The organism is Pseudomonas piscis (assembly GCF_009380155.1).
GTDB classification, from domain to species: Bacteria; Pseudomonadota; Gammaproteobacteria; order Pseudomonadales; family Pseudomonadaceae; genus Aquipseudomonas; species Aquipseudomonas piscis.
The window spans coordinates 789,373-902,996 of record NZ_WHUV01000001.1; the positions used below are offsets into that span (position 1 = coordinate 789,373).

Here is a 113,624-nt window from a genome sequence, read left to right on the forward strand (position 1 = left end):
ACATGCTCGGGATCAAGACCGAAGGCGACGTGCAGGCGATCTACGTCGACACCCCCGGCATGCACAAGAGCAACGAGAAGGCGCTGAACCGCTACATGAACAAGACTGCCTCGGCAGCCTTGAAAGACGTGGACGTGGTGATCTTCGTGGTCGACCGCACCAAGTGGACCGACGAGGACCAACTGGTCCTGGAGCGCGTCCAGTTCGTGCAGGGCCCGGTGATCCTGGCGATCAACAAGACCGATCGCATCGAGGACAAGGCCGAGCTGATGCCGCACCTGACCTGGTTGCAGGAGCAGTTGCCCAATGCCGAGATCGTCCCGGTATCGGCCCAGCAAGGGCATAACCTGGATGCCCTGGAAGGCTTGATCGCCAAGCACTTGCCGGAGAACGAGCACTTCTTCCCGGAAGACCAGATCACCGATCGCAGCAGCCGTTTCCTTGCCGCCGAACTGGTACGCGAGAAAATCATGCGCCAGTTGGGCGCCGAGCTGCCGTACCAGATCACCGTGGAAATCGAAGAGTTCAAGCAACAGGGCAAGACCCTGCACATCCATGCCCTGATCCTCGTCGAGCGTGACGGCCAGAAGAAAATCATCATTGGCGACAAGGGTGAGCGGATCAAGCGCATCGGCATGGAAGCGCGCAAGGACATGGAGCTGCTGTTCGACTCCAAGGTCATGCTCAACCTCTGGGTCAAGGTCAAGGGCGGCTGGTCCGACGACGAGCGCGCCCTGCGCTCGCTGGGCTACGGCGACCTTTAAAGCCTCGTGCCGGCGAGTCGGCTCCGGGCAGGAGTCGACTCGCCAACGAACAGTTTCGATACTCCTTTCGGACCCGGTTCCCTCTCTATTTCCTGAGACTCCTCGCAACCATGTCCAGCAACGCCCCTGTCGGCCAACTCGCCTATGTCCTGCATAGCCGTGCCTATCGCGAGAGCAGCGCCCTGGTGGACTTCCTCACGCCCCAGGGGCGCCTGCGGGCGGTGTTGCGCAATGCTCGGGGCAAGGCCGGTACGCTCGCGCGCCCCTTCGTGCCCCTGGAAGTGGAGTTTCGTGGTCGGGGCGAACTGAAGAATGTCGGGCGCATGGAAAGTGCCGGCGTCGCTGCCTGGCTCAATGGCGAGGCGCTGTTCAGCGGGCTTTACCTGAACGAGCTGCTGATCCGCCTGTTGCCGGCGGAAGATCCCCATCCGGCGGTGTTCGATCACTACGCCGCGACCTTGCTGGCCCTGGCCGCCGGCCGTCCCCTGGAGCCTTTGCTGCGAGCCTTCGAATGGCGCTTGCTGGACGATCTGGGTTACGGCTTCGCCCTTGACCAGGATATCCATGGCGCTCCCATCGCCGCCGATGGCCTGTATCGCCTGCAAGTGGATGCCGGCCTGGAGCAGGTGTTCCTGCTGCAGCCGGGCTTGTTCAATGGCGCCGAGCTCCTGGCCATGGCCGAAGCCGACTGGAGCGCGCCAGGCGCCTTGTCGGCGGCCAAGCGCCTGATGCGCCAGGCCCTGGCTGTTCACCTGGGTGGCCGGCCACTGGTCAGTCGCGAGCTGTTTCGCAAGCCTTGAGCCCGCCGCGCTTGCCGGGTCGATGCCAAGGTGCATCGGTAAATGGCAACCAACCCCGTTCTGCCCGTATGCTGTGCGCCGAATCTTCATTTATTCAGGAGCGCTTTCGTGACCACCAGCAATCGCATTCTTCTTGGCGTGAACATCGACCACGTTGCCACCCTGCGCCAGGCCCGGGGCACGCGTTATCCCGACCCGGTCAAGGCTGCGCTGGATGCGGAAGAGGCGGGCGCCGACGGCATTACCGTGCACCTGCGTGAAGATCGCCGGCATATCCAGGAGCGCGATGTGCTGCTGCTCAAGGACGTGCTGCAGACCCGCATGAACTTCGAAATGGGCGTCACCGAGGAAATGATGGCCTTCGCCGAGCGCATCCGTCCGGCGCATATCTGCCTGGTCCCGGAAACCCGCCAGGAGCTGACCACCGAGGGTGGCCTGGATGTCGCGGGGCAAGAGGAGCGGATCAAGGCTGCAGTGCAGCGCCTGTCGAAAATCGGCTCCGAGGTCTCGCTGTTCATCGACGCCGACGAGCGCCAGATCGAGGCCGCCAAGCGGGTCGGTGCGCCGGCCATCGAACTGCACACCGGGCGCTACGCCGATGCCCAGACCCCGGTCGAAGTGGCGCAAGAGCTGCAACGCATCGTCGACGGTGTGGCGGTGGGCCTGGCCCAGGGCCTGATCGTCAATGCCGGCCATGGCCTGCATTACCACAACGTCGAGGCCGTGGCGGCGATCAAGGGGATCAACGAGCTGAACATCGGCCATGCCCTGGTGGCCCATGCGCTGTTCGTCGGTTTCAAGGGCGCGGTCGCGGAAATGAAGGCGCTGATCCTGGCGGCGGCCAAGGGCTGACCAGGCACTGCGGTAGGCTGCGGCAAGGTCTCAAGACCTGGCGCGATCAAGCGATCGCCGCAGCCTGGCTTCTCCGCTCCGAGGCTGGCGGCTTCAGAGCGGCGGGTTTTCCTCGGCCGGCTTGGCCTTGTTGACGCCCGGGACGTGCAGGTTGCCTTCGGCGACCTGGTCGCCCTCCAGCTGCGGCTGGGTCACCCAGGTGAGGATGTCGTAGTAGCGACGGATGTTGGCCACAAAATGCACCGGCTCGCCGCCCCGGGCATAACCATAGCGGGTCTTGCTGTACCACTGCTTCTGCGACAGGCGCGGCAGCATCTTCTTCACGTCCAGCCACTTGTTCGGATTCAGGCCTTCGCGCTTGGCCAGGGTGCGCGCGTCATCCAGGTGGCCGGTGCCGACGTTGTAGGCGGCAAGGGCGAACCAGGTGCGGTCCGGCTCCTCGATCTTGTCATCCAGCTGATCCCTGATGTAGGCCAGGTACTTGGCCCCGCCGCTGATGCTTTGCTTGGGGTCCAGGCGGTTGGAGACGCCCATGGCCTGGGCGGTGTTCTGGGTCAGCATCATCAGGCCGCGCACGCCGGTCTTGGAGGTCACCTCGGCCTGCCACATGGATTCCTGGTAGCCGACGGCGGCCAGCAGGCGCCAGTCGAGCTTTTGCTGCTTGGCCGAGGCCTTGAAGTGCTTCTCGTACTTGGGCAGGCGTTGCTGCAGGTGCTGGGCGAAGGTGTAGGCGCCCACATAACCGAGCACGTCCACATGGCCGTAGTAGCGGTCCTTGAGGCGTTGCAGGGTGCCGTTCTTCTCCACCTTGTCGAGGAAGGCGTTGATCTCGTTGAGCAGGCTGTTGTCGTCGCCGGCGGCCACTGCCCAGCTCTGGCTGCGGGCGTCGCCGAGGTCGAAGGCTACTCGCACATTGGGGAAATACACCTGGTTCATCGCCAGTTCGTTGGAATCCACCAGGGTCAGGTCGATCTGACCTTCGTCGACCATGCGCAGCAGGTCCACCACTTCCACGGCGTCCGATTCTTCGTAGGCGATAGCGGGATACTTGAGCTTGAGTTCGGCCAGTTGTTCGGCATGGCTGCTGCCCTTGAGCACCATGATGTGCTTGCCCGCCAGGTCCTGGGCGGTGGTGGGGCGGGACTGGCCGTTGCGATAGATGATCTGCGGGGTGACTTCCAGGTACGGGTGGGAGAAGCGCACCTGTTGCTTGCGCTGCTCGCTGCCCACCAGGCCGGCGGCGGCCAGGACCGGGCCCTTGGGTTGGCCCAGCTGGCCGAACAGGTCGTCGAGGTTGTCGGCGGTCTCGATCTTCAGCTCGACCCCCAGATCGTCGGCGAAGCGTTTCACCAGCTCGTATTCGAAGCCGGTTTCACCATTGCGATCCTGGAAGTAGGTGGCGGGACTGTTCCGGGTGATCACCCGCAGCACGCCATCCTCCTTTACACGCTCCAGGGTGCTGGGTTTTTCAACGCAGGCACCGAGCATCAGGAAGAGTCCGGTAACGATGAGCCACTTGGCGCAGCGCGGACGTAAAGCCATAGGGGAAAACATTGGCGCAGTATACGCAAAGCACAACGGCCGCCATATCTCGACAGCGAAGGGCTTGTCTGCTAGCGATTGGCGGCCTGGGCTGGAGGCCACGGGATTGGGCCTTCGGCGGCCAATGTGACGATTCAAATAACCCTTGGCGATAACCTAGATAAGCCTTTGTTATAGGGCGCCATGCCCGGGCCGACGCCCGGAGGCGTGGGTGGATAGCGTTTCGAGTGCCGATGCTGGCGGTTTACGTTAGAATGCACGGCCTCAAAGCACACCCCTTCCCGAGGCTGTCCCGAAGATGTTGATCCTGCGCGGCGCTCCTGCCCTTTCTGCCTTTCGCCACAGCAAACTCCTTGAGCAACTGAGCCAGAAAGTACCGGCTGTCAGTGGCCTGTATGCTGAATTCGCTCACTTCGCCGAAGTCACCGGCGTCCTGACCGGCGACGAACAGCAGGTGCTTGCGCGCCTTCTGAAGTACGGCCCAAGCGTTCCGGTACAAGAGCCGAGCGGCCGACTGTTCCTGGTCCTGCCGCGGTTCGGCACCATCTCGCCCTGGTCGAGCAAGGCCAGCGACATCGCCCGCAACTGCGGCCTGGCGAAAGTCCAGCGCCTGGAACGGGGTATTGCCTTCTATGTGGCCGGCGAGTTCAGCGAGGCCGATGCCCAGCTGATCGGCGATGCGTTGCACGACCGCATGACCCAGGTGGTGATGGCCAACCTGGAGCAGGCCGGCGGCCTGTTCAGCCACGCCGAACCCAAGCCGTTGACCGCAGTGGACATCCTCGGCGGCGGTCGCGCCGCCCTGGAAAAGGCCAACAGCGAGCTGGGCCTGGCCCTGGCCGAAGATGAAATCGACTACCTGATGACGGCCTTCCAGGGGCTGGCACGCAACCCCCACGACATCGAACTGATGATGTTCGCCCAGGCCAACTCCGAGCACTGCCGCCACAAGATCTTCAACGCCAGTTGGGACATCGACGGCCAGGCCCAGGAAAAAAGCCTGTTCGGCATGATCAAGAACACCTACCAGATGCACAACGAAGGTGTGCTCTCGGCCTACAAGGACAACGCCGCGGTAATCGTCGGTTCCGTCGCCGGGCGTTTCTTCCCGAATCCCGAGACCCGCCAGTACGGCGCGGTGCAGGAGCCGGTGCATATCCTGATGAAGGTCGAGACCCACAACCACCCGACCGCCATCGCCCCGTTCCCTGGCGCTTCCACCGGTTCGGGCGGCGAGATCCGCGACGAGGGTGCCACCGGTCGTGGCGCCAAGCCCAAGGCCGGTCTCACCGGTTTCACCGTTTCCAACCTGCAGATCCCCGGCTTCGAACAGCCTTGGGAAGTGCCGTACGGCAAGCCCGAGCGCATCGTCGACGCCCTGGACATCATGATCGAAGGTCCGCTGGGTGGCGCAGCGTTCAACAACGAATTCGGCCGTCCGGCCCTGACCGGCTACTTCCGGACCTTCGAACAGTCCATCACCACCCCCCGTGGTGAAGAAGTGCGTGGCTACCACAAGCCGATCATGCTGGCTGGCGGCATGGGCAACATCCGCGACGAACACGTGCAGAAGGGCGAGATCACCGTCGGCTCCAAGCTGATCGTCCTCGGCGGCCCGGCGATGCTCATCGGCCTGGGCGGCGGCGCCGCTTCCTCCATGGCTACCGGCACCAGCTCGGCGGACCTGGATTTTGCCTCGGTACAGCGCGAGAACCCGGAAATGGAGCGCCGTTGCCAGGAGGTCATCGACCGTTGCTGGCAGCTGGGGGACAAGAACCCCATCAGCTTCATCCACGACGTCGGCGCGGGCGGCCTGTCCAACGCCTTCCCCGAGCTGGTCAACGACGGCGGCCGCGGCGGTCGCTTCGAGCTGCGCAACATTCCCAACGACGAGCCGGGCATGGCCCCGCACGAGATCTGGTCCAACGAATCCCAGGAACGTTATGTCCTGGCGGTGGGCGCCGAGGACTTCGAGCGCTTCAAGGCCATCTGCGAGCGCGAGCGCTGCCCGTTCGCGGTGGTCGGCGAAGCCACCGCCGAGCCGCAGCTTACGGTCACGGATAGCCACTTCGGCAACAGCCCGGTGGACATGCCCCTGGAAGTGCTGCTGGGCAAGGCCCCGCGCATGCATCGTTCGGCCGTTCGCGAAGCCGAGCTGGGCGACGATTTCGATCCGAGCACCCTGGACGTCGCCGAGAGCATCGAGCGTGTCCTGCACCACCCGGCCGTGGCCAGCAAGAGCTTCCTGATCACCATCGGCGACCGCACCATCACCGGCCTTGTGGCCCGCGACCAGATGGTCGGCCCGTGGCAGGTGCCGGTAGCCGACGTGGCGGTCACCGCCACCAGCTTCGATGTCTACACCGGCGAAGCCATGGCCATGGGCGAGCGTACTCCGCTGGCCCTGCTGGATGCCCCGGCGTCCGGGCGCATGGCCATCGGCGAGACCCTGACCAACCTCGCGGCCTCGCGCATCGGCAAGATCAGCGACATCAAGCTCTCCGCCAACTGGATGTCCGCTGCCGGCCACCCGGGCGAAGACGCGCGTCTGTACGACACCGTCAAGGCTGTCGGCATGGAGCTGTGCCCGGAGCTGGGCATCACCATCCCGGTGGGCAAGGACTCCATGTCCATGGCCACCCGCTGGAGCGAAGAGGGCGTGGACAAGAGCGTCACCGCGCCGCTGTCGCTGATCGTCACCGGCTTCGCCCCGGTCACTGACATCCGCCAGACCCTGACCCCGCAACTGCGCATGGACAAGGGCACCACCGACCTGGTCCTGATCGACCTGGGCCGTGGCCAGAACCGCATGGGCGCCTCGATCCTCGCCCAGACCCACGGCAAGATCGGCAAGCAGGCTCCGGACGTCGATGACGCCGAAGACCTGAAGGCCTTCTTCGCGGTGATCCAGGGCCTCAATGCCGACGGCCACCTGCTGGCCTACCACGACCGTTCCGACGGCGGTCTGCTGACCAGCGCAGTGGAAATGGCCTTCGCCGGCCACTGCGGCCTGAACCTGAACCTGGATGCCCTGGCTGCCAGCGCGGCCGATATCCCGGCCATCCTGTTCAACGAGGAACTGGGTGCGTTGATCCAGGTTCGCCAGGACGCCACTCCGAGCGTGCTCGCACAGTTCAGCGCCGCGGGCCTGGGCGACTGCGTGGCGGTGATCGGCCAGCCGGTCAACAACGGCCACATCAACATCACCTTCAATGGCGAGAACGTGTTCGCCGGCGAGCGTCGCCTGCTGCAGCGCCAGTGGGCCGAGACCAGCTACCAGATCCAGCGCCTGCGCGACAACGCCGACTGCGCCGAGCAGGAGTTCGACGTGGTCCTGGAGGAAGACAACCCGGGCCTGAGCGTCAAGCTGAGCTTCGACGTCAACCAGGACATCGCCGCGCCTTACATCAAGAAGGGCGTACGGCCCCAGGTGGCAGTGCTGCGCGAGCAGGGCGTCAATGGCCAGGTGGAAATGGCCGCGGCGTTCGACCGTGCCGGCTTCAACGCCATCGACGTGCACATGAGCGATATCCTCGCCGGTCGCGTCGACCTCAACGAGTTCAAGGGCATGGTCGCCTGCGGCGGCTTCTCCTACGGTGACGTACTGGGCGCCGGCGAAGGCTGGGCCAAGTCGGCGCTGTTCAACAGCCGCGCCCGCGATGCGTTCCAGGGCTTCTTCGAGCGCAACGACACCTTCACCCTTGGTGTGTGCAACGGGTGCCAGATGATGTCCAACCTGCACGAGCTGGTCCCGGGCAGTGAGTTCTGGCCGCACTTCGTGCGCAACCGTTCCGAGCAATTCGAAGGCCGCGTGGCCATGGTCCAGGTGCAGGAGTCGAACTCGATCTTCCTGCAGGGCATGGCTGGTTCGCGGATGCCGATCGCCATCGCCCACGGCGAAGGCCATGCCGAGTTCGAAAGCGAAGAAGCGCTGCTGGAAGCCGACCTGTCCGGTTGCGTGGCCCTGCGCTTCGTCGACAACCACGGCAAGGTCACCGAGCGCTACCCGGCCAACCCCAACGGTTCGCCACGCGGGATCACCGGCCTCACCAGCCGCGACGGTCGCGTCACCATCATGATGCCGCACCCTGAGCGGGTGTTCCGTGCCGTGCAGAACTCCTGGCGTCCTGATGACTGGAACGAAGATGCGGGCTGGATGCGCATGTTCCGCAACGCTCGCGTCTGGGTGAACTGAGGCGATGTACAAGCTCAGCTTCTTCGTGCCTCCCAGCCATGTGGAGCAGGTCAAGAGCGCCGTGTTCGCCGCAGGTGGCGGCCGCATCGGCACCTACGACCAGTGCGCCTGGCAGGTGCTCGGCCAGGGCCAGTTCCGCCCCTTGGACGGCAGCCAGCCGTTCCTCGGGCAGACCGGCCTGGTGGAGCGGGTGGAGGAGTGGAAGGTCGAGCTGGTGGTGGCCGATGAACTGATCCGCGACGTGGTGATGGCCCTCAAACAGAGCCATCCCTACGAGACTCCGGCCTACGAGGTGTGGCGTCTGGAGCAGTTCTGAGGTTATCCACAGACAAAAAGCCCGCTGGACCGGAAACGGCCAGCGGGCTTTTTTATTGGCGCGCGGTTTCGCTCCTCAGGCGCTGGCACTGACCTCGCGCTGCATCAGCACCTGGAGGGCGGCTTGCAGGCCGGCGGCCCTCTCGCCGATCAGCACATGCCAGACGTCGCCTTCCAGGCGCCTTGTGCCCTGGCAGCCCAGGTTGCGTAGCGCCGCTTCCGACAAGCCACGGCTGTCGCCCAGTTGCACCCGCAGCCGGGTCAGGGCTACGCAGTCCAGTTGCAGCAGGTTGTCGCGACCGCCCAGGGCGGTGAGCCATTGCTGGGCTTCCTGGGTGGGAACCGCGATCGATACCGGGGCCGGCGTCTGCGGCAGCGGTTCGGGAGTGCTGCGCGAGGCCGGCAGGGCCTGGCGGATTTCATCGGCGATGCTATCGGCGGTCGGGCCGACCACCACTTGCAGGCTGCAGCCCTTGCCGGGGCGTACCACGGCCATGGCACCCAGGGCCTTGAGGTCGGCGTCGCGGGCCAGGTCGCGGTCGGCCAGTTCCAGGCGCAGGCGGGTGGTGCAGGCGCCCACGGTGATCAGGTTCGCGGCGCCGCCCAGGGCCTTGATGTAGGCCGTGGCGCGCTGGTCGCTGGCCAGCTCGCTCTTGTTGGCGGTGGGGATGTCCTCGCGACCCGGGGTCTTGAGGTTGAAGCGGCGAATGCAGAAATCGAACACCAGGTAGTAGATCACCGCATACAGCAAGCCCACCGGCAACACCTTCCAGCCATTGGTGGAGCGACCCCAGCCCAGGGCCATGTCGATGGCGCCGCCGGAGAAGGTGAAGCCCAAGTGGATATCCAGCAGGTTGGTCAGGGCCATGGACATCCCGGTGAGCAGCGCATGCACCAGGTACAGCAGCGGCGCCAGGAACATGAAGGCGAACTCGATGGGTTCGGTGACCCCGGTGAGGAACGAGGTCAGGGCCATGGACAGGAAGATCCCGCCCATCACCTTGCGCCGCTCCGGCAGGGCATTGCGGTACATGGCCAGGCAGGCGGCGGGCAGGCCGAACAGCATCATCGGGAACATCCCGGTCATGAACTGGCCGCCGTTGGGGTCGCCGGCAAAATAGCGGGTCAGGTCGCCGGTGACCACGGCGCCGGTGTTCGGGTCGGTAAAGCTGCCGAAGATGAACCAGGCCATGTTGTTGAGGATGTGGTGCAGGCCAGTGACGATCAGCAGGCGGTTGAACACGCCGAAGACGAAGGCGCCGAAGCTGCCGCTTTCCAGCAGCAGTTGGCCGAAGCTGTTGATGCCATGCTGGATCGGCGGCCAGATCAGGCCGAACACCACGCCCAGGCCCACGGCGGTGAAGCCGGTGACGATGGGCACGAAGCGCCGGCCACCGAAGAACGCCAGGTATTCCGGCAGCTTGATGTCCTTGAAGCGGTTGTACAGCGCACCGGCCGTCAGCCCGCTGATGATCCCGGCGAGCATGCCCATGTTGATGCTGGCGTCCAGCACCTTGAGGGTCGAGATCATCACCAGGTAACCGATCGCTCCGGCCAGGCCGGCGGTACCGTTGTTGTCCTTGGCGAAACCCACGGCGATACCGATGGCGAAGATCAGCGCCAGGTTGCCGAAGATCGACTGCCCGGCATCGTGGATGATGGCGATGTCCAGCAGGTCGGTGTCGCCCAGGCGCAGCAGCAGGCCGGCGATGGGCAGGATGGCGATGGGCAGCATCAGCGCCCGGCCGAGGCGCTGCAGGCCCTCGATGAAATACTGGTACATGGCGTCTCTCCTGGATTCTTGTGCTTATAGAGGCCAATGCTCGGCGCAGGCCTGGCGGACAGCGGCGGCGCCGGGCAGGTCGAGCAGGGTCTGGCTCAGATGACGGCATTGGCCGGCATCGAGCTGGCGGACCCGGTCCTTGAGTTCCCCGACCTGGGGCGGGCTGACCGACAGTTCGCTGACGCCCAGGCCGATCAGCACCGGGGTGGCCAGCGGATCGGAGGCCAGGGCGCCGCATACCCCGACCCAGCGTCCATGGCGCCTGGCGCCAGCGCAGGTCTGGGCGATCAGCCGCAGCAGCGCCGGGTGCAAGGCGTCGACCCGGGCGGCCAGCCCGGCATGGTCGCGGTCCATGGCCAGGGTGTACTGGGACAGGTCATTGGTGCCGATGGACAGGAAGTCGGCATGCTCGGCCAGTTGCTCGGCCATCAAGGCCGCCGCCGGGACTTCGATCATCACCCCCAGTTCAGGACGCTGGGCGATCCCCAGTTCGCTGGCCAGGGCATCCAGGCGCTGGCGGATATGCAGCAACTCGGCCACCTCGGTGACCATCGGCAGCATGATCCGGCAACGCTCCAGCGGCGCCACCTGGAGCAGGGCGCGCAGTTGCTGGTCCAGCAGTTCGGGGCGGGCCTGGGCCAGGCGGATGCCGCGCAGGCCCAGCACCGGGTTGGCCTCGGCCGGCAGTGGCAGGTAGTCCAGTTGCTTGTCGCCGCCGACATCGATAGTGCGGATGATCACCGGTTTGTCGCCCATGGCATCCAGCACGTCCTGATAGGCCTGGCGCTGTTCCGCCTGGTCCGGTGCGTGCTGGCGGTCGACGAACAGGAACTCGGTGCGCAGCAGGCCGATGCCGTCGGCACCACCCAGGTGGGCGTCCCGGGCCTCGTCGCTGGAGGCGACGTTGGCCGCCACTTCGATCACCAGACCGTCACGGGTCAGGGCCGGCTCCGTGGCCTGTTGTTGCTGCAAGGCGCGGCGCTGCAAGCGAGCCCGATGGGCCTCTTGTACCTGCTGCAGGCGTTGTGGGTCGGGTGCCAGTTCCAGGCGTCCGCCGTCGGCATCCAGCACCACCTGGCGACCACTATCCAGGTGCAGGACTTCCTGGCCCAGGGCCACCAGACACGGCAAGCCCTTGCCCCGGGCCAGGATCGCCACGTGGGAAGTCGCGCCGCCGGCGGCCATGCACAGGCCGGCCACGCCCTGGGCGCTCAGTTGCAGCAGGTCCGAGGGGGTCAGCTCATCGGCGGCGACCAGCGCCCCGGGCGGCAGGTCGTATTGCCAGGTTGTACCCAGCAAGGCCCGCAGCACCCGTTGTTGCAGGTCGCGCAGGTCGTTGGCGCGCTCAGCCAGCAAGGAGTTGTCCAGGCCTTGCAGCACCTGGCACTGCTCGGCGATCGCCGCGCTCCAGGCGTGGGTGGCGGCCCGGCCCTGGGCGATGGCGGCGTGCGCGGCGTCCAGCAGGGTCGGGTCTTCCAGCAGGGCCAGGTGGGCGTTGAAAATATCCTGTTCTTCCTGGTTGTGGCGCCGGCGGGCCTGGTCCAGGGTCTGGTGGATGTCGGCGCGGACCTGCTCCAGGGCTTTCTCCAAGGCTTGGCGCTGTTCATCGGGCTGGTGCTGGCCAAGGTCCTCCGGCAATTGCATGGCCTCAAGTCGCAGCAGTGGGCCGGCGATCAGCCCTGGTGCGGCACAGACCCCATGCAATACGCCGTCTTCGGCGGGGCGCCGGATGCTGGGCGCGACCACGGCGGGCGCCGGGTGGGCGTCGCTCTCCAGCGCCGTGCCCAGGGTCTTGAGCAGTGCTTGCAAGGCGGCGTGGCAATCGGCGCCCTGGCAACTGACCAGCACTTCATCCTGTTCGCCGATACCCAGGCCCATCAGGGCCACCAGACTGGTGCAGGGGGCGCTCTTGTCCTTGAAACTCAGCTGCGATTGGCTGGCGAAGCCGGCGGCGCATTGGCGGACGAGGGCCGCGGGGCGCGCATGCAGGCCGCCGCGATGGGCAACCCGGACCCGGGCGCTGGCCTGTTCCGCCGAGCCCGGGGCGCTAGATGAGGATGCCGGAGCCTGGCTGCGTCGAGTGATATGCAACAGTGGTTCGCCGATCTTCACGGCGCCCAGGCTCAGCGGACGCTGCTCGAAGCCCTCGCTGTTGGTCAGGATCAGCAGGCTGATCAGGCTCCGGCAATGCTGAGCGACATAGTCCAGGTCGAAGCGCAGCAGAGGCTGGCCGGCGCTGACGCGCTGGCCTTCCTGGACCAGCAGCTCGAAGCCTTTACCCTTCAGCTCGACGGTATCCAGGCCCAGGTGCAGCAGTACTTCGGCGCCGTTGTCGGCGCGCAGGGTCACGGCGTGGCCGGTGCGTGCGACCTGGATCACCTGGCCGGCGCAGGGGGCGTGCAGGGTGTCGTTGAGCGGATCGATGGCGATCCCGTCGCCCATGGCGCCGGTGGCGAACACCGGATCGGGAACGTTGCGTAGCGGCAAGACGGGCCCGCTTAGCGGGGCACCGAGCGTCAGGTCGTTATTGTTGTTGTGCATGGCGCAGTACTCATCGATCAAGGGGGGCTTAGTGAGTGCGGGTCACTTTGCTCAGGTGCCGTGGCTGGTCGGGGTCCATGCGGCGGGCCTCGGCCAGGCCGGCGGCCATGACGTAGAAGCTCTGGATCGCCAGGACCGGGTCCAGTGCCGGGTGTTCGGCCAGGCACAGGGGCAGGTCCCGTTCCTGGATATCGTCCGGGGCGGCCAGCAGTACCTTGGCGCCACGCTGGCGCATGTCGGCGGCGAGGCTCAGCAGACCGCCCTGTTCCGCGCCCCGTGGAGCGAATACCAGCAGGGGGTAGTCGTGCTCGATCAGGGCCATCGGGCCATGGCGCACCTCGGCGCTGCTGAAGGCTTCGGCCTGGATCGCCGAGGTTTCCTTGAGCTTGAGCGCCGCTTCCTGGGCGATGGCGAAGCCCGCGCCACGGCCGATCACCATCAAGCGCTGGCAATTGCGCAGGGCTTCGATGGCCGGGCTCCAATCCTCGGTGGCGGCTTGCTCGAGCCCCTCGGAAAGGGCCTGTCCGGCTTCGAGCAGGTGCGCGTCCTCGTTCCAGTGGCCGATCAGCCGCGCGCTGGCGCTGAGGGTAGCGATGAAGCTCTTGGTGGCGGCCACGCTCTGTTCGGGCCCGGCGTACAGCGGCAGGGAAAACTCGCTGGCCGCTTCCAGCGGGCTGTTCGGGGCGTTGACCAGGCCGACAGTGAGGGCGCCGCGCTTGCGCAGCAGGCGCACGCTGTTCACCAGGTCCGGGCTCTGGCCCGACTGCGAGAAGGCGAAGACCGCCTGGCCGCTGACCCTTAGTGGCGCTTGCTGCATGGTGACCACCGACATCGGCAGGGAGGCCACTGGAATGCCTACATGCTGCATGGTCAGGTAGGCGAAGTAGCTGGCGGCATGGTCGGAACTGCCCCGGGCCACGGTCATCGCCACTTGCGGCGGTTGGCGTCGCAGGCGACCGGCCACCTCCACCAGCGACGGCTCCAGGTGCTGCAGCTGGTTGCTCACGGCGGTGTGCGAGGACAGCGCCTCTTCAAGCATCTTGGAAGTCAAGCTCTTCTCCTTCGACCATGACGGCGGTCAGTTTGAGTGCGCGGTCCAGGCGCACGCTGTCGGCCCAGCTGCCAGGTTGCAGGCGGCCGCGCTCGGGTAGGCCGAGGTAGTCGGCGGGAAACTGCGACAGGCGCTGCGAGGCTTCGGCCAGGGGCAGGCCGATCTTCACCAGGTTGCGCAGGGCCTGGTCCATGGTCAGGGTGCTGCCGGCCAGGGTGCCGTCCGGCAGGCGCACGCCGCCCAGGCACTTGGTCACCGTGTGGCTGCCCAGCTTGTACTCGCCGTCGGGCATGCCAGCGGCGGCGGTGGAGTCGGTGACGCAGTACAGGCACGGGATCGAGCGCAGGGCCACGCGCATCGCCCCGGGGTGCACATGTAGGAGGTCGGGAATCAGCTCGGCGTACTGGGCATGGGCCAGGGCCGCGCCGACGATGCCCGGTTCACGGTGATGCAGCGGGCTCATGGCGTTGTACAGGTGGGTGAAGCTGGTGGCGCCGGCAGCCATGGCGGCCACGCCTTCTTCATAGCTGCCCAGGGTGTGGCCGATCTGCATGCGGATCCCGCGCTCGCTCAAGGCCCGGATCAGTTCGTTGTGGCCGGCGATCTCCGGGGCGATGGTGATCACCCGGATCGGCGCCAGCTCCAGGTACTGCTCGATTTCCGCCAGCAGCGCGGTATGGGCGAAGTTGGGCTGGGCGCCGAGCTTGCCGGGGTTGATGTAGGGGCCTTCCAGGTGCACGCCCAGGACCCGGGCGGAGCCGGCGGGGCGCTGCCGGGCGTAATGGCCCAGTTGCCCCAGTACCTGGCGGATTTCCGTGCTGGGCGCGGTCATGGTGGTGGCCAGCAGCGAGGTGGTGCCGAAGCGCAGGTGGGTGCGGGCGATGGTCTCGAAGGCCTCGCTGCCCTGCATGATGTCCTTGCCGCCGCCACCGTGTACATGCAGGTCGATGAAGCCGGGCAGCAGGTAGGGCAGGTCGTTGTCGGCCGGGTCGCAGGGGCTGCCATCGATGGCGGTCACCTTGCCTTGGTCATGGACCAGGTGGCCGCGGATCCAGCCCTGGGGCGTGAGTATGTTGGCTTCGGACATGGGCGTTTCTTGGCCTCCTGAAATCGGGCTCAGCGTCGCAATTCAGCGACGAAGTCGTAGTAGTCGTTGCGGCAGTAGGTGTCGGTGACTTCGATCGGCGTGTTGTCTTCCAGATAGCCGACCCGGGTCATCAGCAGCATGGCGGTGCCGGGGGCGATGCCCACCAGGGCGGCGAACTCGTCCGAGGCGTTGATCGCCTGGATGTGTTGCAGCGCCCGCACCACGGGTCGGCCGATACCGTCGAGGTACTCGTACAGCGAGTCGCCCACCGCTTCGGGGCGGGCGATGATGCGTGCCGGCAGGGTGCTCATCTCGATCGCCATCACCACATCGTCGGCTTTGCGCAGGCGCTTGAGGCGCGCCACCTTGTCGTTGGGCGACAGGCCGAGGCGGATCAGTTCTTCGTGGGTCGGCGGGGTGAGGGTACGTTCCAGCCATTGGGAACCAGGCACGAAGCCCTTGAGGCGCAGCATCTCGCTGAAGCCGGAGAGCCGCGACAGCGGTTGTTCCAGGCGCGGCGTGATGAAGGTCCCGGAGCCTTGGTTGCGGCGGATCAGGCCCTGCTCGAAAAGCACTTCCAGGGCCTTGCGCGCGGTCACCCGGGAAATGCCCAGCAGCTCGCTGAGGTTGCGCTCCGAGGGCAGGGCCTGCTCAGCTTTCCACTGGCCGGCATGGATCGCCGCTTCCAGGTTGCGGGCGAGTTGCAGGTATAGCGGGGTGGGCTGGGTGTCGTCCGGGCGCAGGTTCAAGAGGTGGTTCATGGTCGGTTTCCGATGCGGTTATAGGTTGTTGTCGCCCGGTAGTGCCGAAAAACTAATACCACTTAAATACCATGTCAACGCCACTGGTCCGCAGTAGGCGCGCCAGCATGGGCACTATCGGGGTGCTGGCGAGGATAAAGGATTGAAGTGGTATTAGGCAGGTCTGGCAGCGAGGGCCAGAAGCCAGGCCGCGACCCGCTGCGGGTCGCGAAGTGGTATGGGCAGGCGGGTTTTGCGGGGCGGAGAAAATATTTTTTGCAGGAGGGGGGGTTAAGGGCGGATCTCGATCATGGTGCCGTCCTTGACCAGGCCCCAGACCTCACGCATGTCGACGTTGCGCATGGCGATGCAGCCGTCGGTCCAGTCCAGGGTATGGAAGTACTGCTCGGGGAATTCCTCGGTGTCCGGGGTGCCGTGGATCATGATCATGCCGCCGGGAGGCACGCCCTCGCGCCGGGAGCGGGCCGAGTCGCTGATATTCGGATAGGAGATGTGCATGGCCAGGTAGTAGCGGTCGCTGGTCTTGCGCCAGTCTAGCCAGTACAGGCCCTCGGGCGTGCGCTTGTCGCCTTCCATGAGCTTGGGCCCCTTGGGTTTCTTGCCCAGGGAAATGCGGTAGGTCTTGAGGGGCTTGCCGTCGTTGATCAACTGCAGTTGATGGGCGGACTTGAGCACCAGGACCTTTTCCACGACCTTGCCGCCCAGGGTTTCTACCGTGGAGGCATGGGATGCGGCGACGAACGAACAGCACAAGAGGGCAAGCAACCAGCGCATTGACACGATATCCCCAGTCGCGCACGGGGTCCCGTGCACGATCATTGTTTAACTGATGGCAGGCTGAGCGAGTGGCGGTATGGACTCGGTGCGTACTTGGAAAGCACCTGCCCGCCGGTCAGCGAAGAAGCATTCTAAGGTACGGCCGACGGTGCGGAAAGCCAGCTCGGACCAAGGGATATCGGCTTCGCTGAACAACCGCACTTCCAGGCTCTCGGGGCCGGGGCCGAAATCCGGGTCGGCCAGCTCTGCGCGAAAGAACACATGCACCTGGCTGATGTGCGGGACGTCGATCAGGGTATAGAAGCTGAGGTCGCGCACCCGGGCGCAGGCTTCCTCGAAGGTTTCGCGGATCGCCCCCTGTTCCACTGTCTCGCCGTTCTCCATGAAGCCCGCCGGCAGGGTCCAGTAGCCCAGGCGTGGCTCGATGGCCCGGCGGCATAACAGGACCTTGCCTTCCCAGGTGGCCAGGCAACCGGCGACGATGTTCGGATTCTGGTAGTGGATGGTCTGGCAGTGATCGCAGACAAAGCGCAGGCGCGAGTCGCCTTCGGGAATGCGCTGGGTCACCGGGTTGCCGCACTGGCTGCAAAATTTCATGGGGGCTGTCCGGAAAAGGCTGCGGCTATCTTGGCGCGGGCGGCCCGTTGTCGGCAAGTTATCCTTGAGCGACATGCCCGGGGAACGGGGGTTGGGCGGCTGCCGGGATTGGTGCATGATGCACGGTAGCCAACAGATCGAGATACCCCATGCTGGACGAGCTACTTCATCGGGTAAGCCACTACACCCCGCGTACATTGGAGGCCGACCGACGTTTTCCCGAGGCCGCGGTGCTGGTGCCCATCACCCGCAGCGACGAGCCGGAACTGGTGCTGACCCTGCGCGCCAGCGGGCTTTCCACCCATGGCGGCGAGGTGGCTTTTCCTGGCGGCCGGCGTGACCCGGAGGACCCGGACCTGGTGTTCACCGCCCTGCGCGAAGCAGAGGAAGAGATCGGCCTGCCGCCTGGGCTGGTGGAAGTCATTGGTCCCCTGAGCCCGTTGATCTCCAAGCATGGACTGAAGGTCACGCCCTACGTCGGGGTGATTCCCGACTTCGTCGAGTATCGCGCCAACGACGCCGAGATCGCCGCGGTGTTCAACGTCCCCCTGGAGTTCTTTCGCCAGGACCCCAGGGAGCATACCCACCGCATCGATTACCAGGGGCGCAGCTGGTACGTTCCGAGCTATCGTTTCGGCGAGTTCAAGATCTGGGGCCTGACCGCGATCATGATCGTCGAACTGGTCAACCTGCTGTATGACGCCGGGATCAGCCTGCGCCACCCACCGAAGAATTCCGTCACCCTCTGAAGCCATCGCACGTATGGCACTCACCCGCGGCTGCCTGAGCCATGAGGACAACAAGATGAAATACCGCCTGGGCGATGCCCGAGTCGAAACCCATCCACAGAGCTGGGTAGCCCCGAACGCCACGCTGGTGGGCAAGGTCAAGCTGGAGGAGGGCGCCAGCGTGTGGTTCAACGCCGTGCTGCGCGGCGACAACGAACTGATCCTGATCGGCAGGCACAGTAACGTCCAGGACGGCACCGTGATGCATACCGACATGGGGTATCCACTGACCATCGGCACCGGGGTGACCATTGGCCACAACGCCATGCTGCATGGCTGCACCGTGGGCGACTACAGCCTGATCGGCATCAACGCGGTGATCCTCAACGGCGCGAAGATCGGCAAGAACTGCATCATCGGCGCCAACTCGCTGATCGGCGAAGGCAAGGAGATTCCCGATGGTTCGCTGGTCATGGGCTCGCCGGGCAAGGTGGTGCGTGAACTCACCGAGCCGCAGAAAAAGATGCTCGAGGCCAGTGCCGCTCACTATGTGCACAACGCCCAGCGCTATGCCCGGGACCTGGCCGAGCAGGAGCCATGAGCCTTCCGGAGAAACCCGTGGCCTCGCCTTGCGTGAGCATCTGCGCCCTGGACGAACGGGATATCTGCACCGGTTGCCAGCGTACGGTGGACGAGATCACCCGTTGGGGACGCATGGACAATGCCGAGCGCCGTGCGGTATTGACCCTGTGCCATGAGCGCGCCAGGGACAGTGGGCTGCTGTGGCTGACGGGCTCGGGGAGCGGCAGCTGATTCGTTTCTGCTGTCTTGTCGGGGAATCGAGGACTTTCCTGGCCCGATTCCCACGGCGCAAGTAATCTGTACGTCTTCCCGACAGGTACTCTTCGCCTCCATGTTCTTCCTGATCGCCTATATCAGCAGTGTCGTGCTGACCAACTACGCCTTCTCCGTCGCTCCGCACCTGGACATCATCTGGTCGGCCTGGGGCGGGTTGCTGTTCGTCCTGCGCGACATGGTGCAGACCCGCTTCGGCCATGGCGCCATCGTCGCCATGCTGGCGGCCCTGGCGTTGTCCTACCTGACCTCCGACCCGGCTATCGCCCTGGCCAGTGCCACTGCCTTCGCGGTCTCGGAGAGCATCGATTGGCTGGTGTTCAGCATCACCAAGCGCCCGCTGCACGATCGGCTGTGGATCAGCTCGGCGCTGAGCATCCCCCTGGATACCTTCATTTTCTTCGGCATGATCGACGCGCTGACTCCAGGGGTGATACTCACTGCCCTGGGTTCGAAGTTCGCCGGGGTCACGGTGGTGTGGCTGGCCATGGCCTGGCGTTTGCGCAAAGCGGCGTGCGCCGGCTGAGCCAAAGGCCACGGTTCATGTAAAATGCCGCGCTTTCCCGGGTCGCCAGCCTGGCGCTCGGCCTTCGATGATCCGCTTCCTTGAGGACCTTCAGATGACTCGTATCGGAACTCCACTGTCGCCAACCGCGACCCGCGTCTTGCTTTGTGGCTGTGGTGAGTTGGGCAAGGAGGTGGTGATCGAGCTGCAACGCCTGGGCGTCGAAGTGATCGCCGTGGACCGCTATGCCAACGCCCCGGCGATGCAGGTGGCCCATCGCAGCCACGTGATCAACATGCTCGACGGCGCAGCGCTGCGCGCGGTGATCGAGGCGGAAAAACCGCACTTCATCGTGCCGGAAATCGAGGCCATCGCCACCGCGACCCTGGTGGAGCTGGAAGCCGAAGGCTTCACCGTGATCCCGACCGCCCGGGCCACCCAGCTGACCATGAACCGCGAAGGTATCCGGCGCCTGGCCGCCGAAGAGCTGGACCTGCCGACCTCGCCATACCACTTCGCCGATACCTTCGAGGACTACAGCAAGGCCGTGCAAGACCTGGGTTTCCCTTGCGTGGTCAAGCCGGTGATGAGCTCCTCGGGCAAGGGCCAGAGCCTGCTGCGCAGCGCCGACGACGTGCAGAAGGCCTGGGACTATGCCCAGGAAGGCGGCCGGGCAGGCAAGGGCCGGGTGATCATCGAGGGTTTCATCGACTTCGACTACGAAATCACCCTGCTGACCGTGCGCCATGCCGGTGGTACCACCTTCTGCGCACCCGTGGGCCATCGCCAGGAGAAGGGCGATTACCAGGAGTCCTGGCAGCCCCAGGCCATGAGCCCGAAGGCCCTGGCCGAGTCCGAGCGGGTCGCCAAGGCGGTGACCGAGGCCCTGGGCGGGCGTGGCTTGTTCGGTGTGGAGCTGTTCATCAAGGGCGACCAGGTGTGGTTCAGCGAAGTCTCGCCACGGCCCCATGACACTGGCCTGGTGACCCTGATCTCCCAGGACCTGTCGCAGTTCGCCCTGCATGCGCGGGCGATCCTCGGCCTGCCGATCCCGCTGGTTCGCCAGTTCGGCCCTTCGGCCTCGGCGGTGATCCTGGTGGAGGGCAAGTCCACCCAGACGGCCTTCGCCAACCTGGGAGCGGCCTTGAGCGAGCCGGATACCGCGCTGCGCCTGTTCGGCAAGCCGGAAGTCAACGGCCAGCGGCGCATGGGCGTGGCCCTGGCCCGTGATGAATCCATCGAAGCCGCCCGCGCCAAGGCGACCCGCGCCTCCCAGGCAGTCGTTGTAGAACTGTAAAAGAACATCGCGGGCAAGCCTCGCTCCTACCAGGTTGCGCCAACCTGCAGGAGCGGGCGGACGGCGATCCGACTTGCCCGCGATGACGCCCCGTCAGCCGACCTGGTTCAGGTCGCTGCTGAGGGTTTCCTTCAGGCACAACACCGCGATCAGGCTCAGGATCGCCGCTCCTGAGACATATCCCCCGACCCAGCTCAAGCCGCCCATCGCCACCAGTTTCTGGGCGAAGAACGGGGCTGCCGAGGCGCCGACGATTCCTCCCAGGTTATAAGCCGCCGAAGCGCCGGTGTAGCGCACATGGGTGGGAAACAGCTCCGGCAATAGGGCGCCCATCGGAGCGAAGGTCACTCCCATCAAGAACAGCTCGATGCACAGGAACAGCGCCACCCCGGCGGTGGAGCCCTGGGTCAGCAACGGTTCCATGGTGAAGCCCGAGAGGATTGCCAGGACGCCGCCGACGATCAGCACCGGCTTGCGTCCGAAGCGGTCGCTGGCCCAGGCCGCCAGGGGCGTGGCGGCAGCCATGAACAGCACGGCGAAGCACAGCAGGCCAAGGAAGGTTTCCCGGCTGTAACCCAGGGTCGAGACGCCGTAGCTCAGGGAAAATACCGTGGAGATGTAGAACAACGCGTAGCACACCACCATGGCGGCGGCGCCCAACAGCACCGGCAGCCAGTATTGGCTGAAGAGCTCGATCAGCGGCAGCTTCACCCGTTCGTGGCGGGCCACGGCGTTGGCGAAGATCGGGGTTTCATGCAGCTTGAGGCGCACATACAGCCCGACCATGACCAGCGCCGCGCTGAGCAGGAACGGAATGCGCCAGCCCCAGGCCCGGAACTGCTGGTCGTCCAGGCCCATGGCCAGGCCGAGGAACAGGCCGTTGGCGGCGAGAAAGCCGATGGACGGCCCCAGTTGCGGGAACATGCCGAACCAGGCGCGCTTGCCTGGTGGGGCGTTCTCGGTGGCCAGCAGGGCCGCGCCGCCCCATTCGCCTCCCAGGCCCAGGCCCTGGCCGAAGCGCAGCAGGCACAGCAGGATCGGGGCCCAGGCGCCGATGCTGTCGTAGCCCGGCAACACGCCGATCAGGGTGGTGCAGATGCCCATCAGCAGCAGCGAGGCCACCAGGGTCGACTTGCGCCCGATCCGGTCGCCGAAGTGGCCGAACAGCGCCGAGCCCAGGGGGCGGGCGAGGAACGCGATGCCGAAGGTCAGGAATGCCGAGAGCATCTGGGCGGTGCCGGAGCTCTGGGGGAAGAACACCGGGCCGATCACCAGCGCGGCGGCGGTGGCGTAGACATAGAAATCGTAGAACTCGATGGCGGTGCCGATGAAGCTGGCCGTGGCCACCCGGCTGGCGGAATTGCCGGGGTGGTCGGTGGCGCCGGTGCTGTAGGTCGTGCTGGTCGTCATGCGGTTATCCCTGACAGTCATTGCTCCAGTGGAGCGAATTGTTATGGTCGAGCACCCAGGGATGTGGGTTTGATGCGGGCGTGGCTCGGGATGGGAGCGACGTCGAACGGACACGGTGGTTGCGTGCAGGATCTCGCAGGGTGCGGGTAGCACGCGAGGCTGCGGGGGCTTGGGTAAGCCAGGGGATTATAGAAAGGCTGCTAACGATCCAACAAGGAGTTGTCGCAGTGGTTTGCAGCTTGCCTGCCGGGCCGTGAACGACGGCTTGCGGGCTTGTGGCCGGCGGGTCTCAGCGAGTGGTGCTGGTGTGCCAGATGAGCACTCGGCTGACGCGGTTCTCCTCGGTTTCGAGGATTTCCAGGCGGTAGCGGCCGATCTTCAAACACACGGCGCTGTCGGGGATGGTTTCCAGGGCTTCGGTGACCAGGCCGTTGAGGGTCTTGGGGCCGTCGCTGGGCAGGTGCCAGCCCAGGCTCTTGTTCAGCTCGCGGATCGAGGCCGCGCCTTCCACCACGTAGCGACCGTCGGCCTGGGGGTGGATGTGCGGGTTGTCGAGGCTGTGTTCGCTTTCGAATTCGCCGACGATTTCTTCCAGGATGTCTTCCAGGGTGACGATGCCCTGCACCTCGCCGTACTCGTCCACCACCATGCCCAGGCGTCGTTGCTGCTTGTGGAAATTGAGCAACTGCAATTGCAGTGGGGTGCTTTCCGGGACGAAGTAGGGTTCGTGGCAGGCTGCCAGCAGGGCTTCCTTGGTCAGGCTGGCGTCGGGCAGCAAGTGACGGATCTGGCGGGTATTGAGCACCGCCTCGACCTGGTTGATATCGCTGTGGAACACCGGCAGGCGGGTACGCCGGTTCAGCCGTAGCTGGGCGATGATCTGCTCGATCGGCTCGTCCAGGTTGATGCCGTCGACTTCGCTGCGCGGAACCAGGATGTCGTTGACGGTGATGTTGTCCAGGGCGTGGATGCCAGGCAGCGCATGCTGCTCCTGGGGAGCTGGCTCGTCGTCCAGCAGGGCGGGATCGTCATCGCTGTGCTTGACCGCACTGGCCTTGCTGGCGAAGGGGCGCAGCAGCAGTTGGCCGATGGCGTCGAGCAGCCAGGCCAGGGGGTAGACGAGCTTCATGGGGATGGCCAGCAGGCCGTTGCCGAAGCTCAAGGTGCCCTCCGGGTAGCGCGCGGCCACGGCTCGCGGCAGGTACTCGGCCAACACCAGCAGGCCGCAGGTGCTGGCCAGGCAGGCCAGCCACGGACCGTTCTCTGCCCAGTAAAACAGGGCCAGCACGGTGCTGATGATGACTGCCAGCACCCGGCACAGGGTGTTGCAGAGGATCAGGCTTTCCTTGGGAAAGGCCAGTCGGGCTGCAGCTTTGTCACCTGAGCGCGAGCTGCTGCGCAGGGCCAGCAGGTGCAATTGGGCGGTATCGATGGCCGTGAACAGTGCCGACCAGACGATCAGCAGGGCGATTACCGCGAGCATCGGGCCGGTGGGCAGGGAGTCGGTCATGGCCGGTGGTCAGATGTGCAGGATGTATTCACGGACCAGCTTGCTGCCGAAATACGCCAGCATCAGCAGGCAGAACCCTGCCAGGGTCCAGCGGATCGCCTTGTGCCCACGCCAGCCCAGGCGATTGCGGCCCCACAGCAGCACGCTGAACACCACCCAGGCCAGGCAGGCCAGCAGGGTCTTGTGCACCAGGTGCTGGGCGAACAGGTTCTCGACGAACAGCCAGCCGGAGATCAGCGACAGCGAAAGCAGGGTCCAGCCGGCCCAGAGAAAGCCGAACAGCAGGCTTTCCATGGTCTGCAGGGGTGGGAAGTTCCTGATCAGGCCGGAAGGGTGCTTGTTCTTCAGTTGATGGTCCTGGACCAGCAGTAGCAGGGCCTGGAACACCGCGATGGTGAACATGCCGTAGGCCAGGATCGACAGCAGGATGTGCGCCAGGATCCCCGGTGCTTCGTCGATGACCGGTACAGTGCCGGTCGGGGCGAACTGGGCCAGTAGCGTGGTCAGGGCGCCCATGGGAAACAACAGGACCAGCAGGTTTTCCACAGGGATGCGCCAGCAGGCCAGCAGAGTCAGGCCGATCACCGCCGCGGCGATCAGGCTGGCGGCACTGAAAAAGTCCAGGCCCAGGCCGACCGGAGTCAGCAGGTGGGTCATCAGGCTGGCGCCATGGGCCAGCAGCGCCAGGATGCCGAGCATGACCAGCAGGCGCTTGTTCGCCTTGGCGCCTTTGGCCAGGCTGGAACCTTGATAGAGGGTCGCAGCGGCATAAAGAACGGCGGCGGCGAGGGTGGGTAGCAAGCTGGGTGACAAGGGGAGCATAAATCCTGTTAGGCAAGCCCGAAAGCAGCTGAGTTTGGCATAGAACCCACAGCCCTGAAAGACCAGGCAAGCAGACGGCGAGGTGTGCGCCACGCACAGTCTTCGCTATAATCCGCCGCCTGCCCACGCCGCGGGCTCATCGAGCACTTGTTTGTCATGCTCTGGGCCGCCATTACCCCGGTCTACCCTGGGCCTGAAAGGATCGAGCATGTTTGAAAACCTAACCGAACGTCTCTCGCAGACGCTGCGCCATGTCACCGGCAAGGCCAAGCTGACCGAGGACAACATCAAAGACACCCTGCGCGAAGTGCGCATGGCGTTGCTCGAGGCCGACGTCGCCCTGCCGGTGGTCAAGGATTTCGTCAACTCGGTGAAGGAGCGTGCGGTCGGCACCGAAGTGTCGCGCAGCCTGACTCCGGGCCAGGCCTTCGTGAAGATCGTCCAGGCCGAGTTGGAAAGCCTGATGGGCGCGGCCAACGAAGACCTGAACCTCAGCGCGGTGCCACCGGCGGTGGTGCTGATGGCCGGCCTGCAGGGCGCGGGCAAGACCACCACTGCCGGCAAGCTGGCGCGCTTCCTTAAAGAGCGCAAGAAAAAGAGCGTGATGGTGGTGTCGGCGGACGTCTACCGTCCTGCGGCGATCAAGCAGCTGGAAACCCTGGCCAACGATATCGGCGTGACCTTCTTCCCATCGGACCTGAGCCAGAAGCCGGTGGCCATCGCCGAAGCGGCTATAAAGGAAGCCAAACTCAAGTTCATCGACGTGGTGATCGTCGATACCGCCGGTCGCCTGCACGTCGACAGCGAGATGATGGACGAGATCCAGGCGCTGCACGCGGCGATCAAGCCGGTGGAGACCCTGTTCGTGGTCGACGCCATGACCGGCCAGGACGCGGCCAATACCGCCAAGGCCTTCGGCGATGCGCTGCCGCTGACCGGCGTGGTTCTGACCAAGGTCGACGGTGATGCCCGTGGCGGTGCCGCGCTGTCGGTGCGGGCCATTACCGGCAAGCCGATCAAGTTCATCGGCATGGGCGAGAAGACCGAGGCTCTGGACCCTTTCCATCCCGAGCGTATCGCTTCGCGGATCCTGGGCATGGGCGACGTGCTCAGCCTGATCGAGCAGGCCGAGCAGACCCTCGACAAGGAAAAGGCCGACAAGCTGGCCAAGAAGCTGAAGAAGGGCAAGGGCTTCGACCTCGAAGACTTCCGCGACCAGCTGCAACAGATGAAGAACATGGGCGGCCTGGGCGGCCTGATGGACAAGCTGCCGAACATCGGTGGGGTCAACCTGTCCCAGATGGGCAACGCCCAGAACGCTGCGGAAAAGCAGTTCAAGCAGATGGAAGCCATCATCAACTCCATGACCCCGGCCGAGCGTCGCGATCCCGAGATGATCAGCGGCTCGCGCAAGCGTCGGATCGCCATGGGTTCCGGTACCCAGGTGCAGGACATCGGTCGCTTGATCAAGCAGCACAAGCAGATGCAGAAGATGATGAAGAAGTTCTCCGCCAAGGGCGGGATGGCCAAGATGATGCGCGGCATGGGCGGCATGCTGCCCGGCGGCGGCATGCCGAAGATCTGAGAATCCGCGCCGGTAACCATGCCGGCGCTTTTTCCACGGGGACGTGGAAGTCGGGACGGGTCTCCGATCGGGGCCTGTCCTCCCTGCTGCCGCACAAGGCAGCTCCATGGTGAATCTGGATGACAGCCGACGGGCGTCGGAAAAAGGCATTTGCAAAAGTCCGGATATTCCTTAGAATATGCGGCCTTTCGGGCACCCATGCCCGCTGTGCATTTAGATTTGCAGCACCGACTACAGGAACGATGTTCACATGCTAACAATCCGTCTTGCCCTTGGCGGCTCCAAAAAGCGCCCGTTTTACCACCTGACCGTAACCGACAGCCGTAACCCACGTGACGGTTCGCACAAAGAACAAGTTGGCTTCTTCAACCCGGTTGCCCGTGGTCAAGAAGTTCGCCTGTCCGTGAACCAAGAGCGCGTAGCCTACTGGCTGAGCGTGGGTGCACAGCCATCTGAGCGCGTTGCTCAGCTGCTGAAGGAATCGGCCAAGGCCGCAGCCTGAACCCTATGAACGCGACGCCAGCCCCTGCTGATGATTTGATCGTCGTCGGCAAAATTTATTCTGTTCATGGCGTTCGCGGCGAAGTGAAGGTCTATTCCTTTACTGATCCGATTAAAAACCTGTTGCAGTACAAAGCCTGGACGCTCAAGCGCGAAGGCAGCGTGAAACAGGTAGAGCTGGTCAGTGGACGCGGGAACGACAAGTTCCTGGTCGCCAAGCTCAAGGGTCTTGATGATCGTGAAGAAGCTCGTCTTCTGGCCGGTTACGAGATCTGCGTGCAGCGCAACCTGTTCCCTGAACTGACCGACGGCGAGTACTACTGGTACCAGCTGCAAGGTCTCAAGGTCATCGACACCCTCGGGCAATTGCTCGGGCAGATCGATCACCTGCTCGAGACTGGCTCGAACGATGTAATGGTGGTCAAGCCTTGCGCTGGCAGCCTGGATGATCGCGAACGCTTGTTGCCCTATACCGAGCAATGTGTGTTGGCCATCGACCTGGTCGCGGGCGAGATGAAGGTGGATTGGGACGCGGATTTCTAAGCGTGGCTAACTTGCGCGTAGAAGTGATCAGTCTGTTTCCCGAGATGTTTTCCGCCATCAGCGAATACGGCATAACCAGCCGCGCGGTGAAACAAGGGCTGTTGCAGCTCACTTGTTGGAATCCGCGAGACTACACCACGGATCGACATCACACTGTGGACGATCGCCCGTTTGGCGGTGGTCCGGGCATGGTGATGAAGATCAAGCCCCTGGAAGATGCGCTGGTTCAGGCCAGGAATGCAGCCGGGGAGGGTGCGAAGGTGATCTACCTGTCGCCCCAGGGCCGTCAACTGAAACAGTCGGCGGTACGCGAGTTGGCCAATGAGGATGCATTGATCCTGATTGCTGGTCGTTATGAAGGCATCGACGAGCGTTTCATCGACGCTCATGTAGATGAAGAGTGGTCGGTTGGCGACTATGTACTGTCCGGTGGCGAGCTGCCGGCGATGGTCCTGATCGATGCGGTTACACGGCTGCTGCCCGGAGCTTTGGGGCATGTGGACTCCGCGGAGGAAGACTCCTTCACGGATGGTCTGCTGGATTGCCCGCACTACACCCGACCTGAGGTGTATGCGGATCAGCGTGTTCCCGACGTGTTGCTAAGTGGCAATCACGCACATATCCGGCGTTGGCGTTTGCAGCAGTCCCTTGGTAGGACCTACGAACGACGCGTCGATCTTCTGGAAAGTCGCTCACTTTCTGGAGAAGAGAAGAAGCTGCTCGAGGAATATCTCCGCGAGCGGGACGATAGTTAACAACGTATCGATGGTAGATCCGACGATTTACCTTAGGAGCACAGCATGACCAACAAAATCATCCTTGCACTCGAAGCAGAGCAGATGAGCAAAGAGATCCCTGCCTTTGCCCCGGGCGACACCGTAGTCGTTCAGGTGAAAGTGAAGGAAGGCGATCGTTCCCGTCTGCAGGCGTTCGAAGGCGTAGTTATCGCCAAGCGCAACCGCGGTGTGAACAGCGCGTTCACCGTACGTAAAATCTCCAACGGCGTTGGCGTAGAGCGTACTTTCCAGACCTACAGCCCGCAGATCGACAGCATGGCTGTCAAGCGTCGCGGTGACGTGCGTAAAGCCAAGCTGTACTACCTGCGCGACCTGTCGGGTAAAGCAGCTCGCATCAAGGAAAAACTGGCCTGAGTCCAGCTTCCGATGCAGAAAAAAGCAGCCTACGGGCTGCTTTTTTGTTGCCCGTCATTTATTCCTCATCAGTGTTTCAGGCAGTAGATCCATGTCCCCTCGCGAGCAAGAAATCCAGCGCCGTACCGAGCTTTCGGTAACCCGCGTGACCAAGGCTGTATTCCCTTCCACCACCAACCATCACAACACCCTGTTCGGCGGCACCGCCCTGGCCTGGATGGATGAAGTCTCGTTCATCGCGGCCACTCGTTTTTGCCGGTTGCCGCTGGTGACGGTGTCCACCGACCGTATCGACTTCAATCATCCGATCGCCGCCGGGTCGATCGTCGAACTGGTCGGACGGGTGGTGAAGGTGGGCAATACCAGCCTCAAGGTCGAAGTGGAGGTATTCGTCGAGAGCATGAGTTGCGACGGTCGCGAAAAGGCCATCCATGGCCTGTTCAGCTTCGTCGCCATCGATGACGACAAGCGCCCGGTTCCGGTATTGCCCGGGTTCGCGGCCTGAGGCTCAGGGCGTCTGTGGCTGGACCAGCGCCAGCAAGGTCCAGCCTGGCGCTGGCTTGAGGCTGCTGTCCGGGGTCAGTACATGGACCCAGCCGCCGGTATCGCGGGCGAACAGCAAGGTCGCACGCTCGCCATGCAGCGCCTGGTAGTCCTCCCAGCCGAACGCCTCGGTCAGGTTGGTGCTGTAGAGTTCCGCGCCCTGGCCCAGCAGGCTGGCGAGCTTGGTATAGGTCAGGGCCTCGCTGCCCAGCAACTGCCCGCGGTGCTCATGGCTGGCGCGATGCTTGTCGGTGCGCCGGCTTTCCTGGCTGTTGGCCAGGGCGTACAGGCGCTGGTGGCCGAAGTCATGGCGAAAACGCATGGCCGCCAGGGTGTTCAGCTCGCCTGAGGGCGACAGCGCCAGCAGGTGCCCCAGGCCCACCAGGTCCAGGTGCGCGTCGGCGTGCTGCGAGGCCGGGTTGCCGAAATAGGTGGGCAGGCCTTCCATGCGTGCCGCGCGGATGTTCTCCCAGCTGGAATCGGTCAGCAGCACGCGGCTGCCAAGCTGCTGCAAGGCTTTGCCAATGATCCGTGCCGGGCTGTTGGCGCCGACGATCAGGAAGCCGCTGGGTGCCGGTTCGGCCACTTTCAGCAGGCGGGCCAAGGGCCGTGCGGTGGCACTTTGCAGGACCACGGTGCCGATGATCACGGCAAAGGTCAGGGGCACCAGCAGCAGGGCGCCTTCATGGCCAGCCTGGTCCAGGCGGATGGCGAAGATCGCCGAGACCGCCGCCGCGACAATCCCCCGCGGAGCGATCCAGGCCAGCAGGGCGCGTTCGCGCCAGTTCAGGCTCGAGCCGGCGGTGGACAGCAGCACGTTCAGCGGTCGGGCCACCAACTGGATCACCAGCAGCAGGATCAGCACCAGCGGGCCCAGGGCGATCAATGCCTTGAGGTCCAGGCGCGCGGCGAGCAGGATGAACAGCCCGGAAATCAGCAGCACGCTGAGGTTTTCCTTGAAGTGCAGGATATGGCGCACATCCACGCCCTTCATGTTGGCCAGCCACATGCCCATCAAGGTCACCGCCAGCAGCCCGGACTCGTGCATCACCTGGTTGGAGGCGATGAAGATACCCAGCACTCCGGCCAGGGTCGCCAGGTTATGCAGGTACTCCGGCAGCCATTGGCGGCGCATGATGCTGCCCAGGACCCAGCCGCCGGCGATACCGAACAGGCTGCCGCACAGGATCACGCCGCCGAAGGTCATCAAGCTGTGGCTCAGGCCTGCGCCCTCGGCACTGGCGATGATGAAGCTATAGACCACCACCGCCAGAAGGGCGCCGATGGGGTCGATGACGATGCCTTCCCAGCGCAGGATGTTGGCGATCGAAGCCTTGGGGCGCACGACCCGCAGCATCGGCACGATCACCGTCGGGCCGGTGACCAGGGTCAGGGTGCCGAACAGCAACGCCAGCATCCAGTCGAAGCCCAGCAGCCAGTGGGTGGCCAGGGTGATCACCGCCCAGGTGGACAGGGCGCCGAGGGTTACCAGGCGATGCACCACGCTGCCGATTTCGCGCCACTCCGAAAGATGCAGGGTCAGGCTGCCTTCGAACAGGATCAGCGCCACCGCCAGGGACACCAGAGGCATCAGCAGCGGGCCGAACAGCTCCTGGGGGTCGAGCCAGCCCAGCACCGGTCCGGCGAGAATGCCGCTGAGCAGCAAGAACAGGATGGCCGGCAGCTTCAGGCGCCAGGCCAGCCACTGGCAGCCCAGGGCTGCCGCGCCGATGCCACCGAAGGCCAGCAGGATCTGTTGTTCACTCATGGGATTACCCTGTTCCTTGAAATGGCTGGCTATGAAAGACTAGCGACCCTGCGCGCAGTTCACTATTTTTTTCCGCCGCCTCGCCAGCCGCGCCGTTTGAGTCTTTATGCCTGCCATCGACCACCCCCTCATCGACCGTTTCCTCGACGCCTTGTGGCTGGAAAAAGGCCTTTCCGACAACACCCGGGGCGCTTATCGCAGCGACCTGGCGCTGTTCAACGGCTGGTTGCAGGAGCAAGGGGTGGAGCTGTCGAGGGCCGGGCGCGAGTCGATCCTCGATCACTTGGCCTGGCGTGTGGAGCAGGCCTACAAGCCGCGCTCCACTGCGCGTTTTCTTTCCGGGCTGCGGGGGTTCTATCGCTACTTGCTGCGCGAGAAGCTGATCGAGGTGGACCCGACCCTGCAAGTCGACATGCCGCAACTGGGCCGCCCGCTGCCCAAGTCGCTGTCGGAAGCGGATGTCGAGGCGCTGTTGGCAGCGCCGGACCTGGGCGAAGCTATCGGCCAGCGCGACCGCGCCATGCTGGAGGTCCTCTACGCCTGCGGCTTGCGGGTCACCGAGCTGGTGAGCCTGACCCTGGAACAGGTCAACCTGCGCCAGGGCGTGCTGCGGGTGATGGGCAAGGGCAGCAAGGAACGCCTGGTACCCATGGGCGAGGAGGCCATCGCCTGGGTCGAGCGCTACCTGCGCGATGCCCGGGCCGAGCTGCTTGGCGGGCGCCCCAGCGATGTGCTGTTTCCCAGTCTGCGGGGCGAACAGATGACCCGGCAGACCTTCTGGCACCGGATCAAGCATCAGGCCAAGGTTGCCGGGATCGGCAAGGCCTTGTCGCCGCACACCCTGCGCCACGCCTTCGCCACCCACCTGCTCAACCATGGTGCCGACCTGCGGGTGGTGCAGATGCTGCTGGGCCACAGCGACCTTTCTACGACCCAGATCTATACCCATGTGGCCCGCGCGCGCCTGCAGGATCTGCACGCCAAGCATCACCCGCGAGGCTGAGCGACCTGCCGGTGGCGCTTTGCGTCGCCCGTAGTCGGTGCAGACAAACAGATGTGTTAGGCTTTGCCGGTTCGCAAAACGGCTGTTGCGAGCCGTCGCCACCGCGACCGCTCCCATTTGCCTATTTGCCCGCCTTCAGGAGTTCCCATGCGCTTGACCCAGATTATTGCCGCCGCTTCCCTGGCGTTGCTCAGCACTTTCGTCATGGCCGATGACAGTGCCGAGAAAGCTATTCGCAAAAGCCTCGAGACCTTGCAGCTCGAGGTTCCGGTAGAGAGCATCAGCGCCAGTCCGCTGGCCGGCCTTTACGAAGTCAAGCTCAAGGGCAGCCGCGTGCTTTACGCCAGCGCCGACGGCCAGTTCGTGGTCCAGGGCTACCTGTTCCAGCTCAAGGACGGCAAGCCGGTCAACCTCACGGAAAAAACCGAGCGCCTGGGGATTTCCAAGTTGATCAACGGTATTCCAGTCGCGGAAACTGTGGTCTACCCGGCGATCGGCGAGACCAAGACCCACATCACCGTGTTCACCGACACCACCTGCCCGTACTGCCACAAGCTGCACGCCGAGATCCCGGCGCTGAACAAGGCTGGTGTCGAAGTGCGCTACGTGGCCTTCCCACGCCAGGGCCTGGGCTCGCCAGGCGATGAACAGCTGCAGGCGGTCTGGTGCTCGGCGGACAAGAAGGCGGCCATGGACCAGATGGTCAACGGCAAGGAAATCAAGGCGGCCAAGTGCGCCAACCCGGTTTCCAAGCAGTTCGCCCTGGGCCAGTCGATCGGCGTCAACGGCACTCCAGCCATCGTCCTGGCCGACGGCCAAGTAATTCCGGGCTATCAGCCTGCACCACAGATCGCCAAACTGGCGCTGGGTGCGAAATAATCCTGCATCGTCACGCTAGCCTTTGACGATCATGACCCGGCGGTTGCAGTCACCGGGTCATCTAATAGAGAGCCGCGCTGTTTGCGGCTGATTTCCACGGCCGGCCTTCGAGTCGGCCGTTTTATGGGGAGTTCAGAGTGAATCCGGTCAAAGTAGGCATCTGTGGGCTGGGTACCGTCGGTGGCGGTACCTTCAACGTACTTCAGCGCAACGCCGAGGAGATTGCCCGTCGTGCCGGGCGTGGAATCGAAGTAGCGCAGATTGCTACCCGTACGCCAAAGCCTCAGTTCCAAACGACCGGTATTGCGATTACCAACGATGTGTTCGCCGTGGCCACCAACCCCGAGATCGATATCGTCATCGAGCTGGTGGGCGGCTACACCGTGGCCCGCGAGCTGGTGCTCAAGGCCATCGAGAATGGCAAGCATGTGGTCACCGCCAACAAGGCGCTGATCGCCGTACACGGCAATGAGATCTTCGCCAAGGCCCAGGAGAAGGGCGTGATCGTCGCCTTCGAAGCGGCGGTGGCTGGCGGCATCCCGGTGATCAAGGCGATCCGCGAAGGCCTGTCGGCCAACCGTATCAACTGGCTGGCCGGGATCATCAACGGCACTGGCAACTTCATCCTTTCGGAGATGCGCGAGAAGGGTCGTACCTTCGAAGACGTGCTGGCCGAGGCCCAGGCCCTGGGTTACGCCGAGGCCGACCCGACCTTCGACGTGGAAGGCATCGACGCCGCGCACAAGCTGACCATCCTGGCGTCCATCGCCTTCGGCATTCCGCTGCAGTTCGACAAGGCCTACACCGAGGGCATCACCAAGCTGACCACCGCCGACGTGAACTACGCCGAGGCCCTGGGCTATCGCATCAAGCACCTGGGCGTGGCCCGGCGCACCGAGGCCGGCATCGAGCTGCGGGTGCATCCGACGCTGATCCCGGCCGATCGTCTGATCGCCAACGTCAACGGCGTGATGAACGCAGTCATGGTCAACGGCGATGCCGCCGGCTCGACCCTGTTCTATGGCGCCGGCGCCGGCATGGAACCTACCGCTTCCTCGGTGGTGGCCGACCTGGTGGACGTGGTCCGCGCCATGACCAGCGATTCGGAGAACCGCGTGCCGCACCTGGCCTTCCAGCCGGATTCGCTGTCCGACCATCCGATCCTGCCGATCGAAGCCTGCGAGAGCGCCTATTACCTGCGCATCCAGGCCAAGGACCATCCGGGCGTACTGGCCCAGGTGGCGAGCATCCTTTCCGAGCGTGGGATCAACATCGAGTCGATCATGCAGAAGGAAGTCGAGGAACAGGACGGCCTGGTGCCGATGATCCTGCTGACCCACCGGGTCCTGGAGCAGCACATCAACGATGCGATCACCGCGCTGGAAGCCCTGCAGGGCGTCGTCGGCCCTGTGGTGCGTGTCCGCGTCGAACATCTCAATTAATGCAGCGGCAAGCTGCAAGTAGCCAGCGGCAAGTCAGAAGCGGATCTGCTTTGACTTGTCGCTTGTAGCTTGCAGCTTGCCGCTCAAACCGAAGGTTTGCTCTTATGCGCTACATCAGCACCCGCGGCCAGGCACCGGCCCTGAATTTCGAAGATGTACTGCTGGCCGGTCTGGCCAGCGACGGCGGTCTCTACGTGCCGGAGAACCTGCCGCGTTTCACCCAGGAAGAAATCGCCTCCTGGGCTGGCTTGCCGTATCACGAGCTGGCGTTCCGGGTCATGCGCCCATTCGTCAGTGGCAGCATCTCCGATGCGGACTTCAAGAAGATCCTCGAGGAAACCTACGGCGTCTTCGCCCATGGCGCCGTGGCGCCGCTGCGCCAGCTCAATGGCAACGAATGGGTGATGGAGCTGTTCCATGGCCCGACCCTGGCGTTCAAGGACTTCGCCCTGCAACTGCTGGGTCGCCTGCTGGATCACGTCCTGGAGAAGCGCGGCGAGCGCGTGGTGATCATCGGCGCCACTTCCGGCGATACCGGTTCGGCGGCCATCGAAGGTTGCAAGCGTTGCGACAACGTCGACATCTTCATCCTGCACCCGCATAACCGCGTCTCGGAAGTGCAGCGCCGGCAGATGACCACCATCCTGGGCGAGAACATCCACAACATCGCCATCGAAGGCAACTTCGACGACTGCCAGGAAATGGTCAAGGCCAGCTTCGCCGACCAGGGCTTCCTCAAGGGCACGCGCCTGGTAGCGGTCAACTCCATCAACTGGGCGCGGATCATGGCCCAGATCGTCTACTACTTCCATGCGGCCCTGCAGCTGGGCGGCCCGGCGCGCTCCGTGGCGTTCTCGGTGCCTACCGGCAACTTCGGCGACATCTTCGCCGGCTACCTGGCGCGCAACATGGGCCTGCCGATCAGCCAGCTGATCGTCGCCACCAACCGCAACGACATCCTGCACCGCTTCATGAGCGGCAACCAGTACGTCAAGGAAACCCTGCACGCGACCCTGTCGCCGTCGATGGACATCATGGTCTCGTCGAACTTCGAGCGCCTGCTGTTCGACTTGCACGGTCGCAACGGTGCAGCCCTGGCTGGCCTGATGGACAGCTTCAAGCAGGGCGGCGGCTTCAGCGTCGAGCAGGATCGCTGGACCGAAGCGCGCAAGCTGTTCGACTCCCTGGCGGTCACTGACGAGCAGACTTGCCAGACCATCGCCGAAGTCTTCGCCCAGACCGGCGAGGTGCTGGATCCGCACACAGCGATCGGCGTGCGCGCTGCCCGCGAATGCCGGCGCAGCCTCGATACGCCGATGGTCACCCTCGGCACCGCGCACCCGGTCAAGTTCCCCGATGCGGTACAGAGGGCTGGCGTTGGCAAGGCCCTGGAGCTGCCGGCGCACCTGACCGACCTGTTCCAGCGCGAAGAGCGCTGCACGGTGCTGGCCAACGACCTCAAGGCAGTGCAGGCTTTTGTCAGCCAGCACGGCAATCGTGGCAAGCCGCTCTAAGTATCCTGGCCTTGCCGATCACGAAGCCCGTCTCCTGACGGGCTTTGTTTTTTCGCGAACCTGTAGCCCGCCAGAGGCAGGGAGGCCCGGTTGATGTCCCTTCGAACTTCTCGCACTTGCCCTGCGCTGTCCTGGCTGCTCGCCGGCCTGCTGGCCTGGGGCATGTTCCATGCCTTGCCGGCCAGTGCCGCGAAGAGCCTGCCGTTCAAGCTGGTGCCGGCCTTCATCGACCTCGAGCCGCTGGAGCTGAAGCCGGCCGAACGCCAATGGCTGGTGGCGCACCCGACCCTGCGGGTAGGCATCGCCATCGACGACTATCAACCCATCGACATCACCCGCGACCGCAACCGCTACCAGGGCATCAGCGCCGATTACCTGGGGCTGGTGGGCGAGCGACTGGGGGTGAGCATGGAGGTGCTGGGGTTTTCCGAGCGTGAACAGGCGGTCGAGGCCCTGCGCAACGGCACCATCGATATCCTCACCAGCGCCAACGGTTATGAGCGTGGCGTACCGGGGCTGCGCTTCACCAGCGACTACATGCCGGACAAGGCCGTGGTGGTCGTGCGCCGCGACGAGCAGGAACCCGGTGACGACCTGGCCGGCAAGCGCCTGGTGCTGCTCGATGGCTATGCCAATGCCGCGCAGGTCCATGCGGCCTACCCGGACAGCCAGATCATGCTTTCGCCCAACCTCTACAGCGGCCTGGAAGCCCTGAACCAGGGCGATACCGATGCCTTTATCGGCAACGAGATCATCGTTCGCGCCTACAAGGCCCTGCGGCCCTACCTGGCGGTGCAGATCCATGAGCAAAGCCGCTTGCCGCCCACTGGCTTCGCTTTCGCCACCCGTGACGACAACCCGCGCCTGGCGCAGTTGCTGGAGCAGGCGCTGCAGAGCATCGACGAATCGCTGCGCCGGGAAATCCAGGCGCGCTGGACCACGGGCCTGGGAACCAACTCCGGCGAGCGCATCGAGCTGAGCGCCGAGGAGCAAGCCTGGATTCTCCAGCATCCCCATGTCCTGGTGGCGTCCCAGTCCTATCCGCCCCATGTGTTCAAGGACAAGGAAGGACGCTGGGTCGGCCTGAACATCGACCTGCTCAACCGGATTGCACGCATGACCGGGCTGCATTTCGTCCACAAGCAGAGCGCATCCACCGCCCAGACCCTGGAGTTGCTGGAAAGCGGGCAGGCGCAGATGAACACCACCCTGACCGACAGCGAGGACCGGCGGCTGTTCCTGAATTTCTCCCATGCCTTCGGTGGCGCCGCCTGGGTGTTCGTCGTCCGTCCCGAGGATCGTCGCCTGGGCAGCCTCAAGCAGATGGCGGGGGAGGTGCTGGCCCTGCCGGCCCGGCATACCCTGGAAAGCTATATCCGGCGCAACTATCCGGATATCCGCCTGCGCAGCGTGGCCAACTACGAGGAGGCCCGGGCCCTGGTCAAGAACGGCGAAGCCCTGGCCACTATCCAGAACGAGATCCAGGTGCAAGCGCTGGACCTGGCCTATGAAGGCTTGCGGGCAGGGCGCAGCGTCGAGGGGACCTGGTCCGCCGACGAATTCGCCGTGCGCAAGGACCAGCCGGAATTGCTGAGCATCCTGAACAAGGCCCTGGAAGCCCTGCCAGTGGCCGAGCTCAGTGCTACGCGCCTGAAGTGGCTGGGCTCGACCCCGGTGCCGATGCCCGTCTGGCAGCGGGTGCCGGATTGGGTCTACTGGGCCATCTGCACGGCGTTGCTGTTCGGCCTGCTGTCACTGGCCTGGAGCAGCCGGCTCAAGCGCCAGATCCAGCAGCGGCTGGAGGCCGAGCAGCGTTTGAACGACCAGCTGGCCTTCAAGCGCGCGTTGCTCGATGGCATGCCCAACCCGGTTTTCGTCCGCGACCTGCAAGGGCGCCTGATCACTTGCAACAAGAGCTACGAACAGCAACTGGGCACTCGTCTGGAGCGGATCCAGGGGCGCCGGTTGATCGACCTGGACCTGCTGCCGGCGGACACCGCCCGCCAGCTGCATGACGAACTCATGCAACTGCTGGCGTCCGAGCAGTCGGTGTTCGCCGACCGGCAAGTGGAAACCCGCCACGGGCCGATCCACGCCTACCAGTGGACGGTGCCGTTCTACAGCGCCGAAGGGCAGTTGCAGGGGCTTTTGGGCGGCTGGATCGACATCACCGAGCGCAAGCGCCTGGAGAACCAGCTGGTCCAGGCGCGTCACGCCGCCGACGAGGCCAACGCGGCCAAGAGTGCCTTCCTTTCCACCATGAGCCATGAAATCCGCACGCCGATGACCGCGATCATCGGTCTGCTGGAGTTGGAGAAGGAACAGGCCAGGGTGCGCGGCGCGCCGTTTTCCGAAGCCCTGCGAGTGGCGTACCAGTCCGCCCAGGAGCTGATCAGCCTGATGGGCGACAGTCTCGACCTGGCCAAGATCGAGGCCGGCTACATGCAGCTGGCGCCAGAGGCCACGGCCCTCAAGCCGTTCTTCGAGAGCATTCGCCAGCTGTTCGACGCCACTGCGCGCAGCCGCGGTGTGCAGCTGCATCTGGTGTTCGACGAACAGGCCGGGGGCCGTTACCTGTTCGACCCATTGCGCCTGCGCCAGGTCATGCACAACCTGTTGAGCAATGCCCTGAAGTTCACCAGCGAAGGCCAGGTGCGCATCCAGGTCGAGCGCCAGGAGCTGGACTGCGCTCTGGCCAACCTGCGTATCAGCGTTGCGGATACCGGGCCGGGGATCAGTCCCGAGCAGCAGCAGAAGCTGTTCACGCCCTTCGTCCAGGCCACCGCCGCGACTTCCCAGGCCCATGGCGGCACGGGCCTGGGGTTGAGTATCTGCCGCCAGTTGGTCGAGCTGATGGGGGGGCGCATCGAGCTGCACAGCGCCCCGGGTGCTGGGACGCTGGTGACCATCGAGCTGGCGCTGGAGCGGCTGGACGAGGACTGGGCAGCCTCGCCCACGGCGGCCGAGCGTCCGCCCAGTCGCAGCATCGAAGTGCTGGTGGTGGATGACTTGAGCGCCAACCGCATGGTCCTCAGCCAGCAGTTGATGTTCCTCGGGCACCGGGTGGTGGCCTGCGACAACGCCCAGGAAGCGCTGGAGCTCTGGCAGGGCGGCGGGTTCGACCTGGTGATGACCGACTGCCAGATGCCGGGCATGAGCGGTTATGCCCTGGCCGAGGCGATCCGCAGGTTCGAGGTGCAGCAGGGGCGCGATGCTTGTCCGGTCATCGGCTGCACGGCCAATGCCTTCGAGGATGAGCATGAACGTTGCGAGCGGGCGGGCATGGACCTGCTGCTGGTCAAGCCGGTGACCCTGGATCAGCTGGCGCAGACGCTGGCGCGGTTCCTGCCGCCGCCGTCCTTCGATATCCAGACCCTGCGGACGATGACCCAGGCCGACGAACAGGTACTGCAACGCATGCTGCAGGAGTTGCAGCGCAACCTGGCCCAGGAGCGCCAGGCCCTGGAGGCGGCCATGCAAGACCAGCATCCTGGGCGCCTGGGCGCCACCTTGCACCGGCTCAAGGGCGTCTGTTGCCTGATCGATGCCTTGCCACTGGCCAAGGCCTGCATCGAGGCGGAGGCGCGGATCAAGGCCGGGGAAGGGATCGAGGACCGATGGCCGGCGTTGCTGGAGGCTATCGACAACTTGCGTGGCGATATCGAGGCGGGCCTGGACGTTTAGGACTTGTCCTATGTGTGATTAAGGTTTGCCTGGTTACCGTGTCGACCCCTTAGTGGACTGTTCCCGCTTGTGTCGTACCGGAGGTTGCCCCATGCATTCGCTTAAAGTGCTGATTCTCGAAGACAACTCGTTCCAGCTGATGGCCCTGCACCAGATGCTCAACGCCAATGGCGTGTACAACGTGCTGGCCGCCGAGAACCTTGAGTCCGCACGGCGTTCGCTGGCCAGCAAGGGTCCGGTGGATATCGCTATCTGCGACCTCTACCTGGAACAGGCCGATGGCCTGGAGTTGATCCGCGAACTGGCCCGGGAGCGGCAGGCCGAGGCCCTGATCATCCTCAGCGACGCCGAACCGGATGTGCTCGAAGGCGCCGCGGGCATGGCCCGGGAACTGGGGCTGAAAATCCTCGCCTGCCTGCCAAAGCCGGCGTCGGTGGCGGTGATCGGCGAGCTGCTCACTACCTACCAGCAGCTGTTCCGGCAGACGCCAGCGGTCAACCAGGCATTGCTCCGGGATTTGCTGGCCCTGGACCTGTTCGCCCCCGAGGATGTCTCCCCAGAGGAAGGCGTGGCGGCGATCCTGGGGCACGGGGTGGCGCACTTCCAGCCGGTCATCCAGCGGTGTGGCGGGTTGCACGGCGTCGAGGCGCTGGCGCGCTGGGAGCATCCGGAACGAGGGCTGTTGATGCCGGCCGAGTTCTTGCCGTTGATCGAGTTCGCCGGCCTGCAGGAGGTGTTCACCTGGCACATGCTGGAGCAGGCGCTGGAGCTGGCGGCGGGGGTGCGGCTGGTGATGGGCCATGCTCTGCCGGTGGCGGTGAACGTGCCGGTGGGCATCCTCGAACGGCCGTTGTTCCCGCGCCAATTGGAGGCCCTGCTGCGGCGCTTCGAGATCCCCGCGCGGCTGTTGACCCTGGAGATCGTCGATACCACGTGCTTGCAAACCGACACCGCCCATGTGGAAGCCTTGCTGCGCCTGCGGATGATCGGCTGCAAGTTGTCCATCGGTGATTTCGGCGTTGGCGGCACTAGCCTGCAACGCCTGCTGGAGTTGCCATTCACCGAGCTGAAGATCCCTCCGGCATTCGTTGCCGGCATGGCCATGGACGAGCGCAAGCAGGCGCTGGTCGGTGGTGCCGTGGGCATGGCCCGGCGCATCGCCCTGGGCGTGGTGGTGGCGGGGATCGAGACCGAAGCCGAGTACCAGGTGGCCAAGACCATGGGCGCCGCCCATCTGCAAGGGCGCTTCATGGCGCCGCCGATGAGCGCCGCCGACATGCGCCAATGGCTGGCGCAATCCCTGGGGCGCGAGTCCGCGGAGTCGGCGGTACGGGCTGCCGGGATGTGTGCCTAGGCCAGGCCGTGTTCCTGGACGTAGATATACAGCGCCGCCTCGCTGGCCAGGCCCAGCTTGCGCATGGCGCTGACCTTCTGTGCGCTGACGGTCTGTTTGCTGCGGTTGAGCTGGGCGGCGATCTCGCCCACCGCATGGCCGGCGGCGAGCAGGCGGATCACCTCCAGCTCCCGGGGCGAGAGCTGGTCCTTGGACGCCAGGCGATCGGGCCCCACCTCGCCGGCCAGGCTCAATGCCCGCTGGATCGCCTGGGCCACGTAGGGCCTGTTCTGGCGAGCGTGCTCGATGGCACTGGGCAGCTCCTGGGCCAGGCTGGCCTTGCTCAGCAGGCCCATGACTCCAAGGTCGAGGATCGAGCGGAACAGCCCGGCGTGATTGAGCATGGTCACCACCACGATGGGCAGCCCGGGATGATGCCGGCGCAGTTGCTCGAGCAGGCGCAGGCCATCGTTCTGCTGCTCCTCGGGCATCATGAAATCGGTCACCAGCACGTCGCAGGGGGTGTCTTGTACCAGCTGGAACAGCGCTGAGGGCGAGCTGGCTTCGCCGACCACCTCCAGGCTGTGGTCCTGCTCCAGCACTGCCCGCAGGCCGATCAGGAAGATCGGATGATCGTCGGCGAGGATGATGCGCAATCTGTTGTTCGGCGTAGCTATCAAGGCGGGACTCCATTGCAGGGACGGTATGGCGGGCGCCTGGTTGGCCGTTTTTTGCTTGTCATATTACCCGTGCATGCTCGATTGACTCAGATCGGTAGCTGTAGGTTTGGCGAACTTTCCTCTCTGAGCAACGGTCACTTGAATGTCAGAAAGCTACCGGCATTTTTGTTTTCGAACCTTAATTCGAGCTATTGAGTGGTGATCTAGATGGAAAGTATCAGTCTTTTGTTGAGCGAGGCACTAAGTCCGTACCAAGTGGCCCTGACCCCTTCGGGAGCCCATGGCGAGTGCCTGGTAAGCGTGAGCGATGCCGCTGGAGCCCTGGTAGTGGAGCGTGAGGTCAACCAGGCCCAGCTCACCGACAAACGCTTGCTCACCGATGTGGTCGACGGTCTGCACCGTGACGTGCTGATCGCCGAGGGGCGCCTGGAGCCCTGTGTATTCGCGGCCTTGCGCCACGCCACCGAGGGCAAGGTCTTCGAACGTCGTACATGAATTGATTTTTACGGAACCTTCCGACAATCCCGTCAGTCAGACCCAATGCCAGCAGGAAACAGGCATTTTGCTCCGATGCTTGCAACCTGCTGGTACGGGTCTTGAAGACCACGTTTAACCCCGAGTCGTCTCCCCACTTCTCGGGGTTTCTTTTTGCCTGGCGTTTGTCAGCGGTCCGGGTGGGCCTGGAAGTAGGCATGGGCATCGGCCCGATATGCATCGCGCATGGCGGGCTCCAGCCAGGCGGCGTACAGCTCCACCAGGCGCTCTTCGCGCAGCTTGAGCAGGGCCTGGTTGATCTGGGCTATGGCTAGCCGGCCCTGGGGCGTGTCGGAGCAGCCGACATGGACATCCTGGTACTTGTCGATGCCCTGGATCGGATAGAACAGCAGTTCTTGCGGGTCGATGCCTTGCTGCACGGCCTGGTAGCGGATCTCCGGCCAGTAGCCCAGCAGCAGTTGCAGGCGTTCCAGGCGCTGCATCTGCAACAGGCTGCCCAGGGCGTCATTGCCGTAGTGGGCGTTGAGAGTGCCGGCTGGCGCTTGTTGCAGCAGGCTGTCGAGCTGCTGGCCGTAGCTGCGTTCGGCCACCATGCCCAGCCGCTGCTTGCCGCTGGCGAGCAGCGCCGGCAGATCGACCTGGCCGTCATGGATGAATGGCGCCAGGTGCTCGCGATCGGCGCGGCGGATCACCAGGCCGTTGCTCACGACCCGCAGGCTGGTGATGGAGTAGGCCACCCATTGCGCCCGCTCCTTGCTCCAGATCAGCGAGGGGTCACAGGTGAAGCTGGGTTCGCGGAGCATCTGCATGCCCCGGGCGCGGTTGACCCGCATCAGTTCGTGCTGGTACTGCGGCAGCTCGGCGATCAGTTGCGGCATGAGCAGGTCGACCACCCCGCGTCCTTTCAGCTCGCCCTCGAAAATGCTCAAGGGCGGCAGGTCGCGCAGCAGCCAGGTCAGCAGTTCTGCCGTCTGGCCCGGCAGGCTGGGCAGCCAGAGCAGCAGCGCCACCAGGGGCATCGCCAGCCGCCGGCGGGAACTCGGGCGCTGGCGGGCCAGTTCAGATCGCTCCGCTGCTGCGCAGGTCGCGGATCTGCTCGGCGCTGTAGCCCAGGCCTTGCAGGATTTCGCTTGAGTGTTCGCCCAGTTGCGGTCCGACCCAGTCGGCGCTGCCCGGGGTCTGCGAAAGCTTGGGCACGATGCCGGGCATCTTGAAGGGCTTGCCGTCCGGCAGGCTGGCCTGGAGGAACATTTCCCGGGCCAGGAACTGTGGGTCGTGGAACATATCCTCGGCGCTGAAGATGCGGCTGGCCGGTACTTCGGCCTGGTTCAGCTGCTCCAGCACCTGGTCCAGGGGCAGCGAGGCGACCCAGCGATCGATCACCCCATAGAGTTCGTCGCGCCGGGTATCGCGGCCGTCGTTGCTGGCCAGGGCCGGATCGTCCGCCAGATCCTGGCGGCCTATGAGCAGCATGAAGCGCTTGAAGATCGCATCGCCATTGGCGCCGATCTGCACATGCCGGCCGTCGGCGCTGGTATGGATGGAGGAGGGGGTGATGCCGGGCATGATGTTGCCGGTACGCTCGCGGATGAAGCCGAACACGTCGAACTCGGGGACCATGCTCTCCATCATGGCGAAGATCGCCTCGTACAGCGCCACGTCCACCACCTGCCCCTGGCCGCTGTTGACTTCCCGGTGACGCAGGGCCATCAGTGCGCCGATCACGCCCCACAGGGCTGCGATGGAATCACCGATGGAGATCCCGGTGCGCACCGGTGGCCGGTCCTCGAAGCCGGTGATGTAGCGCAGGCCACCCATGGATTCGCCCACGGCGCCGAAACCCGGCTGGTCCTTCATCGGCCCGGTCTGGCCGAAGCCCGACAGGCGCACCATCACCAGCTTGGGGTTCAGCGCGTGCAGCACGTCCCAGCCCAGGCCGAGCTTCTCCAGCACTCCGGGGCGGAAGTTCTCGATCAGGATGTCCGCCTCGCCCAGCAGTTGCTTGAGCACTGCCAGGCCCTCGGGGTGCTTGAGGTTGAGGGTCAGGGATTTCTTGTTGCGGGCCTGCACGAACCACCACAGGGAGGTGCCCTCATACAGCTTGCGCCACTTGCGCAGCGGATCGCCGCCGTCGGGGGATTCCACCTTGACCACCTCGGCACCGAACTCGGCGCAGATGCGTGAGGCGAAGGGGCCGGCGATCAGGGTGCCGAGTTCGATCACTTTCAATCCGGCGAGGGGCTTGCTGAGACTGTTCATGAGGCATCCGCAGGGCAGGAAAATCCGCCTAGCCTAGACCATTGGTCGGCATTAAGGCAGCGCCAGGAGGTTCTGCTGGGCATTTTCCCGGCATGGGCCTTGCGCGGTTGCGCTTCTCAGCGGGCCGGCGCGCAGTGTCTAATGGCGTCCTTTTCGCAGAACAAGGTTCGGTAGGGTGGCGTTGATCGTGCCTGCAGATGTCGCAACATCTTGAATAATCTTGTTACAAATGCCGATCTCAAAAATTACATGTGATGAATTGCGATCATTACATGTGATGATTTAGTCTGTGCGCCATGGAAAACAAATCCTCAGCCCATTACCAACGTTTATTCCGCCAGCGCCTGCGTGACCAGGGCCTGGTGAAAAAGGAAGTCTGGATACTGCCGGAGAACGCCAAGGCGTTGCTGGCGGTTGAACGCCAACTGCGCCAGCCCTGCGAGGGGCTGGTTTCTGTGGAAAAGGATGGAGAAATGAGCATGCCGCAGATCTGGAATGCCCGATCGCTGTGCCAGGCCCTGGCGGCCACCGAGTTGTTCACTGGCGGTGAAGCCAACGTCGAGCTGCTCGAAGGCGCCGAGCCGAGCTTGCACGTGACCATGCGCGAATACGGCGACCTGCCGTTGTTCGTCGCCGTGTCCGGCGAGCAGATCCTGGTGGAAGCACTGCTCTGGCCGCAGAGCGAAGTCACCGACGTAGCCGCATTCAACGAGGAAGTGCTGCTCAGCCGCCAGCTCTTCCCGCTGTCGAGCATCGGCCTGGAGACAGGCCCCGGAGGCGAGCGTTTCTACATGATGTTCGGCGCCCTGAGCGCCACCTCGATCCTCTCCAATGTGCTCTACGAGATCGAAACCCTGGCCGGCAACGTGATCAGGGCCACCGAAGCCTATGAAGGCTACCTGAAGGCTCAGGCCTGACCTGGAGGAATGCACATGAACGTATGGAGCAAGCTGCTCACTGCCCTGCGCGGTGGCGCCAACGAGGCGGGCGAAGCCCTGGTGGACAGCCAGGCACTGCGGATTCTCGATCAGGAAATCCGCGACGCCGACCAGGAACTGCGCAAGTCCAAGGAGGCCCTGGCCGAGATCATGGCCCGGCAGAAGCTCGCCGCCGAGCGCGCCGATGCCACCGCGGCCAAGGTCGCCGAATACGAGAGCTATGCGCTCAAGGCCCTGGAAGCAGGCAATGAAAGCCTGGCCCAGGAAGTGGCGCAGAAGATCGCCAACCTGGAAAACGACCTGGTGGTGGAGCGCGAGCAGGCCGACGGGTTCGCCGCCAGCGTCGCCCAGTTGCGCAAGGCCGTGACCCAGGCTGAAGGCAACATTAAGCATTTGAAACAACAGGTCGATACCGTAAAGGCCACCGAAAGCGTGCAGAAGGCACAGCAGGCCGTGGCCCAGCGTTATGGCGGCTCGCAGAGCAAGCTGCACACCGCCGTGGAGTCGCTGGAGCGAATCAAGCAGAAGCAGGCCGAGCGCGCGGCGAAAATGGAAGCCGCGGCCGAACTGGCCAGCTCCGGCAATCCGGACGATGCCCTGGATGCCAAGCTGCGCGAGGCCGGGATCGTCGCCGGCAGCACCAGTGCCGACAACGTGCTGGCGCGTTTGAAGGACCGTAGCAAGTCCTGATTCATCGTTGTGTGTCAGGGGCGGGGCCGATGGGCCTTGCCCGGCTTTTTCAGGGATAGGAAAGCAATGGAAATCTTCCTGCGGACAGTCTTGTCGTTCCCCACTGTGCTGTTCAGCTTCATGCTCTGCCTGGCGGTAATCTACTGGGCCGTGGTCGCCATGGGTTTGCTCGAGGTGGACCTCCTGGATTTCGAGGCCGACTCGCTGCTCGACGGCGCCCACAGCGCCGAAGGCCTGGCCGGGCTGCTGATCAAGTTCAAGCTCAATGGCGTACCGGTCACCCTGGTGCTGACCCTGCTGATGTTCTTCAGCTGGTTCCTGACGTATTTCACCGAACTCTACATTTTCAGCCAGCTGCCCCTGGGTTGGCTGCGCTATCCCCTGGGCCTGCTGCTGGCGGTGCTCGCACTGTTCCTGGCGGCGCCCCTCAGTGCGGCGATCTGCGCTCCGTTGCGCCCGCTGTTTCACAAGATGGAAGCCACCAGCAGCAAGTCGGTGCTGGGGCAGACTGCCGTAGTGCGCAGTGGCCGGGTCACCCTGGAGCATGGCGAAGCCGTGCTCGAGGACGGTGGCGCGGGGCTGATCCTGCGGGTGCGTGCCGATGAGGCGCGGGCATTCAAACGCGGCGACCGAGTCGTGTTGCTGGAGTATCTGGAGGCGCAACACGCCTATCGGGTCATTACCGAGGACGAGTTTCGCGGCCTCTGAGCCCGGACTCCCTCAGAATCAAAGGAGATTGATTGCATGAACTTACCGTCGCTGCTGCCCATCCTGCTCGGGCTCGGCCTTGTCGTCCTGGTGGTCTTCGGCCTGCTGGCCCTGTTCAAGGCCTTCTACATCAAGGTCCCCCAGGGCACTGCCCTGATCGTCAACGACATGTCTTCCACGCCCAAGGTGCATTTCACCGGTGCCCTGGTGTACCCGGTGATCCACCTCAAGGAATTCATGCGTATCTCGCTGATCACCCTGGAGGTCGATCGTCGGGCCAAGGACGGGCTGATCTGCCGCGACAACATGCGTGCCGACATCACCGTGGCCTTCTACCTGCGGGTCAACGAAACCCAGGAAGACGTGCTCAAGGTGGCCAAGGCCATCGGCGTCGACCGTGCTTCCGATCGTGCGGCGGTCAATGAGCTGTTCAACGCCAAGTTCTCCGAAGCCCTGAAGACCGTGGGCAAGCAGTTCGACTTCGTCCAGCTGTTCGAGAACCGCCAGGACTTCCGCGATCGGATCATCGAGATCATCGGCAACGACCTCAACGGTTATGTGCTTGAAGACGTGGCCATCGACTACCTGGAGCAAACCGCCAAGCATTCCCTGGACCCGAGCAACATCCTCGACGCCGAGGGTATCCGCAAGATCACCGAGCTGACCGCGACCCAGAACGTCATCACCAACGAGCTGGAGCGCAACCAGGAGCTGGCGATCCAGAAGAAGAACGTCGAGACCCGCGAGGCATCCCTGGCCCTGGAGCGCCAGCAGGCCGATGCCGAGGCCCGGCAGAAGCGCGAGATCGAGACCATTCGTGCCCGTGAGGAAGCCGAGACCGCCAAGGTCAAGGAAGAAGAGCGACTGAAGGCCGAGCAGGCGCGGATCCAGTCCCAGCAGGAAATCGACGTGCGCACCGAGAATCACCAGCGCGAAGTCGAAGTGGCCCAGCAGAACCGCCAGCGTGCCGTGGTCATCGAGGTGGAGAAAGTCACCCGTGCCAAGGACCTGGAAGTGGTGGCCCGCGAGCGCGAAGTGGAGTTGCAGCGCATCGAGAAGGAAAAGGCCCTGGAAGAACAGCGCAAGAACATCGCCACGGTGATCCGCGAGCGTGTGGCGGTCGAGAAGACCGTGGCCCAGGAAGAAGAGCGCATCAAGGAAGTGCGTGAAGTGTCCGAGGCCGAGCGCGCCAAGCAGGTGGTGGTGATCCAGGCCCAGGCCGAAGCCGAGCAGGACCTGGTGCGCCAGGTCAAGCAGGCCGAAGCCGACGAAACCCGCTCCAAGCACAAGGCGGTGGAAATCAACAACCTGGCCCAGGCCGAGCTGGAAGCCGCGGCCAAGCAGGCCGAGGCCAAGAAGCGCCTGGCCGAGGGCCTGGAAGCCGAGCGCGCCGCGCCTGGCCTGGCCGATGCGCGGGTGCTGGAAGTCTCTGCTGCAGCCCAGGAGAAAGAAGGCCTGGCCCTGGCCCGGGTACGTGCCGAGCAGTTGATCGCCGAGGCCCGTGGCGACCAGGAAAAAGGCCTGGCCGACGCTCGGGTGCTGGAAGCCCAGGCTGCCGCCAAGGAAAAAGACGGTCTGGCCGACGCCAAGGTCCTGGAAGAGAAACTCGGTGCCCAGGCACGCGGCGAGGAACAGCTGGGCGCGGCCAAGGCCAAGGCCACCAAGGACCTGGGTTCAGCCGAAGCCGAAGTGCTGCTGCAGCGCCTGAACGCCGAGGCCGAAGGCCTGGGCAAGAAGTTCGGTGCCCTGGATGCCCTCAGCGACAGCGCTCGCCAGCACGAAGAGTTCCGCATGCAACTGGAGAAGAACTTCGAGGAAGCGATGGCCGCCATCGCCGCCAACAAGGACATCGCCAAGGAGCAGGCCGAAGTGCTGTCCGCGGCGCTCAGCAAGGCCAAGATCGAGATCGTCGGAGGCGAGGGCGACTTCTTCAACTCCTTCGCCAAGTCGCTGTCGGTGGGCAAGGCCATCGAGGGCGTGGTGGGCAAGAGCCCGGTGGTCCAGGACGTCCTGGCACGCCTGCTCAACGGCAAGACCGCTCCGGCCGTAGCCGCCGAGCTGGCTGCCGCCGCCGCGCGCAAGGTCGAGGCACCCTCTGCCGAAGCCTGAAATACCTGAACTCACCTGCTGATGCACCGGTAGCCGCTGTCTTGGGCAGCGGCTACCGGGTGGGCTCCAGGGGTTGAGTCCGGGTACCGGGAGCCAGGTTCCTGGCTCCCGCTTTTTTTGCACACCGCCGTAGATCCAGGAAGGCCACGATGTCGGACGCTCAAGTCGCAACTCCCCCGCAGGACGTATTGGACAAGGCTGTCGCCGAAGGCGGCGCCTATGAGGTGCTGCAAAAGCGCCTGCAGGACCAGGGCCAACGCCTGCGCGCCACCACGGACAGTCTCAACCAGAAGCGTCTGGACGAGTTCGGCAACAGCCGCATGGAAGTGGTCGGGCGGGTGCGCATCCGCACCGAGAACAACTGCATCGCCCGGGACATCGTCCAGGTCGGCGACTGCCTGTTGTTCGGCTACAACGTGTTCATGGGCCTGAAGAAGGAAACCAGCGTCGCCGACGTGTTTTCCCTGTACCGGCTGGTGGAGGAGGGCGAGGGCTACGAAGCCGAGTCCGTGCCCCTGGACGGCAGCTTCCTGGGAGCCCAGGGCTTCCTCAACGATTTCAACGAGCTGTACACCTATTACAAGAACACCCGCCTGCTGCAGCTGGCGATTCGCGATGGCAAGCTCCTGGCCAGTTTCCAGATCGGCGAGCGAGTCACCGATGTGCGGGTGTTCCGCTGGTCGATCTCGGCGGACGGCCGGGACGTGCGCTACATCGACAACCGTGGTGAACGGGACATCGCCCTGCCGGCGCCCTTCGATTTCGAATGGAAGAAGGCCACCCGCGAGATGGTGGTCGAGGGCCGTTTCCCGCACCTGAACATCCTCGACACGGTGTTCGTCGAAACCATCGGCGGCGACCTGACCATCAAGGTCGAGAACAATACCGAGTCGGGCCTGGGCATCTACCGCGAAGAGGTGCTGGACAAGACCCAGTCCCTGGACGACTCGCAGATCGAGTTCGCCCGCCTGGGCAGCCTGATCCTGCTCAAGGTCCTGCCGTATCGCGAGGAGCAGTGGCGCTACCTGGTGTTCAACAGCCTGACTCGCCAGGTGGAGCGCATCGACGCCATGGGCCTGGCCTGCGTCCAGTTACCGGAGGACCACGGGATCATCTTCCCCGGTGGCTACTACCTGCAAAGCGGCGAGTACAAGACCTTCGAGCAGTCCATGGAAGGCATGCGCTTCAAGCGCTCGGTCCGTTCGCCCAACGGTGAAGATGTGCAGTACATCTTCTACCACCCGGAGCAGGGGCGCTCGGTACTGCTGACCTACAACATGATCAACCGCCAGCTGCAGAACCCGCTGTTCGGCCATGGTTATGCGCGCCTGGAAGACGGGCGCATGGTGATCTTCGCCGCCGAGGGCGACGAGCCGACCCGGGTCCACCCGATGCAGGTCTGGCAGACCCCGTTCTTCACCGAGGAATACGCCGCGCGGCAACCGGCCCGCAGCGGCTTCCTGGGGCGCATCGGCAATGCCGAGCTGGTGCGCAGCGTTTCCGATCTCTATGACCTGTGCCGCGAGATCGACACCCCGGCGGTCTCGGTCCAGCGCTACTCGCTGCTGTGCCAGAACACCCGGCGCCTGTTCGATGTGTACCACTGGCTGGGCAGCGCCGAGCTCGATGGCCTGGCGCCGTTGCTGCGCGAAGTGGCCGCCACCTCGGAGCTGGTGCTGGATGAATACGAGAAGGTCGAGAGCATCCGGCTCCAGTCGGAGCAGGCCATGGTGGCCGCCGAGGCCAAGCAGAAAGCCCTGCTCGATGGCTTGCTGGTGGACAGTTGGGACCAGGTGCAGAGCTTCGTCGATGCCCTGAACGGCATCACTGCCCAGCGCGGCCTGCTGCTGACCATCCGCGACTATCGCTACATCGACGTGGTCCGCATCGACGCCATGGAGGCCGAGCTGCTCAAGGCCCAGGAGCGTACCGCCGCTGGCACCGCGACCTTCCTGGCCAGCGAGCAGGCCCTGCTGCCCTTGGTCAGCCAGCTGGAAAACCTCGATGCCCAGGCCCAGAAGGCCGAGACCGTGGCCCAGCTCGGCGAGCCCCTGGGCGCCCTGCAAGCCATGGCCGGCGACCTGGACATGCTCTCCAGCCTGATGGCTTCGCTGCAGATCGACGATGCCACCCAGCGCACCCGGATCATCGAATCCATCTCGCAGATCTACGCCCGGCTGAACCAGGCCAAGGCCCGCGCCGAACAGCGGCGCAAGGGCCTGGGCTCGACCGAGACCGTGGCGCAGTTCGGCGCCCAGTTCAAACTCTTCAGCCAGGGCATCACCAATGCCCTGGCCCAGGCCCAGGACCCCGAGCGTTGCGACGAGCAACTGTCACGGTTGCTGGTGCAACTGGAGGAGCTGGAAAGCCGCTTCGGCGACCATGAGCAGTTCCTCGGCGACATCCTCGGCAAGCGCGAGGAGTTGCTGGAGACCTTCGAGGCCCATAAGCAGTCGCTGCTCGATGAGCGCCAGCGCAAGGCCCAGGGCCTGCTGGACGCGGCGCGGCGGATTCTCGACAGCCTGGGCCGGCGCACCGCCCGCTTCACCCAAGCCGAGGAGCTCAACGCGTTCTTCGCCGCCGACCCGCTGATCCTCAAGCTGCGGGAGTTGGCCGAGCGCCTGCGCGAGCTCAAGGACAGCGTCAAGGCCGATGACGTCGAGGCGCGCCTCAAGGGCGCCCGGGACCAGGCCGTGCGCGCCCTGCGGGACAAGACCGAATTGTTCGAGGAAGGCGGCAATGTCATCAAGCTGGGGCCGCGCCATCGTTTCAGCGTCAACACCCAGGAGCTGGACCTGACGCTGATGCCCCGGGGCGACGAGCTCTACCTGCACCTGACCGGCACCGATTTCCTCGAGCCCCTGCAAGACCCCGAGCTGGAAGCCCTGCGCGACTTCTGGCAGGTGGCCCTGGAGTCGGAATCGCCACAGCTGTATCGCGCCGAGTACCTGGCCGGACAGGTGCTGGACGCAGCGGACCGTGGCCAGGAAGGCCTGAGCCTGGAAAACCTCAAGCCACTGCTGGCCCACCCTGAGGAACTGGCCCGGGTGATCCGCGACTTCGCGGCGCCACGCTACAAGGAAGGCTACGAGAAGGGCATCCACGACCACGACGCGGCGGCGATCCTCCTGCAATTGCTGCCCCTGCGCGACAGTGCCGGACTGTTGGCCTATGGCCCGGCGGCCCGGGCCTTTGCCGCGCTCTTCTGGGACCGCCAGCAGGCCGAGCCGCAACCCCGGCAATGGGTGGAGCGTGCCCGTACCAGCCGGCACATCCAGCAGCTGTTCGGCCGACGCGAGGGGTTGCTGCAATTGCAGGCGGAAATCCTCGTGGCCCTCGAAGACTGGCACCGGATTCAGGGCTTCGCCGTGGCCACCGAGCTGTTGCCCGAGGCCGCCGAATACCTGGTACAGGAGCTGGCAGCGGACCGCGTGGAGTTCACCTTCAGCAAGTACGCCCGGCAATTGCAGGAGGCCCTGGCCCTGCGCCTGCAAGGCGCACGGATGTGGGACGACTACCAGCAGGCCCTGGCGCGCCTGGCCGAGCGCCCCGCAGCGCAGTGGGCGTTGACCGGCAACTGGCTGGCGGCCTTGTGCGCCGAGGGCGAGTTCGCCCCGCTGGCCGGCTACGTGCCCGAGGCCGTGGCGCTGTCGCTGCTGGGCGAAGGCTGCGCCCGACGGCTCACCGAGGTCGACCTGCGTTTCACCGTGGACAACCTGATGGGCGAGCACCCGCGCATCGAGGAGCGCAGCCTGGCGCTGACGGTGGACGGTTTCTTCGCCCGCCTGCGCGCTCATCGCGAAACCTTCCTGCCAGGCCTGCAGCGATACCAGAACCTGCGCCAGGGCATCGTCGTTCGTGAGCGTTCGGCTCTGCGCTTGAGCGAGTTCAAGCCACGGCCACTGAGCTCGTTCGTGCGCAACAAGCTGATCAACGACGTCTACCTGGGCTTCATCGGTGACAACCTGGCCAAGCAGATGGGCACCGTGGGCGAGAACAAGCGCACCGACCTGATGGGCCTGTTGATGTTGATTTCGCCACCGGGCTACGGCAAGACCACCCTGATGGAGTACGTGGCCCACCGCCTGGGGCTGATCTTCATGAAGATCAACGGCCCGGCCCTGGGCCACCAGGTGCGCTCCCTGGACCCGGCCCAGGCGCCGGACGCCACTTCGCGCCAGGAGCTGGAGAAGCTCAACCTGGCCCTGGAGATGGGCAACAACGTGATGCTATATGTCGACGACATCCAGCACACCCATCCTGAGTTCCTGCAGAAATTCATCTCGCTGTGCGACGGCACCCGGCGCATCGAAGGCGTATGGAAGGGCGGGACCAAGACCTACGACATGCGCGGCAAGAAGTTCTGCGTGGTGATGTCGGGCAACCCGTATACCGAGTCCGGCGAGGTGTTCAAGATCCCCGACATGCTGGCCAACCGGGCCGACATCTATAACCTCGGCGACACCCTGGGCGGCATGCAGGAGGCCTTCTCCCTGAGCTACATCGAGAACGGCCTGACCTCCAACCCGGTGCTGGCGCCGCTGGCCACCCGCGACATGGCCGACGTCTACCGTTTCGTCGCCAAGGCCGAGGGCAAGGCTTTCTCCAGCAACGAGCTGAGCCACAGCTACAGCGGTGCCGAGATCAACGAGATCACCACCACCCTGCAACGCCTGATGCAGGTGCGCGACGTGGTGCTGCGGGTCAACCAGCAGTACATCGCCAGCGCCGCCCAGGCCGACCAGTACCGCACCGAGCCGCCGTTCAAGCTGCAAGGCAGCTACCGCAACATGAACAAGATGGCGGAGAAGATCTCGGCGGTGATGAACGATGCCGAACTCCTGCAACTGATCGCCGACCACTACCAGGGCGAATCTCAGCTGCTGACCACCGGCGCCGAGGAGAACCTGCTCAAGCTCGCCGAGCTGCGCGGCAACCAGACCCCCGAGCAGGGCGAGCGCTGGACGCAGATCAAGCGCGACTTCGTGCGCAACCGCTCCATGGGCGGCAGCGACAGCGATGTCGGCACCCGCGTGGTGGCCCAGCTCAACGACCTGGTGGATGGAGTTCGTGGCCTGGCCCGACCCACGGAGCAGCACAGGGTGCGCGAGGTGCTGGAGAGCCTCTCCGAGCAGTTGCAGAGCAGCTTCCTGCCGCTGGTCCAGGTGATGCACAAGAAGATCGATGTCGACCTGCATAGCCATCAGCGCATCGGCGATATCGCCCAGCGCCTCGATGAGCTGAGCCGCATGCTCAGCAATGGTGAAGTACCGACGCTCAAGGACCCTCAACCCTAGCCTGCCCAGCCACCGGCTCGCTGGTGGCGGCCCAAGGAAAACGACATGGATTTCGCCCATCTGGACCGGCAACTGCGCGACAGCCTGCTGGACTTGAAACTGAGCAACGAGGAACGCGACGAGCTGCGCCAGCTGGGCAGCGAGCTCAGCGCCGACCAGGTGCGCTACTTGCGCAATCGTGCCTTCGACCTGGTGCGCGAGCTGAGCCTGGCGGACAGCGCCAACGTGCTGCCGGCCCTGAAATGGCTGGAGCAGGTGGTCAAGACCCTGGATATCAGCGTCGCGCCGGTACGTGACATGGCCAGCGCCCACTTCAGCCCCGGCGAGGATTGCCGGCGCAAGATCCGCGAGCTGTGCCGCCAGGCCCGCAGCTCGGTGGATATCTGCGTGTTCACCATTTCCGATGACCAACTGAGCGAGGAGATCCGCGCCTGCCACCAGCGCGGCGTGGCGGTGCGGGTGATCAGCGACAGTGAAAAGCAGTTCGATGTCGGCAGCGATATCGCCGCGCTACGGGAGGCCGGAGTGCCGGTGCGGATCGACGACACGCCGTTCCACATGCACCACAAGTTCGCCCTGTTCGATGGTCGCACCTTGCTCAATGGCAGCTTCAACTGGACCCGCAGCGCCACCACCGGCAATGAGGAAAACCTGCTGGTGATCGACCACCCGCAATTGGTGGCCAGCTACCTCAAGGAGTTCAACGAGCTCTGGGAGCGCTACGCGCCTCGTTGAAGGCGCGCAGCGGGAGCTTGTCGGTCAGCTCGTCTGGGAGGGGCGCCAGGCCAACTCGCTGGAAAACCGCTCCATCAGCTGTTGCTGGAGTTCGCTGGCCCGCTCCGGGGAGCGCTGGTGCAGTTCCTCCAGGGCTTGATATAGGCGTGACAGGGGCTTCTTGTCGCTGAGCAGGGTGCTCAGGTTCAGGGCCTCGATGGCTTCGGCAAAACGCTGGTGCTCGATGTGGTTGAGCAGCAGGTCTTCTTCCAGGGTCCGGCTACCGGCTTCCAGGGCGTTCAGGCGGTCTTGCAGGGCTTGGGCCTGCTGCACCTCGTCGATGTCCAGGTAGGCACTGGCGATATCCTCCAGGTAGAAGGTCTTATCCATCTCGTCCAGCTCCGGCAGGCTGTCGCTGTCCAGCAGCTCCAGGGCCTGTTCCAGCAACGTCCTGGCCTGTGGGGTCTGGCCCAGGGCGTGCAGCAGGCTGGTCTGTTCGCGAAGGCAGAGCAGTTGCTGCTCGCCTTCTTGCTGCTGGCGCAGCTTGTGCATTTCCTCCAGGCCGCTACGCACCAACCAGCTGTCCCGGCGATGGGCCGGCAGGCGGCTTTGGATCTGCAACTGCGTCTGCAGGGCCTGCATGCGCATGCCGCTCCAGAAGTCGTGGTCGTCCCGGTAGCCATCGATCTGTTGCAGGGCCTTGGCCAGCAAGGATTCGCTCCATTGCGGTTGTGCAGCATGGTGCTGCTCGCAGAGAGTGAGCATCAGTCCCGGATGCTGGCTCGGCTCTGTCTCCAGGGTCTGGAGCATGGTTTCGGCTTCGGCCATCCGGCCTTGGGCGGCCAGATGGTTCAACAGGGTCAGCAGCAGGCCATGACGATGCAGGTCCGGGACGCTATCCAGCAGGCGCACGGCATCGTCGATCGACGGCCGGGCCAGGGCCAGGTCCATCAGTTCGCTGTACGTGGTGTAGTAGAGGTCGTCGCCCAGTGCCGCCAACAGGCCGAGGGCCGAGTCCAGTTGGCCGGCACCGATCAGCGCGGCGATTGCCTGGGCCTGCTCTTCTGCGGGCAATGCTGCGGCCCGGGTGAGGATCGAGTCGAACCGGCCTTGGGCCGCACACGCATCGAACAGGCTGCGCAGTACGCTCTGGCGATAACTTTCATCGGACTCCGTGAACGCCGTCCAGGCCTGTTCGAGGCTGGCCTGTGCGACATCCTGCTGGCCGGCCTGATGCAGCAAGCGAGCGAGCACCAGCAGGTTGCCGACGCTCTGGCGTTCGTGAGCGGCAGGCTGTCGTGGATCGCTCAGTTCCTGGAGCAGTACCAGGGCCTGGTCTTGTTCGCCACGGGCCTGGAGTATCTGGGCTTGCAGCAGCGGCCAGCTGGGCAGGGACTGATCCCAGGCATCCAACAGTTCCAGGCACGCCTGGGTCTGGCCAGTGTCGAGCAGTGTTTCGACCAGGGTATTGAGGGCGTATTCCTGGGCGTGAGGCGGCAGTTGCTCGTACACCTTCCGGGCCTGGGCCTTTTGTCCTGCCAGATAGAGTTCGCTGGTCACCAGTTGCAAGGCCAGTAGCTGGGCCTCGCCAGGCAGGCGTTCTGCCAGTTTCAGCGCCAGCAGCGGTTCGGCCTTGCTCAGCAGCAGGGTCTGGCTGATCTGGGCGCTGATCTCGCCAGTCTCTGGCAGGCCTTGGTTGTATTTCGCGAGTTTCTGGCGGGTGTACAAGATCAGTGCGATGAACATCAGCACGATGACAAGCAGGGTGACAAAGAGGGTCATGGACTTCCTTTTCTACTGGGCTACGGCTCTGGCGCGGAGCGCGCCTGCCGACTCGCGGGGGGTTATAAAGCCGTGGGGCGGGCCTGGCAACCGACTTTACCCAGGCCACGCATCTGGGAGAGCGGCGCCCTGGAGCCGGGCAGCGGGCCAGCGGTCGGGCAGGGCGGCGGGTTTCGGGTTAGACTTGCCGCCTTTTCGCATACTCAAGAAGCCCGCACATGGCCCAGCCGTCCACCACCTACAAATTCGAACTGAACCTGACCGACCTCGACCGCGGGGTCTACGAAAGCGTCAAGCAGACCATCGCCCGCCACCCTTCGGAAACCGAAGAGCGCATGACCGTGCGCCTGTTGGCCTATGCCTTCTGGTACAACGAGCAGCTGTCGTTCGGGCGCGGCCTGTCGGATGTGGATGAGCCGGCGCTGTGGGAAAAGAGCCTGGATGACCGCGTGCTGCACTGGATCGAAGTCGGCCAGCCGGACGCCGAGCGCCTGACCTGGTGCTCGCGTCGTACCGAGCGCACCAGCCTCCTGGCCTACGGCAGCCTGCGGGTCTGGCAGACCCGGGTGGTGGACGCGGTGAAGAACCTGAAGAACCTCAACATCGCCGGTGTGCCCCAGGACGTGCTGGAGACCCTGGCCAAGGACATGCCACGGGTGATCAAGTGGGACGTGATGATCAGCGAAGGCACCATCTTCGTCACCGACGATCGCGGCCAGCATGAAGTGCAGTTGGAGTGGCTATTGGGCGATCGCGGCTAACAGACCGTTGAAAAACTATCTGCGTTGCCATCGCTGCGTTAAAAACAAGCTGGTGCGCCAGCCCGGTCAAAATGCTCATTTACCACTCGTGAACTGCGCTTTTTCGCCTGTTTTTGCCTTGCGCTGGCTGCCTTGTCTACGTTTTTCAACGGCCTGCTAAGCCTTCGTCCCCGTTCCTGATCGATCCACCGTATCCAAGAGAAGCTGTCGTTAGCCCATGCGTATCGAACCCCGTGAGTTGCCCGCCGTCCTGCCCTTTCTCGGCGACCTGCCGCCGTTGCTGACCCGTCTCTACGCCGCCCGAGGCGTGCAGACGGTGGATGAGCTGGACAAGAGCCTGGCACGGCTGATCCCGTTCCAGCAGCTCAAGGGCATCGACGCCGCGGTGGACCTGCTGGTGACCGCCCTGGACCTGCGCCAGCGCATCCTCATCGTCGGCGACTTCGACGCCGACGGCGCTACCGCCAGTACCGTCGGCTTGCTGGGCCTGCGCCTGCTGGGCGCGGCCCATGTCGACTACCTGGTGCCCAACCGCTTCGAGTACGGCTATGGCCTGACTCCGGAAATCGTCGCGGTGGCCCTGCAGCGCCAGCCGCAGTTGCTGATCACCGTGGACAACGGCATCTCCAGCGTCGACGGCGTGGCCGCAGCCAAGGCCGCGGGCTTGCAGGTATTGGTCACCGACCACCACTTGCCGGGCCCGGAGCTGCCAGTGGCGGACGCCATCGTCAACCCCAACCAGCCGGGCTGCGAGTTTCCCAGCAAGGCCCTGGCCGGGGTCGGGGTGATCTTCTATGTGCTGATGGCGCTGCGCGCGCGGCTGCGTAGCCTGGGCCGCTACGAGAGCCGGCCGCAGCCGAATATCGGCGAGCTGCTGGACCTGGTGGCCCTGGGCAGCGTGGCGGACGTAGTGCCGCTGGATGCCAACAACCGCATCCTGGTGCACCAGGGCCTGGAGCGGATTCGCGCCGGTCGCGCCCGGCCGGGGCTCAAGGCGATCCTGGAAGTGGCCAAGCGCGACCATTCGCGCATCACCTCCACCGACCTGGGGTTCATCCTCGGGCCTCGGCTGAACGCCGCCGGACGCTTGGACGACATGAGCCTGGGTATCGAGTGCCTGCTCAGCGACGATGCGTCGGCGGCGCGGGCCATGGCCGCCCAGCTCGATGAGCTGAACCAGGACCGCAAGTCCATCGAGCAGGGCATGCAGCGCGAAGCCCTGGCCCAGCTCAAGGAGCTGCCGGTGGAATCGATGCCGTTCGGCCTGTGCCTGTTCGATGCCGACTGGCACCAGGGTGTGATCGGGATCCTCGCCTCGCGCCTGAAGGAACGTTACCACCGGCCAACCATCGCTTTTGCCGACGCTGGCGACGGCATGCTCAAGGGCTCTGCACGTTCGGTGCCGGGGTTCCATATCCGTGATGCCCTGGACGCGGTGGCCGCCCGTCATCCACAACTGATCAGCAAGTTCGGTGGCCACGCCATGGCCGCCGGCCTGTCGCTGCCGGAGCAGAACTTCCCGGCCTTCGCCGAGGCTTTCGATGATGAAGTGCGGCGCCAGCTCAACGAGGAAGACCTCACCGGGCGCCTGCTCTCGGACGGCACCCTGGCCGTGGAGGAATTCCACCTGGAACTGGCCCGCGCCCTGCGCCACGCCGGACCCTGGGGCCAGCACTTCCCCGAGCCGATGTTCCATGGGGTGTTCGAGCTGGTGGAGCAGCGCATCGTCGGCGAACGCCACCTGAAGGTGGTGCTGCGCAGTGAATGCGGTTCGCTGAAGCTGGACGGCATCGCCTTCGGCATCGATCGCGAAGTCTGGCCCAACCCGACCATTCGCTGGGTGGAGCTGGCCTACAAGCTCGACCTCAACGAGTTCCGTGGCCAGGAAACCGTGCAACTGATGATCGCCCACATCGAGCCCCGCTGACGCACCTGTAGCCGCTGCCGAGCCTGCGACCGGTCGCACAAGCCCGCTGTGCGGTCATGCGCAGCCTGCGACAGTGGCTAGATGGAGCACTGCCTGGGGTTTTCGCTCGGCGAGCGATCAGGAACCCTGCTTCGGCCAATGTTGTCGACTAGTCTGTTAGGACTGTCTGATTGGCCTTGTGACGTTTTGTCCTTTTCTCTTCCCGCGGGGGCGGGCGCTTCAACTTCGCAGTCACTCGTCGACCGTTCAAACAGATCCCTGGAGCCTGACCACTGACCGAGAGGTGCCCCATGAGTCTGCTGCTTGAACCCTATACCCTGCGTCAACTGACCTTGATCAACCGCATTGCCGTGTCGCCCATGTGCCAGTACTCGTCGGTGGACGGGCTGGCCAATGACTGGCATCTGGTGCACCTGGGCAGCCGTGCCGTGGGCGGCGCCGGGCTGATCTTCACCGAGGCCACGGCGGTCACCGCCGACGGCCGGATCACCGCCCAGGACCTGGGGCTGTGGAACGACGACCAGATCGAACCCTTGCGCCGCATCACCCGTTTCATCAGTGCCCAGGGCGCCGTCGCCGGCATCCAGCTGGCCCACGCCGGGCGCAAGGCCAGCACCCACCGGCCCTGGCTCGGCAAGTCCGGCAGCGTCAAGCCCGAGGACGGGGGCTGGATGCCGGTAGGGCCGTCGCGGATTGCCTTCGACCCGCAGCACACGCCACCGGCGCCACTGGACGAGCAACAGATCGCCGACGTCGTCCAGGCCTTCGTCGCCGCTGCCAAGCGGGCCCTGGAGGCCGGCTTCAAGGTGGTGGAGGTGCACGCCGCCCACGGCTATCTGCTGCACCAGTTTCTTTCGCCCCTGAGCAACCAGCGCCAGGACCGCTACGGTGGTTCGTTCGAGAACCGCATCCGCCTGGTACTGGAGGTGACCGAGGCGGTGCGCCAGGTCTGGCCGCAGGAGCTGCCGCTGTTCGTGCGGGTCTCGGCCACCGATTGGGTGGAAGACGGCTGGAACCCCGACGAAACCGTGGAACTGGCCAGGCGCCTCAAGGACCTGGGAGTGGACCTGATCGACGTGTCGTCCGGCGGTACGGCGGCCAATGCCGAGATCCCCACCGGCCCCGGCTACCAGACGCGCTTCGCCGAGCGGGTGCGCAAGGAGTCGGGAATCGCCACCGGCACCGTGGGCATGATCACCGAGCCGGCCCAGGCCGAGCACATCCTGCGTACCTGCCAGGCGGACATCATCCTGCTGGCCCGGGAGCTGCTGCGCGATCCCTACTGGCCGCTGCATGCCGACGACGACCTGGGCGGGCGCAACGCCACCTGGCCGGCGCAGTACCAGCGGGCGACTCACAGGGACCAGCCGATCCATGAATCGGACCTGCGGGACTGACCGTTTGCAGGCAAGAAAAACCGGCCAGTCAAGGAGGTTGTAGAGGGCATTTCACCGGTAGAGCATCAAGGGTACTTGCGTTTCTCCGGGGCCGGCGGGAAGTACTGGTACAGCCAGGTCTCGCTCAGGGTGCGGTCGTTGGTGCGGATGAACAGCCGCAGTTCCACCGGGTCCACGCTGTCGTTGGTGGGGTACCAGTCGAAGAGGATGCGGTAGCCCTTGATCTCGTCCAGCACCAGTACGCTGAAGTCCTTGACCTGGCCGTTGGAGGCGGTGACCACCGGCTCGATGCCGGTGCCCGCCGGCAGGCGATCGAGGCCGCCGCCGGTGAAGTCCACGGCGAAGCGCCGCGCCCAGACAGGCGGATAGTGTTCGCCCGGAGCCCACCCCTCGACGAAGCCGCCCATGCCCGAACGGGTGGCGTGGACCCGCGCCAGGGGCGTGCCCACCGGCGGCAGGGCGCTCCAGTAGAGCTTGTAGCCGTAGTTCAGCGAGTCGCCGGCGGCCACCGGTTTCTTCGGCGTCCAGAAGGCCACGATGTTGTCCATGGTCTCGCCGGTGGTGGGGATCTCCAGCAGGTCGACGCTGCCCTCGCCCCAGGCGGTGGTGGGTTCGACCCACAGGCTCGGGCGACGGCTGTACCAGTCCACGGTGTCCTGGTAGCTGGCAAAGTCATGGTCGGTCTGCACCAGGCCGAAGCCTTTCGGGTCCTTGTCGGCGAAGGCGTTGAATTGCAGGATCGCCGGGTTGTTCAACGGCCGGCAGATCCATTCGCCGTTGCCGCGCCACATGGCCAGGCGGTCGGAGTCGTGGATCTGCGGGTGGATGGTGTCGCACATGCGGCGCTCGTGGGTGCCGCAGCTGAACATACTGGTCATCGGTGCGATGCCCAGTTGCTCGATGGCCGTACGTGCATTGACGTGGGCGTCGACTTCCATCACCACGCGCTCGGCCTGGCAGTCGATGTCGAAGCGATAGGCGCCGGTGGCGCTCGGCGAGTCCAGCAGGGCATAGACCACGAAGCGGGTGCTGTCCTTGTCCGGGGTCTCGAACCAGAACTGGGTGAAGTCGGGGAATTCCTCGCGATGCTTGGCGTAGGTATCGATGGCCAGGCCCCGGGCCGAGAGGCCGTACTGGCCGGTGGCGTCCACTGCGCGGAAGTAGCTGGCGCCGAGGAACGACACCACGTCGTGTTTATCCAGCTCCGGCGCCTTGAACAGCTTGAATCCGGCGAAACCCAGGTCGCCCTTGAGCTGCGCAGTGTCGACGCGGGTGTTCTGGTAGTTGAACAGCGGCGGACGGAAATGCACCTCCCGCGACAGGCGGGTCTTGGGATCCACGCTGTGCATGCGCACGGGTTGGCGAAAGCCCATGCCGACATGGAAGAACTGCACATCCAGCTGGCCGTTGAGCTCATTCCACAGCGAATGCTTGGCGTCGTACTGGATAGCGTTGAAGTCCTGCGGGGTCATCTGCGCCAAGGTCGGCGGCAGCACCTGCTTGGTGTCCACGTACTGCTTGGCGGCCAGTTGCCTGGCCTGGGCCTTGAGGCGCTCGAAGTCGAATGCCTGTGCCTCGCCATCGGCGGCGCCAGTGCCGGCCCAGGCCCGGGTAGCCAGCAGGCCGCTGGCCGACAGGCCGGTATAGGCCGCCAGGGCCATGGACGCTTTGAGGAGATTCCTACGATGCATGGTTAAGCCTTGTACAGGGAAAGATCCGCAGCCGTTCTTGGCCGCTCGGGGGATCGCGTGGATGAGGTCCGGCCAAGCCGTTGGCCGAACCCGTCTGACCTTAAACAGATGCTGCGTAGAATAATCGGTTCGCCCGGGGCAGAAAAATGATTAGCTTGTGTCCATAGGTAACGACTTAACCAGCCCTAGGAAATTGCCCCATGCTGCGCCTGCGACCACTTGTCGAAGACGATATCGCCCTGCTCAAGACCATCGACCGCGCCGAGCTCATCGACGAGTTTTACCGCCTGCAGGATGGGGGGCTGGTGCGTTATGCCCAGCATGAAGTGGTGACCGGGTGGCCAGCCGGGGAAGCCGAGCATGACGAAGTGATCTTGCAGCAGTGTTACCAGCGCGGTGGCTGGCTGCATGGGGCCTTCGACGACACGCGGCTGGTGGCGGCGGCGGTGGTGGATTGCCTGCCGATCGCCAACGCCGGGCTGGACCTGCGCCAGCTCAAGTTCTTGCATGTGAGCCAGGGCTGGCGCGGTCATGGCCTGGGCCGGCAGTTGTTCGCCCTGGCCCGGGAGCAGGCCCTGGCCATGGGCGGCCAGGGCCTGTACGTGTCGGCCACGCCGTCGCGGCATACGGTGGATTTCTACCAGGACCTGGGTTGCCAGTTGCTGGACGTCCCGGACCCGGAGCTGTTGCGCCTGGAGCCCGAGGACATTCACCTGTACCTGCGCCTGGCCTAGGCCTGGCGGGGTTTGCTCCAGTTCGGCCAGGCGCCGATGGTCACCGCGCGCAGCAGCCATTCGCAAGGGCCGTACTGGTGGTGGCGCAGCCACAGGGCACTGAGTTGCATCTGCACCAGGTAGATGGCGATCACCACCAGCGGCAAGGCCAGCGGTGGTAAATGGTTGACCAGCCCCAGCCCGTAACCGGTGAACAGCAGGCAGAGGATCACTGATTGCAGCAGGTAGTTGCTCAGGGACATGCGCCCCAGGGGCGCCAGGCGCCGGCACAGGCGCTGGCCCAGGGGGGAGTCGAAGGCCTTGAGCAGCAGCATGGCGTAGCTGGCCGAGAGCAGCGGCGCGGTCAACTGGCTGAGGCCATAGCCGATCAATTCCAGGCCACCACCGGGGGTATAGGCGGCCCAGTAGCCATAGAGCATGGCGCCGCCCAGGCCCAGGGGCAGGGTGCACGCCAGCAGCCATGGCAGCCGGGACGCAAAGCGATAGGGCGCCACCAGCAGTTCCTTGCGCCCGGCCACGTAGCCCAGCAGGAACATCGCCAGGGTGCTGGGCCCTTGCAGCAGCCACAGGGCCGAGGTGGTTTCCAGCAGGTGCGAAGCGTTGTAGGCCAGGGTCTCCAGCGCAGTGCCACCCAAGGCCAGGTCCTTGAGCAGCGATTCGCCGTCGGCCTTGCCGGTGTAGAGGCCGATTTCCAGCAGTGCGGCCCCCAGCAGCAGGAACATCAGCGTGCTGGCGATGACCAGCAGCAGCGCCAGTACCGCCGCCCACTTGGCCGATAGCCCGCGCAGCGCCAGCAGGATCAACCCGAGCAAGGCATACAGCGAGAGGATCTCGCCATAGAACAGCAGCGCGCCGTGCACCAGGCCGATGACCAGCAGGGCCAGTTGCCGGCGCAACATGCGCGGCACGAAGGACGCCCCCGAACGTTCGGCGGAGCTCATCTGCAAGGTGAAGCTGTAGCCGAACAGGAAGGAGAACAGCAGGTAGAACTTGGCCTCGAAGAAGACCGACACCAGCCAGCGCACCAGGTGATCGAGGGCGCTGGAGTAGGCCGGGTTGCTGGTCGGCGAAGCGTAGTAGGGGTCGGCGAAGGACCAGATGTTCACCGCCAGGATGCCCAGCAGGGCGAACCCACGCAGGGCGTCCACATGTTGCAGGCGGGTCGGTGCCATGCTCTGGGGGTGGGCCATGTTCAATCTCCCTGCAGCAGGTGTAGGGCCAGTTGCCTCAAGACCGGAGCCTGGGCCTGCGGCGAGAACTGCGGGTCGACGGCAATGCGGGTGAACAGCCCGTCGATCAGCGCGGCCAGCCAGGTGGCGGCCTGCTCGGGGCACAGTTGAGGCCGGGTCAGGCCTTGTGCGCTGGCCTGGCGTACCAGCGCCGCCAGGCCGTCGCGCAGCACCAGGTCGTTGTGCCGTGCGTGCCATGCGATGTTCAGGTCGCGATGGCTGAGGGCGGCGATTTCCAGGGCCAGGCCGGTGTAGTGCGGATCTTCGGCCAGCTGGCAGACATGCTGGAGAAATCCCAGCAGGGCCGAGAGCGGTGCCTGTTCCAGCAGCAGCTGGTCCATGGCCTGCTGGATTTCCTGGCCTTCACGGGTGATCAACGCCAATAGCAGCGCTTGCTTGCTGGGAAAGTAGTGAAACAGGTTGCCGGCACTCATATCGGCCCGCAGGCAGATGTCCGCGGTGCGGGTAGCGGCATAGCCGCTTTCGGCGAAACAGCGGGCGGCGGCATCGAGCAGGGCGTTGCACCGGGCTTCGCGTTGCGCAAGGTTGGCAGGACGCATCCAATGGCCTTTTAGTTAATTGAGTAGTCACTCAATTAACTCAGGCACGCAGGATCCGGGCAATGCAATTCTTGTTAAAAAGCGTCAATGAGGGTCGACACCGGCATCGGCCTGATCCCGGTTTCGAAGTCGTTCAGCCTTGCTGCCGCACCGGTTCCGGCAGGCACTGGACTGGCTGCTTGGGCAGTTGGCCCTGGCTGGTGCTCCAGGTCAGGGGCGAGAGGCTGGGCAGGTAGTCGCGTTGCAGCGCGTGCTGGTAGCAGGCCACGGCCCGGTCCGGGTCCTTGGTGCCCCAGCGTCCGCTGGCCAGTGCGCTGCCGAGGGTGTTGTAGAGCACGCCTGCATCCAGCTTGCGCAGTGCCTGCATGACCACCGCTTCGGCCTTGACCGGGTCCTGGCAGCCTTCTTCCGGGCCATTGGCGTGCGGGTCGCAGTAGTACATGGACAGCATCAAGGCGGCCTCGGCGTCGCTCTGGGCGTAGGGCAGCAGCAACTCCTCCGGCTCCCCTGGCTTGAGTTCCGGGGCCATGCCCGAGTATCCCAGGCTCACCGCTTGTACTGCGGCATTGGCCGAACCGTGGCGGGCGGCATCCAGCAAGATGCGCTGGCCCAGTTCGAAGAAATAAGTGGTCAGCGGATACTGCTCGCGGGCACCGTAGTCCAGGAACAGCTCGGCCTTGCGTACCTGGCGCTGGACCTCGGTCTCGCCGGGCGTTGCCTTCTGGTCCAGCAGGTCGCCCATGGACCATTGCTCCACCCGGACCAGTTGCCAGCAGCTGTCCTTCTCGAACACGAAGGCCTGGACCACATCGCCCTGGGCGTCGTGCACGACCAGGGTTTCGCCTTCCCAGAAGGTTTGCAGGCCGCTCCAGGCCTGGGCCTGGGGGGCGAGCAGGGTCAGTTGCGGACGCTCGGCGCCTTCGCGCTTGTGTCGGGTGGTGATTGCCCGGCCCCGTTCGTCATAGACCACGCGTTGCTCGACCATGGGCGAGCGGCTGAACGCTTGCTGCAGCTCGGGGCTGCTGGCAAAGGCCTGGGCGAAAGTCGGCAGGTCCGCGGATGGGCACGCCACCGGTTCGGCACGAAGGCCTTGGGCAGCGCAGGCGAGCACCAGGCCCAGGGCGGCCAGGCTGTATTTGTGCTCAAGCATGGGCCAGCTCCAGGCGCTCGAAGCGTTGGCACAGCCTTTGGGTCAGCCAGATGGCCAGCAGCGGTGGCACTGAGCTCAGGAAGCAGTAGACGTAGCCGCGTACCGGGTTCTCGGGAAACAGCGCCCAGATATTGAACAGCACCAGGGCGGCCACCAGGCCCAGCTTGAACTTCCGGCCGGGCAGCAAGGCCAGCAGGGCGCTGACCAGGATCAGCAGGAAGAACGAGAATTGCGCCATCGGCTCCACCACCGCCGGGTTGACCAGCTTGCGGTACAACGGGATGCCCCAGGCATGGGCCAGGTAGAACAGCAGTACCGGCAGCGAGTGGACCGCCAGGCCGAGGCCGATGCGTACGACCTGGTCGCGGTTGCCCTGGTCGTGGTTCAGGCGGCGGGCTCGCTGGCGGTCCAGCGAGGTCTTGATGGGGGTATGACGAGACATGGCACGTCCTTACTGCCGGAGGTGTCTGGGAGGGCCGCTCAAGGGCACCAAAGGTTCATGGCGGCGGATAGTGCCGTAACTCCAGGCGCTAATCCAGCGCGGCTAAGCGCTGCTGGCAAGAGCTGGCGTACGCAACATCCAGAAGCATTATCGCCCCCTGGACCCGGGCACTTCTCTCTAGGCTTGCAACCTTAGGTGTCGACGTGCACTCGTTTTTCTTGGGAGGTGGCAGATGAATACCCGTGGCTTGCTCGACCAACTCTTGAAGTCGGGCCAGGAGCTTTTGCAGAACAAGGCGGGGGCGACCCCGCAAGCCAAGCCCCAGGGCGATCCGGTGGGCCTCGGCGCCTTGCTTGGCGGCAAGACCGGCAACCTGGGTGGCTTGCTTTCCGGGGCTGGTGGCGGTGCGCTGGCCGCTGGGGCCATGGGCTTGTTGCTGGGCAACAAGAAGGCCCGCAACTTCGGCGGCAAGGCGCTGGCCTATGGTGGCCTGGCCGCGCTCGGGGTGCTGGCCTACAAGGCCTACGGCAACTGGCAGGCGCAACAGGCTGGCGCACCGGGCAATGAGCCGCAGACCCTCGATCGCCTGCCGGCGCAGCAAGCCGAACAGCACAGCCAGGCGATCCTCAAGGCCCTGGTGGCGGCGGCCAAGGCCGATGGCCATGTGGATGAGCGCGAGCGGACGCTGATCGAAGGCGAGTTCAGCAAGCTGGACGACGATCCGCAGTTGCAGCGCTGGCTGCACGCTGAGCTGAACAAACCCCTGGACCCGGCGGATGTGGCCCGGGCCGCCAGTACTCCGGAAATGGCCGCCGAGATGTACCTGGCCAGCCTGCTGTTGGTGGATGACCAGCACTTCATGGAAAAGGCCTACCTGGAGGAGCTGGCGCGCCAACTGCAGTTGGCACCGGGGCTCAAGGCCGAGCTGGAGCGACAGGCACACCAAGGCGTGGCCTGAGGCAGCAAGCGGCCAGGGATGGCGGTTCTGCCTGGGGAATTTGCCGAAATGCCCGATCAGGGCGGATGGGGCTGCGCAATACCGCTATCCAGAGCGGCTGAACCCATTGAGCAAAAGTCCTGCCTGTGTCGTTAAACCACCCATAAAACCCGGATCGTCCTCGGCTATACTCCCCCCATTTTTGAATGGGTTCGAGGGCTGGCTGTGAAGAACTGGACGTTGCGCCAACGCATTTTGGCGAGCTTTGCGGTGATCATCACCATCATGCTGCTGATGGTCGTCGTCTCGTACTCGCGGCTGTTGAAGATCGAGGCCGGAGAGGAGCGCATGCGTTCCGATGCCATCCCGGGGGTCTATTTCAGTTCGATGATCCGTGGCTCGTGGGTCGACAACTACCTGCGCACCCAGGCCATCCTCGGCTTGAACCAGAGCAAGGGCGTCACCGCCCAGGACGATGCCGACTACAAGGCTTTCGAGCAGCGCCTGCAGCAGTACATGGCCGGCTACAAGGACAGCATTCGTAGCGAGAGCGACCTGAAGGAGTTCAACGATTTCGAGAACTACCACCAGAGCCTGCTCAATATCCTGGCCACGATCCTGGACCTGCATCGGCGCAACCAGACCGCTGAAGCCATCCGCCTGTTCAATGAACAAATGACCCCCACCTGGGTTGCCGGCCGGATGAAGCTCAACGACATCATCGAAGAGAACAAGGGCGTGGCCGATTCGGCCGCCGCGCAGATCGATGACGCGGTGCTTGCCGCCAAGGTCAGCATGGGGGTTTCGCTGCTGGTGGCGATCCTGGCGGCCGGCCTGTGCGGCCTGTTGCTGATGCGGGCGATCATGTCGCCGATGAACCGTATCGTCGACATTCTGGAAATCATGCGCACCGGCGACTTGAGCGGTCGCTTGAACCTGGAGCGCAAGGACGAATTCGGCGCGGTGGAAACCGGCTTCAACGACATGATGAGCGAACTTGCGACCCTGGTATCCCAGGCCCAGCGCTCGTCGGTGCAGGTCACCACCTCGGTGACCGAGATCGCCGCCACGTCCAAGCAGCAACAAGCCACGGCCACCGAGACCGCAGCAACTACCACCGAGATCGGCGCCACCTCGCGGGAAATCGCCGCCACCTCGCGGGACCTGGTGCGCACCATGACCGAAGTCTCCAGCGCCGCCGACCAGGCCTCGGTGCTCGCCGGCTCGGGCCAGCAGGGGCTGGCACGGATGGAAGACACCATGCACTCGGTGATGGGCGCGGCGGACCTGGTGAATGCCAAGCTGGCGATCCTCAACGAGAAGGCCGGCAACATCAACCAAGTGGTGGTGACCATCGCCAAGGTCGCCGACCAGACCAACTTGCTGTCGCTCAACGCCGCTATCGAAGCGGAGAAGGCCGGCGAGTACGGACGCGGTTTTGCCGTGGTGGCCACGGAAGTGCGGCGCCTGGCGGACCAGACGGCGGTCGCGACCTATGACATCGAGCAGATGGTTCGCGAGATCCAGTCGGCGGTGTCGGCGGGTGTCATGGGCATGGACAAGTTCTCCGAAGAGGTCCGGCGCGGCATGGCCGAAGTGCAGCAGGTGGGCGAGCAGCTGTCGCAGATCATCCACCAGGTCCAGGCCCTGGCGCCGCGGGTGCTGATGGTCAACGAGGGCATGCAGGCCCAGGCCACAGGCGCCGAGCAGATCAACCACGCACTGGTGCAGTTGGGCGATGCCAGCAGCCAGACCGTCGAGTCCCTGCGCCAGGCCAGCTTCGCCATCGATGAGCTGAGCCAGGTGGCCGTGGGCCTGCGTGGCGGCGTTTCGCGTTTCAAAGTCTGATGGACGAGCTCGCGCACAAGCGCCATGGCGCTGCCGGGGCCAAGAGCGTCTTGTTCCTGGTCTTTCGCATCGGTGACGAGCGTTATGCGCTGCGCGCCGTGGACGTAGTGGAGGTGTTGCCGCGCCTGCAGCTCAAGCCCATTGCCCAGGCCCCGGCCTGGGTGGCGGGGGTCTTCGCCTATCGTGGCGTGGTGGTCCCGGTCGTCGATCTGTGCCAGCTGACCTTCGACCGTCCGGCACAGCAGCGCACCAGCACGCGGTTGGTGCTGGTGCACTATCACGGCGATGCCGGGCAGCCGGCCCGGGTGCTGGGGCTGTTGCTGGAGCAGGCCAACGACACCCTGCGCTGCGATCCGGCGCGGTTCCAGCCCTATGGCCTGGACAACTCCCAGGCGCCCTACCTGGGGCCGGTGCTGGAGGATGAGCAGGGCCTGTTGCAGTGGGTACGGGTCGACGACCTGCTGGGCGCGCCGGTCCGCGACTTGCTGTTTCCCAATCCGCCGCTGGATCCGGCCGCGCTCGAGGAGCTTCGATGAGCGGCGAACAACGGTTCTTCGATTTCCTCAAGGAACGCATCGGCCTGGATGTCGCCTCCGTGGGGCCGGCGATCATCGAGCGGGCGCTGCGCCAGCGCTGCAACGCCTTGTATATCCATGGCAGCGACGAGTATTGGCAGCGGTTGCAGGGCTCGCGGGAAGAGCAGCAGGCCCTGATCGAGGCGGTGATCGTTCCCGAGACCTGGTTCTTCCGTTACCCGGAATCCTTCTCCACCCTGGTCAAGCTGGCCACCGCGCGCCTGGCCCAACTCAAGGGCATGCGTGCCCTGCGCCTGTTGAGCCTGCCCTGTTCCACCGGCGAGGAGCCCTATTCGATCGCCATGGCCCTGCTGGACGGCGGCCTGGCGCCCCATCAGTTCAAGGTCGATGGCCTGGACGTCAGTCCGTTGTCGGTGGAGCGCGCCAGGAGCGCGGTCTACGGCAAGAACTCCTTCCGTGGCCAGGACATCGGCTTTCGTGAGCGGCATTTCGTCGCCGAGGACGAGCGCTATCGCCTGAGCGAGAGGGTGCGCGAGCAGGTGCGCCTGCAAGTGGGCAACGTGATGGAGCCAGGGTTGCTGGCCGCCGAGCCGGCCTTCGACTTCGTCTTTTGCCGCAACCTGCTGATCTATTTCGACCAGCCGACCCAGCGTCAGGTGTTCGAGGTGCTCAAGCGCCTCACCCACGAGGAGGGCGTGCTGTTCATCGGACCGGCCGAGGGCAGCCTGCTGGGGCGCCTGGGCATGCGCTCGATCGGCATTCCCCAGTCCTTCGCCTTCAGGCGCCACAACGAACCCGAGCCGGTACCGGTGCTGGCGCAACCCATGCCGCCGCCACTGCCGATTCCGTCTCGCAATATCGTGCCGCCGGCGCCGCGCCAGCGCCCTTTCGCCAGCCGCCTGGCGTCCTTGCCGGCGGTGGAGCCCGCGCGGCCCGCCAGCGATGCCGCCAGCCTGTTGGCCAGCATCGCCACGCTGGCCAACGAGGGCAAAAGCGCCGAGGCCCGCGCCGCTTGCGAGCGCTATCTGCGCGAGCATGAGCCGGCGGCCCAGGTGTTCTACTGGCTGGGCCTGCTCAGCGATGTTTCCGGCAACGCCATGGAGGCCCAGGGTTTCTATCGCAAGGCCTTGTACCTGGAGCCGCAGCACCCCGAGGCCCTGGCCCACCTGGCGGCGTTGCTGGCCTCCCAGGGCGATGCGGCTGGCGCCCAACGCTTGCAGGATCGCGCGGCCCGTAGCTCGCGCACCGCCGACAGTGAGTTGAAACGATGAGCCATCCCTATTCATTGGACGTGACCCGTGAAGATGCGCAGGCCATCGATGACTGCTGGAACCGCATCGGCATCCATGGCGACAAGTCCTGCCCTCTGCTGGCCGAGCACATCCATTGCCGCAACTGTTCGGTGTATTCGGCTGCCGCCACGCGCCTGCTGGACCGTTATTCGTTGCGCCAGCAGGACCGTGAGCGCTCGGTGGCCGAGGAAACCGACAGCGATGTGGCCAGCCGCTCGCTGCTGATGTTCCGTCTTGGCGAGGAATGGCTGGGGTTGCCTACCCGCTGTCTGTTGGAAGTGGCGCCGCAACAGGCGATCCATTCCCTGCCGCACCAGCGTTCACGAGCCTTGCTGGGGGTGGCCAATGTCCGCGGGGCGTTGGTGGCCTGCCTGTCGTTGACCGAGTTGCTGGGGCTCGACAGCACGCCGGCGATAGCCTCCAGTGCCCGGGTGATGCCGCGGATGCTGATCATCGGTGCCGAAGGCGGCCCGGTGGTGGTGCCGGTGGACGAGGTGCATGGCATCCATGCCATCGAGGAACGCATCCTCGACAACGCTTCGGCGTCCGGTGACCAGGCCAATGCCAAATACACCCGTGGCGTGTTGCAATGGCAAGGACGCAGCTTGCGCTTGCTGGATGAAGAGCAATTGCTCTCGGCCGTCACCCGGAGCCTGACATGACCCCCGATCAAATGCGCGACGCCTCGCTGCTGGAGCTGTTCAGCCTGGAAGCCGAGGCCCAGACCCAGGTGCTCAGCGCCGGGTTGCTGGCCCTGGAGCGCAACCCGACCCAGGCCGACCAGCTGGAGGCCTGCATGCGTGCGGCCCACTCCCTCAAGGGCGCGGCCCGGATCGTCGGGATCGATGCCGGTGTCAGCGTCGCCCATGTCATGGAGGATTGCCTGGTCAGTGCCCAGGAAGGGCGCCTTTATCTGCAACCCGAGCACATCGACGCCTTGCTCCAGGGCACCGACCTGTTGATGCGCGTCGCCACTCCAGGCGGTGCCGAGCTGGTGGCCCCGGATATCCAGGCCTATGTGGCGCTGATGGAGCGCTTGTTGACCCAGGGGCCTGGCGCGCCACAGCTGGCAGCGCCAGGCGTGCCGGCGCCTGTTGCTGCTGGCCTGCCGGACCTGTTGCTCGAGCCCAGGCTGCAGATGCCGGAGCCTGCGCCGACGCTGGCCGACCTCGAGCATGAAGCGCAGGCGCCTGACGAGCCAGCCCAGGAACCAGTCCCGGGCCTGCGCCGTGGCCGACGGGTCACCGATGGCGGTGAGCGGGTACTGCGGGTCACCGCCGAACGGCTCAACAGCCTGCTGGATCTGTCCAGCAAATCCCTGGTGGAAACCCAGCGGCTCAAGCCGTACCTGGCCACCATGCAGCGTCTCAAGCGGATCCAGAACAACAGCCTGGCGGCCCTGGAGAACCTCAACCTGCATCTGAAGGAGCATGCCCTGGGCCTTGAGGCCCAGGAGGCCCTGGCGGATGCGCGGCGGTTGCTAGCCGAGTCCCAGCAGCTGCTGGCGGAAAAGACCGCCGAGCTCGATGAGTTCGGCTGGCAGGCGAGCCAGCGCGCCCAGGTGCTCTACGACACGGCCCTGGCCTGCCGGATGCGGCCCTTCGCCGATGTGCTGGGCGGCCAGGCCCGCATGGTCCGGGACTTGGGGCGCAGCCTGGGCAAGCAGGTGCGCCTGGAGATCGAGGGTGAAAAGACCCAGGTCGACCGCGACGTGCTGGAAAAGCTCGAGGCACCGCTGACCCATCTGTTGCGCAATGCCGTCGACCACGGCATCGAACTGCCCGAGCAGCGCTTGCTGGCGGGCAAGCCGGCCGAGGGGGTGATTCGCCTGCGGGCCTCGCACCAGGCCGGGTTGCTGGTGCTGGAGTTGAGCGACGACGGGCATGGCGTGGACCTGGAGCGCTTGCGCCTGAGCATCGTCGAGCGTCATCTATCACCGGCCGAGACTGCCGCCCAGCTCAGCGAGGAGGAGTTGCTGACGTTCCTGTTCCTGCCGGGTTTCAGCCTGCGGGACAAGGTCACGGAGGTTTCCGGCCGGGGCGTCGGCCTGGATGCGGTGCAGCACATGGTGCGCCAGCTGCGTGGGGCGGTGGTGCTGGAGCAGGTCAGCGGCCAAGGCAGTCGCTTCCACCTTGAGGTGCCGTTGACCCTGTCGGTGGTGCGCAGCCTGGTGGTGGAGGTGGGGGGCGAAGCCTATGCCTTCCCGCTGGCCCATATCGAGCGCATGCGCGACCTGGAGCCGGAGGACATCGTCCAGGTGGAGGGGCGCCAGCATTTCTGGCACGAGGGCCGGCATGTCGGCCTGGTGGCCGCCAGCCAGCTGTTGCAGCGGCCGGCGACCCAGGATGGCGCGGCTACCTTGAAGGTGGTGGTGATCCGCGAGCGCGAGGCGGTGTACGGCATCGCCGTGGAGCGCTTCATCGGCGAGCGGACCCTGGTGGTGCTGCCGCTGGACGAGCGCCTGGGCAAGATCCAGGACATTTCCGCCGGTGCCCTGCTGGATGACGGCCGGGTGGCGTTGATCGTCGATGTCGAGGACATGCTGCGCTCGGTGGACAAGCTGCTCGACACCGGTCGCCTGGAGCGCATCGCCCGGCATCACCAGCAACATGCCCAGGCCGCGCGCAAGCGGATCCTGGTGGTCGACGACTCGCTGACGGTGCGCGAACTGCAGCGCAAGCTGCTGATCAATCGCGGCTACGACGTGGCCGTGGCCGTGGACGGCATGGACGGCTGGAATGCCCTGCGCTCGGAAAGCTTCGACCTGCTGATCACCGACATCGACATGCCGCGCATGGATGGGATCGAACTGGTCACGCTGCTGCGTCGCGACAATCGCCTGCAGTCGTTGCCGGTGATGGTGGTGTCCTACAAGGATCGTGAGGAAGACCGGCGCCGTGGACTGGATGCCGGTGCCGACTATTATCTAGCCAAGGCCAGTTTCCATGACGACGCCCTGCTGGATGCGGTGGTGGAACTGATTGGAGGAGCGCGGGCGTGAAGATAGCGATAGTCAATGACATGCCCATGGCGGTGGAGGCGCTGCGCCGGGCGCTGGCCTTCGACCCCAGCCATGAGGTGGTCTGGGTCGCCACCAACGGGGCGGAAGCGGTGCAGTACTGCGCCGAGCTGACCCCGGACCTGATCCTGATGGACCTGATCATGCCGGTGATGGACGGGGTCGAGGCCACGCGGCGGATCATGGCCGAGTCGCCCTGCGCCATCGTCATTGTCACCGTCGACCGCCAGCAGAACGTGCACCGGGTGTTCGAGGCCATGGGCCACGGCGCCCTGGATGTGGTCGACACGCCGGCGGTGGGGGCGGGCAACGCCCAGGAGGCGGCGGCGCCGTTGCTGCGCAAGATCCTCAATATTGGCTGGCTGATCGGCCAGAGTGGCAGTCGCGTGCGTTCCGCGCCGCAACCCCTGCGCAACGGTGCGGCGCGCCGCAGCCTGGTGGCCATCGGTTCCTCGGCCGGCGGGCCGGCAGCCCTGGAAGTGTTGCTCAAGGGCTTGCCAAAGGACTTTCCCGCCGCCATCGTGCTGGTCCAGCATGTCGACCAGGTGTTCGCCGCGGGCATGGCCGAGTGGCTCAGCAGTGCATCGGGGTTGCCAGTGCGCCTGGCCCGGGAAGGGGAACCGCCACAAAGCGGCACGGTGCTGCTGGCGGGCACCAACCATCACATCCGCCTGTTGAAGAACGGCACGCTGGCCTATACCGCCGAGCCGGTGAACGAGATATACCGACCCTCCATCGACGTATTTTTTGAAAGTGTCGCCAGTTATTGGAATGGCGATGCGGTGGGCGTGTTGCTGACGGGCATGGGCCGAGATGGCGCCCAGGGCTTGAAGCTGATGCGCGATCAGGGTTATCTGACCATCGCTCAGGACCAGAACAGCAGCGCGGTGTATGGCATGCCCAAGGCGGCCGCTGCCATCGGCGCCGCCGCAGAGATTCGCCCACTGGACAAGATCGCTCCACGTTTGCTGGAGATATTCGCCAAATGACTGATAAACGCAGCTGTCCTGGCCAGGTAGCACTTCAGGTGACAACCCATGAATGATTTACAGCTCGACGAATTCAAGACCGACGAAAACGCCGCCATGGTGTTGCTGGTGGACGACCAGGCCATGATCGGCGAGGCGGTTCGGCGTGGGTTGGCGAATGAGGAAAACATCGACTTCCACTTCTGCGCCGATCCACACCAGGCCATTGCCCAGGCGATTCGCATCAAGCCCACGGTGATCCTCCAGGACCTGGTGATGCCGGGCCTGGACGGCCTGACCCTGGTGCGCGAGTACCGCAACCACCCGGCGACCCAGAACATCCCGATCATCGTCCTGTCCACCAAGGAAGACCCGCTGATCAAGAGCGCGGCCTTCGCCGCCGGGGCCAACGACTACCTGGTCAAGCTGCCGGACAACATCGAGCTGGTGGCACGCATCCGCTATCACTCGCGTTCCTACATGACCCTGTTGCAGCGGGACGCCGCTTACCGGGCGCTACGGGTCAGCCAGCAACAGCTGCTGGACACCAACCTGGTGCTGCAGCGGCTGATGAACTCCGACGGCCTGACCGGGCTGTCCAACCGTCGGCACTTCGACGAGTACCTGGAGCTGGAATGGCGCCGGGCCATGCGTGAGCAGACCCAGCTGTCGCTGCTGATGATCGACGTCGACTACTTCAAGACCTACAACGATACCTTCGGCCACCTGGAGGGCGACGAAGCCCTGCGCAAGGTGGCCGCGGCGATCCGCGAGGCCAGCAGCCGGCCATCCGACCTGCCGGCGCGCTACGGCGGCGAGGAGTTCGTGCTGGTGCTGCCCAATACCTCGCCGGGTGGTGCGCGCCTGGTGGCCGAGAAGCTGCGCCAGACCGTCGAGGCCTTGAAAATCCCCCATATCGCGCCGGTGGAAGGGGCCAGCCTGACCATCAGCATCGGCCTGTCGACCATGACTCCGCAGCCCAACAGCCATTGCCGGCAGCTGATCTCGGCGGCGGACAAGGGCCTCTATCTGGCCAAGAACAATGGGCGCAATCAGGTGGGGATCGAGTAACCGCTTCAGTTGCCGGGCTGTTGGTCCCTGGGTACTTCGATAAAGGTATCGGGGAGCAGGTAATAGCAATGGCGCGAGGTTTGCGAGCAGGTCAGCAGCACGGCTTCGACTCTGTACTGGGCATGGGTGTTGAGTTTTCCAGCGCTGAACAGATTGTCGATCAGGTTGCTGGCGGCGATGGGATAGTCACCGAAGGCGTAGCGCCAGTGGCTGTTTCTGTGGGCGTTGACCCAGGTGGCGCTGAACTGCGCCTGCAGCCATAGGGTTTGCGTGCCCACGGTGTTTTCCATGGCGCGGGTGCGGTAGTAGATCCACCACCAGAGAAATACCGCCAAAGGCACGGCCAGGGCCCAGGCCAGCAGCGGGTGGATGAACAAGCCGAGGCCCAGCAGCGGTATGGCGGCGAACAGGCTGAGGATGAAGTACACCACTGCCCGTGAGCCCCTCGGGTTGCGCCTTTCCCGGGCGAGGATATGGCGGATCTCTGAATCAGTGAGGGTTCTTTCCATGGAGGGGCGCTGGCGGTTTCTGCTGGTAGTGGGAAACAGGGAATGAAGCCTGAGCCAGAATTATAGAGCTCCCGATATGCCGGTTGGCGTGGCTATTCGTTGTTAAAGCCGCCAAGCGGGCTGCCGCCATTCGGTGATTCCGTTATAATCGCCGGCTTTCAAAAGTTCGCCAACGAGTGCTGCCATCCATGGAAATCAACCCGATCCTGAATACCATCAAGGACCTGACCGAGCGTTCCCAGTCCATTCGGGGGTATCTTTGACTACGATCAAAAGCATGACCGCCTGATCGAAGTCAACCGCGAGCTGGAAGACCCCAACGTCTGGAACAAGCCCGAGTACGCCCAGGCACTGGGGCGCGAGCGCTCCATGCTGGCACAGGTCGTCGAGACCCTGGACAAGCTGTCCGGTGGCCTCGCGGACTGCAAGGACTTGCTCGACATGGCCGTCGAAGAGAATGACGAAGGCGCCGTTAGCGACGTCGAGACCGAGCTGCAGGGCCTGGAAGAAGCCCTGGCCCAGCTTGAGTTCCGTCGCATGTTCAGTGGCGAGATGGACATGAACAACGCCTACCTGGACATCCAGGCCGGCTCCGGTGGCACCGAGGCCCAGGACTGGGCCAACATCCTGCTGCGCATGTACCTGCGCTGGGCCGACAAGCGCGGTTTCGACGCCACCATCATGGAACTGTCCGAGGGTGACGTCGCCGGCATCAAGGGCGCCACCGTGCACATCAAGGGCGAGTACGCCTTCGGCTGGCTGCGTACCGAGATCGGCGTGCACCGCCTGGTGCGCAAGAGCCCGTTCGACTCCGGCGCCCGTCGCCATACTTCGTTCTCGGCGGTATTCGTCTCGCCCGAGATCGACGACAAGGTCGAGATCGAGATCAACCCGTCCGACCTGCGCATCGATACCTATCGCTCCTCCGGCGCCGGCGGCCAGCACGTGAACACCACCGACTCGGCGGTGCGGATCACCCACGTGCCGACCAACACCGTGGTCAGCTGCCAGAACGAACGTTCCCAGCACGCCAACAAGGACACCGCCATGAAGATGCTGCGGGCCAAGTTGTACGAGCAGGAAATGCAGAAGCGCAACGCCGCCTCGCAGGCCTTGGAAGACACCAAGTCGGACATCGGCTGGGGCCACCAGATCCGTTCCTACGTACTGGATGACTCGCGCATCAAGGACCTGCGCACCGGCGTCGAGCGCAGCGACTGCCAGAAGGTCCTGGACGGCGACCTCGACCAATACCTGGAAGCGAGCCTCAAGCAGGGGCTGTAAACCGCACACCACCGCCGCGATACCGGCCATTGCCGGTATCGCGTGCCCTGCCCGACAGGGGCAATGAACACCTGATGGAAAGAATGACGACATGAGCGACCTCAAGACCGAAGCGCAAGACCTGCAACAGGAAGAAAACGCCCTGATCGCCCTGCGCAAGGAAAAACTTGCCGCAGAGCGTGCCAAAGGCAATGCCTTCCCCAACGACTTCCGTCGCGACAGCTACTGCAACGATCTGCAGAAACAGTACGCGGACAAGACCAAGGAAGAGCTGGAAGCAGCGGCGATCCCGGTCAAGGTGGCAGGTCGCATCATGCTCAACCGTGGCTCGTTCATGGTGATCCAGGACATGACCGGCCGCATCCAGGTCTACGTCAACCGCAAGACCCTGGCGGAAGAAACCCTGGCCGCGGTGAAGACCTGGGACCTGGGCGACATCATCAGCGCCGAAGGCACCCTGGCCCGTTCCGGCAAGGGCGACCTGTACGTCGAGATGACCAACGTGCGCCTGCTGACCAAGTCGCTGCGCCCGCTGCCGGACAAGCACCATGGCCTGACCGACACCGAGCAGCGCTACCGCCAGCGCTACGTCGACCTGATGGTCAACGAGGAAACCCGCCACACCTTCCGCGTGCGCTCCCAGGTCATCGCCCACATCCGTAGCTTCCTGGCCAAGCGCGACTTCCTCGAAGTCGAGACGCCGATGCTGCAGACCATCCCTGGCGGCGCGGCGGCCAAGCCGTTCGAAACCCACCACAACGCCCTGGACATGGCCATGTTCCTGCGTATCGCGCCGGAGCTGTACCTCAAGCGCCTGGTTGTCGGCGGGTTTGAGAAAGTGTTCGAGATCAACCGCAACTTCCGTAACGAAGGCGTCTCGACTCGTCACAACCCTGAATTCACCATGCTCGAGTTCTACCAGGCCTACGCTGACTACAACGACAACATGGACCTCACCGAGGAACTGTTCCGCGAGCTGGCGCAGCTGGTCCTGGGCAGCACCGACGTGCCGTACGGCGACAAGGTGTTCCACTTCGGCGAGCCGTTCGTACGCCTGTCGGTGTTCGACTCGATCCTCAAGTACAACCCGGAGCTGACCGCCGCCGACCTGCAGGATGTCGACCGCGCCCGCGAGATCGCCAAGAAGGCTGGCGCCAAGGTGCTGGGCCATGAAGGCCTGGGCAAGCTGCAGGTGATGATTTTCGAGGAGCTGGTGGAGCACAAGCTGGAGCAGCCGCACTTCATCACCGAGTACCCGTTCGAAGTTTCGCCACTGGCCCGTCGCAACGACGACAACCCGGCCGTGACCGACCGCTTCGAGCTGTTCATCGGTGGTCGCGAGATCGCCAACGCCTATTCCGAGCTCAACGATGCCGAGGACCAGGCCGAGCGCTTCCTGGCCCAGGTGGCCGAGAAGGACGCCGGTGACGACGAAGCCATGCACTACGACGCCGACTTCGTGCGGGCCCTGGAATACGGCATGCCGCCGACCGCCGGTGAAGGCATCGGCATCGACCGCCTGGTGATGCTGCTGACCAACTCGCCGTCGATCCGCGACGTGATCCTGTTCCCGCACATGCGGCCCCAGGCCTGACATGTCGTGAATGAGAAGCCGCCTTCACCAGGCGGCTTTTTATTGTCTGGGTGGAACTGACGTACCGCTTCTGATTCCGTGTGACTGATAAGAGGAATACCTGTCGTGAACCGCGCAATTGCTCAAGAGGGTGCAGCTGGCATCGCCACCGCGGTGGCTGAAAGCGTTCAGTACCAGGGCCGCAAGGCCAGTCGCCAGGGCAGTGAACAGCGCCGACAGGAGATTCTCGATGCCGCCATGCGCATCGTCGTACGTGATGGCGTGCGGGCCGTGCGCCATCGCGCGGTAGCCGCCGAGGCCGGTGTGCCGCTATCGGCCACCACCTACTATTTCAAGGATATCGATGACCTGCTCACCGATACCTTCGCCCAATATGTCGAACGCAGCGCGGCGTTCATGGCCAAGCTGTGGACCAACAATGAAGGGCTGCTGCGGGAAATGGTCGCCTATGGCGACGGCAGCCCGGCGTGTCGTTCGCAACTGGCTGACGATATCGCGCGGATGACCGCCGACTACGTGCAGCGCCAGCTCAGCACCCGGCGCGAGCACCTGATGGCCGAGCAGGCGTTCCGCCAGGAGGCGCTGCTCAATCCGCGCCTGGCGCAGTTGGTGCGTTCGCACCAGCAGATCCTGCTGCAGGGCACTTGCCAGTTCTTCCAGGTCCTGGGATCGCGGGAGCCACAGCAAGATGCCAAGGTGTTGACGTCTATAATCGGCCGAATGGAGTATCAGGGCCTGCTCAACGATGCCGAGCCTCTGGCCGACGAGGAAATGCTCGGCATCCTGACCCGCTACATGCACCTGGTGCTGGCCTCTGTATGAGGTAGCGGCCCGGCCGGGAACGGATCAACCGGGCACCAGGTCAATTCAGGAGCGACGAGCTCTTCGTCGCAGCGGTACGCGTCCAGCGGGCCGCCCAGTAACAGGTTCGAGCGATTCAACAGAGGGAATTTCCGGTGGACGATTACCAGCAGACGATACGCACCTTGTCCGATCGCATAGTGCTGGCGCAGACACCGATCCGCGTGCTGGATGCGGTGAAGTGGGACGAGAGCATCCGTAAGGGTTTTCTCAAGGCCAAGGGCAAGGAAATGCCGGCGGTGGACCGCGCCTACTACGAAGGTCGCCCGCTGTCCTTCGACTCCGGCGCGGTGAAGCTGGAATTCCAGAACATCGAGCGCGACATCACTCGCCAGCTGGGCCAGTTCAACCCGGTGGGGCAGATCATGCGCCGCATGTGCAAGGAATACCGCATGGTGGTGCGCATGCTCGAGGCTCGCGGCACCGGCGACTTCGGCCTGATTTCCCAGGAACTGTACGGCGCCGCTTCGGATGCCTTCCATGCCGGCGACCCGACCCTGGCGGACCTCGGCCTGATGATGTCCGACTACCTGAACAACATCGACGGTCGTGGCGACCTCAAGGACGAGCCCAAGACCCTGAGCGCCAAGGATGCGGTGAGCCTGCTGCAGGGCCGGCTGAACAAGGTCTTCGGCGAGGCCGAGGAGACCATCCGGGTCTTCGAGTCCGACGGTATCGTCGCCGATGCGGCGGCGGGTGCCGACTACATCAAGATCCGCAGCGATGCGATGTTCAACGACCGTGATGTAAGGGCCCTGGAAGTCCACGAAGGGCTGGTGCATGTAGGCACCACCCTGAACGGCTTGAACCAGCCGATCTGCACCTTCCTGGCCAAGGGCCCACCCTCGTCGACGGTGACCCAGGAAGGCCTGGCGATCCTCATGGAGATCATCACCTTCGCCTCCTACCCCAGCCGCCTGCGCAAGCTGACCAACCGGACCCGGGCCATCCACATGGTGGAGGAGGGGGCGGATTTCTTGCAGGTGTTCGAGTTCTTCCGCGAACAGGGTTTCGAGATGGCCGAGAGCTATGGCAACGCCAGCCGGGTGTTCCGTGGTTCGGTGCCCACGGGGCTGCCTTTTACCAAGGACTTGTCCTACCTCAAGGGCTTCATCATGGTTTACAACTACATTCAGCTCGCCGTGCGCAAGGGCAAGCTGGAGCAGGTGCCGCTGCTGTTCTGCGGCAAGACCACCCTGGAAGACATGCGTACCCTGCGCCAACTGGTGGACGAAGGGATGGTGGTGGCGCCCAAGTACCTGCCCGACCAGTTCCGCGACATGAACGCCCTGTCGGCATGGATGTGCTTCTCCAACTTCCTCAACCACCTGAGCCTGGACCGGATCGAGGCCGACTACTCCAACATCCTTTGACTGCAGCCGGGGGGCGCACATGGACGTATCCAAAGATATCCGCAGCCGCCACGGGCTGCTTCAGCAGGCGCGGCCATCGACTGCGGACCGCGCCCCGGCGCCATGCCGTGCGGGGTATCGCGGGTGAGCAGGCTACTCAAGTGTTGCGCGGTTCTTGCCCTGTTGCTGGGCCTGCACGGTTGCAGTTCGCTGCTGTTCTATCCCGAGCCGGGCCTGCCCTTCACCCCGGAGCGGGCCAAGCTCGAATACCGTGACGTCACCCTGACCACCGCCGATGGTCTCAAGCTCCATGCCTGGTGGCTGCCGCCCAAGGCCGGGGTGCCGGTCAAGGGGACGGTGCTGCACCTGCATGGCAATGGCGGCAACCTGGCCTGGCACCTGGGCGGCAGCTGGTGGCTACCGGAGCAGGGCTACCAGGTGTTGTTGCTGGACTATCGCGGCTACGGCTTGTCCGAGGGCGAACCGTCCCTGCCGGCGATCTACCAGGATCTGGACAGCGCCTTCGCCTGGCTGGACCAGGCCCCCGAGGTCCAGGGCAAGCCACTGGTGGTCCTCGGCCAGAGCCTGGGCGGTGCCCTGGCCATCCACTACCTGGTGGAGCATCCCGAACGCCAGGCCCGGCTCAAGGCCATCGTTTTCGATGGCGTGCCGGCCAGTTATCGCGATGTCGGGCGCTACGCCCTGAGCACTTCCTGGCTGACCTGGCCCTTGCAGGTGCCGCTGTCCTGGCTGGTGCCGGATGGCGACAGCGCGATCCATTCCATGGCGCGCCTGACCGGGGTGCCGAAGCTGATCTACCACAGCCTCGACGACCAGCTCGTCCCCTTGTCCAATGGCATCCGCCTGTATCAAGCTGCGCCGCCGCCGCGGGTCCTGCAACTGACCCGCGGCGACCATGTGCAGACCTTCGCCGATCCGACCTGGCGCAGCGTGATGCTGCGCTACCTCGACGACCCACAGCATTTCGACGGGTTGCGCCGCCTGGGGGAAATCCCCAACTACCCGACGACCCCCAATTCAGCAGTTGAACCTCCAGAGAGTCCGCAATGAGTGAAGAACGTAACGTCCTGCCAATGATCATCACCGGTATCTGCAGCATCATCGGTACCGTGGCCTGCCTGTGGTACTACGGCTACCTGCATTTCGCCAAGCCGGAGGATGCGTTGCTGCTCAACGACTTCACCATGCTCAAGACCATTCCCGGGGAGGACTACAAGATCTCCCTCAAGCCGGCAGCCCAGGTGGCCCAGTGCGTCGATGGCGTGCTGGTGCTGTTCGATACCGAGCAGAAGGGCCTGACCGGGGTGCTGGTCGATAACAAGAAGCAGGCGGTGCGCTGCATGGGCCAGGAAACCCCGCAACTGGTGCAGTAGGTTCCCCAGGCTTCGGGGCTGTTTCAGCCAGGCATGAAAAAACGCCGCGGACCTGGGTCCGCGGCGTTTTGTTTTCCCGGCCGGTCAAGGCCGGGGACCGGCATCAGCGGATCGTGGAGCGAGGAGCCACTGGCTGGTTGTCGTTGGAAATGGTCACTTCCACGCGACGGTTCATGGCTCGGCCGGAAACGCTGCCGTTATCGGCTACCGGGTATTCCTTGCCATAACCCTGGGAGACGATGCGCGCCGGGTCGATACCCATGCGGATCAGCGCCATCTGTACCGAGCCGGCACGGCGCTCGGACAGCGACTGGTTGTAGGCATCGCGGCCGGTGCTGTCGGTATAGCCCTCGACGATCACCTTGCGGTCCGGGTTCTGCTGGAGGAACTGCGCCAGCTTGTTGATGTTGGCCAGGCCGGCGGGCTTGAGGTCGGACTTGTTGAGGGCAAACAACACATCGCCGAAGGTCACCAGGGTACCGCGATCGGTCTGCTTGGCGTTGAGGCTGGCCTGCAGTTGCTTGATCTGTGCATCGCGGGCATCGAGGATGGCGCGGGCACGCTGGTCGCCGGCGTCCTTGAGCTTGATCTCGGCGGTACGCAGGGCGATGGTTTCCTTGGCTACTTCAACCCGCTGGTTGGTCAGGTAGGCCAACTGGTCGACTTTCTTCTCGTTCTCCTTGTCCAGGTAGGCCTGGTCGGCCTTGTTCATCCAGTCGGAGGCGTCCTTGGTTTCCAGGGCGGCGAGCTTGCTGGCCTGCGGGTTGGCTTGCAGGGCCGAGAAGTTGGTCCGGGCGTTTTCCAGGTTGGCGTTAGGCGGGGTGGAGCAGGCCGCCAGGGCTACGCTCATGGCCAACAGGGCAGGGATCATCAGTTGTTTGCGCATAGTGTTCGTCCTTTCAATCGATTACGAGTACGTGGGAATCGGCGGCGGCTTACTGCACGCTGCGCATACCTTCCTGACGCAGTTCCTGAACGCCTTTCTGGGAGTCCTTCAGCGCCTGCTCGGCCTTGGCGGCCTGGGCCTTGCGCTCGGCTACCCGGGCATCCCACTCGGCCTGTTCAGCCAGGCGCCGAGCCTCGTCGTAGTTCTTGTCATGCATGGCGATTTCAGCTTGCTTGAGCTTGTCCTGTGCAGCCTTCATTTCCACTGCGGCGAATTCGGTGCCGCCCGCGGTCACTGCGCTATTGACCGCAGATTGGGTGACCGCGTACTGCTCGGAAGGCGGATTCCCGGCACAACCGGCCAGTACCATGCTGCTACCGAGGGCCAGCGCGGCCAGTTTCAGTCCGCGCAGAGAGGTGAACGAGGATTTGGCAGTGCTGATCTTCATGGTCTTCAACTCCATTGGGTAACTCCTGGGAAACATCAAAATCCACCCCGGTCCTGGCGCCGTGACGCTGAGTGACTACAAGCGCTGATGGCAAAATTTGAAACGGCCGTTCCAGTGATGGCTAATGGGTGTGACCTGAGGCGTTTTTGAATAGTTCAGCGAAAGCTGGCGATTGGCCAAAAAAAATTCGGCACCCCGAAAACCCCCGGAAACCGGGAACTTTTACCGCTTGCAGAGGTAATCCCGGCCGCTTGCGCAGCCGGGAAAGGGGAGGGAGGAAGGGCGATTCAGTGCTTGGGTTTGTCCACCTGGCTCGACATCAGGTGCAGATGCTGGCGCGACAGCGCCAGGAAGCGCGGAGTAGGGCCGACGTCCTCATACAGTGGATCGCCTTCCTCGTCGGTGGCCACCACATGTTGGCCCTGGACATAGGGGAAGCTCGCCTCGAGCTCTTCCAGGGCGGCGCCGATCAGTTCGCCCAAAAGCTCCTCGGTCTGGCGCTTGGGGTACATCTCGGACAGGGCGGCCAGGCGCGCGGCGGCCTCCATGTCCAGGTGGATCCGGTAGCTGGTCCGGGTCAGGCGGCCCTTGGCGTTCTCTTCCCAGTGTTGCGCGAGTTCACGGATTTTCATGCTGGCCTCGATGACACCTGCTCGTGGCAGGGCAGTGGGTTGACCGGACGATGCCGGTGAGCGGCCGTTGTGCGGCCTATCCTTGAGACTAGCTTCATCGCCGAAGGTCGGTGCCCGGTTCGTCCCATGCTTGCTAAGGAGCGCATGCAGGCGGCACTCTTGAGCCTTCCGTGCTGCCTCATAGCCTGCTGGAGAACACCTCGATGACCGATATTGATGCGCGCCTGCGCGAAGACGTCCACCTCCTGGGGGAGTTGCTGGGCAACACCATCCGCGATCAGTACGGGGAGGGGTTTCTCGACAAGATCGAGCAGATTCGCAAGGCGGCCAAGGCCGATCGCCGCAGTTCCACTGGAGCCGAGCTGAGCGCCAGCCTCGATCCGCTGGCCGAGGATGAACTGCTGCCGGTGGCCCGGGCCTTCAACCAGTTCCTCAACCTGGCCAACATCGCCGAGCAGTATCAGTTGATCCACCGACGCGACGAGGCACAGCCGGCGCCGTTCGAGGCCCGGGTCCTGCCGCAGTTGCTGGAGCGCCTGCGGGCCGAGGGGCATTCGGCCGATGCCCTGGCCCGACAGCTGGGGCGCCTGGAAATCGAACTGGTACTGACCGCGCATCCTACGGAAGTGGCGCGCCGCACCTTGATCCAGAAATACGATGCCATCGCCGGGCAACTGGCCGCCCAGGACCACCGCGACCTGACCAGCGCCGAGCGCGCGCAGATCCAGGAGCGCTTGCAGCGCCTGATCGCCGAGGCCTGGCACACCGAGGAAATCCGCCGTACTCGCCCGACCCCGGTGGACGAGGCCAAGTGGGGGTTCGCGGTGATCGAGCATTCGCTGTGGCAGGCCATTCCCAACTACCTGCGCAAGGCCGACAAGGCTTTGTTCGACGCCACCGGGCTGCGCCTGCCGCTGGAGTCGGCGCCGATCCGCTTCGCCTCATGGATGGGCGGTGACCGCGATGGCAACCCCAATGTCACGGCTGCAGTGACCCGTGAAGTGCTGTTGCTGGCGCGCTGGATGGCCGCCGACCTGTACCTGCGGGACGTCGATCACCTGGCCGCCGAGCTGTCCATGCAGCAGGCCAGCGCCGCTTTGCTGGCCAAGGCCGGAGATAGCGCTGAGCCTTACCGGGCCTTGCTCAAGCAACTGCGCGAGCGTTTGCGGGCGACTCGCAACTGGGCCCATGCGGCACTCGGGGCGGCGGTGCCGGCCGGTCCCGAGGTGTTGCAGCACAACCGCGAGCTGCTGGAGCCGCTGCAACTGTGCTATCAGTCGCTGCACGAGTGCGGCATGGGCGTGATCGCCGATGGGCCGCTGCTCGATTGCCTGCGCCGGGCGGTGACCTTCGGCCTGTTCCTGGTACGGCTGGACGTGCGCCAGGATTCTGCCCGGCACACCGCGGCCATGACCGAGATCACCGATTACCTGGGTCTGGGCCGCTATGAGGATTGGAGCGAGGAAGACCGCATCACCTTCCTGATGCGCGAGCTGGGCAGCCGGCGTCCGCTGTTGCCAGGCTACTTCAAGCCCTCGGCGGACACCGCCGAGGTGCTGGCTACTTGTCGCGAGATCGCCGTGGCCCCGGCGGCGTCGCTTGGGTCCTATGTGATCTCCATGGCTGGCGCCGCCTCCGACGTGCTGGCGGTACAGCTTTTGCTCAAGGAGTCCGGGGTATTGCGGCCGATGCGCGTGGTGCCGCTGTTCGAAACCCTGGCGGACCTGGACAACGCCGGCCCGGCGATGGAGAAGCTGCTGCACCTGCCGGGCTATCGCGCACGCTTGCAGGGCCCGCAGGAAGTGATGATCGGTTACTCCGACTCGGCCAAGGACGCCGGCACCACGGCTGCGGCCTGGGCCCAGTACCGGGCCCAGGAGCGGCTGGTGGATATCTGCCGTGAGCAGCAGGTGGAACTGCTGTTGTTCCATGGCCGTGGCGGTACCGTGGGGCGTGGCGGCGGTCCGGCCCACGCGGCGATCCTGTCGCAGCCGCCGGGGTCGGTGGCGGGGCGTTTCCGTACTACCGAGCAGGGCGAGATGATTCGCTTCAAGTTCGGCCTGCCGGATATCGCCGAGCAGAACCTCAACCTCTACCTGGCGGCGGTCCTGGAGGCCACTCTGCTGCCGCCACCACCGCCCGAACCGGCCTGGCGCCACCTGATGGACGAGTTGGCCAGCGACGGGGTCCAGGCTTATCGGGCGGTGGTGCGGGACAACCCGCAGTTCGTCGAGTATTTCCGCCAGTCCACCCCGGAGCAGGAACTGGGGCGCCTGCCCCTGGGTAGCCGGCCGGCCAAGCGCCGGGCCGGGGGCATCGAAAGCCTGCGGGCGATCCCGTGGATTTTCGGCTGGACCCAGACCCGCCTGATGCTGCCGGCCTGGCTGGGCTGGGAGGCGGCGCTGAGCAAGGCGCTGGCCCGGGGCGAGGGCGAGCTGCTGGGGCAGATGCGTGAGCAATGGCCGTTCTTCCGCACCCGTATCGACATGCTGGAGATGGTCCTGGCCAAGGCCGATGCCGAGATCGCCCGGTCTTATGACGAGCGCCTGGTGGAGCCGGAGCTGCTGCCATTGGGTGCGCACTTACGCGACCTATTGTCGCAGGCCTGCGCGGTGGTCCTGGGACTGACCGGGCAGTCGCAACTGCTGGCCCACAGTCCCGAGACCCTGGAGTTCATTCGCTTGCGCAACACCTATCTCGACCCGCTGCACTTGTTGCAGGCCGAACTGCTGGCTCGTTCGCGCAAGCAGGAGGCGCCCCAAGGAAGCCCCGTGGAACAGGCGTTGCTGGTCTCCGTGGCGGGTATCGCCGCTGGCCTGCGCAATACGGGTTGAGGTCGGCGGGTAGCGTCGGACGGAATTGGCGCAGCCCTGATTGAGACAAATCCTGAGTGTCGCTCAGATCTATCTGGCGACACTTTGTTACGGGGTTGCGACTTGTCATACCTCGCCAACAGGGCACGAAAAGGCCGGGTTCCTCCGACTTTCGACTGCTTGTGTGCGCTGTGTCGGCTGTGTATCTTGATCAGCCTTTGGCCGTTTGGGCGGCTTTAACCTGATTTTTGAGATTGGCCCGACGAGGCGAATCCGAGCGTTTCTAAATAAAAAATTGAGGAGCACATCGATGCGCGTAATTCTGCTGGGAGCTCCCGGGGCCGGTAAAGGTACTCAGGCAAAGTTCATCACCGAGAAGTTCGGCATTCCACAGATCTCCACCGGCGACATGCTGCGTGCTGCGGTCAAGGCGGGCACCGAGCTGGGCCTGAAGGCCAAGAGCGTGATGGACAGCGGCGGCCTGGTTTCCGATGACCTGATCATCAACCTGGTCAAGGAACGCATCAGCCAGCCTGATTGCGCCAACGGCTTCCTGTTCGATGGCTTCCCGCGCACCATTCCCCAGGCCGAGGCGCTGGTGAAGGCTGGCGTCGAACTGGACCACGTGGTGGAAATCGCCGTCGACGATGAAGAGATCGTCCAGCGCATCGCCGGTCGTCGCGTGCACGAGGCTTCGGGTCGTGTGTACCACACCGTCTACAACCCGCCGAAGATCGCTGGCAAGGACGACATCACCGGTGAAGACCTGGTGCAGCGCAAGGACGACACCGAGGAAACCGTGCGCCATCGCCTGTCGGTCTACCACTCCCAGACCAAGCCGCTGGTTGAGTTCTACCAGCAGTTGGCCGCGTCCCAGGGCAAGCCGAAGTACAGCCATATCCCTGGCGTGGGCTCGGTGGAAGTGATCACCGCCAAGGTGCTCGAAGCCCTGAGCTGAATAACCTGATCGTTTGATCGCACAACGGCCCGCTTGCGGGCCGTTGCTGTTTATAATGCGCCACTTTTTTCAATGCTATGGAACCCCCGATGAGCACCTTGCTGGCCCTGGACACCGCGACTGAAGCCTGCTCCGTTGCTTTGCTGCATGACGGCAAGGTCACGAGCCATTACGAGGTGATCCCGCGCCTGCATGCGCAGAAGCTGTTGCCGATGATCAAGGAGCTGCTGGCCAACGCCGGGACTACCTTGCAGGCGGTGGACGCCATTGCCTTCGGTCGTGGCCCGGGAGCCTTCACTGGGGTGCGGATCGCGATCGGCGTGGTGCAGGGCCTGGCCTTTGCCCTGGACCGCCCGGTGCTGCCGGTGTCCAACCTGGCGGTCCTGGCTCAGCGGGCCCTGCGCGAGCACGGCGCGACCCAGGTCGCGGCGGCCATCGATGCGCGGATGGATGAAGTCTATTGGGGTTGCTACCGGGAAGTCGCCGGCGAGATGCGCCTGGTGGGCAACGAGGCGGTCCTGCCTCCCGAGGTTGCCGCGTTGCCCCAGGGCAGCAGCGGCGACTGGTTCGGCGCCGGCACCGGATGGGGTTACGGCGAGCGCATTGCGCTCAACCTCAGCGGCCAGGACGCGGGCATGCTGCCCCATGCCGAAGACCTGCTGGCGCTTGCGCGGTTCGCCTGGGAGCGCGGCGAATCGATCCGTGCCGACGATGCCCAGCCGGTCTACCTTCGGGACAAGGTAGCCACGCCCAAGGCTCGTTGAATAATCCCGTGCCGATTGGCGGATGGAATGGGTAATCTCCACGACTGACGCCAATCGTCCGGTTTTTGACGCGAATCCTGCCCGGATTCAAACCTTTTGGCTTTTCTGTGTTCTAGTTATCACTCGGGCATTTGCTAAGTCGAAGCGGTGCCGCTAAATTGCCATCATCGACCCCGGGCTTTTCAGTATGCGTATAGACGGCATCTCCTCGCACTCCTACCCCATCAAGCGCAAGCCTCGCAAAGGCCGGGCGCAGGTAGACGAGTCCCTGGACGATATCGAGGCCGTCGATGTCCAACCCGAGCCCGCAGCCCAGGGCCGTTCCCAGTCAGCCTCCCGTACCAGCAATCTTCCCGCCCGTCCCCAGGACATGATCTTCCAGCGCGCAATGAAAAGAAGCGTGGCCAATGCCCTGGCCAGCTATCTGACCACCGCGGGTTTCGTCGATTGGGATATGGAAGTGGTGGGGCTCGACCTGCACATCTGATGCTGCCCTATTTTCTCGGTTGTCCTTCCTGGAGCGAAAACGCCTGGCGCGAGTACCTGTACCCGGAGGATGCGCGACCCAACGATTTTCTCGGCCTGTACTGCCAGGTGTTCAACGCCGTCGAGGGCAATACCACCTTCTATGCCCGGCCCGCGCCAGCCACGGTGGAGCGTTGGGCACAGATCATGCCCGGGCATTTTCGCTTCACAGCCAAGTTCCCGGGCGATATCAGCCATGGCGGCGACCTGCGCGAACAACTGCCGGCTGCCGAGAGTTTCATCCAGTTGCTCAGCCCCCTGGGTGAGCGGGTGTCGCCGTTGTGGCTGCAGTTGCCGGCCACCTTCGCGCCACAGCGCCTGGGCGAACTGATGGAATTCATCGATGGCCTGCAGCGACCGCTGGCGGTGGAGGTCCGGCATCCGGAGTTCTTCGCCAAGGGCGACGCCGAGCGGATGCTCAACCGCTTGCTGCGCGAACGCGGTGTGGAGCGTATCTGCCTCGACCCACGAGCCCTGTTCAGCTGCACTTCGACGGCGCCAGCGGTGCTGCATGCGCAGTCGAAGAAACCCAAGGTGCCGCCGCGCCCTGCGGCATTCACCCAGTTTCCCCAGGTACGTTTCATCGGCCATCCCGAGCTTGCGGCCAACGATCCGTTCCTGGTGCCCTGGCTCGACAAGGTCGCCGGCTGGATCGAAGAGGGGCGTACGCCCTATGTTTTCCTGCACACCTCCGACAACCGCATGGCCGCTGAACTGGCCCGGCGTTTTCATGCGCGCCTGATGCAACGTTTGCCTGGTTTGCCCGCCTTGCCTGAGTTATACAGGGAGCCCGCCGCGGAGCAGCTTGGTTTGCTCTGAGGTGCTTTTGCAGCCTTCGAGGAGCGAGTAATGGATCACGCGCAAACCCTTCGTGCCAATGCCTTCAGAGCCCTGCATGAACGTGCCGGGGCTTTTGTCATTCCCAATCCCTGGGATGCCGGCTCCGCCAGGATGCTGGCCGGCCTGGGCTTCGAGGCCCTGGCCACCACCAGTGCCGGCTATGCATTTTCCCTCGCGCGCCCGGATGCCGAAGGCGCCTTGAGCCTGGCCGATACCCTGGCCAATGTGCGCGGCATCGTCGGCGCCAGCGAGCTGCCGGTAGCCGTGGACCTGGAGAACGGTTTTGCCGAGAGCCCTGGGGAGTGCGCCCAGGCCCTGTTGCAAGCGGCTGCCTGCGGCGCGGTGGGTGGCTCGATCGAGGACGCCAGCGGTCGTGCCGAAGAGCCCATCTACGATTTCCAGCTGGCGGTGGAGCGCATCGAGGCTTGCGTCGCGGCGGTGCGTAGCCTGCCGTTCTCCTTCACCCTGACTGCCCGGGCGGAGAACCAGCTGCACGGCTGCAATGACCTGGCGGACACCATCCGCCGCTTGCAGGCCTATGCCGAGGCCGGCGCCGACGTGCTCTACGCCCCGGCGCTGCGCAGTGCGCAGGAGATCAGCCAAGTGGTGCGGGCGGTGGCGCCCAAACCGGTGAACGTGCTGATGTCCGGCGGCCTGGACCTGAGCGTGGCGCAACTGGCGGAACTGGGCGTCAAGCGCATCAGTGTCGGTTCGGCCCTGGCCCGGGCGGCCTATGGCGCGTTCTACCAGGCGGCGCAGGAGATCCGTGACCAGGGCCGCTTCGATTTCGCCGAGCGGGCGATTCCCTTCGGGCAGATCAATCAATTGTTCAAGCAGTCGTAAAAAGGAATTGGCGTGAGGGCAAGGAGGGTTGTGGGCGCCCTGGTGTTGCTGGGCGCCCTGTTGTTGATTGGTGTGCGGTTGGGCTGGCTGGCGCTGGCCGATGCCTGGAATCCCTGGGCGCCGCTGGATGTGCGGGCCAAGCCCAATCTGTTGACCCGCTTCAAGCTGTCACGACTGCAGGATGACCCGCAGCTGTGCGACCAGGCCCTCGCGACCTCGGGCTTGCGCACCAGTCGCCAACCCGACAGCCGTGCCGATGTGGACTGTCCCTTGAGCAATACCGTGCGAGTGCAGGGCGGCGATATCGCCCTGAGTAGCAGCTTCCTCGCCAGTTGCCCGCTGGCCGTGGCCTTTGCCCTGTACCAGCGCCATGGCTTGCAGCCGGCGGCGCAGCAGGTGTTTGGCCAGCGGGTGGCGCGCGTCGATCACCTGGGCAGTTTTGCCTGTCGCAATATGTATCACCGCAAGATTGGCTGGCGCAGCGAGCATGCCAGCGCCAACGCCCTGGATATCGCCGGCTTTCGCCTGAGTGACGGACGCAATATCAGCGTGCTCAAGGATTGGCCGAAGGACAGTGCCGAGGGACGGTTTCTGCGCCTGGCCCGGGATGGTGCCTGCGACGCTTTCAACGTGGTGCTGGGGCCGGATTTCAACAGCGCCCATCGCAACCATTTCCACCTGGACCTGGGGCCGCTCTGGCGTTGTCGCTGAGGGACAGGGTCAGGCGGCGATGCGCAGGTTCTGCAGGATCAGCGGACGGGCCCAGCCCATGTCGAAGTCCATCTGCCGTTGCTGCTCGATAAGCTCTTGTGGCGGGAACGGCTCGGCCGGCTTGTCCAGCAGGTCCATCTCGAATTCGGCGATCGGCAGGTGCAGCGGGCGCGGGGCCGGGGCCGGGCCGGGCTCTGGCAGGGGCTGGCCGGCATTGAGCACGATCGGGCGTACCCAGCCGCTCTCGAAATCTTGCTGGCGTTGCTGGGCGATGATTTCTTCCGGCGGGAAGGGCGGGGCTGGTTTGTCCAGCAGTTCCATCTCGAACTCGGCGATGGGCAGGAACAGTGGCTCGGGCGGACGGACTTCGGTGTCCTGGACCTCGCAACCGCGCTGGTTGACGATCTGCGCCAGTATCTCGCTGCCACCGGCAGGTTCCACCGGGCCATCGACGGCCACCTTGGGCATGGCTTCAACGCCGGCGCCATCACCTCTTTGCTCGGCCAGGGCCTGGGCGAAGAAGTCCTGCCACAGGTGGCTGACGCCACTGAGTGCCTGGGAGTTGCGCAGGCCATAGTCGCCATGGGGCGAGATATAACCTATCGATGTGCGTTGAATGTCTGACATTGCTCTCGGTCGACGCTGAGCTCTGGCAAAATGGCCGATAGTCCTGTTATCGGCAGTTTTTGCCGATCATTAATTTTTTGAGTGTGTTTTCAGATGAGTGAGCAACCTGCGGCCTGCCGCATCAACGTCGAGGCCCTGGATGCCGGGTTCGAGTCCGAGGCCCGGCAGTGGGCCGAGCGCCTGGGCTTGCCGTTGCAGATCGAGGACGCCGAGTTCGCCCTGCAGGTGGGCGAGCAGGGGTTGCAACTGCAGCAACTGGGGCCTGACGCCCCGGGGCCGGTACGGGTGGACTTCGTCGAAGGCGGCGCGGCCCATCGGCGCTTGTACGGCGGGGGCAGCGGCCAGATGATCGCCAAGGCCGTGGGCGTGGCCCAGGGCGTGCGGCCACGGGTGCTGGATGCCACGGCGGGCCTGGGCAAGGATGGCTTCGTGCTGGCGACCCTGGGTTGCCAGATGAGCCTGATCGAGCGCCAGCCGCTGATCGGTGCCCTGCTGGAGGATGGCCTGGCTCGTGCGGCACAGGATGCCGAGGTGGCGCCGATCGTTGCGCGGATGCAACTGCTCAAGGGCAACTCCATCGAGCTGATGCGCAACTGGCAAGGCGAACCGCCCCAGGTGATCTACCTCGACCCGATGTTCCCCCACCGGGAGAAAAGCGCCCTGGTAAAGAAGGAAATGCGCCTGTTCCGGCCTCTGGTGGGCGACGACAACGACGCTCCGGCATTGTTGGAAGCGGCCCTGGCCCTGGCCAGCCACCGGGTGGTGGTCAAGCGTCCGCGCAAGGCGCCGTGCATCGACGGACCCAAGCCCAGCCATGGCCTGGAAGGCAAGTCCAGCCGCTACGACATCTACCCCAAGAAGGCGCTCAAGGCCTGAACTCTGGCCGGCGCGCTCAGTCCGGCTCCGGACGATAGGCGCGCATGAACAGCCCCACCACTTCCCGCACGTGCTCCTCTGCGGCGGCCCCGGCCAGGGGCTTGCCGCAGCCGTAGAGCAAGCGGAAATTCGCCCCGCCCTTGAGCATGCAGAAGAAGTGTTCGGCGGCGTTGCGCGGCTTGTCGATACTCAGGGTGCCCTGCTGGTGGATCTTGCCCAGGAGCCGTTCCATGCCCTGCAGGACACGTTCGGGACCGGCTTCGAAGAACACCTGCGAGAGCTTGGGGTCCTGGCTGCCCAGGGTCATGATCAGGCGATGCAGGTTGATCGATTCGTCGCTGTTGACCAGGTGATGAAACCCCCGGCCGATGGCCAGCAGCAGGCTTTCCACCGAGGTGCCGGGCGTCAGCTCGTAGATCAGCGTAGGCAGTTGTTCCTCGCACTTGGCCACCACGGCGGCGGAGAACAGCGTCTCCTTGTCGTTGAAGTGGCTGTACACCGTGAGCTTGGAAACCCCGGCTTCGGCGGCGACCGCATCCATGCTGGTATTGGCGTAGCCATTGCTCAAGAACAGGCTCTTGGCTGCGTCGAGAATGGCTTGGCGTTTTGCCAGATCCTTGGGCCTGCCTGGCCCAACGTGTGCGGCGTGATTGTCGGACATTTTTTCGTTGTTAATACTGGACTGGTGAGTTTGCTATTAATAACATACTGGCCAGTATAATTATTCCAAGCCCCATTAGCGAAAGGTCGCCGCCATGTTCCGCTATGCCCTGCCAGTCAGCCTGGCTTTTTTTCTGTCTGCTTGTGGGCACGAAGAGCCCGTCCAGATCGGCGTCCGGCCGGCCATGGTGGTACAGCCAGAGCCTTCGGCACGGGCTTCGGACAGCTACCCCGGCGAAGTACGGGCCCGCTACGAACCGGACCTGGCGTTCCGCATCGGCGGCAAGGTCAGCCGACGGCTGGTAGAGGAGGGCGAGCGAGTCAAGGCCGACCAGCCGCTGGCCGAGCTCGACCCCCAGGACGTGCGTCTGCAACTGGAGGCCACCCGGGCCCAGGTCACCGCCGCCAGCGCCAACCTCAACCTGGTGCGTGCCGAGCGCGATCGCTACAAGGCCCTGCTGGACCGGCAGATGGTCAGCCATTCGCAATACGACAACGCCGAGAACCTCTATCGTTCCGGCGAAGCGCGGCTGAAGCAGATCAAGGCTGAGTTCGATGTCGCCAATAACCAGGCCGGCTACGCCGTGCTGCGAGCGCCCCAGAATGGCGTGGTGGCCAAGCGGGCAGTGGAAGTGGGGCAGGTCGTGGCCGCCGGGCAGACGGTCTTCACCCTGGCTACCGATGGCGAGCGGGAAGTACTGATCAGCGTCCCGGAACAGAATTTCGGTCGCTTCAAGGTCGGCCAGCCGGTATCGGTGGAGCTCTGGACCCAGCCGGGCCAGCGCTTTGCCGGACATATCCGTGAGCTGTCGCCAGCCGCCGATCCACGTTCGCGGACCTTCGCCGCGCGCATTGCCTTCAACGCTGGCAAGGTCCCGGCGGAACTGGGCCAGAGTGCCCGGGTGTTCGTCCAGAACGGCGAGCAAGTGGCGCTGTCGGTACCGCTGTCGGCCTTGACCGCCGAAGGCGGGGCCACCTACGTCTGGCGGATCGACGCCAATAACACCCTGCACAAGACCCCGGTACGGGTCGGTGCCTTCAATGAAAAGACCGTGCCGGTGCTCGAAGGCCTGAGCCCATCCGACTGGGTGGTGGCGGCAGGCGTGCATGTGCTCCATGAGGGCTTGCAAGTGCGCCCGGTGGATCGCTCCAACCGTGTGGTCAACCTGGCGGCCAAGGAGTAATCCCCGATGGGTTTCAACCTTTCCGCCTGGGCGTTGCGCAATCGCCAGATCGTCCTGTTCCTGATGTTGTTGCTGGCCATTGTCGGGGCGCTGTCCTACACCAAGCTGGGTCAGAGCGAAGACCCACCCTTCACGTTCAAGGCCATGGTGATCCGCACCAACTGGCCGGGAGCCACGGCCCAGGAAGTGTCGCGCCAGGTCACCGAGCGCATCGAGAAGAAGCTGATGGAGACCGGCGAGTACGACCGTATCGTGTCTTTCTCGCGGCCCGGTGAGTCCCAGGTGACCTTCATCGCCCGGGACTCGATGCACTCCAACCAGATTCCCGAGCTCTGGTACCAGGTTCGCAAGAAGATCAGCGATATCCGCCACACCCTGCCGCCAGGCATCCAGGGGCCGTTCTTCAACGACGAGTTCGGCACCACCTTCGGCAACATCTATGCGCTGACCGGGCAAGGTTTCGACTACGCGGTGCTCAAGGACTACGCCGACCGCATCCAGATCCAGCTGCAACGGGTCAAGGACGTGGGCAAGGTCGAGCTGCTGGGCCTGCAGGACGAAAAGATCTGGATCGAACTGTCCAACGTCAAGCTGGCGACCCTGGGCCTGCCTCTGGCGGCAGTGCAGCAGGCCCTGGAGGAGCAGAACGCAGTATCCACCGCAGGGTTCTTCGAGACTTCCAGCGAGCGGGTGCAATTGCGCGTGTCCGGTAATTTCCAGACTGTGGAGCAGATCCGCAGCTTCCCGATCCGCGTCGCCGGGCGCACCTTCCGTATCGGCGATGTCGCCGATGTCCGCCGCGGCTTCAACGATCCGCCCGCGCCACGCATGCGCTTCATGGGCGAGGACGCCATCGGCCTGGCGGTGGCCATGAAGGAAGGCGGTGACATCCTGGTGCTGGGCAAGGCCCTGGAGGGCGAGTTCGCGCGGCTGCAGAAAACCCTGCCGGCGGGCATGGAGCTGCGCAAGGTCTCCGACCAGCCGGCGGCGGTGAAGACCGGGGTCGGCGAGTTCGTCCGGGTACTGGCCGAGGCGCTGATCATCGTACTGCTGGTGAGCTTCTTTTCCCTGGGTATCCGCACCGGGATGGTGGTGGCCCTGGCCATTCCCCTGGTGCTGGCGATGACCTTCGCCACCATGTATTACCTGGGCATCGGCTTGCACAAGATTTCCCTCGGCGCCCTGGTCCTGGCCCTCGGCCTGCTGGTGGACGATGCGATCATCGCGGTGGAGATGATGGCGATCAAGATGGAACAGGGGTTCGACCGGATCAAGGCCGCGAGCTATGCCTGGACCAGCACCGCGTTCCCGATGTTGACCGGCACCCTGATCACGGCCGCAGGATTCCTGCCCATCGCCACGGCCCAGTCGGGCACGGGTGAGTACACCCGGTCGATCTTCCAGGTAGTGACCATCGCCCTGGTGACCTCCTGGATCGCCGCAGTGGTGTTCGTGCCGTATCTGGGCGAGAAGTTGCTGCCGGACCTGGCCAAGCTCCATGCCGCCAAGCACGGCGCCGAGTCCAATCCCCACGGTACGCCGTTCTACCAGCGGGTACGCCGGGTGGTGGGCTGGTGCGTGGAGCGGCGCAAGACGGTGATCGTCCTGACCATCCTGGCGTTCGTCGGCTCGGTGCTGTTGTTCCGCTTCGTCCCGCAGCAGTTCTTCCCGGCTTCGGGCCGCCTGGAACTGATGGTCGACCTGAAACTGGCCGAAGGCGCATCCCTGAGCAACACCGCCGAGGAGGTCAAGCGCCTGGAAGCGATGCTCAAGGATCACCCGGGCATCGACAACTACGTGGCTTACGTCGGCACCGGTTCACCGCGTTTCTACCTGCCCCTGGACCAGCAGCTGCCGGCCACCAGCTTTGCCCAGTTCGTGGTCCTGGCCAAAAGCATCGAGGACCGCGAGAGCCTGCGCAGCTGGTTGCTCGATACCCTCAACCAGCAGTTCCCGGCCTTGCGTTCGCGGGTCACGCGCCTGGAGAACGGTCCGCCGGTAGGTTATCCGGTGCAGTTCCGGGTCACTGGCGAGCACATCGAGGAGGTGCGTGCCCTGGCCCGCAAGGTGGCGACCAAGGTGCGTGAAAACCCCCATGTGGCCAACGTCCACCTGGACTGGGAAGAGCCGAGCAAGGTGGTCTACCTGAACATCGACCAGGATCGCGCCAGGGCCCTGGGCGTGAGCACCGCCAACCTGTCGAAGTTCCTCCAGAGCTCGTTGATCGGTTCCACCGTCAGCCAGTATCGCGAGGACAACGAGCTGATCGAGATCCTCCTGCGTGGCACCCGCGAGGAACGCACCGAGCTATCGCTGTTGCCTAGTCTTGCGGTACCCACCGACAACGGCCAAAGCGTGTCGCTGTCCCAGGTGGCGACCGTGGAGTACGGCTTCGAGGAAGGGGTGATCTGGCATCGCAACCGCCTGCCTACTGTGACCGTGCGGGGCGATATCTATGGCAAGGAGCAGCCGGCGACCCTGGTCCAGCAGATCCTCCCGACTCTGGAACCGGTGCGTGCCGAGTTGCCCGATGGCTACCTGCTGGAAGTCGGTGGCACCGTCGAGGACTCGGCCCGTGGCCAGAACTCGGTGAAGGCCGGCGTGCCGCTGTTCATCGTGGTGGTGCTGACCTTGCTGATGGTCCAGCTGCGCAGCTTCTCGCGCACGGCCATGGTGTTCCTCACCGCGCCCCTGGGGCTGATCGGCGTGACCCTGTTCCTCCTGGTGTTCCGCCAGCCTTTCGGCTTCGTGGCGATGCTGGGAACCATCGCCCTGTCGGGGATGATCATGCGCAACTCGGTGATCCTGGTGGACCAGATCGAGCAGGACATCAGGGCCGGGCAGAAACCCTGGGATGCGATCATCGAGGCCACGGTACGGCGCTTCCGGCCTATCGTGCTGACCGCCCTGGCGGCGGTGCTGGCGATGATCCCGCTGTCGCGCAGCGTGTTCTTCGGGCCGATGGCGGTGGCGATCATGGGCGGGCTGATTGTCGCTACGGCGCTGACCCTCTTGTTCCTGCCGGCACTGTATGCGGCATGGTTCAGGGTCAAGAAGGACTGAGGCGATTGCGCGAAGCAGGAGCCGGGCGACCGGCTCCTGTGGGTGAGGGCAGGGCTTACAGGGTGCCGAATACTTTCTTGGCCAGGCTGGTGGCCGCGGCGCCCGGGTTCTGGCGAATGGTTTCTTCCTGCTTGCCGATCATCTCGAACAGGCCGTTGAGCGCCTGCTCGGTCACGTAACCCTCGATATTGGCGCTCTTGGCATCCAGCACGCCGAGGGTCGCAGCCTGTCCGGCGAAGGAGTTGTACTGCTTGGCCAGGCCGACCTGGTCGGTGGCCTGCTTGACGATCGGCAGGAACTTGGCGCGAATCTGCTCACGGCTGCTCTTGTCCAGGTACTGGGTGGCCGAATCCTTGCCGCCGGCCAGGATGCCCTTGGCATCGGCCACGGTCATCTTCTTCACTGCATCCACCAGCAGCGCCTGGGCCTGCGGGACTGCCGCCTCGGCGGCCTTGTTCATGCTGGTTTCCAGCTGTTCGACCTGCTCGCCCATGCCGAACTGCTTCATCTTCTTGGCGACCTTGCCCAGGTTGCCTGGCAGTTCGATGCGTACGTCTGGGTTGTTGCTGAAGCCGCCGGGGGTGCCCAGCTGCTTGACGGCGATTTGCGCCCCCTGGGTCAGGGCATCCTTGAGACCGCCGCTGGCATCACCCTGGGACAGGTCGCTCAGGGACAGGGCCAGGGCGCTGGCGGAGATCATCAGGCCAGCGCACAGGCTGGTGAAACGAAGCGAGGTACGGAGCATGGCGGCTTCCTTGTGCAGTGGGGATTAACGGACAGCGTCGACACGGAGCTTGAACGGCCGCGGATCGCTGCCGTCGAGTTTGACCCCGGTGTGTTCGGTGGTGATGAAGACCAGCCGGCCATCGACTTCGATGCGCGCGCTGAGCGAATAGGTATGGCCAGGCTTGACCTGGGCCGGATCGTAGTCGAGATGGAAGGGCAGTGGCACCTGGCCCTTGACGGGCCCGCGCTGCTCGGCCAGGACCACCGCCGGCGCATCGGCCAGGGATACGTCCTGCAGGCTCACGCTCAAGGTGGCGGTCGCTGGCAGGGCGATGCGTTGCAGATAGAAGACTTCACCTTCGAGGCTGGCCTTGGCCGCAGGCGCGGTGGATTGGCAAGCCCCGAGCAGCGCGGCGGCGGCCAGCAGGATGAACTTCTTCATGGCGGATCTCCGTATCTGGGGGCGCCGCACGAGCCGCGGCGCCCATGAGAATCTACTCGCTTTGCGCCGCAGTCGCGACTTGCTCGGCGGCGTCTTCGCTGCGATGCAGGGCGACCTGGCGGATCGACAGGCGAATCTCCGCCGGGAGCACGCGCTTGGCGGCGCCCTCGGCCAGTTCCCCGAGCAACTCGTGGTAGCTCAACTTGCCGGCGTCGTCGCGCCGCAGCACGCCCTGGTCCAGCAAGGTCTGGATGAAATGGCGGAACAGGCTCTTGTCGAAGAACTCCGGGGCATTGAGGCCATGCAGGATCGACAGGCGCTGGGCCATGACCGTGCAGAGGTCTTCCAGCTCTTCGGCGCTGATGCTGTTCTGGCCGCTGTTGAGCAACAGCGAAATGGCCATGTAGAAGCGCTGCAGGGTCTGGGCGATGCTCTTGGACAGCAGGGTCAGCAGGACGAAGTGCCGCGAGCTGGGCGCCGGGCGCTGGTACATCTCTTTCTCGAAGCGCAGCAGGCCTTGCTCGACGAAGGCTTGCAGCCACTGGTCCACCACGGCGTCCAGTTCCTCCAGGGGCCAGCGGATGAACAGCTCGGCTTGCAGGTACGGATAGAGGGCCCGGGTGTAGCGCAGGATCTGCTCGCGGCTCATGCGCGAGGAGCTCTGGAAGAAGCTCGCCAGCAGTGCCGGCAAGGCGAAGATGTGCAGCACGTTGTTGCGGTAGTAGGTCATCAGGACGGCGTTCTGCTCGTCCAGGTAGAGGATCTTGCCCAGGGCGTCGCTCTGCTCGGCCAGCAGGTCCATGTCCTTGACGTGCTGGATCAGCGCCTGGCCATCGCCTTCCGGCAAGGTGGTGTGGGGCGAATAGGGCACGCTGCGCAGCAGGGCCAGGTACAGGTCCAGTACCCGGGCCATGGCGCGGTCGTCCAGGGCCAGGCGGCTGGTGGAGAGCAGGGCCAGGGCCACCAGGTTCACCGGGTTGATCGCCGCGGCTTCATTGAGGTGCTGGGCCACCCGCTCGCCCAGGCGATTGGTGGTTTCGTTGAGCCAGGCCGGGCGGTACTGCGGGCCCAGTTCCTGGGTGCGCCAGTCCGGTTGTTCCTGGTCGAGGAATTCCGCCAGCTTGATGGGCTCGCCGAAGTTCACCGCCACCTGGCCGAAACGCTGCTTGAGGGCGCCGATGACCTTGAAGATGTCGAAGATCGACTCCTTCTTCTTGCTCGCACCACGCAGTTCGCCCAGGTAGGTGCGGCCTTCCAGCACCCGCTCGTAGCCGATGTACACCGGTACGAAGACGATGGGCATGCGCGAGGAGCGCAGGAAGCTGCGCAAGGTGATGGCCAGCATGCCGGTCTTGGGTTGCAGCATGCGCCCGGTGCGCGAGCGCCCGCCCTCGACGAAGTACTCCACGGGGAAGCCCTTGGTGAACAGGGTGTGCAGGTACTCGTTGAACACCGAGGTGTAGAGCGGGTTGCCCTTGAAGGTGCGGCGCATGAAGAAGGCCCCGCCGCGTCGCAGCAGGCCGCCGATCAGCGGCATGTTGAGGTTGATCCCGGCAGCGATGTGGGGTGGGGTCAGGCCGTTGCGGAACAACAGGTAGGACAGCAGCAGGTAGTCGATATGGCTGCGATGGCAGGGCACGTAGATGACTTCGTGGCCCTGGGCGATCTTCTGCACGCCCTCGAGGTGGTTGACCTTGATCCCGTCGTAGATCTTGTTCCAGAACCAGCTCAGCACCACTTCCAGGAAGCGGATCGCGGTGTAGGTGTAGTCCGAGGCGATCTCGTTGCCATAGCGCAGGGCCTGGGCCTTGGCCTTTTCCGGGGAGATCTTCTCGCGTTCGGCCTCATCCAGGATCGCCTGCTTGACCAGGGGCTGGTTGAGCAGGCCCTTGACCAGGTTGCGCCGGTGGGAGATGTCCGGGCCGATGACGGCGGCCTTGAGGTTGCGAAAGTGCACCCGCAGGATGCGCTGAGCCATGCGCACGGTGCGCTCGTGGCCCTTGTTGTGCTCGATCAGCTCGCGCAGGTGGATCGGCGCCGAGAACTGCACCCGGGTCTTGCGTCCCAGGATCATGATGCTCAACAGGCGACGCAGGCGCCCGGTGACCGCCCAGCTGTCGGCGAACAGCAGTTTCCAGGGGCTGGACTCGCTGTCCGGGGACTGGCCCCAGAACACGCTGACCGGGATGATCTGCGCATCTTCGGTGGCGTTCTGGGTCAGGGCGCTGACCAGGCGGGTCAAGGTCGGCGGTGCGCCGCGTTTGTCCTGGCGGCCGAGCCAGTCCGGCTCCGGGGTCAGGTAGAAGAACGCCGCAGGCTCCAGCAGGTTGCCCACCGACACCGGCAGTACCGGGCGTGGCAGGCCGGCCTTGGTGCACTCGGTGTCCACCACCGCCAGGTCGCTCAAGGATGGGTTTTGCAGGACGTAGAACACCGGTCGGCTGCGGTCCAGGTCAAGAGTGAAGGACGACTGGTTGATGGTTTCCGAGCGCACCCAGAGATACAGCAGGCGGCGCAAGGTGCCAAACACGAGACGGCGGATCGGGGAGCGGGTCATACGGTTTCTACGTGAGTGAATAAAAAACCAAGCGCAAGCCTGGGGGAGGAGCTGTGGTCGCTGGGACAGGTCGCGACGGCAGCTCGCTTGTTGCGGAAAAAGGCGCGAGAAGTGCAGTTTGCTCGCTCCAGCCTGGTAGTCGGCAACGTCGTCCGGCAACGCGGCTCTTTACCTGGCAGTAGTGGGCGCTAGTGTGCCGGATTCGTCGAAAATCGGCAAAAACGCCACTAAACAAGATTGAGTTGAGAGTTTTTCCACCTGTCATATACTCGGCCAACTCTCCCGCAGTCGTATCGCTTCCACTCATAGAGAAGCAGGCCCAGGGAAAGTTCTCCAGGTTTGGCGGCAGAGCGCCGAGCCAATAATAAAAAATTGAGGGATGGATTCATGACTACTCGTGAGACCGGCAGCGTGAAGTGGTTCAACGACGCCAAGGGCTACGGCTTTATCCAACGTGAAGGTGGGGCGGACGTGTTCGTTCACTACCGGGCGATCCGTGGCGAAGGCCACCGTTCCCTGACCGAAGGCCAGCAGGTGGAGTACGCCGTGGTCGAAGGCCAGAAAGGCCTGCAGGCCGAGGACGTCGTCGGCTTGTAAGGGCTCTGCCCGATAGGCGCGAGCCTTGCCCGCGATAACGTGCTACCAGGCACAACGCTATCGCGAGCAAGCCTCGCTCCTACTGCAATTGGAATCAGGCGCAAGCGAAATCAGGCGGTGCGCCAGGTAATCTCTTCTTCACCGTCGGTGCTGATGCGAATCCAGCGATCGGCGGACTCTTCACCTTCCTCCTCGACCCAGCTACCCGGTGCGCAGCGCACCTCGACGTTGAGCGCGGCGAACGCGGCGCGGGCGCAGGCGATGTCGTCGTCCCAGGGCGTCTGGTCGCTTTCCAGGTACAGGCTGTTCCATTTGCCCACGGCCTTGGGCAGCCAGGTCACCGGTACTTGGCCGGCGGTGCATTTGTAGGTCTGCCCCTTCTGTACCCATTGGCTGCAAGGACCCAGCACGGCGCCGAGCCAGGCGGCGATGGCCTTGTGGTCGACGTCGGCGTCTTTCAGGTAAATCTCGATATCGGGCTGGCGCATGGATGTCCTCATTGCCGGTCTGAAAAATCCATTCGCGGATTTATCCGACCCCGGGCCCATGCCCGGGGTCGTGGTTGAAGTGGGGTCACTGCAGTACGAAATAATCGTAGCGCATCGATACGCTGACCTCGAACGGCTGCTCTTGCTCGATCACCGCGGCCCGGCGCTCGGCGCTGGCACGCCAGCCATGGGGCGTCATGGCCAGCAGGTTGGCGCGATCTTGCGGGCGATCCAGGCGCAGCTTGAATTCCAGGACCTCGCTATGGTCCAGGGCCATGCCCTGTGGCACCAGGGCCAGGTGCTTGTCGTCGGTGTATTCCCGGACCTCGTCGTACAGGCGTTCGCGCAGCTCCATCAGGTGGCCGCTGGTAGGCCCGACCTTCATCAGGCCGCCGCCAGGGCTCAAGAGGCGCTTGGCTTCCTGCCAGTCCAGAGGACTGAAGACACTGGCCAGGAACTGGCAACTGCCCTCGGCCAGGGGAACACGCGCCATGCTGGCGACCATCCAGGTCAACTGCGGGGCCCGGCGGCAGGCGCGCTTGACCGCTTCCCGGGAAATATCCAGGGCGTAGCCATCGGCGTCGGGCAGGGCCTGGGCCAATTGCGCGGTGTAGTAACCCTCGCCGCAGCCGATATCGACCCAGCGCTGTGGTGCCCGCTCGGCGGCCAGCTCTGCCAGGCGCGCGGCTACCGGGGCGTAGTGCCCGGCGTTGAGGAAGTCGCGGCGGGCCTCGACCATGGCCTGGTTGTCGCCCGGGTCGCGGCTGTTCTTATGTTGCACCGGCAGCAGGTTCAGGTAGCCCTGGCGGGCACGGTCGAAGCGATGCCCGGCCGGGCACACCACGCCGTTGTCCTGGGTGTTCAGCGGGGCGCTGCAAAGAGGACAGGCGAGCATCAGGCGAGCAACCGGACCAGAGTCTGGTAGTAGATCTCGGTCAGCACGTCGAGGTCGCTGGCCAGGATCCGCTCGTTGACCTGGTGGATGGTGGCGTTGACCGGCCCCAACTCCACGACCTGGGTGCCCAGGGTGGCGATGAAGCGACCATCGGATGTACCGCCGCTGGTGGAGGCCTTGGTCTGGCGGCCGGTGACCTGCTTGATGCTGGCCGATACCGCGTCCAGCAGGGCGCCTGGCTCGGTGAGGAACGGCAGGCCGGACAGCGCCCACTCCACATGCCAGTCCAGTTCGTGCTTGTCGAGGATCGCCGCGACCCGCTGCTGCAGGCCTTCGACGGTGGACTCGGTGGAGAAGCGGAAGTTGAACAGGGCCACCAGTTCACCGGGGATCACGTTGGTGGCGCCGGTGCCGGAGTTGAGGTTGGAGATCTGGAAGCTGGTGGGCGGGAAGAAGGCGTTGCCGTCGTCCCAGTGCTCGGCCGCCAATTCCGCCAGGGCCGCGGCGGCCAGGTGGATCGGGTTCTTGGCCAGGTGCGGATAGGCCACGTGGCCCTGGACCCCACGGACCGTGAGCTTGGCGCCCAGGGAGCCGCGACGGCCGTTCTTGACCACATCGCCCACCAGGCTGGTACTCGACGGCTCGCCGACGATGCACCAGTCCAGGCGCTCCTTGCGTGCCGCCAGGCGTTCGACCACGGCCTTGGTGCCATGGTGCGCCGGACCTTCTTCATCGCTGGTGATCAGGAACGCCACCGAACCCTTGTGGTCCGGGTAATCGCCGACGAAGCGCTCGGCGGCCACCAGCATCGCCGCCAGGCTGCCTTTCATGTCCGCCGCGCCACGGCCACAGAGCATGCCGTGTTCGTCGATCAGGGCCTCGAACGGATCGTTCTGCCAGGCCTGGACCGGACCGGTGGGCACCACGTCGGTGTGGCCGGCGAAGCACAGCACCGGGCCCTCATGCTTGCCATGGGTGGCCCAGAAGTTGTCCACGTCCTCGATGCGCATCGGTTCCAGCTGGAAACCGGCATCGCCCAGGCGCTGCATCATCAGCTTCTGGCAGTCGGCATCGACCGGGGTCACCGAGGGGCGACGGATCAGGTCACAGGCAAGTTGCAGGGTCGGCGAAAGCTCGGCGTGGGCCGTCATGGGAAACTCCGGAGACGTTATAGGTAGGAGCGAGGCTGGCCCGCGATGGTCGCGACGCGGTTTGCCCAAAGCACCGCAAAGGTTTCATCGCAGGTAAGCCTGGCTCCTACTGTAATGGGGGGCAAGGCGCGCAAAATGGCGGATATCTTAAAGCAAAACGGCGGCCTCAGGCCGCCGTTTAGTGCTTTGCGTCGATTCAGCCCGCAGGGGCCGGTTCAGGCTCCGGCGCCGGCTTGGGCAGCGACGACAGGAAGGCCATGACCAGTGCCGCCACGTAGGGCAGGGACTGCACCAGGAGCATGGTCACCCAGAAGCGCATGTCGTTGCTCGGCAGGCCCTGGACCAGGAAGATCCCCAGCGCCGCGCCCCACAGCAGCAGCATGATGAACAGCTCTTCCCGAGCCTCGGAGATCGCCACCCAGAAACCATGGCTGTTGGCGTTCTTCGGCGTGCGGAAGAACGGGATGCTGCTGGTGAAGAAACCGTACAGCACCGCCTTGGCGATGGTATGGGACAGGGCCAGGCCGGCCAGGGCTGCGCAGAAGGCGTCCTTGAGGTTCACGCCCACCGCACGGCGGTAGAGGAAGATGATCTTGCCTACTTTGAACACGAACAGCGCCAGGGGCGGGATGGCGAAGATCAGCAGCGGCGGGTCCACCTGCTTGGGCACGATGATCATCGCCGCCGACCACAACAGTGCGCCGATGGTGAAGAAAATGTTCATGCCGTCGGCCACCCACGGTAGCCAGCCTGCCAGGAAGTGGTAGCGCTGGCCGCGGGTCAGCTCGGTGTCCTTGCCGCGCAGCAGGCTGGCGGTATGGCGCTTGATGATCTGGATCGCACCGTAGGCCCAGCGGAAACGCTGCTTCTTGAAGTCGATGAAGGTGTCGGGCATCAGGCCCTTGCCGTAGCTTTCGTGGTGGTAGGCGGCCGACAGGCCCTTCTCGAACACCCGCAGGCCCAGCTCGGCGTCCTCGCAGATGCACCAGTCGGCCCAGCCCAGCTCTTCGAGCACCGAGCGCCGGGTCATGGTCATGGTGCCGTGCTGGATGATGGCGTCGCGGTCGTTGCGGGTGACCATGCCGATATGGAAGAAGCCCTTGTACTCCGCGTAGCAGAGCTTCTTGAAGGTGCTTTCGTCCTGGTCGCGGTAATCCTGGGGCGACTGCACGATGGCGATCTTCGGGTCGGCGAAGTGCGGCACCATGTGCTTGAGCCAGTTGCGCTCCACGCAGTAGTCGGAGTCGATGACCGCGATCACCTCGGCGTCCTTGGCGGTGTGTGGGATCAGGTAGTTCAGCGCGCCGCCCTTGAAGCCGGCCAGGGGCGAGACATGGAAGAAGCGAAAGCGCGGCCCCAGGGTCTGGCAATAGGCCTGGACCGGCTCCCAGACGGCCGGGTCCTTGGTGTTGTTGTCGATGATCAGGACTTCGTAGTCCGGGTAATCGAGGTTGGCCAGGGCATCGAGGGTCTGCTTCACCATCTCCGGTGGTTCGTTGTAGCAGGGCACATGGATCGAGACTTTCGGCCGGTAGCCGGAATCGCCTTCCACCGGCAGGAACTCGCGCCGGCGCTTGCGCACCCACACCGCCTCGGCCAGTTCGTGGGCCTCGGTGAGCAGGACGATGAACACCCCCAAGGCGCCCAGGGCCAGGAGGAAGCCCACGGTCAGGCTGAACCAGGTGCTGTACTGCTGGCTGTAGTCATAGCCGATCCACACCAGCACCGAACCGCAGAGGAAGGCGATGAAGGTCAGGAACGTCCGCCCACGCTGGCGCAGGGCCGAGCCGTCGATCAGCAGGATCGCCAGGGACAGCATCGCCAGGACCACCGAGCCGATGGCCAGTACCCGCCATTGCGGGATCGCCACTACCGGGCCTTCGAAGTTGAATTTCTGCTGGCGCGCAGCGTTGAACACGCCCCAGTAGGCGCCCACCGAGCCTTCGTCGCTGGCCTTCCACGGTTGGTCGAAGGCTTCGATGACGAAGTAGTTGTAGCCCTGGCGGTTGAGCTGATTGACCAGGGTCCGCAGGTAGATCGCCTGGTCCGCCGGGCTGGCGTCGGCGCCACCGCGCATCCGGCCATTGCTCGGCCAGCCCACTTCGGACAGCAGCAGCGGTTTTTTCGGGAACATCTTCTTCAGGTCGCGAGCCCGGTCGAGGACGAACTGTTCGGCCTTGTCCACCGGGATGAATTCCCAGTAGGGCAGGATGTGCGCGGCGATCAGGTCGACGTGCTGGGCCAGTTCCGGATGTTCTTCCCAGACGTGCCACTGCTCGGAAGTGGTGACCGGCACCTTCACTGCGGCACGTACCCGGTCCAGGACCACGGATAACTGGTCGGCGCTGATTTCCTTGCGGAAGATCGCCTCGTTACCCACCACCACCCGGACCACGCTGCGGGAGGTATTGGCCAGTTCGATGGCGCGCATGATCTCGCGCTCGTTGCGCTCCAGGTCCGGGCTGATCCAGATCCCCAAGGTCACGCGCAAGCCGAATTCTTCCGCCAGCCGGGGAATGTCTCCCAGGCTGCCATCCACCGAATAGGTACGAATGTTGTCGGTCAGCTTGCTCATGATTTCCAGGTCGCGACGCATTTCATCGTCGGACGGGTACTGGTCCTTTTGCGGAAACTGACCCAGCTGGAAGGGCGAGTAGGAAAAACCGGAGATCTGTTCCGGCCAGTCGGGGGCCGAGACCGGGCGGTTGATCAGCGCCCAGAAACCGGTGAACAGCGCGGCGATGGCCAGCACTATCACCAGGTTGAGTCCAAATTTACGCGATGACATGGCTATTTCGGGTTCCAAGAAGTGTGGAACGAGGGAAAGGTTGGCAGGCGCCAAACGGCGCGCATCCTACACCGGCCCTCAACTGAGCGTACAGCGCACAGGGGACGGCGAGACCTTGGGCACCGTAATTGGGTTTAAGTTCTTTACTTGTAGCTGGCGGCTTAAAACTTGTCGCGGCGAAGCCCTATAATGCGCGCCGGTTTTTTAGGTGATGGTCATGAGTACAGAAGATCCACGGTTTGCCGGCGTCGCCCGCTTGTATGGCATCGAGGGCCTGGAACGGCTGCAGGCGGCCCACGTGGCGATCGTCGGTATCGGCGGGGTCGGTTCCTGGGCGGCGGAAGCCATCGCCCGTTGCGGGGTGGGGGAAATCTCGCTGTTCGACCTCGACGATGTCTGCGTCAGCAACAGCAACCGCCAACTGCATGCCCTGGACAGCACCGTGGGTCGGCCCAAGGTCGAGGTCATGGCCGAGCGCCTGCGGGGCATCAATCCGCACTGCACGGTGCACCCGGTCACGGACTTCGTCACCCGCGACACCATGGCCGAGTACATCACTCCCGAAATCGACTGCGTGATCGACTGCATCGACAGCGTGAATGCCAAGGCGGCCCTGATCGCCTGGTGCAAGCGCCGCAAGATCCAGATCATCACCACCGGTGGGGCTGGCGGGCAGATCGATCCGACCCAGATCCAGGTCTGCGACCTGAACCGCACCTTCAATGACCCGCTGGCATCCAAGGTGCGTTCGACCTTGCGCCGCGACTACGGGTTCTCGCGCACCATGAACCGGCACTACAGCGTGCCCTGCGTGTTTTCCACCGAGCAACTGCGCTATCCCAAGCCCGACGGCGGTATCTGCCTGCAGAAGAGCTTCGTCGGTGACGGGGTCAAGCTCGATTGTGCCGGCGGTTTCGGTGCGGTGATGATGGTGACCGCGACGTTCGGCATGGTCGCGGCGACCAAGGCGGTGGACAAGCTGGTAGCCGGCGTGCGCCGTCCGTCCGAGCGCAACAAGGCGGTGTAGCCTTGCGGCCTAGGCATTCACGGACTGGCCCATGTAGCCGCTGCCGCAGGCTGCGTACGGGCGCGCAGCGGCCGCTGGGTCTTGAATCCGCTGAAGGTCCTTCGGCCCTTGTCGCAGCCTCGCAGGCTTGGCAGCGGCTACACGCTGGCCAGTTCGCCCATCCGTTGCAACACAGCATTCAGGCCGTTGGCGCGTGATGGCGAGAGCTGGCGCGACAACCCCAACTGGTTGAACCAGTCCGCCAGGTCCACCTCGCGCAACTCTTGCGCGGACAATCCGTTGACCCGCGCCAGCAGCAGCGCCACCAGGCCACGGATCAGCCGCGCATCGGTGGCCGCGGCGAATTGCCAGCGGCCTTGATCCAGGCTTGCCACCAGCCACACCTGGCTCTCACAACCGTGCACCCGATTGGCCTCGACCCTGGCGCTGTCGTCCAGGGCCGGCAGGCGCTCGCCCCATTGCATCAACAGGCGCGCCCGCTGCTCCCAGCCTGCGGCTTCCTGGAACACTTGCAGCGCTGTACTGGCGTCTTCCGGCAGGCTCATCGCAGCAGTTCCAGGGCCTGGTCCAGGGCCTCGAAGAAGCGCTCCAGGTCCTCGGAGTCGTTGTATAGCGCCAGGGACACGCGGATCGCTCCGTGCAGGCCGAGGCTCTTGAGCAAGGGCATGGCGCAGTGATGGCCGGCCCGCACGGCGATGCCCTGTTCGGTCAACAGGTGTGCCAGATCGGCGCTGTGTACGCCGTCGACCACGAAGCTGACCAGCGCCAGCTGCGGCGTGCCCAGCAGGCGGATGCCGTTGCGCGCCTGCAGCCCATGCAGCAGGTAGGCATGCAGTTTTGCTTCATGTTCGGCCACGGCTTGCTGGTCCAGGCCAGCGAGGTAGTCCAGGGTGGCGCCAAGGCCGATGACCCCGGCGATCGCTGGCGTTCCTGCCTCGAAACCCAGGGGTGCAGGGCGGAACCTGGCGTGCTGGTAATCGGCGTCCTGGACCATCTCGCCACCGAATTGCCAATGGCGCAGCCCCTTGAGCGCCCCATGGCGGCCGAAGAGCACGCCGACGCCTTCCGGGCCGTACAGCTTGTGGCTGGAAAACACATAGAAGTCGCAGCCCAGGGCCTGAACGTCATGTCGGCCGTGGACCACCCCCTGGGCGCCGTCGACCACGGTCAGCGCGCCCTGGGCCCTGGCCATGGCCAGCAGCGGGGTCAAGGGTTGCCAGGCACCGAGCACGTTGGACAGCTGGCTGACTGCCAGCAATCGGGTCCGAGGGCCGATCAGGCGGCTCGTGGCGTCGATATCCACCAGCCCGTCGGCATCCAGCGGCAGGACCACCAGGCTCAGCCCGCGGCGCTGGGCCAGTTGCTGCCAAGGCAGCAGGTTGGCGTGATGTTCCAGGGCGCTGACGACGATTTCATCGCCAGCCTCGAATCGATGCTCCAGGCCATAGGCCAGGAGGTTCAGCGCGGAAGTCGCGCCGTGGGTGAAGACGATCTGCCCGCTGTCGCCGACATTCAGCCATTGCCCGACCTTGCTGCGGCTGTCCTCGAAAGCCTGGGTGGCGTGGGCGCCGGGCAGGTGCTGGGCGCGATGCACGTTGGCCGCGCCATTGGCGTAGTAGTGCGCCAGGGCGTCCAGCAGGGCCTGGGGCTTCTGGGTGGTGGCGGCGTTGTCCAGGTAGGTCTGGTCCTGGCGTTGCAGGGCGGCGATGGCCGGGAAATCGGCGCGCCAGGGGGAGGGTAAAAGCATGATGGCGAAACTCGTTCGAACAGGCCGGGCGCTGATGATAAGCGCCCGGCGGGTTCCGGTGGAACCGCGTGCTGGGCTCGCTTAGTTGTGAGCGTGCAGCGCTTCGTTCAGCTCGATGGCCGACTTGTGGGTCTTGCACTCCACGGCGCCGGTTTCCGAGTTGCGACGGAACAGCAGGTCAGGCTGGCCGGCCAGTTCCCGGGCCTTGAGGACCTTGACCAGTTGGTTGTTCTCGTCCAGCAGCGCCACCTTGGTCCCGGCGGTCACGTACAGGCCCGATTCCACGGTGTTGCGATCGCCCAGCGGGATGCCGATGCCGGCGTTGGCGCCGATCAGGCAGCCTTCGCCGACCTTGATCACGATGTTGCCGCCACCCGACAGGGTACCCATGGTGGAGCAGCCGCCGCCCAGGTCCGAACCCTTGCCGACGAACACGCCAGCCGATACGCGGCCTTCGATCATGCCCGGGCCTTCGGTGCCAGCGTTGAAGTTGACGAAGCCTTCGTGCATCACGGTGGTGCCTTCGCCGATGTAGGCGCCCAGGCGGATCCGTGCGCTGTCAGCGATACGCACGCCGCTCGGCACGACGTAGTCGGTCATTTTCGGGAACTTGTCCACCGAGAACACTTCCAGCAGTTCGCCGCGCAGGCGTGCTTCGAGTTGGCGCTCGGCCAGTTCGGCCAGGTCGATGGCGCCCTGGCTGGTCCAGGCGACGTTCGGCAGCAGCGGGAATACGCCGGCCAGACTCAGGCCATGGGGCTTGACCAGGCGATGGGACAGCAGGTGCAGCTTGAGGTAGGCCTCTGGGGTGCTGGTCAGTTGGGCGTCTTCGGCCAGCAGGGTGGCGACCAGGGGCTTGTGGCTTTCGGCCAGGCGGGTCAGCAGGGCGGCCTGGGTGGCGTCGATACCCTTGAGGGCGTCGGCCATCTGCGCGGCCTGGGTGGTGCTGAAGGTGATGGCCTGGTTGCCTTCGCTGTAGCCGAGGATCGGCGCTACGGCGGCGACGATTTCAGCCGCAGGCTTGAGCAGCGGCGCTGCGTAAAACACTTCCAGCCAAGCACCTTGGCGGTTCTGGGTGCCGACACCGAATGCCAGGCTGAACAGGGTAGTGGACATGCAGTTACCTCTTGCGAAATTGATTGAGCAGGCTTACTTGAGCGCCGCTGCGTAAAGGTCTGGCTTGAAGCCAATCAGGGTTCTGTTTCCGAGGTCGAGCACCGGACGCTTGATCATCGACGGTTGCGCGAGCATCAGTTCGACGGCCTTGGCCTGGTCGAGGTCGGCCTTGCTGGCCTCATCGAGCTTGCGGAAGGTAGTACCCGCGCGGTTCAGCACCACTTCCCAGCCGTGCTCGGCGCACCACTGGTTCAGGTGCTCGCGATCGATGCCGGAGGTCTTGTAGTCGTGGAAGTCATAGCTGACAGCGTGTTCATCGAGCCAGGTGCGCGCCTTTTTCATGGTGTCGCAGGCCTTGATGCCGAAAAGGTGCAACGTTTTGCTTGAAGCGGTCAAGGAATTGCCCCCTCTGGAGTGCTGGTAATCAAAGGTCCGGGATTATGCCACGACGGCGGCGCTTAGGCGTCGGCGGCTGCGGGGCTTTGTCGCATTGTGTTGCGCGGACCTGGGCGTTGCGACTTTCGTGCAGCGGCGTGAGCGCAGCTTAAGCGGCTAATATGGCACTTCTGCGGCGAATTGTTGCCGAGTTTGTGTGTCTGCTCTGAAAGTCCGAATCAGGAACCCCGCTTTATGCAAACCGCCTATACCGTCCTCATCATGCTGATGCTGGTGAGCCTCTCGCGTCTTGTCGGGCGGGTGATCCCACTGCCATTGCCCCTGGTGCAGATCAGCGCCGGGGCCTTGCTGGCCTGGCCGACCCTGGGCCTGCACGTGGCCCTGGACCCGGAGCTGTTCCTGTTTCTGTTCCTGCCGCCGCTGCTGTTTTCCGATGGCTGGCGCATGCCCAAGCGCGAGTTCTGGCGCTTGCGTGGCCCGATCCTGACTCTGGCTGTGGGGCTGGTGCTGTTCACGGTGGTCGGCGCTGGTTATTTCATCCACTGGCTATTGCCGACCATTCCCTTGCCGGTGGCCTTCGCCCTGGCGGCGGTGTTGTCGCCCACCGACGCCGTGGCGGTCTCGGCGATATCCCAGAACCGCCTGCCGACGCCGTTGATGCACATGCTCCAGGGCGAGGCTTTGATGAACGACGCCTCGGGCCTGGTGACCTTCAAGTTCGCCCTGGTGGCGGCGGTCACCGGGGTGTTTTCCCTGGCCAATGCCAGCCTGACCTTCGTCCTGGTGGCGGTGGGTGGCCTGGCGGTGGGCGTGGCCCTGAGCTGGCTGGTGGGGCGCTTGCGGGCCTGGATGATCGCCCGTGGCTGGGATGATCCTGCGACCCACGTGGTGTTCATGTTGCTGCTGCCGTTCGCCGCCTATGTCCTGGCCGAGCGCCTGGGAGCCTCGGGTATCCTTTCGGCGGTGGCGGCGGGGATGATGCAGAGCTGGCTCGACCTGCTGCCGCGCCAGACCAGCACCCGCCTGCTCAACCGCAGTGTCTGGTCGTTGCTGGAGTTCGCCTTCAACGGCCTGATCTTCCTGCTGCTGGGCCTGCAGTTGCCGGACATCATCAAGGCGGTGGTCAGCCACGAGACGTCGCTCTGGCCGACCCTGGCCTACCGCTGCCTGGATGTGGTGGCGATTTTCCTGGTGTTGCTGGTGCTGCGCTTCATCTGGGTGCAGAGCATCTGGCGCTTGTCGGGCCTGCTGCGGCGCTGGCGCGGCAAGGGCGAGCTGACCCTGGTGCCCACCGCGCGTTCCTGCTGGCTGCTGACCGTGGGCGGTGTGCGCGGGGCGGTGACCCTGGCCGGCGTGATGTCGGTGCCTCTATTCCTGGGCGCGGGCGAAGCCTTTCCCGAACGTGACCTGCTGATCTTCATTGCCGCCGGGGTGATCCTGCTGTCCTTGGTAGCGGCGTGCATCGCCCTGCCGCTGCTGCTGCGTGGCATCGTCAAGA

The 113,624-nt window shown here is 64.7% G+C and carries 98 protein-coding genes (2 of these 98 only partly in view); 60 read left to right on the forward strand and 38 right to left on the reverse strand.

Going from position 1 to position 113,624, the window contains the following annotated elements; translation table 11 throughout:
* From era to pdxJ, 3 genes are all read left to right on the forward strand, one after another.
* Positions 1 to 764, forward strand: partial view of a GTPase Era gene (era, locus tag GDH07_RS03690; RefSeq protein ID WP_022642471.1) — the 3' portion only. 139 nt of this gene lie to the left of the window's left edge; 764 of the gene's 903 nt are visible here — the last part of the coding sequence; the start codon falls outside the window, past its left edge; the stop codon is at positions 762 to 764.
* Between the two features lie 110 nt (positions 765 to 874).
* Complete coding sequence (recO, locus tag GDH07_RS03695) at positions 875 to 1,564, forward strand: DNA repair protein RecO (RefSeq protein WP_022642472.1); 690 nt, start codon at positions 875 to 877, stop codon at positions 1,562 to 1,564.
* A gap of 108 nt (positions 1,565 to 1,672) precedes the next feature.
* Positions 1,673 to 2,416, forward strand: coding sequence for a pyridoxine 5'-phosphate synthase (gene pdxJ / locus GDH07_RS03700; RefSeq protein ID WP_343038141.1), 744 nt, complete (start codon positions 1,673 to 1,675; stop codon positions 2,414 to 2,416).
* 93 nt (positions 2,417 to 2,509) lie between these two features.
* On the opposite strand, the gene mltF is transcribed toward pdxJ, so the two are convergent.
* Positions 2,510 to 3,970 (reverse strand): membrane-bound lytic murein transglycosylase MltF, encoded by a 1,461-nt coding sequence (gene mltF / locus GDH07_RS03705; protein WP_152896712.1) that lies wholly within the window; start codon positions 3,968 to 3,970, stop codon positions 2,510 to 2,512.
* Between the two features lie 286 nt (positions 3,971 to 4,256).
* On the opposite strand from mltF, the gene purL reads away from it, so the two are divergent.
* Complete coding sequence (gene purL / locus GDH07_RS03710) at positions 4,257 to 8,153, forward strand: phosphoribosylformylglycinamidine synthase (protein ID WP_022642475.1); 3,897 nt, start codon at positions 4,257 to 4,259, stop codon at positions 8,151 to 8,153.
* Between the two features lie 4 nt (positions 8,154 to 8,157).
* A complete protein-coding gene (locus GDH07_RS03715) occupies positions 8,158 to 8,469 on the forward strand; it encodes a YqfO family protein (protein WP_022642476.1) in 312 nt (103 codons plus the stop codon).
* Between the two features lie 75 nt (positions 8,470 to 8,544).
* Here GDH07_RS03715 and nagE read toward each other — a convergent pair whose 3' ends face one another.
* The 7 genes from nagE to GDH07_RS03750 form a co-directional block, all read right to left on the reverse strand.
* The gene (gene nagE, locus GDH07_RS03720) at positions 8,545 to 10,251 is read right to left on the reverse strand and encodes an N-acetylglucosamine-specific PTS transporter subunit IIBC (protein WP_152896713.1); all 1,707 of its coding nucleotides are present in this window, start codon (positions 10,249 to 10,251) and stop codon (positions 8,545 to 8,547) included.
* Positions 10,252 to 10,275: 24 nt separating this feature from the next.
* A complete protein-coding gene (gene ptsP / locus GDH07_RS03725) occupies positions 10,276 to 12,792 on the reverse strand; it encodes a phosphoenolpyruvate--protein phosphotransferase (RefSeq protein WP_152896714.1) in 2,517 nt (838 codons plus the stop codon).
* 28 nt (positions 12,793 to 12,820) lie between these two features.
* A complete protein-coding gene (locus GDH07_RS03730) occupies positions 12,821 to 13,843 on the reverse strand; it encodes an SIS domain-containing protein (RefSeq protein ID WP_031320947.1) in 1,023 nt (340 codons plus the stop codon).
* A complete protein-coding gene (gene nagA, locus GDH07_RS03735; RefSeq protein WP_152896715.1) occupies positions 13,824 to 14,930 on the reverse strand; it encodes an N-acetylglucosamine-6-phosphate deacetylase in 1,107 nt (368 codons plus the stop codon). The genes GDH07_RS03730 and nagA overlap by 20 nt, the downstream gene beginning before the upstream one ends.
* A gap of 29 nt (positions 14,931 to 14,959) precedes the next feature.
* Positions 14,960 to 15,691 (reverse strand): GntR family transcriptional regulator, encoded by a 732-nt coding sequence (locus GDH07_RS03740; protein WP_022642483.1) that lies wholly within the window; start codon positions 15,689 to 15,691, stop codon positions 14,960 to 14,962.
* A 270-nt stretch (positions 15,692 to 15,961) separates the two neighbouring features.
* Positions 15,962 to 16,465, reverse strand: a complete 504-nt coding sequence (locus GDH07_RS03745) for a L,D-transpeptidase family protein (RefSeq protein ID WP_022642484.1) — start codon at positions 16,463 to 16,465, stop codon at positions 15,962 to 15,964.
* A gap of 48 nt (positions 16,466 to 16,513) precedes the next feature.
* Positions 16,514 to 17,065: an NUDIX hydrolase gene (locus GDH07_RS03750; RefSeq protein WP_022642485.1), complete on the reverse strand. Its 552-nt coding sequence runs from the start codon at positions 17,063 to 17,065 to the stop codon at positions 16,514 to 16,516.
* A gap of 149 nt (positions 17,066 to 17,214) precedes the next feature.
* On the opposite strand from GDH07_RS03750, the gene GDH07_RS03755 reads away from it, so the two are divergent.
* The 5 genes from GDH07_RS03755 (at position 17,215) to purT (ending at position 20,450) form a co-directional block, all read left to right on the forward strand.
* Entirely contained in the window at positions 17,215 to 17,814 is a 600-nt protein-coding gene (locus GDH07_RS03755) for a CoA pyrophosphatase (RefSeq protein WP_022642486.1), read from the forward strand.
* Positions 17,815 to 17,869: 55 nt separating this feature from the next.
* Entirely contained in the window at positions 17,870 to 18,394 is a 525-nt protein-coding gene (locus tag GDH07_RS03760; protein ID WP_031320949.1) for a gamma carbonic anhydrase family protein, read from the forward strand.
* Entirely contained in the window at positions 18,391 to 18,606 is a 216-nt protein-coding gene (locus GDH07_RS03765; protein WP_085596211.1) for a DUF1289 domain-containing protein, read from the forward strand. The genes GDH07_RS03760 and GDH07_RS03765 overlap by 4 nt, the downstream gene beginning before the upstream one ends.
* Before the next feature lie 100 nt (positions 18,607 to 18,706).
* Positions 18,707 to 19,174, forward strand: coding sequence for a preQ0 transporter (locus tag GDH07_RS03770; RefSeq protein WP_022642489.1), 468 nt, complete (start codon positions 18,707 to 18,709; stop codon positions 19,172 to 19,174).
* A gap of 94 nt (positions 19,175 to 19,268) precedes the next feature.
* The gene (purT, locus tag GDH07_RS03775; RefSeq protein WP_085596210.1) at positions 19,269 to 20,450 is read left to right on the forward strand and encodes a formate-dependent phosphoribosylglycinamide formyltransferase; all 1,182 of its coding nucleotides are present in this window, start codon (positions 19,269 to 19,271) and stop codon (positions 20,448 to 20,450) included.
* A 93-nt stretch (positions 20,451 to 20,543) separates the two neighbouring features.
* Here the strand turns inward: purT and GDH07_RS03780 are convergent, their stop codons facing one another.
* The 3 genes from GDH07_RS03780 to GDH07_RS03790 form a co-directional block, all read right to left on the reverse strand.
* Entirely contained in the window at positions 20,544 to 21,860 is a 1,317-nt protein-coding gene (locus tag GDH07_RS03780; RefSeq protein ID WP_022642491.1) for an MFS transporter, read from the reverse strand.
* A 289-nt stretch (positions 21,861 to 22,149) separates the two neighbouring features.
* Positions 22,150 to 23,370: an HlyC/CorC family transporter gene (locus GDH07_RS03785; protein WP_152896716.1), complete on the reverse strand. Its 1,221-nt coding sequence runs from the start codon at positions 23,368 to 23,370 to the stop codon at positions 22,150 to 22,152.
* Positions 23,371 to 23,379: 9 nt separating this feature from the next.
* Positions 23,380 to 24,192, reverse strand: coding sequence for a cytochrome C assembly family protein (locus GDH07_RS03790; RefSeq protein WP_053134347.1), 813 nt, complete (start codon positions 24,190 to 24,192; stop codon positions 23,380 to 23,382).
* A gap of 208 nt (positions 24,193 to 24,400) precedes the next feature.
* On the opposite strand from GDH07_RS03790, the gene ffh reads away from it, so the two are divergent.
* From ffh to GDH07_RS03820, 6 genes are all read left to right on the forward strand, one after another.
* Positions 24,401 to 25,777: a signal recognition particle protein gene (gene ffh / locus GDH07_RS03795; RefSeq protein WP_022642494.1), complete on the forward strand. Its 1,377-nt coding sequence runs from the start codon at positions 24,401 to 24,403 to the stop codon at positions 25,775 to 25,777.
* A gap of 250 nt (positions 25,778 to 26,027) precedes the next feature.
* Entirely contained in the window at positions 26,028 to 26,279 is a 252-nt protein-coding gene (gene rpsP / locus GDH07_RS03800) for a 30S ribosomal protein S16 (RefSeq protein ID WP_003198088.1), read from the forward strand.
* A gap of 5 nt (positions 26,280 to 26,284) precedes the next feature.
* Positions 26,285 to 26,821: a ribosome maturation factor RimM gene (gene rimM / locus GDH07_RS03805; RefSeq protein WP_022642495.1), complete on the forward strand. Its 537-nt coding sequence runs from the start codon at positions 26,285 to 26,287 to the stop codon at positions 26,819 to 26,821.
* A gap of 2 nt (positions 26,822 to 26,823) precedes the next feature.
* Positions 26,824 to 27,576: a tRNA (guanosine(37)-N1)-methyltransferase TrmD gene (gene trmD / locus GDH07_RS03810; RefSeq protein ID WP_343038144.1), complete on the forward strand. Its 753-nt coding sequence runs from the start codon at positions 26,824 to 26,826 to the stop codon at positions 27,574 to 27,576.
* Between the two features lie 45 nt (positions 27,577 to 27,621).
* Positions 27,622 to 27,972 (forward strand): 50S ribosomal protein L19, encoded by a 351-nt coding sequence (rplS, locus tag GDH07_RS03815; RefSeq protein ID WP_053134351.1) that lies wholly within the window; start codon positions 27,622 to 27,624, stop codon positions 27,970 to 27,972.
* 91 nt (positions 27,973 to 28,063) lie between these two features.
* Entirely contained in the window at positions 28,064 to 28,477 is a 414-nt protein-coding gene (locus tag GDH07_RS03820) for an acyl-CoA thioesterase (protein WP_022642499.1), read from the forward strand.
* Positions 28,478 to 28,480: 3 nt separating this feature from the next.
* On the opposite strand, the gene GDH07_RS03825 is transcribed toward GDH07_RS03820, so the two are convergent.
* Complete coding sequence (locus GDH07_RS03825) at positions 28,481 to 30,283, reverse strand: cation:proton antiporter (RefSeq protein ID WP_053134354.1); 1,803 nt, start codon at positions 30,281 to 30,283, stop codon at positions 28,481 to 28,483.
* A 106-nt stretch (positions 30,284 to 30,389) separates the two neighbouring features.
* Here GDH07_RS03825 and xerD point away from each other — a divergent pair, with 106 nt between their 5' ends.
* From xerD to GDH07_RS03855, 6 genes are all read left to right on the forward strand, one after another.
* Positions 30,390 to 31,286, forward strand: a complete 897-nt coding sequence (gene xerD / locus GDH07_RS03830) for a site-specific tyrosine recombinase XerD (protein ID WP_053134357.1) — start codon at positions 30,390 to 30,392, stop codon at positions 31,284 to 31,286.
* A 147-nt stretch (positions 31,287 to 31,433) separates the two neighbouring features.
* Entirely contained in the window at positions 31,434 to 32,165 is a 732-nt protein-coding gene (locus tag GDH07_RS03835; RefSeq protein ID WP_022642502.1) for a thioredoxin fold domain-containing protein, read from the forward strand.
* 137 nt (positions 32,166 to 32,302) lie between these two features.
* Positions 32,303 to 33,607 carry a homoserine dehydrogenase gene (locus GDH07_RS03840; RefSeq protein ID WP_263014461.1) on the forward strand — a complete coding sequence of 435 codons (1,305 nt, stop codon included), beginning with the start codon at positions 32,303 to 32,305 and terminating at the stop codon, positions 33,605 to 33,607.
* Positions 33,608 to 33,711: 104 nt separating this feature from the next.
* Positions 33,712 to 35,121: a threonine synthase gene (gene thrC / locus GDH07_RS03845; protein WP_152896719.1), complete on the forward strand. Its 1,410-nt coding sequence runs from the start codon at positions 33,712 to 33,714 to the stop codon at positions 35,119 to 35,121.
* Between the two features lie 93 nt (positions 35,122 to 35,214).
* A complete protein-coding gene (locus GDH07_RS03850; protein WP_152896720.1) occupies positions 35,215 to 38,805 on the forward strand; it encodes an ATP-binding protein in 3,591 nt (1,196 codons plus the stop codon).
* Positions 38,806 to 38,896: 91 nt separating this feature from the next.
* Positions 38,897 to 40,159: an EAL domain-containing response regulator gene (locus GDH07_RS03855; RefSeq protein ID WP_152896721.1), complete on the forward strand. Its 1,263-nt coding sequence runs from the start codon at positions 38,897 to 38,899 to the stop codon at positions 40,157 to 40,159.
* On the opposite strand, the gene GDH07_RS03860 is transcribed toward GDH07_RS03855, so the two are convergent.
* On the reverse strand, positions 40,156 to 40,818 hold the full coding sequence (locus GDH07_RS03860; RefSeq protein ID WP_031320957.1) for a response regulator: 663 nt from the start codon (positions 40,816 to 40,818) through the stop codon (positions 40,156 to 40,158). The two genes, GDH07_RS03855 and GDH07_RS03860, sit on opposite strands and share 4 nt — an antisense overlap.
* Positions 40,819 to 41,025: 207 nt before the next feature.
* Between GDH07_RS03860 and GDH07_RS03865 the strand changes: the two genes are divergently transcribed.
* Positions 41,026 to 41,313 carry a DUF3509 domain-containing protein gene (locus GDH07_RS03865; protein ID WP_053134369.1) on the forward strand — a complete coding sequence of 96 codons (288 nt, stop codon included), beginning with the start codon at positions 41,026 to 41,028 and terminating at the stop codon, positions 41,311 to 41,313.
* Between the two features lie 167 nt (positions 41,314 to 41,480).
* Here the strand turns inward: GDH07_RS03865 and GDH07_RS03870 are convergent, their stop codons facing one another.
* Positions 41,481 to 42,332, reverse strand: coding sequence for a TIGR02285 family protein (locus GDH07_RS03870; RefSeq protein WP_152896722.1), 852 nt, complete (start codon positions 42,330 to 42,332; stop codon positions 41,481 to 41,483).
* A 40-nt stretch (positions 42,333 to 42,372) separates the two neighbouring features.
* On the reverse strand, positions 42,373 to 43,572 hold the full coding sequence (locus GDH07_RS03875) for a CaiB/BaiF CoA transferase family protein (protein WP_152896723.1): 1,200 nt from the start codon (positions 43,570 to 43,572) through the stop codon (positions 42,373 to 42,375).
* Between the two features lie 296 nt (positions 43,573 to 43,868).
* On the opposite strand from GDH07_RS03875, the gene bacA reads away from it, so the two are divergent.
* From bacA to GDH07_RS03905, 6 genes are all read left to right on the forward strand, one after another.
* On the forward strand, positions 43,869 to 44,489 hold the full coding sequence (bacA, locus tag GDH07_RS03880) for a biofilm formation regulator BacA (RefSeq protein WP_022642514.1): 621 nt from the start codon (positions 43,869 to 43,871) through the stop codon (positions 44,487 to 44,489).
* A gap of 15 nt (positions 44,490 to 44,504) precedes the next feature.
* Positions 44,505 to 45,200, forward strand: a complete 696-nt coding sequence (locus GDH07_RS03885; RefSeq protein ID WP_022642515.1) for a PspA/IM30 family protein — start codon at positions 44,505 to 44,507, stop codon at positions 45,198 to 45,200.
* A gap of 66 nt (positions 45,201 to 45,266) precedes the next feature.
* Positions 45,267 to 45,908, forward strand: coding sequence for an OB-fold-containig protein (locus tag GDH07_RS03890; protein WP_053134372.1), 642 nt, complete (start codon positions 45,267 to 45,269; stop codon positions 45,906 to 45,908).
* A gap of 36 nt (positions 45,909 to 45,944) precedes the next feature.
* Entirely contained in the window at positions 45,945 to 48,017 is a 2,073-nt protein-coding gene (locus GDH07_RS03895; protein WP_022642517.1) for a flotillin family protein, read from the forward strand.
* Between the two features lie 149 nt (positions 48,018 to 48,166).
* Positions 48,167 to 53,314, forward strand: a complete 5,148-nt coding sequence (locus GDH07_RS03900) for a DNA repair ATPase (RefSeq protein ID WP_152896724.1) — start codon at positions 48,167 to 48,169, stop codon at positions 53,312 to 53,314.
* A gap of 45 nt (positions 53,315 to 53,359) precedes the next feature.
* Positions 53,360 to 54,049 carry a phospholipase D-like domain-containing protein gene (locus GDH07_RS03905; protein WP_022642521.1) on the forward strand — a complete coding sequence of 230 codons (690 nt, stop codon included), beginning with the start codon at positions 53,360 to 53,362 and terminating at the stop codon, positions 54,047 to 54,049.
* Positions 54,050 to 54,073: 24 nt separating this feature from the next.
* On the opposite strand, the gene GDH07_RS03910 is transcribed toward GDH07_RS03905, so the two are convergent.
* Entirely contained in the window at positions 54,074 to 55,810 is a 1,737-nt protein-coding gene (locus GDH07_RS03910) for a tetratricopeptide repeat protein (protein ID WP_152896725.1), read from the reverse strand.
* A gap of 218 nt (positions 55,811 to 56,028) precedes the next feature.
* Between GDH07_RS03910 and GDH07_RS03915 the strand changes: the two genes are divergently transcribed.
* The 3 genes from GDH07_RS03915 to GDH07_RS03925 all read left to right on the forward strand — a co-directional run bounded on the left by GDH07_RS03915 (position 56,029) and on the right by GDH07_RS03925 (position 59,895).
* Entirely contained in the window at positions 56,029 to 56,571 is a 543-nt protein-coding gene (locus tag GDH07_RS03915; RefSeq protein ID WP_022642523.1) for a YaeQ family protein, read from the forward strand.
* A 217-nt stretch (positions 56,572 to 56,788) separates the two neighbouring features.
* A complete protein-coding gene (gene recJ, locus GDH07_RS03920) occupies positions 56,789 to 58,498 on the forward strand; it encodes a single-stranded-DNA-specific exonuclease RecJ (RefSeq protein WP_152896726.1) in 1,710 nt (569 codons plus the stop codon).
* 290 nt (positions 58,499 to 58,788) lie between these two features.
* A complete protein-coding gene (locus tag GDH07_RS03925; protein ID WP_152896727.1) occupies positions 58,789 to 59,895 on the forward strand; it encodes an NADH:flavin oxidoreductase/NADH oxidase in 1,107 nt (368 codons plus the stop codon).
* 65 nt (positions 59,896 to 59,960) lie between these two features.
* Here the strand turns inward: GDH07_RS03925 and GDH07_RS03930 are convergent, their stop codons facing one another.
* Complete coding sequence (locus GDH07_RS03930; protein ID WP_152896728.1) at positions 59,961 to 61,586, reverse strand: glucan biosynthesis protein D; 1,626 nt, start codon at positions 61,584 to 61,586, stop codon at positions 59,961 to 59,963.
* Between the two features lie 200 nt (positions 61,587 to 61,786).
* Between GDH07_RS03930 and GDH07_RS03935 the strand changes: the two genes are divergently transcribed.
* Positions 61,787 to 62,320, forward strand: a complete 534-nt coding sequence (locus tag GDH07_RS03935) for a GNAT family N-acetyltransferase (protein ID WP_152896729.1) — start codon at positions 61,787 to 61,789, stop codon at positions 62,318 to 62,320.
* Here the strand turns inward: GDH07_RS03935 and GDH07_RS03940 are convergent.
* The 4 genes from GDH07_RS03940 to GDH07_RS03955 form a co-directional block, all read right to left on the reverse strand.
* Positions 62,317 to 63,510 carry a DUF418 domain-containing protein gene (locus tag GDH07_RS03940; protein WP_152896730.1) on the reverse strand — a complete coding sequence of 398 codons (1,194 nt, stop codon included), beginning with the start codon at positions 63,508 to 63,510 and terminating at the stop codon, positions 62,317 to 62,319. The two genes, GDH07_RS03935 and GDH07_RS03940, sit on opposite strands and share 4 nt — an antisense overlap.
* Before the next feature lie 2 nt (positions 63,511 to 63,512).
* Positions 63,513 to 64,109, reverse strand: coding sequence for a TetR/AcrR family transcriptional regulator (locus tag GDH07_RS03945; RefSeq protein ID WP_152896731.1), 597 nt, complete (start codon positions 64,107 to 64,109; stop codon positions 63,513 to 63,515).
* A 133-nt stretch (positions 64,110 to 64,242) separates the two neighbouring features.
* The gene (locus tag GDH07_RS03950) at positions 64,243 to 65,259 is read right to left on the reverse strand and encodes a hypothetical protein (RefSeq protein WP_152896732.1); all 1,017 of its coding nucleotides are present in this window, start codon (positions 65,257 to 65,259) and stop codon (positions 64,243 to 64,245) included.
* Complete coding sequence (locus GDH07_RS03955) at positions 65,252 to 65,701, reverse strand: hypothetical protein (protein ID WP_246195899.1); 450 nt, start codon at positions 65,699 to 65,701, stop codon at positions 65,252 to 65,254. The genes GDH07_RS03950 and GDH07_RS03955 overlap by 8 nt, the downstream gene beginning before the upstream one ends.
* 232 nt (positions 65,702 to 65,933) lie before the next feature.
* Here GDH07_RS03955 and GDH07_RS03960 point away from each other — a divergent pair, with 232 nt between their 5' ends.
* The 8 genes from GDH07_RS03960 (at position 65,934) to GDH07_RS03995 (ending at position 75,372) form a co-directional block, all read left to right on the forward strand.
* Positions 65,934 to 66,659 carry a tellurite resistance TerB family protein gene (locus GDH07_RS03960; protein WP_152896733.1) on the forward strand — a complete coding sequence of 242 codons (726 nt, stop codon included), beginning with the start codon at positions 65,934 to 65,936 and terminating at the stop codon, positions 66,657 to 66,659.
* A gap of 264 nt (positions 66,660 to 66,923) precedes the next feature.
* On the forward strand, positions 66,924 to 68,486 hold the full coding sequence (locus GDH07_RS03965; RefSeq protein WP_246195927.1) for a methyl-accepting chemotaxis protein: 1,563 nt from the start codon (positions 66,924 to 66,926) through the stop codon (positions 68,484 to 68,486).
* Complete coding sequence (locus GDH07_RS03970; RefSeq protein ID WP_152896734.1) at positions 68,486 to 69,022, forward strand: chemotaxis protein CheW; 537 nt, start codon at positions 68,486 to 68,488, stop codon at positions 69,020 to 69,022. Before GDH07_RS03965 ends, GDH07_RS03970 begins: the two co-directional genes overlap by 1 nt.
* The gene (locus GDH07_RS03975; protein WP_152896735.1) at positions 69,019 to 70,293 is read left to right on the forward strand and encodes a CheR family methyltransferase; all 1,275 of its coding nucleotides are present in this window, start codon (positions 69,019 to 69,021) and stop codon (positions 70,291 to 70,293) included. The genes GDH07_RS03970 and GDH07_RS03975 overlap by 4 nt, the downstream gene beginning before the upstream one ends.
* Entirely contained in the window at positions 70,290 to 70,976 is a 687-nt protein-coding gene (locus GDH07_RS03980; protein WP_053134408.1) for a chemotaxis protein CheW, read from the forward strand. Before GDH07_RS03975 ends, GDH07_RS03980 begins: the two co-directional genes overlap by 4 nt.
* Positions 70,973 to 73,315 (forward strand): hybrid sensor histidine kinase/response regulator, encoded by a 2,343-nt coding sequence (locus GDH07_RS03985; RefSeq protein WP_152896736.1) that lies wholly within the window; start codon positions 70,973 to 70,975, stop codon positions 73,313 to 73,315. The genes GDH07_RS03980 and GDH07_RS03985 overlap by 4 nt, the downstream gene beginning before the upstream one ends.
* Positions 73,312 to 74,322, forward strand: coding sequence for a chemotaxis response regulator protein-glutamate methylesterase (cheB, locus tag GDH07_RS03990; protein WP_031320963.1), 1,011 nt, complete (start codon positions 73,312 to 73,314; stop codon positions 74,320 to 74,322). The genes GDH07_RS03985 and cheB overlap by 4 nt, the downstream gene beginning before the upstream one ends.
* 48 nt (positions 74,323 to 74,370) lie before the next feature.
* Positions 74,371 to 75,372 carry a response regulator gene (locus tag GDH07_RS03995; RefSeq protein WP_053134414.1) on the forward strand — a complete coding sequence of 334 codons (1,002 nt, stop codon included), beginning with the start codon at positions 74,371 to 74,373 and terminating at the stop codon, positions 75,370 to 75,372.
* A gap of 5 nt (positions 75,373 to 75,377) precedes the next feature.
* Here GDH07_RS03995 and GDH07_RS04000 read toward each other — a convergent pair whose 3' ends face one another.
* On the reverse strand, positions 75,378 to 75,881 hold the full coding sequence (locus GDH07_RS04000; protein ID WP_152896737.1) for a hypothetical protein: 504 nt from the start codon (positions 75,879 to 75,881) through the stop codon (positions 75,378 to 75,380).
* Positions 75,882 to 76,069: 188 nt separating this feature from the next.
* Between GDH07_RS04000 and prfB the strand changes: the two genes are divergently transcribed.
* From prfB to GDH07_RS04030, 6 genes are all read left to right on the forward strand, one after another.
* Positions 76,070 to 77,165 (forward strand): peptide chain release factor 2 gene (gene prfB, locus GDH07_RS04005; protein ID WP_103324112.1). Its coding sequence is split into 2 segments (ribosomal slippage): positions 76,070 to 76,141 and positions 76,143 to 77,165, totalling 1,095 coding nucleotides; the frame shifts between segments, so codons are not numbered across the junction.
* A gap of 91 nt (positions 77,166 to 77,256) precedes the next feature.
* Positions 77,257 to 78,759: a lysine--tRNA ligase gene (lysS, locus tag GDH07_RS04010; protein WP_022642542.1), complete on the forward strand. Its 1,503-nt coding sequence runs from the start codon at positions 77,257 to 77,259 to the stop codon at positions 78,757 to 78,759.
* Between the two features lie 105 nt (positions 78,760 to 78,864).
* On the forward strand, positions 78,865 to 79,581 hold the full coding sequence (locus GDH07_RS04015) for a TetR/AcrR family transcriptional regulator (protein ID WP_022642543.1): 717 nt from the start codon (positions 78,865 to 78,867) through the stop codon (positions 79,579 to 79,581).
* Between the two features lie 134 nt (positions 79,582 to 79,715).
* The gene (locus GDH07_RS04020; RefSeq protein ID WP_053134418.1) at positions 79,716 to 80,993 is read left to right on the forward strand and encodes a flavohemoglobin expression-modulating QEGLA motif protein; all 1,278 of its coding nucleotides are present in this window, start codon (positions 79,716 to 79,718) and stop codon (positions 80,991 to 80,993) included.
* A 102-nt stretch (positions 80,994 to 81,095) separates the two neighbouring features.
* On the forward strand, positions 81,096 to 82,043 hold the full coding sequence (locus GDH07_RS04025) for an alpha/beta hydrolase (RefSeq protein WP_152896739.1): 948 nt from the start codon (positions 81,096 to 81,098) through the stop codon (positions 82,041 to 82,043).
* Entirely contained in the window at positions 82,040 to 82,366 is a 327-nt protein-coding gene (locus GDH07_RS04030) for a PA3694 family proteiin (protein ID WP_031320969.1), read from the forward strand. Before GDH07_RS04025 ends, GDH07_RS04030 begins: the two co-directional genes overlap by 4 nt.
* A gap of 103 nt (positions 82,367 to 82,469) precedes the next feature.
* Here the strand turns inward: GDH07_RS04030 and lptF are convergent, their stop codons facing one another.
* The 3 genes from lptF to GDH07_RS04045 all read right to left on the reverse strand — a co-directional run bounded on the left by lptF (position 82,470) and on the right by GDH07_RS04045 (position 84,332).
* Positions 82,470 to 83,252 carry a lipotoxin F family OmpA-related lipoprotein LptF gene (lptF, locus tag GDH07_RS04035; protein WP_022642546.1) on the reverse strand — a complete coding sequence of 261 codons (783 nt, stop codon included), beginning with the start codon at positions 83,250 to 83,252 and terminating at the stop codon, positions 82,470 to 82,472.
* Between the two features lie 49 nt (positions 83,253 to 83,301).
* Positions 83,302 to 83,715, reverse strand: coding sequence for a DUF4398 domain-containing protein (locus tag GDH07_RS04040; protein WP_022642547.1), 414 nt, complete (start codon positions 83,713 to 83,715; stop codon positions 83,302 to 83,304).
* 272 nt (positions 83,716 to 83,987) lie between these two features.
* The gene (locus tag GDH07_RS04045) at positions 83,988 to 84,332 is read right to left on the reverse strand and encodes a hypothetical protein (RefSeq protein WP_022642548.1); all 345 of its coding nucleotides are present in this window, start codon (positions 84,330 to 84,332) and stop codon (positions 83,988 to 83,990) included.
* A 203-nt stretch (positions 84,333 to 84,535) separates the two neighbouring features.
* On the opposite strand from GDH07_RS04045, the gene ppc reads away from it, so the two are divergent.
* The 7 genes from ppc (at position 84,536) to GDH07_RS04080 (ending at position 91,786) form a co-directional block, all read left to right on the forward strand.
* Positions 84,536 to 87,166 (forward strand): phosphoenolpyruvate carboxylase, encoded by a 2,631-nt coding sequence (gene ppc, locus GDH07_RS04050; RefSeq protein ID WP_031320971.1) that lies wholly within the window; start codon positions 84,536 to 84,538, stop codon positions 87,164 to 87,166.
* A 289-nt stretch (positions 87,167 to 87,455) separates the two neighbouring features.
* Positions 87,456 to 88,103, forward strand: a complete 648-nt coding sequence (adk, locus tag GDH07_RS04055) for an adenylate kinase (RefSeq protein WP_022642550.1) — start codon at positions 87,456 to 87,458, stop codon at positions 88,101 to 88,103.
* Positions 88,104 to 88,192: 89 nt separating this feature from the next.
* The gene (tsaB, locus tag GDH07_RS04060) at positions 88,193 to 88,867 is read left to right on the forward strand and encodes a tRNA (adenosine(37)-N6)-threonylcarbamoyltransferase complex dimerization subunit type 1 TsaB (protein ID WP_152896740.1); all 675 of its coding nucleotides are present in this window, start codon (positions 88,193 to 88,195) and stop codon (positions 88,865 to 88,867) included.
* A 187-nt stretch (positions 88,868 to 89,054) separates the two neighbouring features.
* Positions 89,055 to 89,354, forward strand: coding sequence for a hypothetical protein (locus tag GDH07_RS04065; protein ID WP_152896741.1), 300 nt, complete (start codon positions 89,055 to 89,057; stop codon positions 89,352 to 89,354).
* Positions 89,351 to 90,211 carry a DUF72 domain-containing protein gene (locus GDH07_RS04070; RefSeq protein ID WP_177409109.1) on the forward strand — a complete coding sequence of 287 codons (861 nt, stop codon included), beginning with the start codon at positions 89,351 to 89,353 and terminating at the stop codon, positions 90,209 to 90,211. The genes GDH07_RS04065 and GDH07_RS04070 overlap by 4 nt, the downstream gene beginning before the upstream one ends.
* A 30-nt stretch (positions 90,212 to 90,241) precedes the next feature.
* Positions 90,242 to 91,075, forward strand: a complete 834-nt coding sequence (locus GDH07_RS04075; protein ID WP_152896742.1) for an isocitrate lyase/PEP mutase family protein — start codon at positions 90,242 to 90,244, stop codon at positions 91,073 to 91,075.
* Positions 91,076 to 91,087: 12 nt separating this feature from the next.
* Complete coding sequence (locus tag GDH07_RS04080) at positions 91,088 to 91,786, forward strand: extensin-like domain-containing protein (protein WP_343038151.1); 699 nt, start codon at positions 91,088 to 91,090, stop codon at positions 91,784 to 91,786.
* 9 nt (positions 91,787 to 91,795) lie between these two features.
* Here GDH07_RS04080 and GDH07_RS04085 read toward each other — a convergent pair whose 3' ends face one another.
* Positions 91,796 to 92,413 (reverse strand): energy transducer TonB, encoded by a 618-nt coding sequence (locus GDH07_RS04085; protein ID WP_152896743.1) that lies wholly within the window; start codon positions 92,411 to 92,413, stop codon positions 91,796 to 91,798.
* A 93-nt stretch (positions 92,414 to 92,506) separates the two neighbouring features.
* On the opposite strand from GDH07_RS04085, the gene GDH07_RS04090 reads away from it, so the two are divergent.
* Positions 92,507 to 93,289 (forward strand): class I SAM-dependent methyltransferase, encoded by a 783-nt coding sequence (locus GDH07_RS04090; protein ID WP_022642556.1) that lies wholly within the window; start codon positions 92,507 to 92,509, stop codon positions 93,287 to 93,289.
* Between the two features lie 16 nt (positions 93,290 to 93,305).
* Here the strand turns inward: GDH07_RS04090 and GDH07_RS04095 are convergent, their stop codons facing one another.
* Positions 93,306 to 93,950: a TetR/AcrR family transcriptional regulator gene (locus GDH07_RS04095; protein ID WP_031320976.1), complete on the reverse strand. Its 645-nt coding sequence runs from the start codon at positions 93,948 to 93,950 to the stop codon at positions 93,306 to 93,308.
* Positions 93,951 to 94,044: 94 nt separating this feature from the next.
* On the opposite strand from GDH07_RS04095, the gene GDH07_RS04100 reads away from it, so the two are divergent.
* Together GDH07_RS04100 and GDH07_RS04105 are read left to right on the forward strand one after the other, a co-directional pair.
* Complete coding sequence (locus GDH07_RS04100; protein WP_053134433.1) at positions 94,045 to 95,133, forward strand: efflux RND transporter periplasmic adaptor subunit; 1,089 nt, start codon at positions 94,045 to 94,047, stop codon at positions 95,131 to 95,133.
* A gap of 6 nt (positions 95,134 to 95,139) precedes the next feature.
* Positions 95,140 to 98,196, forward strand: coding sequence for an efflux RND transporter permease subunit (locus tag GDH07_RS04105; RefSeq protein ID WP_152896744.1), 3,057 nt, complete (start codon positions 95,140 to 95,142; stop codon positions 98,194 to 98,196).
* A 55-nt stretch (positions 98,197 to 98,251) separates the two neighbouring features.
* Here the strand turns inward: GDH07_RS04105 and GDH07_RS04110 are convergent, their stop codons facing one another.
* From GDH07_RS04110 to plsB, 3 genes are read right to left on the reverse strand one after another with little or no spacing between them, the layout of a single operon-like run.
* Positions 98,252 to 98,941, reverse strand: a complete 690-nt coding sequence (locus tag GDH07_RS04110) for a DUF4197 domain-containing protein (RefSeq protein ID WP_085596164.1) — start codon at positions 98,939 to 98,941, stop codon at positions 98,252 to 98,254.
* A gap of 24 nt (positions 98,942 to 98,965) precedes the next feature.
* Positions 98,966 to 99,364 carry a YbaY family lipoprotein gene (locus GDH07_RS04115; protein WP_152896745.1) on the reverse strand — a complete coding sequence of 133 codons (399 nt, stop codon included), beginning with the start codon at positions 99,362 to 99,364 and terminating at the stop codon, positions 98,966 to 98,968.
* 52 nt (positions 99,365 to 99,416) lie between these two features.
* Positions 99,417 to 101,921 (reverse strand): glycerol-3-phosphate 1-O-acyltransferase PlsB, encoded by a 2,505-nt coding sequence (gene plsB, locus GDH07_RS04120; RefSeq protein WP_152896746.1) that lies wholly within the window; start codon positions 101,919 to 101,921, stop codon positions 99,417 to 99,419.
* A 387-nt stretch (positions 101,922 to 102,308) separates the two neighbouring features.
* Between plsB and GDH07_RS04125 the strand changes: the two genes are divergently transcribed.
* Positions 102,309 to 102,518, forward strand: coding sequence for a cold-shock protein (locus GDH07_RS04125; RefSeq protein ID WP_022642562.1), 210 nt, complete (start codon positions 102,309 to 102,311; stop codon positions 102,516 to 102,518).
* A gap of 110 nt (positions 102,519 to 102,628) precedes the next feature.
* Here the strand turns inward: GDH07_RS04125 and GDH07_RS04130 are convergent, their stop codons facing one another.
* The 4 genes from GDH07_RS04130 to GDH07_RS04145 all read right to left on the reverse strand — a co-directional run bounded on the left by GDH07_RS04130 (position 102,629) and on the right by GDH07_RS04145 (position 107,840).
* Positions 102,629 to 103,006, reverse strand: coding sequence for a hypothetical protein (locus GDH07_RS04130; protein WP_022642563.1), 378 nt, complete (start codon positions 103,004 to 103,006; stop codon positions 102,629 to 102,631).
* A gap of 85 nt (positions 103,007 to 103,091) precedes the next feature.
* Positions 103,092 to 103,901 carry a putative RNA methyltransferase gene (locus GDH07_RS04135; RefSeq protein ID WP_022642564.1) on the reverse strand — a complete coding sequence of 270 codons (810 nt, stop codon included), beginning with the start codon at positions 103,899 to 103,901 and terminating at the stop codon, positions 103,092 to 103,094.
* Entirely contained in the window at positions 103,901 to 105,052 is a 1,152-nt protein-coding gene (dapE, locus tag GDH07_RS04140) for a succinyl-diaminopimelate desuccinylase (RefSeq protein ID WP_053134448.1), read from the reverse strand. Before dapE ends, GDH07_RS04135 begins: the two co-directional genes overlap by 1 nt.
* Positions 105,053 to 105,248: 196 nt before the next feature.
* The gene (locus tag GDH07_RS04145) at positions 105,249 to 107,840 is read right to left on the reverse strand and encodes a glycosyltransferase (protein WP_152896747.1); all 2,592 of its coding nucleotides are present in this window, start codon (positions 107,838 to 107,840) and stop codon (positions 105,249 to 105,251) included.
* A gap of 217 nt (positions 107,841 to 108,057) precedes the next feature.
* On the opposite strand from GDH07_RS04145, the gene tcdA reads away from it, so the two are divergent.
* Positions 108,058 to 108,867 (forward strand): tRNA cyclic N6-threonylcarbamoyladenosine(37) synthase TcdA, encoded by an 810-nt coding sequence (gene tcdA, locus GDH07_RS04150; RefSeq protein WP_425502096.1) that lies wholly within the window; start codon positions 108,058 to 108,060, stop codon positions 108,865 to 108,867.
* A gap of 137 nt (positions 108,868 to 109,004) precedes the next feature.
* Here tcdA and GDH07_RS04155 read toward each other — a convergent pair whose 3' ends face one another.
* The 4 genes from GDH07_RS04155 to GDH07_RS04170 form a co-directional block, all read right to left on the reverse strand.
* The gene (locus tag GDH07_RS04155; protein ID WP_085596158.1) at positions 109,005 to 109,412 is read right to left on the reverse strand and encodes a SufE family protein; all 408 of its coding nucleotides are present in this window, start codon (positions 109,410 to 109,412) and stop codon (positions 109,005 to 109,007) included.
* Positions 109,409 to 110,614 (reverse strand): aminotransferase class V-fold PLP-dependent enzyme, encoded by a 1,206-nt coding sequence (locus tag GDH07_RS04160; RefSeq protein WP_152896749.1) that lies wholly within the window; start codon positions 110,612 to 110,614, stop codon positions 109,409 to 109,411. Before GDH07_RS04160 ends, GDH07_RS04155 begins: the two co-directional genes overlap by 4 nt.
* An 81-nt stretch (positions 110,615 to 110,695) precedes the next feature.
* On the reverse strand, positions 110,696 to 111,730 hold the full coding sequence (gene dapD / locus GDH07_RS04165) for a 2,3,4,5-tetrahydropyridine-2,6-dicarboxylate N-succinyltransferase (protein WP_053134461.1): 1,035 nt from the start codon (positions 111,728 to 111,730) through the stop codon (positions 110,696 to 110,698).
* Positions 111,731 to 111,763: 33 nt separating this feature from the next.
* On the reverse strand, positions 111,764 to 112,072 hold the full coding sequence (locus GDH07_RS04170; RefSeq protein ID WP_235777349.1) for an arsenate reductase: 309 nt from the start codon (positions 112,070 to 112,072) through the stop codon (positions 111,764 to 111,766).
* A 288-nt stretch (positions 112,073 to 112,360) separates the two neighbouring features.
* Here GDH07_RS04170 and GDH07_RS04175 point away from each other — a divergent pair, with 288 nt between their 5' ends.
* Positions 112,361 to 113,624: the 5' portion of a Na+/H+ antiporter gene (locus GDH07_RS04175; protein WP_022642570.1), read on the forward strand. 383 nt of this gene lie beyond the right edge of the window; the window shows 1,264 of its 1,647 coding nt (coding positions 1–1,264); it begins with the start codon at positions 112,361 to 112,363; its stop codon lies beyond the right edge, outside the window.

Bases quoted from the DNA above. Each gene is read 5' to 3' on its own strand.
- GDH07_RS03825 (WP_053134354.1), bottom strand. From the start codon at position 30,283: ATGAGTGAACAACAGATCCTGCTGGCCTTCGGTGGCATCGGCGCGGCA.
- ptsP (WP_152896714.1), bottom strand. From the start codon at position 12,792: ATGCACAACAACAATAACGACCTGACGCTCGGTGCCCCGCTAAGCGGG.
- lysS (WP_022642542.1), top strand. From the start codon at position 77,257: ATGAGCGACCTCAAGACCGAAGCGCAAGACCTGCAACAGGAAGAAAAC.
- rplS (WP_053134351.1), top strand. From the start codon at position 27,622: ATGACCAACAAAATCATCCTTGCACTCGAAGCAGAGCAGATGAGCAAA.
- GDH07_RS04105 (WP_152896744.1), top strand. From the start codon at position 95,140: ATGGGTTTCAACCTTTCCGCCTGGGCGTTGCGCAATCGCCAGATCGTC.
- GDH07_RS04145 (WP_152896747.1), bottom strand. From the start codon at position 107,840: ATGTCATCGCGTAAATTTGGACTCAACCTGGTGATAGTGCTGGCCATC.
- GDH07_RS04160 (WP_152896749.1), bottom strand. From the start codon at position 110,614: ATGCTTTTACCCTCCCCCTGGCGCGCCGATTTCCCGGCCATCGCCGCC.
- GDH07_RS03950 (WP_152896732.1), bottom strand. From the start codon at position 65,259: ATGCTTGAGCACAAATACAGCCTGGCCGCCCTGGGCCTGGTGCTCGCC.
- GDH07_RS03790 (WP_053134347.1), bottom strand. From the start codon at position 24,192: ATGCTCCCCTTGTCACCCAGCTTGCTACCCACCCTCGCCGCCGCCGTT.
- mltF (WP_152896712.1), bottom strand. From the start codon at position 3,970: ATGTTTTCCCCTATGGCTTTACGTCCGCGCTGCGCCAAGTGGCTCATC.
- rimM (WP_022642495.1), top strand. From the start codon at position 26,285: ATGAACGCGACGCCAGCCCCTGCTGATGATTTGATCGTCGTCGGCAAA.
- tcdA (WP_425502096.1), top strand. From the start codon at position 108,058: ATGAGTACAGAAGATCCACGGTTTGCCGGCGTCGCCCGCTTGTATGGC.
- GDH07_RS04025 (WP_152896739.1), top strand. From the start codon at position 81,096: ATGCCGTGCGGGGTATCGCGGGTGAGCAGGCTACTCAAGTGTTGCGCG.
- GDH07_RS04125 (WP_022642562.1), top strand. From the start codon at position 102,309: ATGACTACTCGTGAGACCGGCAGCGTGAAGTGGTTCAACGACGCCAAG.
- GDH07_RS03890 (WP_053134372.1), top strand. From the start codon at position 45,267: ATGGAAATCTTCCTGCGGACAGTCTTGTCGTTCCCCACTGTGCTGTTC.
- GDH07_RS03995 (WP_053134414.1), top strand. From the start codon at position 74,371: ATGAATGATTTACAGCTCGACGAATTCAAGACCGACGAAAACGCCGCC.
- GDH07_RS03985 (WP_152896736.1), top strand. From the start codon at position 70,973: ATGACCCCCGATCAAATGCGCGACGCCTCGCTGCTGGAGCTGTTCAGC.
- GDH07_RS03980 (WP_053134408.1), top strand. From the start codon at position 70,290: ATGAGCCATCCCTATTCATTGGACGTGACCCGTGAAGATGCGCAGGCC.
- purT (WP_085596210.1), top strand. From the start codon at position 19,269: ATGACTCGTATCGGAACTCCACTGTCGCCAACCGCGACCCGCGTCTTG.
- GDH07_RS04075 (WP_152896742.1), top strand. From the start codon at position 90,242: ATGGATCACGCGCAAACCCTTCGTGCCAATGCCTTCAGAGCCCTGCAT.
- dapE (WP_053134448.1), bottom strand. From the start codon at position 105,052: ATGACGGCCCACGCCGAGCTTTCGCCGACCCTGCAACTTGCCTGTGAC.
- GDH07_RS03745 (WP_022642484.1), bottom strand. From the start codon at position 16,465: ATGCGCTGGTTGCTTGCCCTCTTGTGCTGTTCGTTCGTCGCCGCATCC.
- GDH07_RS03850 (WP_152896720.1), top strand. From the start codon at position 35,215: ATGTCCCTTCGAACTTCTCGCACTTGCCCTGCGCTGTCCTGGCTGCTC.
- GDH07_RS03905 (WP_022642521.1), top strand. From the start codon at position 53,360: ATGGATTTCGCCCATCTGGACCGGCAACTGCGCGACAGCCTGCTGGAC.
- GDH07_RS03865 (WP_053134369.1), top strand. From the start codon at position 41,026: ATGGAAAGTATCAGTCTTTTGTTGAGCGAGGCACTAAGTCCGTACCAA.
- GDH07_RS04000 (WP_152896737.1), bottom strand. From the start codon at position 75,881: ATGGAAAGAACCCTCACTGATTCAGAGATCCGCCATATCCTCGCCCGG.
- GDH07_RS03945 (WP_152896731.1), bottom strand. From the start codon at position 64,109: ATGCGTCCTGCCAACCTTGCGCAACGCGAAGCCCGGTGCAACGCCCTG.
- GDH07_RS03975 (WP_152896735.1), top strand. From the start codon at position 69,019: ATGAGCGGCGAACAACGGTTCTTCGATTTCCTCAAGGAACGCATCGGC.
- GDH07_RS03895 (WP_022642517.1), top strand. From the start codon at position 45,945: ATGAACTTACCGTCGCTGCTGCCCATCCTGCTCGGGCTCGGCCTTGTC.
- GDH07_RS03785 (WP_152896716.1), bottom strand. From the start codon at position 23,370: ATGACCGACTCCCTGCCCACCGGCCCGATGCTCGCGGTAATCGCCCTG.
- GDH07_RS03855 (WP_152896721.1), top strand. From the start codon at position 38,897: ATGCATTCGCTTAAAGTGCTGATTCTCGAAGACAACTCGTTCCAGCTG.
- purL (WP_022642475.1), top strand. From the start codon at position 4,257: ATGTTGATCCTGCGCGGCGCTCCTGCCCTTTCTGCCTTTCGCCACAGC.
- nagA (WP_152896715.1), bottom strand. From the start codon at position 14,930: ATGTCCGAAGCCAACATACTCACGCCCCAGGGCTGGATCCGCGGCCAC.
- GDH07_RS04065 (WP_152896741.1), top strand. From the start codon at position 89,055: ATGCGTATAGACGGCATCTCCTCGCACTCCTACCCCATCAAGCGCAAG.
- GDH07_RS04045 (WP_022642548.1), bottom strand. From the start codon at position 84,332: ATGAAAATCCGTGAACTCGCGCAACACTGGGAAGAGAACGCCAAGGGC.
- GDH07_RS03910 (WP_152896725.1), bottom strand. From the start codon at position 55,810: ATGACCCTCTTTGTCACCCTGCTTGTCATCGTGCTGATGTTCATCGCA.
- GDH07_RS03970 (WP_152896734.1), top strand. From the start codon at position 68,486: ATGGACGAGCTCGCGCACAAGCGCCATGGCGCTGCCGGGGCCAAGAGC.
- xerD (WP_053134357.1), top strand. From the start codon at position 30,390: ATGCCTGCCATCGACCACCCCCTCATCGACCGTTTCCTCGACGCCTTG.
- GDH07_RS03960 (WP_152896733.1), top strand. From the start codon at position 65,934: ATGAATACCCGTGGCTTGCTCGACCAACTCTTGAAGTCGGGCCAGGAG.
- GDH07_RS03765 (WP_085596211.1), top strand. From the start codon at position 18,391: ATGAGCCTTCCGGAGAAACCCGTGGCCTCGCCTTGCGTGAGCATCTGC.
- GDH07_RS04085 (WP_152896743.1), bottom strand. From the start codon at position 92,413: ATGTCAGACATTCAACGCACATCGATAGGTTATATCTCGCCCCATGGC.
- GDH07_RS04155 (WP_085596158.1), bottom strand. From the start codon at position 109,412: ATGAGCCTGCCGGAAGACGCCAGTACAGCGCTGCAAGTGTTCCAGGAA.
- GDH07_RS03940 (WP_152896730.1), bottom strand. From the start codon at position 63,510: ATGGCCCACCCCCAGAGCATGGCACCGACCCGCCTGCAACATGTGGAC.
- GDH07_RS03965 (WP_246195927.1), top strand. From the start codon at position 66,924: ATGCTGCTGATGGTCGTCGTCTCGTACTCGCGGCTGTTGAAGATCGAG.
- plsB (WP_152896746.1), bottom strand. From the start codon at position 101,921: ATGACCCGCTCCCCGATCCGCCGTCTCGTGTTTGGCACCTTGCGCCGC.
- GDH07_RS03915 (WP_022642523.1), top strand. From the start codon at position 56,029: ATGGCCCAGCCGTCCACCACCTACAAATTCGAACTGAACCTGACCGAC.
- GDH07_RS03930 (WP_152896728.1), bottom strand. From the start codon at position 61,586: ATGCATCGTAGGAATCTCCTCAAAGCGTCCATGGCCCTGGCGGCCTAT.
- recJ (WP_152896726.1), top strand. From the start codon at position 56,789: ATGCGTATCGAACCCCGTGAGTTGCCCGCCGTCCTGCCCTTTCTCGGC.
- GDH07_RS03820 (WP_022642499.1), top strand. From the start codon at position 28,064: ATGTCCCCTCGCGAGCAAGAAATCCAGCGCCGTACCGAGCTTTCGGTA.
- GDH07_RS03875 (WP_152896723.1), bottom strand. From the start codon at position 43,572: ATGAACAGTCTCAGCAAGCCCCTCGCCGGATTGAAAGTGATCGAACTC.
- GDH07_RS03755 (WP_022642486.1), top strand. From the start codon at position 17,215: ATGCTGGACGAGCTACTTCATCGGGTAAGCCACTACACCCCGCGTACA.
- tsaB (WP_152896740.1), top strand. From the start codon at position 88,193: ATGAGCACCTTGCTGGCCCTGGACACCGCGACTGAAGCCTGCTCCGTT.
- GDH07_RS03900 (WP_152896724.1), top strand. From the start codon at position 48,167: ATGTCGGACGCTCAAGTCGCAACTCCCCCGCAGGACGTATTGGACAAG.
- nagE (WP_152896713.1), bottom strand. From the start codon at position 10,251: ATGTACCAGTATTTCATCGAGGGCCTGCAGCGCCTCGGCCGGGCGCTG.
- recO (WP_022642472.1), top strand. From the start codon at position 875: ATGTCCAGCAACGCCCCTGTCGGCCAACTCGCCTATGTCCTGCATAGC.
- GDH07_RS03740 (WP_022642483.1), bottom strand. From the start codon at position 15,691: ATGAACCACCTCTTGAACCTGCGCCCGGACGACACCCAGCCCACCCCG.
- GDH07_RS03715 (WP_022642476.1), top strand. From the start codon at position 8,158: ATGTACAAGCTCAGCTTCTTCGTGCCTCCCAGCCATGTGGAGCAGGTC.
- GDH07_RS04090 (WP_022642556.1), top strand. From the start codon at position 92,507: ATGAGTGAGCAACCTGCGGCCTGCCGCATCAACGTCGAGGCCCTGGAT.
- bacA (WP_022642514.1), top strand. From the start codon at position 43,869: ATGGAAAACAAATCCTCAGCCCATTACCAACGTTTATTCCGCCAGCGC.
- rpsP (WP_003198088.1), top strand. From the start codon at position 26,028: ATGCTAACAATCCGTCTTGCCCTTGGCGGCTCCAAAAAGCGCCCGTTT.
- GDH07_RS03885 (WP_022642515.1), top strand. From the start codon at position 44,505: ATGAACGTATGGAGCAAGCTGCTCACTGCCCTGCGCGGTGGCGCCAAC.
- GDH07_RS03770 (WP_022642489.1), top strand. From the start codon at position 18,707: ATGTTCTTCCTGATCGCCTATATCAGCAGTGTCGTGCTGACCAACTAC.
- ffh (WP_022642494.1), top strand. From the start codon at position 24,401: ATGTTTGAAAACCTAACCGAACGTCTCTCGCAGACGCTGCGCCATGTC.
- GDH07_RS04130 (WP_022642563.1), bottom strand. From the start codon at position 103,006: ATGCGCCAGCCCGATATCGAGATTTACCTGAAAGACGCCGACGTCGAC.
- thrC (WP_152896719.1), top strand. From the start codon at position 33,712: ATGCGCTACATCAGCACCCGCGGCCAGGCACCGGCCCTGAATTTCGAA.
- GDH07_RS04170 (WP_235777349.1), bottom strand. From the start codon at position 112,072: ATGAAAAAGGCGCGCACCTGGCTCGATGAACACGCTGTCAGCTATGAC.
- GDH07_RS04100 (WP_053134433.1), top strand. From the start codon at position 94,045: ATGTTCCGCTATGCCCTGCCAGTCAGCCTGGCTTTTTTTCTGTCTGCT.
- adk (WP_022642550.1), top strand. From the start codon at position 87,456: ATGCGCGTAATTCTGCTGGGAGCTCCCGGGGCCGGTAAAGGTACTCAG.
- GDH07_RS04115 (WP_152896745.1), bottom strand. From the start codon at position 99,364: ATGAAGAAGTTCATCCTGCTGGCCGCCGCCGCGCTGCTCGGGGCTTGC.
- GDH07_RS03780 (WP_022642491.1), bottom strand. From the start codon at position 21,860: ATGACGACCAGCACGACCTACAGCACCGGCGCCACCGACCACCCCGGC.
- GDH07_RS03925 (WP_152896727.1), top strand. From the start codon at position 58,789: ATGAGTCTGCTGCTTGAACCCTATACCCTGCGTCAACTGACCTTGATC.
- GDH07_RS03760 (WP_031320949.1), top strand. From the start codon at position 17,870: ATGAAATACCGCCTGGGCGATGCCCGAGTCGAAACCCATCCACAGAGC.
- GDH07_RS03870 (WP_152896722.1), bottom strand. From the start codon at position 42,332: ATGCCCCTGGTGGCGCTGCTGCTCTGGCTGCCCAGCCTGCCGGGCCAG.
- GDH07_RS04110 (WP_085596164.1), bottom strand. From the start codon at position 98,941: ATGCTCCGTACCTCGCTTCGTTTCACCAGCCTGTGCGCTGGCCTGATG.
- GDH07_RS03935 (WP_152896729.1), top strand. From the start codon at position 61,787: ATGCTGCGCCTGCGACCACTTGTCGAAGACGATATCGCCCTGCTCAAG.
- GDH07_RS03955 (WP_246195899.1), bottom strand. From the start codon at position 65,701: ATGTCTCGTCATACCCCCATCAAGACCTCGCTGGACCGCCAGCGAGCC.
- GDH07_RS04030 (WP_031320969.1), top strand. From the start codon at position 82,040: ATGAGTGAAGAACGTAACGTCCTGCCAATGATCATCACCGGTATCTGC.
- GDH07_RS03750 (WP_022642485.1), bottom strand. From the start codon at position 17,065: ATGAAATTTTGCAGCCAGTGCGGCAACCCGGTGACCCAGCGCATTCCC.
- ppc (WP_031320971.1), top strand. From the start codon at position 84,536: ATGACCGATATTGATGCGCGCCTGCGCGAAGACGTCCACCTCCTGGGG.
- GDH07_RS03835 (WP_022642502.1), top strand. From the start codon at position 31,434: ATGCGCTTGACCCAGATTATTGCCGCCGCTTCCCTGGCGTTGCTCAGC.
- GDH07_RS04095 (WP_031320976.1), bottom strand. From the start codon at position 93,950: ATGTCCGACAATCACGCCGCACACGTTGGGCCAGGCAGGCCCAAGGAT.
- lptF (WP_022642546.1), bottom strand. From the start codon at position 83,252: ATGCGCAAACAACTGATGATCCCTGCCCTGTTGGCCATGAGCGTAGCC.
- GDH07_RS04040 (WP_022642547.1), bottom strand. From the start codon at position 83,715: ATGGAGTTGAAGACCATGAAGATCAGCACTGCCAAATCCTCGTTCACC.
- dapD (WP_053134461.1), bottom strand. From the start codon at position 111,730: ATGTCCACTACCCTGTTCAGCCTGGCATTCGGTGTCGGCACCCAGAAC.
- GDH07_RS04135 (WP_022642564.1), bottom strand. From the start codon at position 103,901: ATGCTCGCCTGTCCTCTTTGCAGCGCCCCGCTGAACACCCAGGACAAC.